Below are 115343 nucleotides of genomic sequence, written 5' to 3' on the forward strand. Positions count from 1 at the left end.
GCTTCTGGTTCAGTTACTTATACATATAAATTTAAGACTACAAGATTAGCGAGTGATCTTGTAACAATTGAAGGGCAAACTGTAAATAATAACAATATTTATAGTAATGTAACTAATTCTCAAACTAGAGCTGGTTTTTTAACTCAAGCTCAATATGAACAAAATCAAAAAGATGAAAAGAAAAAAGCAATTGATAATTATCAATATTTAAATAATGCACAAAAAAATGCTATTAAAGAAGCAATCCAAAATGCTTCAATCGATCAATTAGACCAAAAAGTTACTGATGCAAATGATTTAAATAATGCAATGAAAGCTTACATTGACGCAACTAATAATATTGAAACAATTAAACAAGGCATAGATTATACTCAAGCAGATAATAAGAGTGCTTTAGATAATGCAGTAAATCAACAAAAAACTGATGTTAATAAAACTCAAGGCCCTAATTTATCATTAGAAGAAGTTAAAACTAGAAATAAAGCAATTCAAGATGCAATTAGTAATTTAAATGGTGATGAAAAATTACAAGAAGCTAAAGAACAAGCAATTGCTAAAGTTAATTCTGATTATTCATCATTAACCGATAAACAAAAAGAAAAAGCAATCGCTTTAATTAATGCTAAAAATACCATTGCAGATGTTAACAGTCAAGATAAAACTAATAATGCATTAAATTCTTCAATGAAAACCTTGCGTGATTTCATTACAAATCAAAATACTGTTGTAACAAGCGATGATTATATTTACACAACAAATGATTTAAGAGCCGCTTATGATGGTAATCCTACTAAAAATAATGGTCAAAAAGGTGGAGTAATTAAAAAAGCAGAAGATTTATTAACTGCTTTAAATACTGCGAATAATTCTGAATTGATGAATAAAACTAATGTTGACTCAATGAATACTGAAGTTCAAAATGCAATTAATAATTTAAATGGTCAACAACGTTATAATGATGAATTAACTAGATTAAATTCATTACAAACTGCAACTGCCAAAGTTAAAGATAATTCACAAAATACTAAAACTGCTAGTGAAATTACTAAAGATGATGTTGAATTTAACAATTCTACAATCCCTGCAGATGTAAAACCAGTTGATTGAGTTATTTCAAATCAAAATGAATTAACAGGTAAATTAGACTTAAGTTACAAATATCAATCAACTAAAGAAAATCTTGAAAGTGTTCAATCAAGTCAAACTTATATTTTAAATAATGATAATGCCTTAAGTACTTTAACTGAACAACAAAGAGTAGATGCTGTTTTAGCTGATTCAAACAATTCATTTACTATTAATGAAAGCGATACTAACGCAATTGACAGAAATCAATTGCCAAGTGCAGTTGCTAAAGAAGCTATTAAAGCGTTTAACAACCCGGCAGACTTAGATGTTGAAGGTTATCTAAGTAGTATTGAATTATCGCCAAACAATGACAATGGTACATTAGATATAACATTCAAAATTGCTTCAACCAAAGCAATATTGATTTCAAATAATGATCCACAAAATCCAGTAGTTGTTTCAACTAATACAAGAACAATTACTTTAAGAGGGTTTAAAACAACTTTACAAGCTGAAAAAGAAAAAGTTACCCAATACATTAATGACAACGTTCCTGAACCAAAAAAACAAGCTTTATTAGATGAATTAGCAAACGCTAATGCTCTTGATGAAGTTGCTAAAGTTCAAGTTAAAGCAGAAATTGAAAAAGCTATTGCTGATGCAACAAATAATTACCCTTATTTAAATGACAATCAATTAGATGCTTATAAATCAGATTTAAAATCAGCTACTTCAACTGAAGCAATTCAGACTCGCAGTACAACAGCAAGCACATTAAATGATAAAATGAAAGACTTAAGTAATGCTGTTAAAGCTGAATTAACTGCTTTAACTAAAAAAACAGTTGAAGATGATCAAAACAATGATGCTAAAACGGCCATTGTTTATACTTTAGCAGATGCTGATAAAAAACAAGCTTATGATAATGCTTTATCAGCAGCTCAAGAATTACTTAATAAAACTAATGGCGCTAACTCAGAATCAAGTGCTGTTGATACAGTATTAAGCAATTTAAAAACTGCTTATAATGATTTAAATGGTGATCAAAACCAAAATGCATTAAACCAAAGAATTGATGATTTAAACAATTTAACACCTGAACAAAAACAATCTATCAAAGATAAAATTGATGGTGCTGCTAATAAAGAAGAAGCAAACAAAATTATTGAAGCGGCTAAAAACTTAGATAAAGCTATTAGTGATCTTAAAGCTAAAATAGCTGAAGCTGAAGGCGAAAAAGATAAACTTGAATATACAGGTGATACAACAGGTAACCAAGCTAAATTTGATCAAGCAATTCAAGATGCTAAAAAGGCATTAAAAGGCTATGAAACAGCAAATTTAAGTAATTTAAACAAAGATCAAATTGCTGAAAAAACCGCTGAAATTAACACTCAAACGTCAACTTTAAATGATGCAATTGATGCCTTAGATGGATTTAGAAATAAATTCAAAGAAGATCTTAATAATTGAGAATTATTAGATCCTAGTGAAATTAAAACTTTACAGGACAAAGTTGATAATTTACAAAAACAACCAACACAGGAAGAAAAATCAAGCATTCTTCAAGAAGGATTAAGTTTATGTAAAACCAAAGCATCAAACAAAATTAATAATGATAATTATGCAAATCTTTCAAGTGAAGAAATTACTGAATTATTAGGAAAAGTTAATAATGCAGCACTTGATGAAACTCAAGGTCACAAATATGACGCTGCTGTTAAAGCAATAATTCAAGAAGCTGAACAATTAAATCAAAATAAACAAGCGGCTATTAACGCAATCAATGATTTAAGTGATTTAACCCAAAATCAAAAAGCCGTATTTGAAAATCAAGTTAAAACATCGCCAACATCACAAGCTTCAACAGTTCAAGAAACTGCTACAGCTTTAAATACTGCCATTTTAGAAGCTAAGAACGTTGTAAAAGAACAAATTCAAAAATTAGCAAAAGATGACGAATTAACTTATGAAACGGCTAAATCAGCAAATAAAGTCGCTGACAAATATAGATTAGCAGATGCTGCTTTAAAAGAAACTTACGATGAAAAATTACAGGCTTTAAATGATTTAATTGTTAAAGATAATGTTTTAAAAACAGAAATTGACAATGCTAAAGAAGAATTAATTTCTGCTTATGATGCACTTAATGGTGAAGAAAACAAAAACAAAAAAGCTGAAGAAGTTAATAAACTTGATAATTTATCAAAAGATCAAAAAGATAAAATTAAAGAGTTATTAAGTAATGCTACTAATGAAGAAGCTGCACAAAAAATCTTAGAAAAAGCTCAAAAATTAAACTTAGATCTTGGCGAATTAGAAAAACAAATTACTTCTACAGAAGCTAAAGTTGCAACAAGTATTTATACCAACGATGCCCAAGACAGAAAAGAAGCTGTTGATCAAGCCTTGGAAAACGCTAAAGATAAATTAGCAGAATTAAAAGCTAAAGATTTAAGTACTGCGACTGCTGATTCATTAAATGGTTTAGCTAATGAAGCAAACCAAAGTAAAGAAGCCTTAAAAACTGCTGATGAAGCACTTGATGGAAATAGAGAAGTATTAAGAAATGACATTAATGATCATTTCCCAAGTCTAAACGAAAACCAAAAAGGCTTATTGAAAGCTGAAATAGAAAAATTACAAAAAGTTCCAACACAAGAAGAAACACAAGCCATTTATGACAAGGCTCTTAAATATGCACAAACAAATGCCAAAGATGAATTAGCTAAACTAGATAATTTAACTAAAGCTGAAAAAGATACATATATTGCTAAAATTGATGCTACCACATTAGATAAGACAAATGAAGATTTTGCTATTAATGTTAAAAATCTTTTAGATAAAGCCAAAGCTGACGAAACAGCTAAAGCCCAAGCTATTGAAACAATTAATAAATTAACTAACTTAAATCCAGCTCAAAAATCATACTTAACTGAGCAAGTCAAAAATAACCAAGCAAGTGAAGCTAATAATATTGTTGAAAAAGCTAAAGCAATTGATAACAAAATGAAAGCTTACAAAGATATTGGTGAAGTTGATAAAACAAGTGTTGATTATGTTGAAGCTGATGAAGATCGTCAAGTTAAATACAATAATCAAGTAGCAATTAGAGCTGAAGATTTAGGTGATAATGGAACTAATTTAAGTGTTGAGCAAATTGATACTAAAATTACTGAACTAAATAATGCAATCAATGGATTAAACGGTGAAGAAAAAGTTGCTCAAGCTAAAGAAAATGCTATTGCCAAAATTAATGGTGAAAACCCAATTTATAATAATTTAACTGATCAACAAAAAGATGAAGCCATTGCTAAAATTAATGAGCAAAATTCAGCCGTAGATGTAAATGCCGTTGATGCAAATAATGCATTAGTTAATGGTACAATGGCTACACTTGATCAATACTTAAACAACGAAACTAAGATTAAAAACGATATTAATTACACAGGTTCAGAAGAAGATTTAAGAGAAGCATATGACGATGCTATTCAAGCCTTAAAAGACTACGAAAACGCTTTAAACGAACCAAGTGATAACACAAAAGACATCTTAAGCAATGATAAGATTGAAGAAAAAATCAATGCAGTTCATGAAGCAATCGATAACTTAAATGGTAAAGAACACATTAAAACAGTTAGAGCTGAAGAAATTGCTAAAATTAATGCTTTAGAAAACATTAATGATGCTCAAAAATTAGCTTTAATTGCTAAAGTTGATAAAGCCACAACTCCTGAAGATGTTAGAGCTGTAACTGAAGAAGCAGCAGCATTAGATGGAAAAATGGCTGAGCTTAAACAAACAGTTGCCGACAATCAAGACATACCTAATAGTGTTGATTATAAAAACGCAACTGAAGTAAAAATGCGTGAATTTGATAAAGCGTTTAATGATGCAAGCAATTTAGCTGATAAAGAAAATGGAAGCGCTGAATTGAGTATTGACAACATAGATTCATTAATTGAAAAATTAAATGTTGCCGCTCAAAACCTTGACGGTGATGAAAAAATCAATAACAAAAAAGCTGAAGCAAGAAGCTTAATTAATAGTCTTGAACATCTTAATGACGCTCAAAAAACAGCTTTAATTGAAGAAGTTGATAAAGTTAAATTGTTAGCTAATGTTGATAAAGTGGTTGATAAGGCTCAAACATTAAATAATGCTATGGGTCAATTAAAAGAAACTGCTAAAGCAATTAATGATGAATTAACTCAACCAGATAATCCTAAATATGTCGCAGCTTCTCAAGAACCAAAAGCCAACTATGATGAAGCTAAAACTAAAGTTGATGAATTAATCAGTAAACAAGGTTCAAATGAAGACGTTGCTAAAGTATTAGAATTAGAAAAAGCATTAATTGATACAAAAAATGCTCTTGACGGTGATAAAAACTTTGAATATGCTAAAGAAAAAGCAATTGAAAAAGTTAATAAAAATAACAACTTAACTCCTGCTGAAAAACAAGCTTTAATAGATCAAGTTAAAGACTTAGCTATTCCTTCTAATTCAGATAATGCTGATGAAGTTCAAAACTTCAAAGACAATTTAGATAAAATTGTTAATAAAGCAGACTTAATTAATAATGTTAAAAACAACGCTAATTTAACACCTGAACAAAAAGCAGATTTAATCGACGATATTCAAAAAGCTAATGTTGATGATAAATTAAACAGCAAAGCTAACAAAAATTCATATAGTGATACATTAGACATGATTAAAGCTAAAGAAAAAGCTTATGAAAGAATTAACACTACTGATGACTCTCAATTAAACGCTGAAGATAAAGAAAAATTAAGTGATAATATCAACCAATTAGACCCTAGAGATAAAACATTTGTTGATCAATTAGCTAATGAAGAACTTAAAGAAAATAAAATTAAAGAAATCAGAAGCAACCCTAACTTAACTGATGATCAAAAATCACAATTAATTGATGAAGTTGCTAACTTAGACAATAAACAGGATGATTTAGAAAATCAAATTGCTAAAATTGATCAAAAAGCTAAACTAATTGAAAAAATTCAAACTAATGAACACATTAGCGATGAAGACAAAAACAAATTAGTAAATGAAGTAATTAATGTGCCTCATGATGACAGTAAATTAACTGATAAATTAAATAACATTGAATCTAAATTGAATTTAATTGACCAAATTAAACAAAACCCTAATTTAGATGAAAATACTAAAGAAGCTTTAATTGATCAAGTTCATAACTTAGCAAAAGATTCAGATAATTTTGCTACTGAAGCAGATAATATTTCGGCTAAAGTTAAAGCAATTGAACAAATTAAAGCAAATGATGAGTTAACTAAAGAAAATAAAGCAAATCTAGTTGATGAAATTATTGACTTAGATAACAATCAAACCAAATCAAGTCTTGATCATCAAATTAGTAATGTTGATAAAAAAGCAAAACTTTATGAACAAATTAACCAATCAGACTTGCCACAAGCTCAAAAAGATGCATTAATTGCTGAATTAGACCCAATTAATGCTAATAGCGAAAATGCTTTAGTAAGCTTTGATAACATCAAAGATCAATTAAATAAATTAAGCAAAATTAATAATGATCAAGCTTTAAGCGACAACGATAAAGCTAAATTAGTTGAAGATGTTTTAACTAACAATCCAACTGAACAAAACTACAACAAAATAGCTAAAAACATTGATAAAAAACAAAATGCAATTGATCAAATTAGACAAAATCCAAACTTGACACAAGAACAAAAAGATTCAATTTCTCAAAACATTAGAGAATTAGATGAAACAAGCGAAGAATTTACTAATAAATTAGACAATGAAAAAGCTAGATTAAACTTAATTGATCAATTACATCAAGAAGCTAAAGACAACAAAATTTCTGATGAAACCAGAGATAAATTAATTAGTGAAACATTGAATTTAGCTAATGATTCAAGCTTTACAAACAACTTAAATAACGTTAAAGTTAAAGACAAATTAATTCAACAAGTTAAAGCGAGCGACGTGCTTAATGACAAAACCAAAGCAACATTAATCAATAACATTTTAGATAATAATGCTACAAGCGAAGAATTTGATAATAAACATAATCAAATTACTCAATTATATGTTGATGCTGAAGAATTAGCTAAAGCTAAAAATGATTTAGTAGATTTAACCAAATCTAAGAAATTTGAAAAATTAACTAAATATCAAAAAGATGCAATTAATAAAGCAATTGCTGATTCATATGAAATTTTAAATAATCTTAACTCTCATAACAATGAAGATGTAGTTAAACAAACAACTATTGATAAAAGATTAAAAGAAATATCACCAATCTTAATCTGACCATACTTTGTAGCTACTTCAGTAGCAACTTGATTAATTGGTATGTTAATCTTTGTATTTGGTAGAAAGAAAAAATAAGAAGTTAATTAACAATTAATAAACAATCAAAATCAATCAGTGCTAGATAAAAATAGTGCTGATTTTTTGTATTTTTTAAAAACCAAAAAATAATGTGAAAACACCTCAACAACATTGAGGTGTTATTATGTCTAATTAACCCTTCTGTCCACTTTTAGTGTCCTAGTTTATTTCTTTTTGTTTAGAATTTTCACAAGAAACAACAAATGCCACAGGAATTAATGTCGCACTTAAAATTAATGCAATTTTCAAAACGTTTTGTTTTTTTATAATTCTTCTATAAGTTCTTCTGTAAGATGTATAATACATCCATATACATATACATATATATAATGATTTCATATGTATTTCGAAATCATTAATAATAACTCACATGAGTTGAGTTATTTTTATGTTTATTTTAATGTGTATATATTTATATTTAATTAAAAACAATTAACAGGAGACTTAATTTATGAAGAAAAAAAATATATTTACGCTTTTAAGCGCTGCTCTTTCTTCATCTATACTTTTAATTTCTTCAGTTCCTATCTATATGGGTAAAGATACTACTGATACTAAATATGACAGTTTCTTTTATGAAGATACTGACATTTATTCTAATACAAGATATAGTCAATATGGTTCATATGACAATGGAAACGGGTATCAATTCTATGGATATAAAGGAACTCAAAATTTAGTAACTATTGGTGATCCATCAGTAACTGATAATAGAAATCCTAATTTCTTAAATACAAATTATTTTGATAGATTTACTAAAAGAGGTAATTGGGTTGATGATAAATCATTAAATGGTAGACGTAGAAAATGAAAATTAATTTTTCATAAAGATCAACCGGCTAATTTTAGAGAAAACAGATATTTAGGTGGTTTCTATTTTTCTCAAGACATGATTTTAGCGGATAATTCATTCGTTAAATTTTCATTTTATCCAGCTGATATTAATGTTATTGATTATGCAAATGTTTCAACAAAAGAAATTCCGGTTTCATGAACTCAATTACCAACCAATAAAAGTGATTACACTTTTATTAATCCGCTTTATTCTCAAAATCCTTACTTTGAAGATAAGTGACAAAATATTGTTAACTGAGTAAATCCAGAAAATACTTCTACTGCTGGAGCAGCTGGATATAACAATAATAGCGAAATTAGATTAAGAGGATTGTGAACTAATTCTGCCTACCCTTGAACAGCAGAAGAACAAGCAATTGCTGAAAAAAATGGTTTAACTCGTGATAGCCGCTCAGATATTGCTAATAGATTAATTAACGACCAAGTTACTACCCTTGGAAAGGGAACACCTGGTTTCTATCATAAATCTACTAAAAAAATTAATAAATTTGAAAATGGTGAAGTAGCAAGACAATTAATTAATGATGGCTTGTATGATGAAGATTTATTAAATAATGAAGGTATTGGTTTTTGAAATTTATTAGAAAAAAATGCCGGATATATGTTTAGTTTTTTCATTGATGCACCAAATGCTAGAAATAGAGGATGATCAAACAACGTTGTAGTTGTTGAATTTGAAACAGTTGATAATCCTAATTTTAAATGAAATGGCAAAACTTCTGTTCCGACCTTTTTAGGTGGAGCTTACACTCTTTTTGATGTTGGATTTAACTCTGGTTTTGAAGGTGAATCTGGATTTATCATAAGAAGTGAAAAAACTAAATCAACTGAATACAAATTTAGAATCAAAGAAACAGTTAATTCATCTGAAGCTAACATATATTTACCTAAATCATTTAAAAGAAGAGAAGATGATGAAATTGATAATAAATTGTATGAAGTAGGTCTTTATTACACTAATAAAGATGGAACAGAAATTAAATTACTTGATTTAGATAGAACAAAATACAATAACATAAATAATGCAAGAGAATATTATAGTGAATACACTTTAAATTCACCGCTTAATAATATTGATCCAAGCACTTTCAAAATTAAAGCAAAAATTAAAGACACTAATTTCCAAAATCAATGAAATATTGCAGAAGCAAAACTTTCTTCTACAACAAAAGATTCTCAAGGTTTTTATGTTTTTAATGATTTAGCCTATACTCCACTTATTACTGATAGATTAAGAATTGAACAAATGTTACAAACAGATTTCCCTAATTTATCAGGTTGAGTTAGTGAATTAGTTCAAAAATTTATTAATAATGAATTTAAAAATAGGGGTGAAAATAGTAGCGAAAGTGATGTTTGATTTAATGATCATAACAACAGAAGTACACCTGATGATAAAAAGTATGTATACACTTTCATGAGATTGTTAAGAAGAATGATTCCTATGATTCAATTTGCTTCTGAAGTTGATGAAACTTATTATTCTGATAGAAATAAAGGATTATCTAGCGATGAAAACAAATTAATTTCTCAATTAAATTTTGCTTATTCTTCTACTCAAGAGTTAAAAAATATGATTGAGAAGATGCACGAATATTTAAAAGCTGGAAAAGAAAAATTAAAAAATAATGAAGATCTTCCTTCAGGACAACAAACGGCTACTGAATGAGGTATTAAATTAAATCAAATTTTAGGCCCTAATCATCAAACCTATGATCAAGAAGTGGCAAAATTAGATGGATACAAAGTTGCTAATGACAATACAATTAGTGGTAAGATTAACGATCTCGCAACTAGTGTGTTTAGTCAAAATTATCCCGAAGCATACCAAAGTTTAACCCAAGCTGAAAAAGATAATTTAGTTAAATTATTTAAAGAAAAAGCAATTGATATTATCAATAATCAGTTTAAATTAACTGCAACTAATGGTGGTATTGATAACTTAATTCAAACCAATTCAAATACCAATTTAGAAACATTGAAGCAATTCCAAGCAGAAGTTGCTAATGCAATTTTGAAGCGTAAATATTTAAATGATTATGTAACTTGAATTAACAATAATTTAAAAAATGATGATGGAACTTGAAAAGAAACTGTTTCTGAAAGTACTCTAAGTTCTCATGAAGATGGTGAAAAATACAATAAATTTATTGACGCTTTTGACAATGCAGAATACCAAAAAATCTTTTTAAATGATCCAAGTAAAGGTTTTTTAACTGATTATGCTAAGTTTAACAACTTCAAAACTAAATTGGATAATGGGCTTAATTTATTAACTGAAAGTTTAAATACTTTAGATGGTAACAAAAATCAAGCTAAAAAAGCTGTTGAATCATTTGTTTTTGTTAAAAGTAATGAAACTGAAAGACAAGAATTTGCTACTTTATTAGAAAGATTACAAAATAACTATGAAACTAATAATGGAGCAGTTAAAGACGCTGTTTGAAGCACAAATAATAGTGAATTAGCAGAACAAATTAATAAAATTTTTGCTAAAGCTAAAACTAATTCAATTGCTAAATTAAATGAATTAACTAATTTAACTGAAACTGATAAGACAGAATTTTCAAAATTAATCAATGAAGCAGAACTAAATCCAATAAGTGAAGAATTTACTCAATTTGGTAATGATGCAAATTTAAAACTAATTTATGATAAAGCAGCATTAATTGATCATATTCGTTCATTAACTAATTTAACTGCTAAGCAAAAACAAGCTTTAATTGATCAAATAAATATTGCAGATAGTAATGATAGTAATTATGTAAATCCTAAAAATTATGAAACATTTAAAACAAATGCAACTAATTTAAATACACAAATGAAAGCATTAAAAGATTACTATGATAAATTGCCTGATTCACTTAAACCAAATAAAAATGGCGAAATTACTGATGAACTTTATGCTTATGAAAAAACTCAAAGCGAAAAAGAAAACTACAAACAATTTATTGAGCAAACCAAGGCAGTAATTGATGATTCTGCTACTACAACAATTACTAATAGTACAGAAATTGAAACTTTATTAAGAAATCTTGAAGATGCCAAATCTAAATTAGATGGTTCTAGTTCATATTTACCAAGACAAAATGAATTAAAACATATGACAGTTGAATTAAAACAACAATTGTTAAAAGAAATTGATAACACAATTACTGATGAAAATGATAAAGAAAATCAATTTAAAAAAGTTAAAGCCTTAGATCTAGCAATTGGTAAAGAATTAGAAAAAATTAACCAATGACAAACTAATGATGTGGTAGATACTAATGTTGGTTATAAAAATGCTGTTGATTCACTCAAAAATGCTGCCGATAGTTTAACTACCAAATTAACTACTGCATTTAATTCAAATTTAGCAGAAGGTAATCAAAATAAAGATAAATTCAATCAAGTTGAACAAACAGATCCAAATAATTACAGTGGACTTTATACTAAAGCTTTAAAAAACTATACAGATTTAAAAGATGAATTAAGCAAACTTAAATCTAAACTTGATGAAAGCACTCGTTTATATAACTTAACTATTAATCATACTAATAACAATCCACAATTATTTGCTACTAATGTGGCTAAAAATTATGCTAATGATCAAAGTCCTTTTACTGTAGCAATTAATGATAATCAACCAGATGCTGTTATTCAAAATATACAAGTAGTTGCTGCTAATGATGTTGATGGTACACTTGAAATTACTTATGAAATAGTTTCAACTAAAGCTGATTTAACTGATGTTAAAACTAAAGTAAAAACTTACACTTTTAAAGCAGATACTAATGATAATTATCAAACTGAAAAACAAAGATTAAATACTATTGCTGATAGTATTAATAAAGATAAAAGTAAAATTAATCTTGATTTTACAGCTGCCGATGAATTAGCTAATTCAGAAACTGCTAAAAATAAAGCTAATTATTCATTTTCAAATGCAACAAATGAAAAATTAACTTTCGATATCACAAGTATTAATCCAAAATCTGATTATGGTAAAAGCGCTTTAAACTTCACTTTAACTTCAACTAAATCTAAAGAAGATTTATTCTGAAGACAAGATAATAATTTAACTAATATCACTTACACAGTGCCAAAATCTGATGCTAATAGTGTAACAATTACAGGATTTAAAAATGGTGAAAAAACTAGATTAGATGGCTTAACTGGTTATAGTATTGATAGAAGCGACAAAGATGAAATTTTAGCTTCTTCAGTTAGTTTAAATGATTTAAATAGTGATAAATGAACTTGAAGTCCTGAAACAGATGGTCAATATACATTTGTTGAAAAAAGAATTGTAGGCTACAATGATGTTACTGGACAAATTAAGCTTGGCTTTAAATTGCAATCAAATAAAGACAATCTTGAAACTATTAAATCAGAAGAAAAATTTGTAACTATTTCTGGCTTCAAAACTGAATTAGACAGAATTAATGATTTAGTTACAAATACTTCTCCTAATTCTGTAATTAGTCAAAAATCAGGAACAACAAACAAAAAACCTTCTGATTTAACATCAGCTGATTTTGTTACTAATGTTCCAGATTCTCTTGCTAATGAAAATGTTAAAATCGATTCTAATTTAACATTAAATTCAAACGATGATACAGGTGAAATTGGAGTAGCTTATACATTAATTTCGACTAGAGATAATTTAGTTTCAGATAATTGAGAACCTGCTGTTACTAATTCAGATCCTATTAAATCTAAACAATCTAACACTGCAAAGTTTGCAGGTTATTTAACTAATAATCTTGAAGAAACTAAACGTTTAGACGCATTAAAAGTTTCATATCAAAATAAAAATTCACAATTAATGCCTTCTGAAATTTCGACTACAAACATTAACAGCGCTTTAGCTGTAACTTTACCTGAGAATAGCGAAGCTGAAGTAGTTGAATTAGCTATTACTAATCAAGATGATCGAAGTGGTAGTTTAACTATTTCATATAAATTAAGATCAACTAAAGCAAATTTAACTAACGCAGAAACTGCAACTAAAACTTATACTTTTAAATTAGCAACTAATGATAAATATAAAACTGAGCAAGAAAGAATTGATGCTCTTAGTTACCAACCTACTTTAAGTGAAAATGCTAAATTAAATAAAACTGCTTCCGAAATAGAACCAAGCGATATCGATTTTGCTACAAGCGAAACAGATGAAGCTTATGAAGTTAAAATTGTTTCAAATTCTATTAATGATAAAACTGGTGCATTTACCGTTGAATACAAGATTAAATCAAAAAGAACTAGTTTAGATGATATTGTTTCTACTCAAGCAAAAACTGCTACTTTTAATACCTTAACTGAAAGTCAAAGATTAGACAAATTAATCAATAATAAAACAATCACTAAAGAAATTACTTATGCTGGAGAAAAAGCTAAAAATAAAGTTTTAGCTTCAGAAGTAAATGAAGATATGTTGAGTCCAAACCAAAAATTATTAAGTGATTCAAAAGCTAAAATCGCAATTACTAATGTAAAAGTAGATCCAAACAATAATCAGCAAGTAATTGTTACTTATAATTTAACTTCTACTAAAGATAATTTAAGTGACGTTACTTCAAGTGTAACTAAAGAAATTACTATTGGTGGTTTCCAAAGCCCAATTGATAGAGAAAAAGAAATAATTGATGCTTACACCAATAATGAATTTGTCGGTTTAGGTGATGCAACTAAATTAGCTTCTGCTTTCAATGATGCTTCTAAGCATAATGATATTAACTTAACTTTCAAAACTCCAGATAATCACGCTAACGAAAGAATTAGCATCACTAATGTAATTGGTTATAATGATGTAATTGGGGCTTTAAAAGTTCAATTTAAAGTTATTAGTAACAAAAACGGTCAAGATGTAGTTTCAGAACCAAAAGAAATTATTATTAACAATTATTTAACTGAAAAAGGTAGATTAAATAATTTACGTCAAGAGATGTATAATCAAAATATTAATGTTGATTATCCACAAAAATCATTATCAATACCTTCAAAAGCAGTAGATGATAATGATGATTTAAGTAATTTCTACTATACTCAAAGCAATGAAAATAAAGCTGAATTAATTAATGTTTCTAAAGAAAGTGTAGATGATGCTGCAGGAACTGTTAATATTGAAGCCGAACTTAGATCAACCAAAACTCAAGCTGAATTAATTTCTAATTGAGAAGTTGATCCTAATGCTCCTTTTGTAACACCTGTTTCAGATAATACTGATTTAGGTTCTATTAGTGTATCTGGTTTCAGAACTAAGGCAGAGCAAGATAAAATAGATCGCGAAGCAGAAAAAACACGTTTAAATAATTTAACTGTTACATTAGGTTATGAAAACAAAACTACAACCTTACCTTCAAGTACAGTTATTGAAAAAGTAATTAAAACTATCAAAGAAGCTACTCCAGAAGCCAGAGTTGTAATTGATAATATTGATGCAAGAAATGAAATTGAAGGTTATATTAGAATCCAATACCATTTAGTGTCTGAAAAAAGCGATGAAATTTACCAAGATGTAACTTCAGATAATAAATACGCACAAATTAAAGGCTTTAAAACTGAGCAAATGCGTCTTGATGAAATTATGCAAAACTTAGCAATTAAAGCTGGAATTAAAAATATTGCAACCGACCAATATGATAAATGAACGGCAACACAATTATTAAAAGACTTAATTTTAAATAAATTAGCAACTAATAAAGATACAAGCTATAACTTAAAAGTAGTAGATAAATCAGCTAATGATAACACAGGTGAAATTAGTTATACTTGACAAATTATTTCTAATAGGGGTGTGGTTAATTCACAAAACTTGAATACTGTAACTTCAAGCGACCAAAATAACAAATCAGGTACTTTAAGTGGCTTTAAAACATTAGCGCAAAATGAAAAAGACAGATTAAATTCTCTTGATTTTAGTGACAAAGCTGAAAATGGTGTTCTTTATAATATTGATTATCAAAATAAAACAAATGAACAAGCTTCAAGTTTAACAGATGCAACCACTAATTGAACTTGAGATACATTAAATAAAGATAATTATGAATTTGTTAATCAAAAAATTGTTGGTTACAATGATTTAACTGGTGAAATTCGTTTAAGTTTCCAAGTTAAATCAACTAAACCAGACTTTAATTCTGTAGTTTCTGATACTAAAGAAATTATTATTAGTGGATTTGAAACAGAATTACAAAGATTAAATAAATTAGTTGATGCTAATACATATGATATTTCATTAAATAACACTGTTAATAAAGGAACTAAAAAAGCTTCAACTTTAAATAAAGATGATTTTAGTGCTTCAATTAAAGAAAATGCTGACAATACAAGCTATCACATCTCTGATTTACTTCTAACAGATTCTAATGATAATACAGGTCAAATTGGAGCTAAATACAAATTAATTTCAAACAGACAAGTAAATACTGATCAAAATGATTTGAAAAAATTAGTAAGCAATTGAAAAGACACATTCAAGGAACAACAAGTAATTTCTAAAGAATCAACTCCTGTTAATTTTGCTGGTTTCTTAACTAATACCGAAGAAGAGAAAAGAAGAATTGAAAACTTCTTATCAAAAATTGCGCTTGATTTTGCAAAGCGTGATCAATATTTACCACTTTATAATAAAAATGATGTAATTGATTCAAAAGTAACTGTTAAATTAAACAACAATGAAACTTTAGAACAAAATCAAATTAAAGTTAAAGAAAATTCATTAACTATTACTGAACGTGATGATCGTGAAGGATATATCAAAGTAACTTATACCTTGCAATCAACTAAACCAGGTTTAGAAGGCGCAGAAATTGTTGTTAATGAAACAAGAAGTGCTAATACTAACAAATTAAGCGGTTTCAAAACTGAATTACAAAGATTAGAAGGTCTAGTTTTTGATTTTAATAATAGTGTTAGTGATAAAAATCAAAAACAAGCTTCAGATACTACAATTACTATCAGTAATTTAAGTCAAAACGATGCTAAAACCACAAATATTACAATTAGTAATAAAACTCGTGATGATAGAAATGGTACTTTAAGCGGTACTTATAGCATTTATTCAACAAGAGATGGTTTAAATGACATTCATGTTGATGATAAAAAATTCACTATTAACGGATTTTTAACTGAACAAGAAAGAATTAATAATTTATTAGCAGATGATACAATTCAATCTCATGTTGAATATAAATTAGATAATCAAGCTGAAATTTTACCTTCAGAATTATTAGCTAATAAAGAACAAGTATTAAATAATTTAGGTACATATTTTGATATGAACTTAGATAATGAAGCAATTAATCAAGTTAATTTAAAAATTATTGAGTTAAGCGCTGATGATACCGATGGCTCAATTACCTTTAAATATAAAATTGCTTCAGCTAAAGAAAACTTAAATGATATTGAATCAGAAAACTTCAAAACTATTACTTTAAGTGGTTTCTTAACTGAATTAGACAAGTATAAAAAAGAAGCTAAGAAAACTATTGATGCATTACAAAACATCTCAGAAACACAAAAAGCTGCTGCTAAAGCTAAAGTTGAAGAACAAAACACAATTGACAATGTAAATAACATTGTTTCAAATACAACAGCAGTTGATGCTGCTCTAGGAACAATTAAAGACATCGCTCCAGTTAAAGAAAAAGTTCAATTCAAAGAAGCTGACGCAGATAAACAAAATGCATTAACTACAGCATTAGATAATTTAAATTCATTAGAAAGTAAAGAAGACTTCGAGAACGCTGTAGAAAACTTACAAGATAAAGTGCAAACTCTTAAAGATGCTCACAAAGCATTAAACGGAGATTCGAACTTAGCAAAAGCTAAAGCAGATGCTATTGCTGCTATTGATAAGTTAAGTTACTTATCTAAAGCTCAAAAAGATACTGCTAAAGCTGATGTTAATGCTAAAGAAGCTATTGTAGATGTAAATAACATTGTAAACAATGCTACTTTAATGAATAATGCTAAAGAAGCTCTAGATAAAGCTTCTAAAGCACAAAAAACAATTGCTTACACAAAAGCTTCAGAACAACCAAAAGCTAACTTTGATGCAGCCAAAGCTGATGTAGAAGCAATTAAAGATATTACTAACTTTAATAAGCCAGTAGATAACATCGTTGATTTAACAAATAAATTAAACAACGCAACTGCTGCTCTTGATGGAAGTGCAAACTTAGATGCTGCTAAAGAAGAAGCTCTTAAAGAACTTGATAAACTTCCATACTTATCAGATTCAGAAAAATACAAAGCTTCTGAAGCTATTAAAAACGCTACAGATGGTGAATCATTAGCAAAAGCTATTGAAGATGCTAAAGCTTTAAACAAAGCTAACTACGATAAAAAAGTAGATGAATTAAACGATTTAACAAACCAATACTTACAAAGTACATATGGAACAGATGCTTCAAACAAACATAGAGAAAATGTTGTTAAAGCAATTAATGAATTTAATTCAAAAGCATTCTCAGATACAAATGGTGAAGTCGCTATTGCTAAAGCTCAAAACTTACTTGATTTAGTTGATTCAATCACAACAAACAAATCAAGAAATAACTTTGAAGAGTTAGCTGACGCTTCAGAGCTTGCTAATATTGATACTTTAGCAAACGCTGTAATTAAACACAATTACTTTGAAACATCTACAAAAGCTAAGAATAAACTTAACTCAACAGACCTTAAAAATATTAAACAATTAATTTCTAAGGCTGGAGATATTGAAGGATTAAACGTGCTTACAACAGCTATTACTAAAGCATTAAAAGACAACTCACCAATCTTAATCTGACCATACTTTGTAGCTGCTTCGGTAGCAACTTGATTATTAGGAATGGCTATCTTTATCTTTGGTAAGAAAAAATAATTGTTAAGTAATAATTAACAAGAAAATTAGTCAATTAATCAGTACCAAATTTGCTTGGTGCTGATTTTTTGTACATTTTGTGCAATTAAACTAGGACAAGAAAAGTAGACAGTTTTTTATTTTTCTGTCTACTTTTCTTGTCCTAGTTTTTTTTTTTTTTTTTACATATATAATGTAAAATAATTAAAAATTTTAATAATTAAACTTAAATATTTAATGTATATATAACTGTAATTATTAAATTTAATTTAGAATTGTAAATTTAATTATAAATTTTTAATTTAAGAAGAGAGAAGAATATGGCAAATAAAAAATTAATAAAGAAATTTTTAACAATTGGAGTAACAACAAGTCCTTTGTTGCTATTTTTACCATCAGCATTGATAAGAGTTGATAACAAAGAAGTCGAAACAGGCGACTATGACCAAATAAATATTTTTTCAACAACCACAAGAAACGCTAATACAGCAGTAGAAAAATATGAAACAGGTTCATGGAACAAAGAAGTTTGAGGAAAAGTGGATCGAACATGATTTCCAAAGAATGATGACCCTTTAAAACCTGAAACAATTATGGAAATTTATGAAAATGGTCGATGGGTTGAATTACAAAATAGCGCTGGACAAAAAACAATTTGAAATCCAAGTGATGATTCCGCAAACGCTTTAAATCCTAATTTCGTTAAGAAAATTAGACTTAGATACTTGTCGATGAGAGCTTATCAAGACCAAGATTCAATGCTTATTCCCGAGAATTATTTTTCTGGTGGTTTTTGATTTTCTAAAGATATTGTTTTGGCAAGCAACATTGATGTAAAAATTTATGACGCGAGAAAATCAAAATATAAAACAAGCCCTAAATTAGAAAGACACGAAACCGTAACAATTGACCCTTTCTCATTTAGTTATACTAGTCGTACCACCGTTTCTCCTACAGTTATTTCAAACACTACCACTACAGACGGCACAAGCGAAGAAAGCGTTTCAAAACAATTTTCAAGTAGATACAATGCTTTTTACACAGAAAATCCTTTAACAGGAGTAAAAAACACAAGTTGATCTGATAATAGTGATTGGGGAACAACTGATATTGTTCATGATATTTTTAGCTTTAATGGAGCAGCATTTTTAAACAAATATGCACTATATAAACCTGACAATGGTTTATATAATGATGCTGCAAGTTTTGCTAAATCAGATGGTTGAATCACAATTCGTAATAGTCTTGGTGGTTATTTTTACTTTGCTTCAGGTCGCGGTACACAAGCTAGACCACAAGAAGTGGTATTAGAATTTGATGTTAGATTTAACATAAATTCAGATGGTACAACTACAAACGATTTCAACTCTACAACAAGATCGTTTTTTGGAACAACTCAAGCCTATCGTTATGATAATCAAAGCTTATTGCAAAAATTTTCTATGCAAAAACCTAGTTTTTGAAGAAACACCAATTTGATTATTAAAGAAGAATATGATGATAGAGTTAAAAAATCATTTAATACTTTAGATTTAAACACCCCACAAGCAGAATTTTATTTAGTTAATACACAACTAAATAGTTCTAAAAATTTAAATGACAGTAATTCAGTTGTAAAAATTAATAGAAACAATATTAGCAACTATTCTGATTTTAGTAAACCTTTTACTAATAAAGCAGTTATTCAAGAATCTATTGATATTGATAACGTTGATTCTGCATCAACCACACCTTCTACTTGACAAGCATCTAACATTGAATTAGTTATTAAACAAGATGAAAAAAGCAAAAAATATTGAAAATTTGCTAATAATAATGGTAGATTCACATTAAGCGACCGTAATAACTTTTCAAGCGAAGCCAACATAAATTCAAACATTGTTTGATCATTAACTGATTATGGTACTGTTATTGCAACAATCAAAGAATCTAAATGACTAACGAATCTTCAAAAAGCACAATTAATGGCAGATTTAGAAAAGCAAATAGATCAAGATTACAACTTACCAGGTGGAACAGGCAAGAGAAATCTTAATGAATGAATTGCTTATGTTAAGGCATATGATGACTTGCAAAAACAAATTGAAGAAAAGTTCTTTGAAACAGTTAATTATGCTTCAAGCGATGAAAAAGTGACAGTTGATGACTATGATGGAACTAAAAAGTTGGATTATTTATTTTCGACTCCTGCTTACAAAAATAATATTGATTCTCGCAAATTTTCTTATTGACAATATGCTGCTTACAAGAGTAATGAATTTAATCAAAGCGAAAAATTATTTGATAGATCAAATGCTCCAACAACTGTTAGCTATAACAATCTTCAATCAACCCTAGCAATTTGAAAAGGAGCGAACTTTGGCACTCCAAATGGTTTAAAAAACTTAAAAGCATTAGAAGATAAAATTAACAATTACGCAGTAATCGCCGATTCTGAATACAACAAACAACAAATTAAAACCTTTATTGAAAAAATTAAAAATAAAGCTTTAAATGATTTTGTAAATATTCAAGTTAAAAATGATCAAGGTCAATCAAGCACAACACTAGCAAACGCTTGAAAAGCAAACTGAAAATATGACTATTTAGGCGATATTCAAAAACTAGAAAAAGCTGTTAGTTTAGCTAATGACATTTACACTAAAACCAAAACATTTAATCAAGAATTAGACACAATCAAAACAAGTGATTTATTTACAGGTGGCAGTACATTAACTGATAAAAATCCAACAAATGATTCTTTTGTTTGATACGGAGAAACCGCTAGAGAACAATTTACTAATGTAAATGAACCTGCTTGAACTAAATTGATGAATCAATTAATTGGTTCAGATCAAGAAAATAATAAGGCAAATAATGTATTTGCTTCAGAAACTAATTTATTGAATACTAATTTAAAACAAAATTACTTAACAGGATTTAATAACTTAGTTTCTTCATTAGACAATATTTTTGGTAACGGTGGTAAATTAGCTGAAGAATTTAAACAATATAAATACATCGATGCCAAGAAATACTATGACATTGATAACGAAATTTCCAATTTAACAGACTGATTTGGAAAAGTAAGCAAAATAAAAGTTGGTGGAACAGAATATGGTAATCGTCATAATTTTGCTACTAATTCAACTCAAGATTTTGTGTTGCTTAAACCATATCAAGATGATATCAATGATTATTTATTACAAATTTCTAATACCGTTTACAAAGAATCTGCTAATGTTGTAAAAACTCAAATTAATGCTTTACAAAACTTATCAGATGCCAAAAAACAAAGTTTTAAAGCCGAAATCGACAAATTTATTGACACAAATTTAGCTACAAATAAATTAAATGTAGTCTATAAAAATGACAGCGATTTTACTAAAACTTTAGAATTAGCCAAAGAACAAGATAGAATCAACGGTATTGCTAAATCTTTAGCTGCAACTGAAAATAAATTTGATTATGATCAAGCAAATAATCAAACTAAATCTAATACTTTGGTTAAAGATGCACAATTAGCCAAATTCTATTTAGTAGAATCATTAACCGATGCGACTGTTGAAATTAAATCAATCGCCGAAACTGAACAATTAACTGACAGCGGTAGAGTTAAATTAACTTATGTTGTTAAGTCAACCAAGAATTTATATAGCACTACTATTCAAAGTGATGAAACTACTTCTAATTGAATAACAGGATTTGCAGCTGATAGAGTTCAAGAAAAACAAAGAATCGATGCTTTAAGTGCTACATTTGCTCTTAAGACACCTAAATCAGTATTAGCTCGTGAAATTACTAAAGAAAATTTTGCTCAATATATTAATGTAAATGGTATTGATGACCAAACTGAAGAAATTGTTCTTAAAGACAAATCATTTGTAGTTGATGATAAAACAGGAACATTAACATTTGATTATGTAATCAGATCAAAAAGAATTAATGATCTTGAAACTGGTCAAAGAAAGGCAACAGTAAATAATTTCAAAACTGAAGTAGATAGATTAAATGATGTAGTTGCTAACATTAAAAACAATACTTTAACCGTTACAAATAATTCAATCAATGACCAAGCAAATAGATTACCTTCAGAAGTTCAAAATAATGAAATAACTTTTGCTGATATAAATAATCAAAATGCAAAAGTAAAAATTATTGACATTATTAAAAATGATGATAATGGTACTTTAACAATTAATTATGCTCTTACCTCAACTGTTGAAGACTTAAAAGATGTTCAATCAACTGAGAAAAATAGTCTTACAGTTAATGGTTTCTTAACTACTCTAGAAAAGAAAAGACGCGAAGTATTACAATTAATTAATGATAGTAACAACTTAACTAAAAAAGAAAAAACAGAATTTAGAAACAAAGCTAATGAATCAACTCAAACTGTTCAAAGTTTAAACGAATTAGCAACAAAAGTTAAAATTCATGATCTTTCTAATACAGTTAAAACAGCCTATACTAATTTAAATAATAATCAAGTAGCAGATATCGTTGATAAAATGCGCGAAGAGACCGTTTTTGATGATGCTCAATTATTATTTAATGATGCAAGCGAGTTAAACGATGCTATGAGTGATTTACACGACAAAGTGTTAGAACAACTCAAAGTGTTAACTAATAATCAAAATCTTACAAATGACCAGGATAATAGTGCAAAAACCGCTATTAACTATACCTTAGCTGATGCTAATAAAAATGGAAACTATAATAGTGATTTATTAAGAGCACAAAACGTTTTAAATAAAACATCAGGTGAAAACGAAGATTTAGCAACAATTAATACAATTGTTCAAAACTTAACTAATACATATAATGAATTAAATGGTCAAAACAATCTTGACACTCAAAATGCTGAAATTAACAAATTAAATAAGTTAAGTCAAGAACAAAAGAATGCTATTAAAACACAAATGGCTAATAGCGCTAATTTAACAGACTTAAAAGACATTGTTGATAAAGCCCAAACCTTAGATGGAAAAATAGCTGCTTTAGAAGCTAAAATAGCTGAAGCAGAAACCAAAAAAACTGATGGTATTTATACTAAAGATACTAAAGATAAACAAGCTGATTTTGATCAAGCAATTACTAATGCTGAAACAGCCTTAAACGGTTATAAAACAAAAAATTTAACCAATTTAGGAGCAAGCGAATTAAATGCTCAAAGTGTGGCTATAGTTTCAGATATAGCTACTTTAGATTCTGAAATCAATAAATTAGATGGTTACAAAAACGAACTTAAAGAATCGCTTAAAAACTGAGAACTATTAACAGAAACTCAAATCAAAGAACTTCAAGCCAAAGTTGATAGCATTAGTGAAAAACAACCTTCTGAAGAAAGCAAAGAAAGAATATTAAACGAAGGTTTAAGCTTAAGTAAACAAAAAGCAAAAAATGATTTAATCGTTGATAATTATCCTAATTTATCAACTGCTGAATTAACCAAATTAAAAGAAGCTGTCGATTCTGCACAACTTGATAAAACCGCTGATCATAAATATGATTCAGCTGTAAAAGCAGTCTTAGATAATGCTAAAACGCAAAATGATACTAAACAAAATGCTATTAACGCAATTAATGGTTTAAGTGATTTAACACAAAACCAAAAAACCGTATTTGAAAATCAAGTTAAATCATCGCCAACATCACAATCTTCAACAGTTCAAGAAAATGCTACAGTTTTAAATACTGCCATTTCAGAAGCTAAGAATGTTGTAAAAGAGCAAATTCAAAAATTAGCAAAAGATGACCAATTAACCTACGAAACAGCTAAATCAGCAAATAAAGTTGCTGACAAATATAGATTAGCTGATTCATCATTAAAAGCAACATATGATGCTAAATTAGAAGCTTTAAATAATTTAATTGTGAAAGACAATGTTTCAAAAACAGAAATTGATAATGCTAAAGCTGAATTAATTTCAGCTTATGATGCACTTAACGGCGATGAAAAAGCTAAAGAACAAAAGAGTGCTATTGGCAAATTAAATAATTTAACTCCTAAACAAAAAGAACAGTTGAAAGAAAAAATCGACAATGCATCTGATCAAGAAACAGCAAATCAAATTATTGAAAAAGCTAAACAATTAGATCAAGGAATTAATGATTTAAAAACTAAACTTGCTGAAGCTAAAAGTACTAAAGAGCAACCTGTTTATCTTAATGATACAACAACAAACAAAGAAGCTTTAGACAATCAAATTACTGCAACTGAAAAATTATTAAAAGACTTAGAATCATTTAATTTAGCAACAAATAGCAATGATCAAATAACTGCCAAAACCACTGAAGTTAAAAAGCAAAAAGAATCATTAAATACTGCTATTACTAATTTAGACGGTAAAAGAGAAGCATTAAGAAATGAAATTAATGCTTATGCTTCTGAATTATTAGATAATAAACAAGATTATTTAGATAGAATTAATCAACTTGATAAAAATAATTGAGACGAAGAAGCTGCAAATGCAATATTGAACGATTCTTTAAATAAAGCTAAAGAAAATGCACAAAATCAAATTGATGCATTAACTAACTTAACTAATGATGAAAAAGCTGCATTCAAACAACAAATTAATGATGCTCAAAAAGGTGCAAGCAATCAACCTGATTCAAATATTAGTGCTATCTTAAACGAAGCTAAAGCTCAAAATAATGCTAAACAAGCTGCAATTGATCATATAAATGGTTTGAATAATCTAAATGATGATCAAAAAGCAGCCTTAGTTGAAGAAGTTAAAGCAGCAGCTTCAAGTGAAGTTGAAACAATTAAAACTAAAGCAAATGAATTAAATACTTCTATGAAAAACACTAAAAATAAAGTCTTAGAAGAATTACAAACATTAACTGAAAATTCTAATTTAGAATTAAATGATGCTGCTTATTCAGCAGACAAAACTTTAGACAACTATCAATTTGCTTCATCTGATGTTAAAGTTAATTACGATGCTAAATTAGCAAAAATTAAAGAATTATTAAGCCAAAACACAGATAAAGCAACAATTGATCAAGCATTAAAAGAATTAGAAAAAGCTTACAATGCACTTAATGGTGAAGAAAACAAAAACAAAAAAGCTGCAGAAGTTAATAAACTTGATAATTTATCAAAAGATCAAAAAGATAAAATTAAAGACTTATTAAATAACGCTACTGATGAAGAAGCTGCACAAAAAATCTTAGAAAAAGCTCAAAAATTAAACTTAGATCTTGGTGACTTAGAAAAACAAATTACTTCTACAGAAACTAAAGTTGCAACAAGCATTTATACCAACGATGCGCAAGGCAGAAAAGAAGCTGTTGATCAAGCCTTGGAAAATGCTGAAGATAAATTAGCAGAATTAAAAGCTAAAGATTTAAGCAATGCAACTGCTGATTCATTAAATGGTTTAGCTAATGAAGCAAACCAAAGTAAAGAAGCCTTAAAAACTGCTGATGAAGCGCTTGATGGAAATAGAGAAGTATTAAGAAATGACATTAAGAATCATTTCCCAAGTCTAAACGCAAACCAAAAAGGCTTATTAAAAGCCGAAATTGAAAAATTACCAAAAGTTCCAACACAAGAAGAAACACAAGCTATTTATGACAAGGCTCTTAAATATGCACAAACCAATGCCAAAGATGAATTAGCTAAACTAGATAATTTAACTAAGGCCGAAAAAGATACATATATTGCTAAAATTGATGCTGCCACATTAGATAAGACAAATCAAGATTTTGCTATTAATGTTAAAAATCTTTTAGATCAGGCCAAAGCTGATGAAACAGCTAAAGCAAAAGCTATTGAAACAATTAATAAATTAACTAACTTAAATCCAGCTCAAAAATCATCCTTAACTGAAGAAGTCAAAAATAACCAAGCAAGTGAAACTAATAATATTGTTAAAAAAGCTAAAGCAATTGATGACAAAATGAAGGCTTACAAAGATATTGCCGAAGTTGATAAAACAAGTGTTGATTATGTTGAAGCTGACGAAGATCGTCAAGTTAAATATAATAATCAAGTAGCAATTAGAACTGAAGATTTAGGTGATAATGGAACTAATTTAAGTGTTGAGCAAATTGATGCTAAAATTGTTGAACTTAATAGCGCAATTAATGGCTTAAATGGTGATGAAAAAGTTGCTCAAGCTAAAGAAAATGCTATTGCTAAAATTAATGGTGAAAATCCAATTTACACTAACTTAACTGCTCAACAAAAAGCAGAAGCAATTGCTAAAATCAATGAAAAAGATAGAGTTGCCGATGTAAATTCTGTTGATGCAAATAATGCATTAGTTAATGGCACAATGGCTACACTTGATCAATACTTAAACAACGAAAGTAAGATTAAAAACGATATTAATTACACAGGTTCAGAAGAAGACTTAAGAGAAGCATATGATGATGCTATTCAAGCCTTAAAAGACTATAAAACAGCTTTAAACGAACCAAGTGATGATACAAAAGACATCTTAAGCAATGACAAGATTCAAGAAAAAATCAATGCGGTTCATGAAGCAATTAATAACTTAAATGGTAAAGAACACATTAAAACAGTTAGAGCTGAAGAAATTGCTAAAATTAATGCTTTAGAAAATATTAATGATGCTCAAAAATCAGCTTTAATTGCTAAAGTTGATAAAGCTACAACTCCTGAAGATGTTAGAGCTGCAACTGAAGAAGCAGCAGCATTAGATGAAAAAATGGTTGAGCTTAAACAAGCAGTTGCCGACAATCAAGACACACCTAATAGTGTTGATTATAAAAATGCAACTGAAGTAAAAATGCGTGAATTTGATAAAGCGTTTAATAATGCAAACAATTTAGCTGATAAAGAAAATGGAAGTGCTGAATTAAGTATTGACAATATAGATTCATTAATTGAAAAATTAAATGTTGCCGCTCAAAACCTTGACGGTGATGAAAAAATCAATAACAAAAAAGCTAAAGTAAGAAACTTAATTAATGATCTTGAACATCTTAATGATGCTCAAAAAACAGCTTTAATTGAAGAAGTTGATAAAGCTAAATTGTTAGCTAATGTTGATAAAGTGGTTGATAAAGCGCAAACATTAAATAATGCTATGGGTCAATTAAAAGAAACAGCTAAGGCAATTAATGAAGAATTAACTCAACCAGATAATCCTAAATATGTCGCAGCTTCTCAAGAACCTAAAGCTAACTACGACGAAGCTAAAGCTAAAGTTGACGAATTAATCAGTAATCAAGGTTCAAATGAGGACGTTGCTAAAGTATTAGAATTAGAAAAAGCATTAATTGATGCTAAAAATGCGCTTGACGGTGATAAAAACTTTGAATATGCTAAAGAAAAAGCAATTGAAAAAGTTAATAAAAATAACAACTTGACTCCTGCTGAAAAACAAGCTTTAATAGATCAAGTTAAAGACTTAGCTATTCCTTCTAATTCAGATAATGCTGATGAAGTTCAAAACTTCAAAGACAATTTAGATAAAATTGTTAATAAAGCAGACTTAATTAATGATGTTAAAAACAATGCTAATTTAACACCTGAACAAAAAGCAGACTTAATTGACGATATTCAAAAAGCTAATGTTGATGATAAATTAAACAGTGAAGCTAACAAAAATTCATATGGTGATACATTAAACAACATCAAAGCTAAAGAAAAAGCTTATGAAAGAATTAATGCTACTGATGACTCTCAATTAATCACTGAAGATAAAGCAAAATTAAGTGATAATATCAGTCAATTAGACCCTAGAGATAAAACATTTGCTGATCAATTAGCTAATGAAGAACTTAAAGAAAATAAAATTAAAGAAATCAGAAGTAATCCTAACTTAACTGATGATCAAAAATCACAATTAATTGATGAAGTTGCTAACTTAGACAATAAACAGTCTGATTTGGTTGATCAAATTGCTAAAATTGATCAAAAAGCTAAACTAATTGAAAAAATTCAAACTAATGAACACATTAGCGATGAAGATAAAAACAAATTAGTAAATGAAGTAATTAATGAGCCTCATGATGACAGTAAATTAACTGATAAATTAAATAACATTGAATCTAAATTGAATTTAATTGACCAAATTAAACAAAACGCTAATTTAGATGAAAATACTAAAGAAGCTTTAGTTGATCAAGTTCATAAATTAGCAAAAGATTCAGATAATTTTGCTGCTGAAGCAGATAATATTTCAGCTAAAGTTAAAGCAATTGAACAAATTAAAGCAAATGATGAGTTAACTAAAGAAAATAAAGCAAATCTAGTTGAGGAAATTATTAACTTAGATAATAATCAAACCAAATCAAGTCTTGATTATCAAATTAGTAATGTCGATAAAAAAGCCGAACTTTACGAACAAATTAACCAATCAGACTTGCCACAAACTCAAAAAGATGCATTAATTGCTGAATTAGACACGATTAATGCTAATAGTGAAAATGCTTCAGTAAGCTTTGACAACATCAAAGATCAATTAAATAAGTTAAGCAAAATTAACAATGATCAAACTTTAAGTGACAATGATAAAGCTAAATTAGTTGAAGATGTTTTAGCTAACAATCCAACTGAACAAAACTACAATGAAATAGCTGAAAACATTGACAAAAAACAAGAAGCAATTGATCAAATTAGACAAAATCCAAACTTGACACAAGAACAAAAAGATTCAATTTCTCAAAACATTAGAGAATTAGATGAAACAAGCGAAGAATTTACTAATAAATTAGAAATGGAAAAAGCTAGATTAGACTTAATTGATCAATTACATCAAGAAGCTAAAGACAACAAAATTTCTGATGAAACCAGAGATAAATTAATTAGCGAAACATTGAATTTAGCTAATGATTCAAGCTTTATAAATAACTTAAATAACATAAAAACTAAAGACAAATTAATTCAACAAGTTAAAGCGAGCGATGTGCTTAATGACACAAGCACAGTAACATTAATCAATAACATTTTAGATAATAATGCTACAAGCACAGAATTTGATAATAAACATAATCAAATTACTCAATTATATGTTGATGCTGAAGAATTGGCTAAAGCTAAAAATGATTTAGTGGATTTAACCAAATCTAAGAAATTTGAAAAATTAACTAAAGCTAAACAAGATGCAATTAACAAAGCAATTGCTGATTCAGATGAAATTTTAAATAATCTTAACTCTCATAACAACGAAGATGTAGTTAAACAAACAACTATTGATAAAAGATTAAAAGAAGCATCACCGATCTTAATCTGACCATACATTGTAGCTGTTTCAGCTGTAACTTGATTAATTGGTATGTTAATCTTTGTATTCGGTAGAAAGAAAAAATAAGAAGTTAATTAACAATTAATAAACAATCAAAATCAATCAGTACTAGATAAAAATAGTGCTGATTTTTTTATATTTTTTTAAAAACCAAAAAATTTCACAAAAATCTTTAAAAATTTCATAAATGTTAAACCACCTCAACAACATTGAGGTGTTATTATGTCTAATTAACCCTTCTGTCCACTTTTAGTGTCCATGTTTATTTCTTTTTGTTTAGAATCTTAACAAGAAGCAACAAATGCCACAGGAATTAATGTCATACCTGAAATTAATGCAATTTTCAAAAAAGTTTTAATTTTTTCACATTTCTTCCACAGGTATATAATATATATATATATATATATATAATCATGAGTTAAAAAGTGTTAAGAAATAAAGTCTATCAATGTCTTTTTAGAATTTGATACTACACATATGATAACTTAACTAACATAATAGTAACCGTCCGAAGTTCTTGAGCTCCTTGTTTTGTCGTCAGCAAACAGGAGCACAAGACGAGGACAGTAAGTCTTTCAGTAGTTAAATTGAATAAGTGTTGTTATTTATATTTTAAAAAGACATAAAACAACCAATAATCTTCTTACTATTATTTTAACAGAGAAAAACAAACTATATAGACACAATATTATGATTTTTAAAATATAAATATATACCTTATTACCTTATTTAATTTCTTCCTACAGTGGAAAAATTAAATAAGGTATATATAAGATATATACACTAATATCTAATATATAAAATATATTTATAATGAATATATTTTATATATTAGTATATATACATAATATGTATTTAAAAACTATTCTAACATATTTTTAAATACATATTATGTTATTGCATATATAGTATATTTATATACTATATATGCTTACGTTATTTCTATCAGCGGTCTATGTGTAAGTTGATAGCATCAAAGTAATAAAAAAACAGCAATGTTAATCACTGTTTAAATCGCTCTTTTACTCTGACCCTTTGAATGCAATTTGACTTTTTTGAAAATCTTTTAAGGAGAAAGAATCTCTTTATTCTTATTTGTAATAACCTAACTCAACAATTGAGTTTGAAAAATATAATATATTAATGTTCAATTTCTTTAAATTTAGAAAAGAATAATTAATGAAAAAAACTTTTCAGTTCCTAGCAGCATCTATAACTATAATAAATTGATTTTGTATCAGCTTACTCTTCAAAATAAAAGAACTCCAAAAGTGAGTTTGCTTTAGCTTTTGTATTACATTTATCTCTACAAAGAAAGGTCACTTTATGGCTGATTGGAGTTCAGTGATACTTAAGAAACGAAAGAGATTTTTTGTATGCTTGTTTTGTAAATTTGTCTCTCCTTAAATATCATTTATATTATACCATATATTTTATTTATTTTATAAATAAAATATATATTTTGTTTAATAAAAAAATATTTTGAGAAAAATAAAAAATTGGTGTTATAATATTTGTGCAGTTAAACAAAAGTCAGACCCTTGTTTAGCATACAGTCGAACTTATAACTTCTTTTAGTTATTTGTGTGATACATTCTTTAAGTATGTTAAAAAAGAGAAGTCAGAGATGCTTGTTTAATCTCTGACTTTATTTATTAACTTAACTGCTTCAAACTTTGAAAATATAAAAAGAAAGGAAATCAACCTTTAATTCAGACCCTGTTGATTTCCTTAAGAATAGTATAGCACAAAAATCAACAGGGAAAAGTTTAAAGTTTGATTATTTATACAATGAACTTAAAAGAATATTCAAAAATTTATGTTAATAATCTACATAACTCAAAAACAAGACAAACATATAAATATTTCTTTGATAACTTCTTTAAATGTTTCACAACACCAGAACCATCAAATGAAGAACTTAAAAAAGTAATAAAAGATTACAGAGATAGATTAAAACCTAGCTCACAACAAACATTCTTCTCAATGCTTAAATCATTAATAACAAAATACAACCAACTAGAGCAAAAGTTTGTTTATGATGTTTCAATCATTCCAAATATCAAAACAGTTAAAGCAGCAACATATGTTCCAGATGTTGTTGAACTTTCTAAAATAAAGAAATATGCACTCAACTATGATAATTCGAAGGGTGTTGCTTCGTTTGTCTTATTTGCTATCGAAAATGGTGCTAGATTTAGTGAAATTTGCAATGTTTTAGCTAATAAAGACAACTTTGTATATATGGAAGAAATAGAAGTGTATTCATCATATACACAAGCTAACAAGAACAACAATTTTAGAGCTTACAACATCTCTAAAGAGTATTGACCTTTATATGAAGAATTCATTGATAATTCAAAATTCCCTAGAGATATGAATTATCAATTCACAAGGTTTATAACTGAACTAAAAAGAGACTTACCAGAGTTTGCTGATAAACCAATTACAATTCACACATTCAGAAAAGCATTTGTTACCAATCAATATAGAAACAATACAGACATTGTGAAAATTCAAAAATCAACAGGTCATAAAGACACAACAACATTAATAAATACATACATAATTCAAACACCTGAAGAGTTAGCGAAGATAGTTAAAGATGCTACTGACCCAGCAAGACTTAAACTCATTAATCAAGCTGAAATGATGAGAGAAATTGAACAACTTAGAGACTTTAAAGATATCGCTCTCATCAATGAAAAGAAACAATTAGCACTGTTAGAAGCTGAAAGATTAGAAAATCAAAAATTAGCAAAAGAAAATGAAAAATTAAGAAAACAAATTGAATTACTTGAAAGAGGAAACAATGAAAACAATTAATCATTCACAAATATTAAAAATAACAGAAATCACTTCAAAACTTTTAACTTCAAAGGAATTTATAACTTGTCCTATTAAAGAAATAAACGACTTTGTAAGGGAAGAAAACTATGTTTATGATAGTAAGTTCAAAAACTCTATTTCTGATGATTTTAACTCATATATTTGCAAGATAGAAGAAGATGGGACAGTCTTTCATTCATACCTTAAAGTTTTAAAGTTATGAACCAATAAAGTATGTTCTAACTTAACTGAATCAGAAGCTATTAAATTAGTTAAAAAAATAAAAGCATTCAAAGAATCTAAAGGGGACAAATAATGAAGAAAACAAAAATACCATCTGAACTTTTGCTATTCACAGAACCAAAAGAAAGAAAATGAGAAAAGCTTAAAAGATACTTCAGAGAACTTAGAGATTTCAGGAAACAAAAACAAAGTTATGAGAATGTTATTTCATTGATTACCATACTTGCAAATAAAGAATCTTTGAAGTTAATGGTTCAAATGTCTTTTGCTGATAAACTATTCTGAACATATAAGAAGTTTTCTGTAATTTCCTTTATTTCTAAATTAGAAGTATTTTGAAGTGTTGAAACAGAATTTTTAGACTTCTTAAAGAGACAATTATATGATTATATTGATAGACAAAATCAAAACGATGCAAATAACTTTAATGATGTTTTTGAAGGTATCTATGAGATAATCCATAGAACAACGACATATTATTTAAAAACGCATTACTCAGACAAATATCAAAGGGATAAGTTTTTAAAATAATTATGATTAAAGAAAAAATCAAACTTCCAAACTTCGGAGAGCTTGGAATAGATATAAAAGAATATCTCTGAAAAAACCTTCCTTCTTCATTTACTGAATTTGATTCGAAGTTTTCACTAACATTTAAAACTCATATGATAAAGTGAATGCATACAAAAGAAATTGACCTTGACTTATACCCACAATATAAACATATTTTAATGTATATGACTTTTATAAACTTCAGAAAAGAACTACAGCTTGCTAATTTACTTAATAAAGCAAACTTCAAAATCAAAGCAACTTCTTCTTTTGTTGATATGAAATACAAAGTTGATTTATATGGAACCAACCCAAATAATGAACTTATATTTATACAAGTTAAACCACACGATAATCATAATAATGAATATGATTTGACTAACTTGTTAGAATATTCAAAAAAGCACTCTGCTACTCCTTACATCGCTTTCAAACAGAACCAACAATGAAAGATTAAGAAGCTCAATACAAACAAAAAAACAGCTTAAACTGCTGTTTTTTCTTTGTCCTTGGTCTTAATAATCTCTTTAAGTCTTTCGAGCTCTTCTTGCTCTAAAGGGACATTCTCTAGCACTGTAATAGCAGCATCTATTGAATGAACTTTCATTCACTTAAAGAAATCTAAAACCTTTTTGAAAAATTGTCTTATCTTATCCATTTTAATTTTCTCCATCAATAATTTGTTTAACTATCTTTTTCACATCATTGGATACACCATTGTTTTGAACATATACCTTAAAAGCAGCATTATATCTATCTTGTGAAAGTTCAATGTTTCTTAATCTTTTGTTAATATCATCTATTTTCTTTGTTTGCTGTTCTATTAGATGAATCAATGCAGTCACTTCATCTCCTTGTTTTGTGTTTGTTATGTTAATGTGATTAGCAGACTTATTTACATTGTTTGATTGCTTGTTTTGTTTGTATTTAGTTATTAATCAATAAACAACATACATCAAAGCAATAACACTCACAGAACCACCTGCTCCTGCTATTGCTGTAATTACATTTTCACTCATCTTTTACCTTGAACTATTCTTAAAACGTGCTACTAATATAGCATATTCGCTTGGAGATATGGGGTCTCTATGGTTAGATGCTCTATCTCATATTGTTAATTGTGTGTCTGTTGATTTTGTATATTTGATAACAACATTGATTGCAATTTTCTCAACTGCTTCTCTATAAATGTATGGTGTTTTTTGTCCTGCTTTGAACTTAAGTTCATTATTCTCAACATAGAAGTAATCTCCTTGCGCTCCTATAGCTGCATGTGATATTTGTAAGATTGGAAATTGCTTTCTATTTTGTGGTTCATCAGTTGATGAATAAGCAGAAAAACTCCCCTCAATATTCACTAAGTCTTTAACACCTGCTATTAATGTTGAAGGTGTGTCGTTACTTCATTCAGTTTCATATTTAACTAATTTCTTATATATAGGGAAACCTTCTAGATATTCACCTGTGAATTGCTCCTGTTCAGTTGTGTTAATAGCTCAAGCTAGTGTTGTTCCCATCTCGTCAACTGTTCCTGATAAATCCATAATATCACTATTTCAAGGGTGTGAATCTAACTCTTCCCTCATTCTTCGAACCATTTCAATAAAAGCTCTGTTCACTCCGTTGCTTTGATTTGTCTTTTTAAGCTCTTCAATGTTTTGAACTAGCTCTTTAAACTTTTCTTCAGCTTGTTTAAAAAATCCTGGTTCTGGTTCTCCTTCAGCAGCATCATCACTTCCGAATAAGCTGTCGTACACTTCTTTAACTTTCAAATCAACGTTATCTTTTCAAAGCGTTAAAGTAGGATATACTGAATTTCATTTCTCTTCATCTGCTGCTCTTACTTCATTGATGCTTTGAAGTGTGTTAGTGTATTGCTCTTCATAGTTTCTTTTAAATGTTGAAAAAGCTTCAATCTCTTGATTTAGAGCATTCTCTAACCTAGTTCTTTCAGCTTCTAGTTGCTCAATTTTGTTAATGTTATCTAAAATTTGATTTGCTTGGACTTTGTCCATTTGAATATTTTTTCTAATCTCTGTTCACTCCATTGATGAAGGTATTCTTTCAGCTGATAGTTTAAGGTTTCTAATATCTGTGTCTATTTGCTCTGTCTTTGTTTCAACTGTTTTTTTAAACCCTTTAATATCTTCGTTTACCTTATCAAATTCAGTTGTTGAAATAAAACCTGATAACTTGTCTAAACCTTTAACAATTTCAACCCCTAAACTATCTCATTCACCATCATAAAGCAATTTAGCAGCAATCGGGTTCAAATGTTGTTCAGCAAATACAAACTCTCTTTGTGTTCCTAATACTTGAGCAGAACCTCCTAAAAGTGTAAGTCTTGAATTGACTTCAGGAATAGCATTATTTGTATATCTGTTATTTACTTCGTGAAACATTGCTTTTTTAAGCAATTGATATCTATCATCTCCGATACCATTTTTGAACTGTTCCACATTGTAATCAACTTTTTTAGCAACTAGTGATACAACACTGTTTATTAAAGCATTAACAGAGTTATAAACACTGTAAATTACTCTGTTATATATTTCCTCATCTGATAACTCACTCATTAAATTAGAGAGCTTTTTTGGTGTCTTGAAAGGGACTAACATATTGAATTCAGAGCATTTAAACTCTTCAAATGATAGACCCATATTTTTGATAAATAAAACTTCTTGTCTGTCCATCTTATTTTGTCCTTTTTATTCTCTTTGCTTGTTTTGTAAATGTTCGTGATTCATTACCGTAAATATAAGGTGTAAATTTAAGTACTTTTTTACCTTTAGCATTTGTAGTTTGATAAGCAAATAGTTGTGTCTTGTTTGTTCTGTGTTTTTTAACATATTTATCATATTGGTTTGTTTGGAATAATGTTTCATCTAAAGCATCAGCTGTAGCATAATGCTCTGCTAATCTGAATCTCTTAAGGAAATCTCTTTGAACTAACTTATCAACTTCAAACTCTGTTGATGTGTCTATTCTTATTCTTCCCATATCTCAACCCCAAGCTCAATTGTCCAAATAATATTGTCCTTTTGATGGAGCTTTTAAGAAGTTAAACATCTCTTCATAAGACATTGTGAATTGTAAGGGTCTTTTTCCTTTTGGAGAATTCTTTGATTTAGTTGCATCTCTCTTAAAGTATAAGAAAAATGAAACATCATTACTTTGGTCTCAATATCTTTCATCATAAAGTCTTATTCCACTAATTCACGAACTATTAAAATAGAATTGTCCTTTATTTGCTAATCTATTTGCTCTGATATATTTGTTTGCTGTTTTTGGACTAATTACCTTCTTCTTAATGATTTGGTTTTGTAATTGCTTTTTATAATAAGCAGCTTGTAATCTAACCATTTTGTCTTTAATATTCTTTTTGACTAATTGTTGTGCTTTTGTTGATAATTTAGTCACTAAACTAAAAGGGTTCTTTACAATTGAGAAAAACTCTTTTCCTGTTTGAATAGCTTTGCTTATTGTTTTAGCATTTACAAACTTTCTAATTGTGTTGCTTTTAATTAGTTTGTATTTATCAGCATACTTAAAAGCAGTCTTTGTAATTGTTTCAATCTTTTGTGTTAGTCCTTGTTTAATAAATGAAACAGCTTTTTTAGTTGCTTGAATACCTTTAGTGATGTTTTTGCCAAACTTGGTTACTTTCCTAATATATGAAAGTCCTTTTGCTAAACCAAAGGTTGCTGTTTCAATAGCAGTTGATATAGCAATAGCGCCTCAATCAACTGCTCCTTTATTTTCTACCAATGAAACAATTACATTCTTTACAAACCTTGCTCCTATCTTGATAAGTTGTAAAGGAACAGCTCCAATTGGTAATACCACACTTAAAGCATCAATTGCTACCTCTAAAACAACGTCTATAAAAAAAGAAGAAACAGCTTTGAATATTTTGCTTCAAATTGTTTCTTCTTTTTTCTCCTTGTCTTCTCTAATAGCTCTTAAATAAGATAATCTCTCTTGTGTTGATTGATACTTAATTTGAGGTTCTTTGAAAACTAAAAGCATAACTGTCTAATCTCTTGTAACTGGTTCAGTGATGAATTTGTCTTCATTTTGTTTAGATTTAGCACTTGAAGCAATACCATAAACTAACCCAGTGTATAAGACACCTAAAGCATTAGCAATTTCAGCTCTTACAACAATATCAGCTGAAGCATTATCAATTGGTCCCATATACATTTTGATAGCATTTACCGCTCTTAAACCAACGAATGTTGGAGCAACTAACACATCTAATTGGTTAAGAAAAGGGTTAGAAACAACTTTGTAACCACCGATGTAACCAATTGAGTATTGACCACCATCAAATGTTTCTTTCGCTCTATCTCCGACAACTCCAGCATCTGCTAAATAGTCAAATGCTACAGGATGAATTGATACCAAAATATCATCTGGTGCAATTTGGTCAATTCCTTGTTCTGGTGAATATGTTAATGTAAGTTTTGTTGCTAACTTAACAATTTCTTTTTTATATTCAGCAGGTGTTTTTGTTTCGAAATCAATAATTGAAACTTTGCTGTTTTCAATAGCTCTATTTTCTAAAAGGTTGAATGCTGTTCTTTCTGTTAATCTAACGAAGTCTTGAGACATCTTTGAAAGCTTAATTGAAGCAATATCAATTGGTAATAATTCCTTTTCTTGAGCTGTAAGCCCTTCATAAGCAACTAAAGGTTCATTTCAGCTTACTGAAACTTGTTTTCCTAATCTGAATTTATCAGGTGCTCCTGCTCCGATTCCATCAGTTCTGTTTTTAAATACAGTTGAAGGGTTTAACATAACAGAAATGCTTCTTTGTGAAACTTCTAAAACTGTGTTCCCTTGTGAGTATTTTGAGAAAAGTGATCTATCTTTGTAATAATCAACTAATTGTGTTGCTGTGATTTGTGAAAGTGTAATTGGTGAGTTTGAGTTTGATGCATCTACTAAACTCTTTTCACTTGTTAAAATTGATTTAATTTGTGTATTTAACATATTTATCTCCTTTAATCTATGATTATTCCATTACCTCAATACTTAGCTTTGAACTCTTGTTGTGGTTCTTTGCTTTGTGTTGGTTCTGGTGTTTCTTCTTTAACTTCTCAACCTAGTTCAGAAGCTTGTTTTAATATTGAAGTTTTTAAATTAGTAAAATCTAAATTATTGAGCTCAATATTTTCTTTGTTAACTTTTCCTTTAAAGTTCATTGTATCAATGGTATTATCAACAATTAACTTAATATTTTCTTTTGCTAATTTATTCTCTTCAATAAGTTTTGAATAGAGTTCTTTTGTTGTTTCAAATTCAGAGAGAGTTGATTTTAGAGTTTCAATCTCTTGTTCTTTATTTGATAACTTTGTTTTAATATAGTTCTCTAATTCTTCTTTTGTTTCAAAAATAGCATATGTATCTAAAGCATTGAGAATTTGAGTTCTTTTAGCATCTTCAGATAAACCTAATTTTTGAAAAGTTTCTTGGTCAGAAAGACCTAATTTTTGTGAAATCTTCTTGATAATTTCCATAATGTTCTGTCTTTATAAGGCTGCAGTTCCTTGTCCTTTCTTATCAGAAAATAATTTTGTTATATGGTTTGTTTTTTGTTATGAATTTAGTTCCTGAAATTTCTATTCAGTCTAATCATAATGCTCGAACTTCGATTGAATTAATTTGCTCTGGTTGTTCTTTGTGAATTGTGAATGATTCTAGAAAATCTGCTTCAGTAAGTCCTGTTGAATTAACAAACTCTTCTGGTGTATTGAATATAGTGTCCTTTAGTAAGTCATAAAATTCACTTGGAGAATAATTTGAATTAACTTGCTTTTCATACATTAATTCAACTATTCCATAGCAACTGTTTTTTAAATATACAGATGGTGTGAATTTTTCTTTGATTTCTGTAAAGAAATTTTGTTCTTCTTCTGATAAATCTAAATTGTTATCACAAAATTCTTTAAATGAGTTATCATCAGAATTAGCATATTGTCCATATTTAGTTAAATAGAATATCTTGCTTAATGTATAACTGTTATCAATATTTTGTGTTTCTCTAATCTTTTGGTCGATATATTCTCTGACTAATCTCTTCAAGAAAATCATTGAATCAGAAGTATCATTCTCTCTTATCTCAACCTTTGTATCAAATATATTTCATAATTTACCTGTTGAATTTGTCTGTTTTGTATCAATATCAGGGTACATATGTAGAAGGTCAGCTCACATTGATGGAGTTAGCGATCAACCATCATAATATGAAGCTCTACTACTTGGACCAATACCGCCTACATCTCATACTGATTCAACATCTTTTCGATAGCAAATTGGAATTCTTTTCCTAATGAATTTATTTTCATAATCTTCATTAGCATATGAACTATAATCAACTAATTTTTTAAACCCTTGCGGTGTTAAGAATAGATATGATACATAATTGAAGTTATAAGTCTTATCGTTAAACTCAATCGGTGTTGCTGAATAGTCTTTTTCTTCCAATACATTTGGAACAAGTGAAAGTTGAATGTTTGAACCATTAAACTTTACAATGTTATTATTAAGAAAGTTGTTTTGTAATCTTGAATGAATTTCATTATTTGTATTTATGTAATACATATATGAGAATCATTTAGCATTGTTGTTATGGTATCAAACCACTAAAGGACTATAAAGCATATTCTCGCTGTTAAACCCACCTTTGAAAGCATAAGTGGAGTTTATATCATTCGAAAATGCTAATAAGTATGCTTTTAAAATGTTTGTCTTGTGATAATAACCATTAACAACATATTCATTTAACTTATTCTGAACTTGTTGGTCTGTTCAGTTTTTTAAGTCTGATATCTTCCCATACTTCTCTTCAAATTTCTTCAGTTGTTCCTCATTCATACCTTGAAATGATGTTCTAACTATCTTAGAAACATTGACCAAATACTTGCAAAAGTCAATATATTCATTTCTTACATCTCTATTATTCAAATATTCTTTTAATGGAATGAAGTTATTGCCTGCTAAACTTCAGAAGTTCAGAGAGTAATTATTTCCTTTAACATTAAAAGGGTTAATGATGAGCATATAAGGACTTTGAGATTTATTAGTTGCTTTAATAATTTGATACTTATCATCTAAAAGATTAATTGAGTTGATTAAAGCACCCTTATTTGTCTTAATGACTAAATCATCTAATTGGTTAATTGTTGTTTCATTTCCTTGAAACTTAAAATGAAAGTCAATATTATGAAGTTCTTTGTAATAGTCTAATTGTGTAAGTGTTATATCAGCATATGCTTCTAATACATCGTTGAGTTCCATATTATCAATTTTGTTTTCGATAATATAGAACTCATTGAATTGAATCACATAAGGACTATCAAATGTGAAAAGATAAAAGATGTTTTTAGATGGTTCAACTTCTAGATAGTTATATAAATCACTATCTCCTGAGATTGTGTAAGAGTTGAATAATTCATTGCTAACATTCCCATCATCTAATAAGGTGTTTGATAGTTTTGTGTGGTTTAACTTAATAACATCAAACTCTTCAGGTTCTGGTAAGTTAATCACATTAATGCTATGCTTGATAAAGCTTAAAGGTTTATTCGATTCTATCTTATAAACATAAAGCTTTGAAGTGTTATTGTTGAAGTTCATCACTTACCTCATTTGTTTTTGTTTGGTGAATGTCTTGGTTTCTATTTAACAGAACACCATTTTGGTCAGTTGATAATATTTTCGCTTGTTGTTCTAAGTATTTCGAAGAGCTAGTTGTTATAACGTTGATATCTTGTAAATAATCTAACCCTAACACTCTTAGCACTAATCTAGCAAACTTCTCATAATATATCTCTCTTAAATTTGCTTTACCTTCAATATAGTGATTATATGAACTGTTTAATTGTTGTGCTTCCACTGAATGAATGTTGTGAGTTCCACCATCAGTTGAATCTTTTTTGAAGATTAAAGCTTGTTTGATTCAATACATAATGCTTTCTATTGATTGAATTGTTGAAAGTGCTGTGCTTTGTGATTGCGCTATTTCAAAAGGTTTAACCATTTGGTCGCTATAAGGTGCTATTGAGTGTGTTTGAATGATTCTATCTTTTCCTAATGAGAACAATGATTTAGACACACTGTTAGATTTAGAGTTTCCTAAATCTCAATTGATTAAAGGAATCGGAGCAGATAAGAAACTATCAAAATATAAAGCACTCAACTTAATGTCTAACAGAGCAAAAAGTTCTTGGTCTATTAAGTCCATCTCTGCTTGTCCTGTTGAATTGTTTTTGAAGATAACAAAAGGAATAAAGTTATCTTTAAATATTTCCTGTTTGTATCTTTTACCTAATAAGCTTGAAAGTGGTTGTCTCTTTCCATTCTTATCAATAATTGATTTTTCAACATAACCCTTATTGTTTAATAAATCATATGTTGTAAATGTGTTATATTCATCAACTCCATTTGATAACTTACCTGTGTTAATTTGTAAATAAACTAACTCATTATCATCATTGGTTTCATAATCGACAACTTGAGCTAAAACCACCTTTTTATTGTTTTGAATTCCTAAAGCTCAAATTCCTTTTGTGAATAAGAACTTTTCTAGTTGTTGAATAATTGAAAGAAAATCATTTCTCTTTAAGAAAGCATCAAACTCTTCTTTTCCATTAGCAAACTCAAAAGTTGGAAGTTCAGTTGCTAATTCTGAAACTTGAAGTAATGCTCCCTGCTTTTCAAAAAAGCTTCTTGAGTTGATTTTGAATTCATTATCAATCTCTGTTGGAATAATGGAGTTATTTATGACCATAGCTCCTTTTTTGAAAATTGCTTCATTATCTAATGCCATAATTCTCTCCTTGCTGTGCTAAATTTCAAAGCACTTTCTGCTTTTTGTATGTTAAGCTATTAGACATTTCAAAAGCATTTATTAAGTCATATATCTCTGGAAAAACAGTTTCATCTCTTTTCTTTTCTCCAGGTTCAACATATTGCTTTGATAAGTTCTCTAATAGCTTTGTTGTATCATTTGTATTTAAGATATACACCATATTATTCCCAAAGATTCACTCTGTTCATCTTTGTCTGCTTTCGATACCAAACTTTTCAGTTCTTGTATCTTTTCTATTTGCTAATCTTGAATATATTTTGAAATCTGGGAACTTGCTAGCTAATTGCTGAAGTTCGAGGTTTACATAATCGCTTACGTGGTCATTATCTGTTAAGATAACATTCTCAAATTTGTTTAAGTTAAAAAATTCATTTGTATGATAAGAATTTTTTAACTCTTCAAATATTCAAATATTGCTTTTAATAATCAAATCAATTAATAACTTATTAACTTCAACTCTTGTTGGTCTATGCTTGAAGAACCTTTTAAGGTCTTCGATAGCATCTAATATTACAATCTTTCCATCATCTAAAAGCAACGTTCTACATCAAGAAGCATTATCGCTCTTCCCGGGGTCATACCCATCAAAAACACCTAATACCTTACCTTGTCTTATAAGATCTGATATTTGCTCTCTTGTGATGAATTCAATATTGCTATTAAAATTGTTGTTATCATAGATTAAACTTTTAAGATAAAAAGCACTTTGTTTATCTTCATTAACAAAAGCAAAACCTGCTACAGTAATAACTCACAACCTGAAGTTAGTTGATTTTAAAAGTTCAAATTGTTTTTTTTGAATTTCGCTCATCTCGCTATTTGGAGTGAATAGTTTTGAATACATAATTACATTAATACCTAAACCTTCAGAGAATGTTGAAGATGTTTCATAAATAAACTTATCTTTAACTAATCTATCTAACACTTGAATGTTAGTTGTTCCATTGTGTGAAATTAATGGAATAACCTTATTATGATAATCAGTTATTAAAAAATGCTCTGTTGTAAAAATGTTATAAAAGAACTTAACTTTTAATTTTGTATCTTGTGGTGCTTTAGTTCTCAAAACAGTGTTCTGAATTAATAAAGGTATATTTTCCTTTTGGTTCTGATACAAATCTCTTAATTGACCCGGTGTATAGTTTGTATTTTCAGGGTCTTCGATTGGTTCATCAATAACTAACTCCCCGAAATAATAATCCGCTTTTGGTAATGTGATACCTTGGAATGCTTGAATCTTTTCAAAGTTTTGAAACAATATTTTTCTACTTGTTTTGGTATCAGTCCCATCACTTCAGTAGATAGCATCTTGTGTAAAGACTAAATATCTCTTGATATTGATTTTATGTTTTGTTTCTAAAAAGTCTGCTGCTTTTTGAAACATTGGTATCAATGTATTCTTAATATGGTTATATTGATTTCTACATCAAACAGAGTTGAAGTTGGTTTCATTAGCTAATCTATAAAGTGTGATAATAGCACCATTGAAAGACTTTGAAACCCCTTTTGCTCCACTCTGAATTTCAAAGAATTCAGAGCTTTCAAAAGCATCAAAAGCAGGGTTATCTGGAAGGTCTGTATAGTGTAATATCTCCTTTAATTTTTCAAGTGGAAACAACGACATATTAACTCCCTACTTTTCTTCTACAAATTCAAATCTTGATTCGTGTTTTGGTTTTGTCTCTGTTGGCTTTTCTTGTGGTTCTTCAACCATTGAAAGTTCTTCATAACTTCCATACACTTGATAATATGTTGTCTTTTCATCTTTTGATAAGTTCTTTTGAACTAAAGGGACAAACTTTACAAATGCTCTTGAACCTTTTTTGTTTAGATAAGGTGATTCATATATTGGTGGAACTGCTCCATCCATCATGGCAGGGTGTCTTACTTTTAAGGTTTTGATTAATGTTAAAAATTTCTTTTGATTGTCTTTTAATGGAATAGCAGCTTTACAATATACAAAGTTTTTCTCTGTTCTAATTTCATCAGTTAATAATTCGACTGAAGCATTTACAAAAATAAATGTTCCTTGCACTGCTTTATAAGCATCTGCTATATGGTAAGCAATAACCTCTGATACGTATTTGTTAAGTATCTGATAGTGATAAATTAGATAAATAAATGTATTAAATATATGATTGGTGTGTTCATTATTGAAATCATTTGCTAACACACTTCCGTAGAAATTTAAGAAGTGTCCAACTTGAATTTCTTTAGATGCTTGTTCTGCTTGTTTTCCTGTGAATTTTAATTTAGCTGAAGCAGGTGTTGGTCTGTAATTCTCTGAATGGAATTTGTCAGCATAAAGAACATCAACATATAATTCTTTAACTTCAAATCCACTTTGCGTTGTTTTTGTAATTAATTGACCTACTTCTTTAACATACACTACACCTTCACAATATGAGAAACCTTTGTGAAAGGTGTAGTTGATTGTTTTATTGTTTTCCATTTTCTCTTTCCTTTCTTTGTTTCTCTAGATTTTTAAAAGCACTAACAATTCAAGCTTGATTTTCTTGTGTTAATTCAATCATTAAAGCTAAAGGTTGAATGAAAACAATCTCTTGCTCTTTTCCTATACATCCATTCCTGTTTTTAGCAATTGATAAATTAATCATTGAATAATCGTTTCTCTCTTTATTCTCTTCTATGTCTCTCTCATATAGAAACAACACAATATCAGCATCTTGTTCTATACTTCCACTGTCTCTTAAATCAGTAAGAATAGGTGGTGTTGCTTTTAACTTTTCAACTTGTGTAGGTTGCTGTCCTTTTTCATTTGCTTTTTTAGTTGCTTTTGGTTTTCTTTGTTGTGTAGCTGCTCAGTCTCTGCTCATTTGAGAAAGAGCAACAACTGGAATAGATGTATCTAAAGCTAACTTTTTTAATATTCTTGATATATAAGAAGTTTGTTCATACTTACTAGAAAAATGTTTTGCTGTTGAAAGTATTTGTATATGGTCTATGAAAACAGCTCTAACTTTCTTTTGTGTTCTTTGAGCAAAGAACACAATTAAGTTTTTAATGTGTTCTGCTCTTATATCAGGGTCATCTACAAAATAACATTTTGAGTTTTCAATCACTCTATCAAAACCCATCTTATTGAAAGCTTTTAAATCTTCAACTATATTTAAAGACTCATAAAAGTTTTTTAATTCATAGAACGTATTCATAGAGAAAAGCTTTTGTGTAATCTCTGAAGCGGTTTGTTCTAATGAGATGAACAAGACACATTCATCTTTATCTAATGAACTATTGAGCTCATTTATCAAGTTAATTAAAAAGGTTGTTTTTCCTGTTCCTGGTCTTCCTCCTAAAACAATGAATTGTGAAGGTCTTAACCCCTGAAGTTCATTGTCTATAAACTTAAACCCTGTCCCTTTTAAAGTCATTTGATTCAAGTTTGGTTTTTCCATTCATTCAGTTATTACCGAACCTACAGCTTTGATTTTGATATTTTCAAAGTTTTGCATACAAAAAAATCTCCTTCAATTTTGAAAGAGATTATTGGTTGAAATTTTGTGTTGTGATTAAATGAACATAGACCCTATTTTTTTTCTTAGCACCCACCACTTGCTTGTGATATTAGCAACTCAAAATTATATATATATATATATATATAAGAAAGGTGTGTTATTGAAATGAAGAAAAGTAGAAAAATTTTTCTTTCTTTTGGTGCGATAATAGCATCATCTTTAGTTTCAATTTCAGCTATTACTGTTGCCAATCAAGAAAATTGAAATGATTCTCAGAAAGCAGCAGCTCAAGAACTCAAAGCTTTTATTGAAAAACAAAAAAAGGGTGATACAAGTAGTTGAACTGAAATTCAAAAATGAATTGTCAATTTACATATGCCAGGTGAATACAAAACTTCAAGAAAATATAAAGAAATAATAGATTTTGCAATTGATGAAAATAAATTGCAATCAGTTTATGATTTTTTTATTCAATTACCAAGTTTTAATCAAATTAATAATGAAAACTCTAAAAATGTGTGAATTCAAGAAATTAAAAATTGATTTTTTGAAAGATTTAATTCATATAATGGTGCTTACTCCAAAAACAAAACAAGTTCAATAGAATGAAGATATATGCCTGAAGAAGCCATTACTGATGAAGATCACGCAGCTGAAAATGCAATTGATGTATTTGATCAAAAAATAAAAGATTTAACAACTTTTAAAACACTTAGTGAATATTGAGGAAGATTTAATACTTTTGAAGAATTTGAAACTTGTGTTTTAAATGAACTTAAAGAAGAGTTAAAAAAAGAAGTTTACAACGCTCCTAGAGCATATTATGATAATTTTGTAACTATTGTAAAAAATGCAACTGTTGATTCAAGTGATCCAGATAATTTAAATAGAAATATTCCACAGGATTTAAGCAATACATTGTTGAATTGATTAAAAAATAGCAATAACTTCAATGCTAATGAAAAAGCAAGAGGTGGAACTTATGATAAAGCCTTGGACTTATTAGGGGATAATGGATTAATTGGGATAAATAACAAAATTGCTCAAATTAGAGAAAAATTGGCTACTTATCAAGAGAAAAAATCTTCTTTTGATTATAAATTTGAACCTGAAGATCCTGATAAAGCAGGTTTTGATAGTGAAAAAGAAAAATTAACAACTCAATTACAAGAATTACAAAACAAGTTAAATGGATTAAATACAGCTATTGATGGAAGTATTGAAAGTGCTGGTTGAAGTAGTAGAAAGAAACAAAAAATATTAAATTTAACTACTACTAATCAAGAGTTAACAACAGGTTTAAGCACTTATGTTGCTGCTGAAGAAAAATTAGAAGGTTTATTAAAATATAAAGAAAAAGTTGCAGAATTAGAAAAAATACTTTCAGATTCTTCTTTATCTGATGAGCAGAAAAAACACTATACTGATAAAATCGATAGTTTGGGCAAAGATGCAGATAATTATTCTAAATTGGTAGAACTTGGAAATGAGATCAAAAATTCAATTGAAGCGGATTCAAATGTAGAAAAAATCTTAAATAAATTTAGTTTGTGAACTAATGAACAACAAAAAGATCCTTATCGTGAACAAATTAAAAAAGTTTATAAAGATTCAAATTTGGATGAGCAAGCCAAAGATACAAAAATTAAAGAAATTGAACAACAAATTTTTAGCAAAATGAAAGAAAATGCTAATAATTCAATTGATCAAACTTCTTTAGGAAGCGCAGAAAAAGACGCATATAAAGCTTTAATTAATTCTGAAACTATAAACGAAAATAATATTCCATATGATTTTCCTCTACTTAAAACAATCGCAAAGGCTAAAATAGATAGTTTAGATAGTTTAAATCCAGCACAAAAAGAATATTTCGAAAACAAAATTAATGATCAAAATATTAATGATGCTGCAAAAGTAAATGCAATTTTAACTGACGCAGAAACAGTAAATCAAAAAATGAATGATTATAAAAATACATTCAAGGATGATACTAGCAGCGATGAAACCAACGTAGCAACAATTAAGAAAAGCACTGATTATACTGAAGCAGATAATGATAAAAAAACTGCTTTTGATAATGCTTTAGATCAAAGAAACACTGATTTATCAAGCTCAACTGATAATTTAACAATTGAACAAATTGATCAAAAAATTACAGACTTAAAACAAACAAAAGAAGATTTAAATGGTGATGAAAATCTAGCAGCAGCTAAAAACGAAGCAAAAAATAAATTAGATACCACTTATACATATCTAAATGATGCGCAAAAAACAGATGCAATTAATAAAATTGAAACATTAACAACTGTAAATGCTGTTAATAATCAAGATGCTGAAAATAAAAAACTTGATGAAGCTATGAAAATTTATAGCGAAAGCCCGGCTAACATTGAATCAATTAGAACAACTACTGATTATACTCAAGCAGATAATCAAAATACTTTAGAAAATTTAATTACCACTAAAGAAAATGACATTAATAAAACAAGTGGGTCTAATTTAACTTTAAAACAAGTAAAAGAAAAAACTACAGCACTTAATAATGCAGTTACTGCTTTAAATGGTGAAGAGAGATTACAAAAAGCTAAAGATGAAGCGATTAGAAAAATTAATTCTGATTACTCATATTTAACACAAAAACAAAAAGAAAAAGCAATTGAATTAATTAATAGTCAAAATACTATTGAAGATGTTAATAATCAAGATGCTGAAAATAAAAAACTTGACGATGCTATGAAAAGTTATAGTCAAAGTCCAGCTAATATAGAATCAATCAGAAAAACTACTGATTATACTCAAGCAGATAATCAAAATACTTTAGAAAATTTAATTACTACTAAAGAAAATGACATTAATAAAACAAGTGGACCTAATTTAACTTTAGAACAAGTGAAAGAAAAAACTACAGCACTTAATAATGCAGTTACTGCTTTAAATGGTGAAGAGAGATTAAAAGCTGCTAAAGATGAAGCGATCAGGAAAATTAATTCGGAATATTCATATTTAACACAAAAACAAAAAGAAAAAGCAATTGAATTAATTAATAGTCAAAATACTATTGAAGATGTTAATAATCAAGATGCAACCAATAAAGCTTTGGATTCTTCAATGAAGACTTTAAAAGACTATATTTCTAATCAAGCAAAAGTTACTTCAAGCAATGATTATACTTATACCACCAATGCTTTAAGAGTTGCTTATGATGGTAACCCAACTAAAAATAACAATGTAAAAAGTGGTGCGATTAAAGAAGCAGAAGATTTAGTAACTGCTTTAAATACTGATAACAATTCTGATTTAATGAATAAAGAAACAATTGATGCTTTAAACGAAAAAATTAAAGCAGCAATTAATGCTTTAAATGGACAAGAACGTTATGAAGCTGAAGTTGCAAGATTAAATGAATTAAGTACTGCAACTGCTAAAGTTAAAGATAATATAAAAACCACTGATACAGCTAGTGAAATTTCAAATGAAGAAATTGAATTTAATAATGATACTATTCCACAAGATGCTAAACCAGTTGATTTAAATATTACTAATAGAAATGAAGTAACAGGTAAATTAGATTTAAGTTACAAATATCAATCGACTAAAGAAAATCTTGAAAGTGTTCAATCAAGTAAAACTTATACTTTAAATGATGATAATGCCTTAAGTACTTTAACTGAAGAAGAAAGATTAGATCAATTAGTTCAAGATGAAGCTGTTACTAAAACAGTTAATTTTAATGGCACAGATAAAAAATCTTTTGCTGTTAGTGATTTAACTAAGGATAATTTTACAACTTCTATTACTCGGGCTAATAATGCCAAAGTAATTATCGATAAAATTGAACCCGATCCAGATGATCCGAGTGGGGCAATTGTAACTTATAAATTAGAATCAACCAAGGATAACTTAGATAATAAAAAAGTTGTTTCAAACAAAAGTTTAACTACTAAAATAACTGGATTTATGACCAGCGAAGAAAAAGAGCAAAAAACTATTAATAGCTATAATGCAAGTAATTTTTTAGGAACTCCTGATCCTCTTACTCAAGCATCAGAATTCGTAAATAAATTATCAGAAGTTAATATTGCTTTTGATCGTCATGATAATGTTGATCATTCAAATGAAACCATTGTAGTTAAATCAATTAAATCTTGAGATGATAGAACAGGAACATTAGTAGCTAATTTTGTGGTGCAAAGTAATAAAAACGGTAAAGTTCTTACTTCAGATCTTAAAACTATAACTATTAATGGCTATATGACTGAAGAGGAAAGATTAAACGATTTATTAAAAAATAGATCTAAAAAATTTGAATTTAATGGTGATAAACCACAAAACAAAACTACTGTAGATGAAGTTAAATTAGCACAATTATCAGGTTATTTAGCAGGACCAAATAATAAAGTTAAATTAATAATTGATGAAATTACTGCAAGAGATAGTCAAAACGGCGCACTTACTTTCAAATATCATCTCTTATCTACACGAACAGATATTCCAAATAATGAAATTGTTTCTCAGTCAAGAACTTATTCTTTAAGTATTTTTCAAACTGATGGCGAAAGAGAAAAAGAGAATAAGAGAGAAAAAGAAAATTTAAATGCTAAAGGAATTGATGATTTAGAAATAAATGTAACTAAAAATAAATTAGCTTCTGACTATAATGCCGATGAAATTACTTTAAGTGCTAAAGATTCTAATGTTAGTGTAATTGATAAAAAAATTATTGGTTACAATGACATTACTGGTGAAATTAAACTTTCATATAAACTAAAAAGTAATCAAAACAATATTGAATCTGATACCAAAGAAATTATTCTTAGTGGTTTTAAAACTGAAAGTCAAAGATTAAATGAACTTTTAAATACTTTAAGTAAAGAAGATATTAGTTTTGATGGAACTAAAAAGGACCAATTACCTTCAGTTGAGCCAGCTAATAATAAAAATAATTATGCTTATGATGAAACTAAAAAAACTACCAACAAAGCTAATATAGAAATTAATTCAATTACTCCAAATAATCAAGCTGGAGAAAATACTTTAAATCTCAAATTAATTTCAACTAAAACACAAAATGAATTAGTTTCAAATTGAGAAATTGATAATTTTGTTGCCCCTGAAAGTAATAATAAAAATTCAGTAATTGATGGTTTTAGAACTAAGGAAGAGCAAGATAGAATAGATCGCGATGCAGAAAAAGAACGCTTAAATAATTTAACTGTTGTATTAGATTATGAAGATAAAATTACAACTTTACCTTCAGATGCAGATATTAAAAAAGTAATTGCAACTATTCAAGAAGCTAGTCCGGAAGCCAGAGTTGTAATTGATAGTATTGATGCAAGACACGAAATTGAAGGTTATATTGAAATCCAATACCATTTAGTTTCTGAAAAAAGCGATGAAGTTTATCAAAATGTAACTTCAGAGAATAAATATGCACAAATTAAAGGCTTTAAAACTGAGCAAATGCGTCTTGATGAAATTATGCAAAAATTAGCAATTGAAGCAGGAATTAAAAATGTTACAAGTGACAAATATAATAAATTAAAGGCATCAAAATTATTAAAAGACTTAATTTTAAATAAATTAGCAACTAATCAAGATACAAGCTATAACTTAAAAGTAGTAGATAAATCAGCTAATGATAACACAGGTGAAATTAGTTATACTTGACAAATTATTTCTAATAGAGGTACGGTTAATTCACAAGACTTGAATTCTGTAACATCAAGCAACCAATATAACAAAGCAGGTACTTTAAGTGGCTTTAAAACTTTAGAGCAAATTGAAAAAGAAAGATTAGATTCTATTGATTTTAGTGACAAAGTTGAAAATGGTTTTCTTTATCGTATTGATTATCCAAATAAAGCAAACAAACAAGCTTCAAGCTTAACGGATGCAACTACTAATTGAACTTGAGATACCTTTAATAGAGATAATTATGAATTTATTAATCAAAAAATTGTTGGTTACAATGATTTAACTGGTGAAATTCGTTTAAGTTTCCAAATTAAATCAACTAAACCAGACTTTACTTCCGTAGTTTCTGATACTAAAGAAATTATTATTAGTGGATTTGAAACAGAATTACAAAGATTAAATAAATTAGTTGATACTAATCCATATAATATTTCATTAAATAACACTGTTAATGAAGCAAATAAAAAAGCTTCAACTTTATCTAAAGATGATTTTAGTGCTTCAATTAAAGAAAATGCCGACAATACAAGCGATTATAGATCTGATTTACTTCTAACAGATGCTAATGATAATACGGGTGAAATTGGAGTTAAATACAAATTAATTTCAAATAGACAAGTAAATACTGATCAAACTGATTTGAAAAAATTAGTAAGCAATTGAAAAGAAACATTCAATGAACAACAAGTAATTTCTAAAGAATCAACTTCTGTTAATTTTGCCGGTTTCTTAACTAATATCGAAGAAGAGAAAAGAAGAATTGAAGATTTCTTACCACAAATTGCGCTTGATTTTGCAAAACGCAATCAATACTTACCACTTTATAATAAAAATGATGTAATTGATTCAAAAGTAATTGTTAAATTAAACAACAATGAAACTTTAGAACAAAATCACATTAAAGTTAAAGAAAATTCATTAACTATTACTGAACGTGATGATCGTGAAGGATATATCAAAGTAACTTATACCTTGCAATCAACTAAACCAGGTTTAGAAGGCGCAGAAATTGTTGTTAATGAAACAAGAAGTGAAAATACTAATAAATTAAGCGGTTTTAAAACTGAATTACAAAGATTAGAAGGTCTAGTTTTTGATTTTAATAATAGTGTTAGTGATAAAAATCAAAAACAAGCTTCAGATACTTCAATTACTATCAGTAATTTAAGTCAAAACGATGCTAAAACCACGAATATTACAATTAGTAATAAAACTCGTAATGATAGAAATGGTACTTTAAGCGGTACTTATAGCATTTATTCAACAAGAGATGGTTTAAATGACATTCATGTTGATGATAAAAAATTCACTATTAATGGATTTTTAACTGAACAAGAAAGAATTAATAATTTATTAGCAAATGATACAGTTAAAACCCATGTTGAATATAAATTAGATAATCAAGCTAAAATTTTACCTTCAGAATTATTAGCTAATAAAGATGAAGTATTAAATAATTTAAGCACATATTTTGATATGAACTTAGATAATGAAGTGATTAATCAAGCTAATTTAAAAATTATTGAGTTAAGTGCTGATGATACCAATGGTTCAATTACCTTTAAATATAAAATTGCTTCAACTAAAGAAAACTTAACTGATATTGAAACAGAAAAATTCAAAACTATTACTTTAAGTGGTTTCTTAAATGAATTAGACAAGTATAAAAAAGAAGCTAAGAAAACCATTGATGCATTACAAAACATTTCAGAAACACAAAAAGCTGCTGCTAAAGCTAAAGTTGAAGAACAAAACACAATTGACAATGTAAATAACATTGTTTCAAATACAACAGCAGTTGATACTGCTCTAGGAACAATTAAAGATATTGCTCCAGTTAAAGAAAAAGTTCAATTCAAAGAAGGTGATGCAGACAAACAAAATGCATTAACTACAGCATTAGATAATTTAAATTCATTAGAAAGCAAAGAAGACTTTGAGAACGCTGTAGAAAACTTACAAGATAAAGTGCAAACTCTTAAAGATGCTCACAAAGCATTAAACGGAGATTCAAACTTAGCAAAAGCTAAAGCAGATGCTATTGCTGCTATTGATAAGTTAAGTTACTTATCGGAAGCACAAAAAGATTCTGCTAAAGCTGATATTAATGCTAAAGAAGCCGTTGCAGATGTAAATAACATTGTAAATAATGCTACTTTAATGAATAATGCTAAAGAAGCTCTAGATAAAGCTTCTAAAGCACAAAAAACAATTGCTTACACAGAAGCTTCAGAACAACCAAAAGCTAACTTTGATGCAGCTAAAGCTAATGTAGAAGCAATTAAAGATATTACTAACTTTAATGAGCCAGTAGATAATATCGTTGATTTAAAAAATAAATTAAACAATGCAACTGCTGCTCTTGATGGAAGTGTAAGCTTAGATGCTGCTAAAGAAGAAGCTCTTAAAGAACTTGCTAAACTTTCATACTTATCGGATTCAGAAAAATCCAAAGCTTCTGAAGCTATTAAAAACGCTACAGATGCTGAATCATTAGCTAAAGCAATTTCAGATGCTAAAGCTCTTAATAAAGCTAACTATGATGCAAAAGTAAGCGAATTAGATAACTTAACTAATGAATACTTACAAAGTACATATGAGACAGCTAAATCAAATAAATTAAGAGAAAAAATCGAAGAAGCATTAGCAAGTTTTGCTGCTAAATCATTTGAAGATACAAATGGTGAAGAAGCCATTGCTAAATCTGAAAACTTGCTTAGTTTAGTTGATTACATCACAACAGATGTATCTAAACCTAAATTTAACACATCATCAGAAGCTTCATCATTAAGCAACATTGACCAGTTCTCAAAAGCTTTAAATGATAATGATTACTTCAACATTGCCACAAAAGATAAATCACAAATTAAAGCCGATGATGTTAAAAACTTAAAACAAATTATTTCTGATCTTGCAAAGATTAACAACTTAAACGTGCTTACAACAGCGATTGTAAAATCATTAAAAGAAACATCACCAATCTTAATCTGACCATACTTTGTAGCTGCTTCAGCTGTAACTTGATTAATTGGTATGTTAATCTTTGTATTTGGTAGAAAGAAATAAGAAGTTAACTAAGGTTTAATAAACAATCAAAATCAATCAGTACTAGATAAAAATAGTGCTGATTTTTTTGTATTTTTTAAAAATCTAAAAATTTCATAAATGTAAAATTTAAGGTAAAATATGTAAAAAATTGCATTTTTGTAAAAAAAAAAAAAAAAGATGCTTCAAAGTTGATTTTTATGATATTTATAAGTATAATTAATATGAATATTTGACTTATAAAAAGAAAAGAATAAAATAAGTGCTTTTCTAGCTTAAAAATTAATATTTTTAGCTTCCTTAAGTATTTATTGAAAAAGGAAATTTTATGAACTTAAAAAACAAGAAAAAATGAATTCTTTTACCTTTAAGCGCAGGAGTTGCAGCTCCAATTGCTTTACTTACAACAGTAAGTGCAACAACTGAAACTGTAACAACTACAAATCCTGAAACTGATGCTCTTGAAGGAAGAACAAAATTCAATGATACAAAGAATGAAGCAGTTAAATCACTTAACGACTTATCATTCTTATCAGATGAACCATATCCATATGATTCAGAAAAATTCAAAGCTTCTGAAGCTATTAAATCTGCTAAATCAATTGAAGAACTACAAAAAGCTATTGAAGATGCTAAAGCTTTAAACAAAGCTAACTATGGTGCACAAGTATCTGAGTTAGAAAGCTTAACAAACCAATACTTAGCAAGTACATATGGAACTGAAAAAGCAAATGCTTTAAGAAAACAAATTGAAAATAAAATTGCTATGTTCAATTCAAAATCATACAAAGAAGAATCTGGAGAAAAAGCAGTTGCTAAAGCTCAAAACTTACTTGACTTAGTTGACTACTTAACATCAAAAGTTTCAGAATACAAATTTAATAAAACATCTAAACAATTAGATTTAGCTAACTTAAATGAGTTTAAAAAATTATTAACAACATACGATTACTTCAACATTCAACTTAAAGACAGAAGCGACATAAAATCAGATGATGTTAAAAATATGAAACAATTAGCTATTGAGGTTTCAAAAATCAAAGATCTTAATGTTTTAGTAACTGCTGTTAAAAAATCATTAGTTAACAGAGTTCCGCGCTTAGTATGACCATATGTTGTTGCTGGTTCATTAATTGCCTTCTTAAGTGGTATTTTCATTGCGACTGCTGCTAGAAGAAAAAACAAAAACAAATAATGATTTAATTTAAATAAAATTCAGTATCACTCACATGGTACTGTTTTTTTTATACTCTAATATGCAAAAATTGTAAAAAAAACAGTCAAACTGATTAATTTAACTGTTTATGTGATTTGTAAGGTAATTAGTTTTTCTTTGCTAATTTAGCTTTGATGTGATTGTTAGGGTTAAATTTAATAAATTTGTAAAGTTTGTAGAATTCAAATGAAACTGTAAGCACAAATCCAAGTAATAATGGAATTAATCAGTAAACAACTGAGTATGATGCTTTTAAAGAAATTAATTTTGCATCATTTACAAACTCAACAATATCAACATTTCCAAACACTGAAGCAAGTCCAGGAATGAATGCTGAAGCAACAACACAGATAAAGCTAAATGCTGAAGCTAAGTAAACTAAGTAGTATTTTTTAATGTTTGTTACAAAAATGCTTTTTGAAGACATTAAGTTAAGTGAGTTAATACTTGAACCAATACCTAATGTAATGAATGTAGCAGAAGATGTAAGTTTTACAAATCATTCACCTTTAATAGCTTGTGATTGAGCATATAAGCCAACAAATAAGTATGAAAGTAATGATACAAATCCTAAGATTGAACTTTGGATAATTAAACTGATACCCATTCCATTTGCGAAGATACTATCATTTTTATTAAATGGTTTACGTTTCATAACATCTTCTTCATTTGGCACCATTCCAAGTGCGATAGCAGGAAGTCCATGTGTAAGGAGGTTAATTCATAATAATTGTGCAGCTGTAAGAACAATAAATTCAGCTGTATTGATTGCATCTTTAAAGATAAATCTAAAGATGAATAAACCAAATAACATAACAATAATTTCTGTTAATGAAGAAATAAGTAAGTTTAAGATAACTGTTTTAATTCTGTCGAATGTTTCTCTACCACTTTTTACAGCGTGGACAATGGTGTTAAAGTTGTCATCAGTTAAAATAACATCAGCAGCTTGTTTAGAAACATCTGTTCCTGTAATTCCCATTGCACAACCAACGTCAGCTGCTTTAAGAGCAGGAGCATCATTAACGCCGTCTCCTGTCATAGCGACAACTTGATTGTGTGCTTGCCAAGCTTTAACAATACGTAATTTGTCAGATGGATTTACACGAGCATATACAGAAATGTTTTTAACTTGTTCTAATAATTGTTCATCACTCATTTCTGCTAATTGTTTTCCATCAATTGCAATATCTCCATCTTTGAAAATTGATAAGCTTTTTGCAATTGAAATAGCAGTTGTCAAGTGATCACCTGTGATCATAACTGTTTTAATTCCAGCTGCAGCAGCTTCTTCGATTGAAGCTTTGACTGAAGCTCTAGGTGGATCAATCATTCCGATTAATCCTAAGAATACTAAATCGTTTTCATCTTCAACACTAATTGAAGTTGTATCAGGTTGCATTTTTTTGTATCCAACAGCAATAACTCTGATTGAATCGTTTGATCATTGTTCATTGATGTGCGAATATTCATCAGCTTTGTTTTTTGATTTAGCTAAGATTACATCAGGAGCACCTTTTGTAATCATTACTCTACCACCTTCAGGTGTTTCGATTAATACTGACATTGTTTTTCTGTCACTATCAAACGGAAGTGAAGAAATCTTTTTGTATCTAGAATAGAAACTATCTTTTGAGTTGTTGTTTTCAATTCCGAATCTTAAGATAGCTGTTTCAGTAGGGTCTCCAACTTCGTTGTAACCATTTTCAAGTTTTGTAACTTCTGCATCACAACAAGCGACAAATGATGCTAATGTTTGTGATTTAGCTAAGTTTTTATTATTTGGATCAGCTGCTTCAAAGAATTTAACAACTGTCATTTTGTTTTCAGTTAATGTTCCTGTTTTATCTGAACAAATAATTGATGTAGAACCTAATGTTTCAACAACAGGGAATGCTTTGATAATTGCGTTTTGTTTTGTCATTCTTGAAACACCGATTGCTAAAAGAACTGTTGTGAAAGTAATTAACCCTTCAGGAATTGCAGCTACTGCAAGTGAAATACCAATAACAACAGCGTTTGAGTACACTTGAGGTTCATTTCAAGTGTTTGAAATTGTGTTTGTTAAAACAATTTGTAAGATTGTTGTTAAGAACAATAATACAACACCAGCAATTCCGAAGATTTTACTTAATTTATTTAATTTAATTTGTAATGGTGAAAGTTGAACTTCTTGTTCTTGGATAGATGAGTTAATCTTTCCGATTTCTGTGTTAGCTCCAATTGCTTTTACAAGTGCAATTGCTCTACCATTTACAACATATGTACTTGAGTAAATTTGATTGTATCTGTCACCTAATGGTAAAGATTCAATGTTTTCAATGGTTCCAACTTTTTTATCTACAGCAAGTGATTCACCAGTTAATGATGATTCAACTACACTAAGTGAGTAAGATTCAACTAATTCAGCATCAGCAGAGATGTAATCTCCGGCTTCAACTACAATTAAGTCACCAATTGTAACTTGTGATGATGGAATAACAACTGTTTTTCCATCTCTTATAACTTTAGCCATAAGCTCATTAGATTTAGCTAATGCAGCTACAGCTTGATCACTCTTGATTTCCTGATAAGTTCCAAGCATAGAGTTAAGTGCTACAACTACTAAAATGATTAATGGTTCAATATATGCAATAACGATTTCGCTAGTTGTTTTTAATCTACCATCAACGTGTTCTCAAATAGTAACACCAAAACTAAATGCAGCAGCAATTAAAAGAATGATGATCATAAAATCTTTAAATTGATTTAAGAAAATTAAAAAGATGTTCTTTTTCTTTTTGGTTTCAATTGTGTTTAAACCAAATTGTTGATTTCTTTTAAGTGCTTCCTTAGAACTTAAACCAAGTTTTAAATCAGTTTGTGTTAAGTTTTCCATTTTTTCTCCTTTCTTATGTAATTTAACTTATAAATAAGTTAAATAATTATACCTTTTGTTCCTGATTTGCTAAATTTAATATTTTGAAGCTACAAAATACAAAAACCACTAGCACATAGACTTAAAAGTCTTTAACTAGTGGTCAATTATTAAAGGTATTTTCCTGCTTTATTTAGATTTTGACAATCCTGATAAATCTAAATTTAAAGCAATTTATTCTTATTCTTCTTCATTCTTGAAGTTATTAAATAAATTATCTACATCTAATGGTGACATTGAAAATTCTTCATCGTCTTCATATGAATCATAGTCATATGTTGAATATGGTTCATTGAATCTATTTATTAAATAAGCTCCATCGTCATTAAAAATAGAGAATCTAATATTATTAGAATGTAAGTAGTTTTCTAATGTAGTTTTTAAAATACCAGTACCTTTACCTGTGATGAACATAATTTGGTCAACTTTACCAGTTTTATAATCAAACAAATTGTTTGTAATTACAATTAGAGCTTCTTCAGCTAATAAACCGTGCAAATCAACTACTCTCATGCTCTAATTTTGATTCCTGCGTTTTTCATTATGTCTAGGGCAAAGTTGTGGAATTTATCTCCATTATGTTCAGGAGTATCATATGTATCGGTTGCATTTGAATAAACTATGACTTTTTTATCTGAATTTATTTTGTTCAAGTAAATTTTTAAACTTAAAGCAAGTTGCATAACACAAATATCTGTGCAGCAACCTACAAGCACAAATTCATCATATTGATCTCATAAGTTCATTGGAATATCGTAAAAACCATTTGTAGTATTTTTATAATAAACTTTTTGAACATATTCTTGCAATTCAGGAACTATTTGTGATTCTTTATCATTAGCTAAACAATGAATTGGATAAGTTTTCATTTCCAAATCATCTTCAGAGTGATGATCGCATATGAAAATATTATGCTCATAGTTTTGCAACATATCTTCTATAGTAGGAATAATGTTATTTATTCTATTTGAAGATAATTTTCCTTCTTTAGCAAAACCGTTAAGCATATCTATTACTATTAATAAACTTTTTTTATTCATCTTATTGTTCTTTTTGACAAACAGGACAGAACGATGTTCCTCTCCCATTTGGTTTAAAGTCTAATTTAACTTTTTGAACAATTCCTTCTTTACATACTAAGCAACGTTTATTAGCTCTGCTATAAACTCTTAAATAGTTTTGATAATGTCCAACTACACCATTAACTGACGCATAAGTGTGAACTGTGCTGCCACCTGCTTTGATACTGTCGTCCATAATGATTTGTGCATTTTTTAAAAGTTCTTTAAGTTGTTCTTTAGTTACTTTGTTGCATTTAGTCATTGGGTAAATTTTAGATGCAAATAAAGATTCATCTGCATAAATGTTACCAATACCTAAAACAAGTTGTTGATCTAATAATGCAGCTTTAATTGAAATGTTTTTTCTCTGTAATTTTTCATATAAAGCATCAACATCTACGTCTTTAGGTAACTTAGCTAACTTTTTAATTTCATAAACACTTCTTTTATCAGTGTTTGCAAAGTATTCAATTGATCCAAACATTCTTGGATCAACAAAAACAAAACATAAGTTGTCAGATAAATAAAATTCAACAATTATATGATTTACCATTTTCTTTAAGTCAGCTAAATGTTGTTGTTCTACAACATAAAACATACCTGACATTCTTAAATGGATAACCATTTTAGAATTGTCATCTAAATAAATTGTGATGAATTTACCATAGTTTTGAATTTGGATAATTTTCTTATCAGTAACTGATTTTACAAACTCATCTAAAGGTACATTTTTAATAATTTTAGAAACATTAATTTGTACATTTTTGATAGTTTTGTTTAATATTTTTTTATTTAATTGTTCTGTGATTATAGTCACTTCAGGGTATTCTGGCATTTTTACCTCCATTTTTTAGGGTTAAAAGTTTTTAAAATAAATTTAAAAAAAATTTAATCTAGTATATATATTTTACTCTATAAGAGTAAAATTAAAATATGGAAAGATCAAAATATAAAGATATTTTTCTAGTATCTACAGATACTGTACCTGGACTTGGTGGTTTTGTTTCTCCCGAAACATTAGAAGCACTTTATGAACTAAAACAAAGACCTTTAGATAAAAAGATGGTAATTGTTGTAGGTTCATTAGAACAAGCTCAAGGATTTGCGCAATGAAATGAAGAAGCAAATGCATTTGCTATTCATAAATGACCTGGAGCAAATACAATTATTGTAAATGATCAAGGTTTCAGAATGCCAGCTTGCAAAGCGTTTCAAGAGTTCTTAATCAAAAATGGTCCAATGTATTTAACAAGTGCTAATTTATCAGGACAACCAGCTTCGAAAACTTTAGAAGAAGCTAAAGCACAATTCCCAATGATCCAAAATGTTATTGACTTCTGCGAAGGAACAGGAACACCAAGTACAATTTATAATTTAGATACTAGAGAAACTATCAGACGTTAAAATGTCTATAAAAACTCAAAAATAGAACTTTTGACAAAGTTTTGTTTTTGGTTTGCTTTTTATAATAACTGCTTCCATATAAATGAATTTATATATGAAATTATTTTGTGCATATTTTAGTTAGTCTGCTTGACTAACTTTTTTATTTTCCTTATTAATAATATATTATTAATAATTCTTTTAACTTTTTGTTTTAAGTGTTAAAATATTTTTGACTAAAAATAGTCCACATCATACTTAATATTTTGATGTTTTTAAATTATTAAATTTAGGAGGAAATTATGACACCACACATTCATGCTAAAAAAGGTGAAATAGCTAAAACAGTTATTATGCCAGGTGACCCATTAAGAGCAAAATTTATTGCTGAAACATACTTAGATGAAGGGTTCAAATTAGTTAATACAGTTAGAAATATGTTTATGTACACAGGTACATACAAAGGAAGACCAATCACTGTAGCAGCTAGTGGAATGGGATGTCCTTCAATCGGGATTTACTCATACGAATTATTCAAATTTTATGATGTAGATAGAATTATTAGAATTGGTTCAGCTGGATCATACAAAGCTGACTTAGGACTTTACGAAGTTGTTTTAGCATCAGAAGCTTTTGCTGACGCTGATGCATTTAGAAGAATTGCTTTAGGAAAAGAAGGAAACATTTCATTACCTTCAGCAAAATTAAACGAAGAAATTAAAGCTATCGCTGCTTCACAAGGAACAAAAATTACTGAAGGAAGAGTACATTCATCAGATATATTCTACTCAGTTGTTCCACTTGAACAAAGAATTGAAGAAACACAATCAGTTTGTGTTGAAATGGAATCATTTGCATTATTCACAAATGCTGAAGCTACAGGAAAAGAAGCTGCTTGTTTATTAACAATTTCAGATAACTTAATTACACACGAAGAAACATCAGCTGAAGAACGTCAAACAGCATTTACAAAAATGATGGAGATTGCTTTAGAATTAGCAAAATAATATGCGTGTAGTAGATATTATTGAGAAAAAACGTTTAAATCACGAACTAACAAATGAAGAAATTGAATTTTTAATTAATTCATACGTTAGAGGTGAAGCACCAGATTATCAAATGAGCGCATTCTTAATGGCAGTTATGTTCAATGGAATGAACTCAAGAGAAATTGCAACAATGACAAAATATATGATGCATTCTGGTGAAGTTATGAACTTATCAGCTATTCCTGGTATTAAAGTTGACAAACACTCAACAGGTGGGATTGGAGATAAAACAACTTTAGCAGTAGGACCAATCGTTGCTGCTTTAGGAGCTCCAGTTGCTAAAATGAGTGGTAGAGGACTTGGACACACAGGTGGAACTATCGATAAATTAGAAACAATTCCAGGATTCACAGTTGAATTATCAGAAAAAGAATTTATCGAACAAGTTAAAGAACACGGTATTGCAGTTATTGGACAATCTGCATCACTTGTTCCAGCTGACAAAAAATTATATGCATTAAGAGATGTTACAGCAACAGTTGAATCTATTCCACTTATTGCTTCATCTATTATGTCTAAAAAATTAGCAACAGGTTCAAACGCTATCTTACTTGATGTTAAATGTGGAAATGGTGCTTTTATGAAAAATGAAAAAAGCGCTATTGCATTAGCTGAAACAATGATTAGCATTGGTAAAGAACTTAACGTAGACACAAGAGCTGAAATTACAAATATGTCAAGACCAATTGGTCGTGAAATTGGTAACAAAAACGAGGTTCTTGAAGCTATTAGAACTCTTGAAGGAAAAGGACCTGAAGATTTCAATGAATTAGTTTACTCATCTTGTGCAACAATTTTAGAACAAGCTAAAATTGCTAAATCACACGATGAAGCACTTAAAATGGTTGATGAAGTTATTAAAAACGGAAAAGCTCTTGAAAAATTCTATGAATTTGTAAGAGTACAACATGGTGATGTAGAAGCTCTTAAATCACCTACATTCTGAAATCCTAAATACAAATTAGAAGTTATTTCAGAAGACGAAGGATACTTAGAAATCTTTGACGCTTTAACATTTGGTATTGTTTCAATGAAATTAGGTGCTGGAAGAAAAACAAAAGAAGACAGCATTGACAATGAAGCTGGAATTACATTGAACAAGAAAACAAATGAAGAAGTTAAAAAAGGTGATGTATTATTCACATTATATTCATCAAACCCAATCGATGTTGAATTAGTTAACGAACTTAAACAAGGATACAAATTCAATAAAGAAAAAGTTGAAAACAAAATTATTATTGCTAAATTACAATAATTACATTAAACACTTAATTTAAATAGTTAAATTTAAACAAAGGATAAAATGAATTACAACAAATTAATCGATCATACTTTATTAAAAGCTGAAGCGCAAAAAAAAGACATTGATAAATTAATCGACGAAGCTATTAAATATGACTTTGCTACAGTTTGCGTTAACTCAGGATGAGCAAAATACGCAGCTGAAAGATTAGCAGGAACAGGAATCGGTGTTACTGTAGTTGTTGGTTTCCCTTTAGGAGCTAACATTACAGCAGTTAAAGCACACGAAGCTAAATTAGCTATCGAACACGGTGCTACAGAAATTGATATGGTTATGGCTATCGGACGTTTCAAACAAGGAGACTACGAATACGTTCTTAACGACATGAAAAAAGTTAAAGAAGCTTGTGGAGATAAAGTTCTTAAAGTTATCATCGAAACAGCTTTATTATCAGAAGAAGAAATCAGAAAAGCAACTGAAATCGTTATGAAATCAGGTGCTGAATTCATCAAAACTTCAACAGGAACAAGCTTCCGTGGTGCATCATTGGAAGATGTTAAAATTATGAAAAGCGTTTGTGGAGACAAGTTACTTATCAAAGCAGCTGGAGGAATTGCAAACATTGATGATTTAATCGCAATGTACGAAGCTGGAGCTACAAGATTTGGAACAAGTCGTTCAATCGCTATTGTTGAAGGAAAAACTTCTAAAGAAGGGTACTAATCCTTTAATAATTATTAGATCACTGTCATAAGATGGTGATTTTTTAATGCGATTTATTCAATTTAAGTTCAAATTTGACTAAATTTACTAAATAAATGAGGTACAAAATGAAAAATAAAGAAAAACTTATAGATTTATTTGAAGTTCACGAAATCAGTGATGATTTATTCGACTTCTTATTTAAAAAATCGAAAATGACTGATAAATTAATTATGCCAATCTTACAAGTGGGTAATGAATACTTATTCTGTGAGGTTAAACACAAAAAATTCAAATTAGACACTGATATGGGTGTACTTTTATATACTGCAGATGGGTTAACTGATTATGAACTTAATGTAAACACAATATTTAAAATTAAAGAAGATATCTTATTTAAGAATTCATACAACATTAATCACGAAGTACTACATAAGAAAATTAGTGAGTTTAATGAATTAGAAATTCTACAAATCATTTACGATAAGGTTATGGACAATCTAAGAAATGTAAAAGTAATTCAAATAAATCGATTAAATAATCAAATTTAGTCAAGTTAAACACAAAAACACTAAAATTAGATTAAAAAACATCTTAACAACTACGTTAAGACGTTTTTGATTATGCAATTATATTCATTTAAGTGCAATAGCTGTAATTAACACAGCTACTAATGCAATTAATAGAACTAAAGAGAAAATAGCTAGTATATATGCTAGTCTGTTTTTCTTATATCTTTTAACAGATGTTTCATCTTTAACATTCTCTTCGATTACTAAATCAACTAATTGAGTATATTTTTTCTCTGATTTGATTGTTGAGTAACCTGGTTTTTTAGCATTTTTCTTTTGTCTAGGCATCGTAACCTTCTTTTGGAGTTATCATGATAGCAAAAGCTTCTGGACCTGTGTGAACTGAAATAACACTTGAAGTAAGTTGTTCATTAACAAGTTTAATTGAGTGTTTTTGCGCTTGTTCTTGAACTAATTTATTAACTTTTTCATCTATACCGTGCATTCAAGTGAAAACGTAATCTTCTGGTTTATCAACTACTTCCATTACTTTTTCAAATAGTTTTTTAATAGCTCCTGATGAAGTTAATTTGAATGAAACAAATGAAACTGCGTCATTTTTATCATATGAAAGGACAGGGTAAATGCTTACTTTTGAAGCGATAAACTTTTTAACTGATGATAATCTACCACCTGAAATTAAATATTTTAAGTTCATAGGAAGTAAGAATGTGTGTGATTTTTGATTTAGTTTAGCAAGATGATTGATAATAGATTGAACTTCTAAGCCTTGCTCACTTAGTTTTTTAGCATATTTAGCTGCATATAATAATTGAACACCTGCAAAGTGATTATCAACTACGTGAATGTTTTTATATTCATTAGACATAGCTGCAACGTGATTTGGTGTAGAAGATAATTTAGATGAGATACCTAAATAAATAACTTCTAGGTTTTCCTCAGCAGCTTTTTTAACTGTGCTTTGAAGGATATCTAATTTTGGTGATGAAGTTTTAATATCAGTTGCAGTAGAAAGCTGCTCTAAAACTTCAAGAGGGTCAACTATACCATCTTGATAAACTTTTTTATCAATTTCTATCTGTAATGGTAAATAATAAAATCCGTGAGCTTCTGCTTCGGTTTTTGAGATTCCTGAAAAGGAATCGATAATAATACCTATTTTTTCCATAAGCTAAATTATATAGCAATTTATTGTAAAAAAGTCTTATATATACATAAAATGTATATATAAAAATATATGCATTTTTAGTAATAATTTAGTTTTATTTTTTGACTAAAATGCCTTGTACACTAGGTTAAAAGTATTTTCACACGTGTATATGTATATAATATGTATATATAATATAAAAAATATTTAATAATAATTATATTTACAATATAATTATTACTATGACTAAACAAATGACAAAGATTATTTTTCTAACTATTATTACGTTAGGTTTCATATGAATTAAATGAAACAAAGAAAAGAAAGCTAAGAATACTATTTACCAAAGTAACAAGCTTCCTTTCAAAGTTGAACAATTAGTTAGTGCTCTAGGTACTAAAGAAAATATTGAGAACTTTGAAGTTAAAATAAGTAGACTAGTTGTAACAATTAAATCAAACAACAAAGTAGATACAGAAGCTTTAAAAGAATTAAAAGGTGTAAGTGGAATTTTATTATCTAGTTCTAAAGTATCTATAACACTTGGTGAGTATTCTAAAGAAACATTAAGACAATTAGAACAACAAGTAAAATAATGAGGTTACAAAATGAGTAAAGAACAAAATAAATATAAGATTATTCTAGATAACTTATTAGATATTTCGCAGACTGATTCTTCTATATTTACTAAAATACAAAATAAATATTTTTATGACTTGTATTTGCTTATAGGAGATAAAAACTGAGATACGTTTTATAACAATGAAACATTTCAAATAAGTGCGCTAGACAATAATCTAATTACTTTGATTGAAAAAATTTCTAATATATCAGGACCTGATAACTTAGTCTTATATTTAGAAAGCAAACTTGATGTATTGCATCATTTAAAAATTAAAGTTAATTTAGAAAACGTACAACAAGATTGAGAATACTACAAGAAAAAGATTTTAAATGACTTACAGTTAATGTTACAAAAGTCAATCACACAATGAAAATTGTTAGATGACAAAGTAACTAACATTCTTGATGAAACAAATATTTGACCTTTATATATAGGTTTCCTATTTATTTCACTTAAGAAAGATGACAAATTTATTTATGCTCCTTTATTCTTAAAACAAGCTTCAATTGATTTTGTAAATGGTAAACCAATTATTAAATCAGATGGAGATATTAAAGTTAATGAAAAACTTGTTTTCTTCTTAAACAATAATGATTTCAAGATTTCTATTGACGCAGAATTTAAAGACTACAAGATTTCTACTTTAATTAATAAGTTACAAGAAGATTGAAACGATTTATTTGATTTACCAGTTTCACTTAAAAATCCTTTTGAGAAAATCTCAAATCCTGAGGAAGAAATTACTAATGAAAACATTAAATTCCATCCAGGTTCTGTCTTAGGAATTTACCAACCTTGAGGTGGGTATGCTAGAAACAGAATGAAAGAGATTGCTCAAAAAGATGAAATTGATAACATCATCAAAGTTGAGTTTAATAAAAATATTTATAAAGCTACAGTTGAGCATAATACATATAGAGATAACACAGGATTAATCAAGATAACAGATTCAAACTTATCTCAAGATAAGGCTATCGTAAGTTCAATGCTTCAAAACACTGTTATTTGAGGTCCACCTGGTACAGGTAAATCTCAAACAATAGTTAATATATTAGCTAACATCTTAGTAAGAAAGAAAACAGCAATTGTTGCTTCACAAAAGAGAGCTGCACTTGAAGTTATTAAAAATAGATTAGATGATTTATCTGCATTCTGCTTATTTATATTAAATACAAAGAATACAAACAGAAAATCATTCTATGAACCTATTAAAAAATACTTAGATATGCTTGAGAACTTTAGTGGAACAAATGGATTCCATCCTTTGAATGTTATTTCAGAAAGCGAAATTAACTTTATAGATGCTGCTTCTGAATATCTAAATGATTCACTTGCAAAAGATGTTTTATTAACTTACTACTACTTTGCATCACAAAAGCAAGATTTCGATCATTTAACAGACATCGAGTTTCTATTATCACTTCCAAAAGATGTTAAATATCCAATTGAACCAACAAACCATCAAACAGCTAAAGAATTACTTAAATTAAGTAAATATAAATATTTACCATTTGTAAAAGAATATAGAAGACTAAAAGAATTAGGTAACTTAATTGACGAAAAACTACCTACTTTCAATGGTTCATTAAATGATTTAATGAAATTTGTAAACACAATTGGGTTTGAGCACATTAATTCAGAACACAGTCCATTTAAAAAACTTAATAATTTAATTACAGCTTACAAAAACATTCAACCTAGACCACAAAAAATGAGTATAGAAGAAGTCAGAGACTTTGTGGCTCACTTAATAGTGGCTAGAATTAATAAATTTGACGAAAAACTTAAAAAAGAATATAGAGAATTTGCTCAATCAGTAAGAATTCAAAACTTAGAACCTTACAGATTTGTTAAAAAATTCACTGGAATGATTAAACAATTATTTCCGATTGTAGTTGCTACACCTAACACAGATTTATCAGGTTGATCTAAAGAAGAATTTGATTATGCAATCCTTGATGAATCAAGTCAGATTTTCATTGAAAACGCCATTCCAATTCTTTATTTAGCAAAATTCAAAATCTTTGCTGGTGACACAGAGCAAATGAAACCGACTTCTTGATTCGTGCAACGTATTACAGATGATTCGATTTTTGGTAAAGTTGAATCAGTTCTAGATTATGCACTTTCATTAGGAGTTCATAATGTTATGCTTGATAAGAATTACCGTTCAAATCACGCTGAACTTATGGGATTCTCATCAAAAACTTTCTACCAAAGTAAACTTAACGTTTTAGATGCTGCTAATGCATGAAATAATGAACCAATTGAAGTTTACCAAGTAGATGGTTCTTGAGACCAGAACAAAAACATCATTGAAGCTAAATTAGCTATAGACAAAGTAATAGAAAATATAGATAAATATAAGAAAATAATTCTTTTATCATTTAACGTTAAACAAAGTAATTACATAACAGAATTGATTTACAATCAATATCCATTACTTGAAAAAGCAATTCACAGCAAGAGACTTTTAATAAGAAACATTGAAAACATCCAAGGGGACGAAGCTGACTTAGTTATTGCAACAATTGCTTACGATAAGAACACAAAATTATCATCTACATACGTTTCACGTCCAGGTGGTAAAAATGCTCTTAACGTTGCGATTTCACGTGCTAAAGAAAAAATGATTATTATTAAAACAATCAAATCTGAAGATATCATTTTAACGCCTGAAATATCTGACGATATTAGAGTGTTTAAATCTTGACTTCAATTCTTAGAAAAAGAATCAGAACAAAGAAGAATTGAAATCAAAGAATCATTTGATCAAAACCATTATTCAATTTCAAATACTAAACTCAAGGACGACTGATTTAAAAACTTAGTATTTAATAGAATTAAAAGTGCAATTGCATATGATCCAAACTTTGAAGTGTTCAAAGATTACATAGTTGGTTCATTAGATATAGACATTGTAGTTACATATAACAAAATACCATTCAAATGTATTTCATTTGACACAATGTACTATGCAAATTCAAAAGAAAACTTCGTGTCTTTATATGATGCAGTTAAATTCTTAAAATCTAAATCATATGATGTGGAAGTTGTTACACCTATTAACTGAATTTGAATTCAAAATCAAATCGATAGTTGATTTACACCTGAAAAAACAAAAGAGTTTAAATCAACTTCAAAAGGTCAAGTAACAAATACTTACACAATTAACAAAACTGCAGAACACGAAGTTGCTAAAGAACCACAAGTACAAAATCAAATTTTAACTGCACAAATCACAATTGAACCAATTGATGAAGAAGTAGATGAAGTTGATTTAAATATTAATGATGAACAAATAATCGAAGCTGAATTACAACCTGCAGAGCAAGTTGTAATTCACTCAGAAGAAAAAGCTGAACCTATAACAGAAACTGTTGTAGAGGAACAAATCTTTGACTTTGATTCATCTGATGAAGATGAAGAAGAAGTTCTGGAGAGCAAAACTTCAGAAAGTATTCAAGAACAAAATGAACCTGAAGAAGTCGAAGACACACTTGAAAAAGAAATTGATTCAGAAGATGAATTAGTTGATGGATCAAACTCAGAAAATGATAATAAAATAGAAACTCAAAATGATTCAGATGTTTATGAAGAAATCTGAACATTTGAAGACAATGAAGTTTCAAATGATAATATTGAAACTGAACAAATAATAGAAGATATACAAAATGAAGAAGTTAATGAAGAACCTGTCGCTGTAGAAGAAACAGTAATTAAAGAAGAAGAACCATTCATTAACCAAAGTGAAATTGATTCATCATTTGATGACATTTTCCAAATCAAACCAGAAAATATAGAAGAACAAATAACACAAGAATTTGTTGCAGACAATACTGAAGAACAACAAACTTCTACAGATTCACAAGAATCACAAGTAGATGACCTAGATTACAGCGATGAAGATGATGATAATTTTGTATTAAATTTTGAATCATTTAACCCAAGAGCTGTTACAAAAGAAGAACAAATAACACTTGATAAAGTTGAACAAGCTGAAGAAGTGTTAAATAAGAAAAAATCTCATATAATTCATCCAACGATGCAAGATAAAACAGAAGAATGAATTTATGATGGACAATACGATGACTTTTAATAGATAGGAGAACTTATCATGACAATCGAAAAATTTTTAACATTTATGTCTAAGGACGTTAAAAGAAATTTAATTATTCACTTATTTACTTGCCATGAAAAAGAATGTGACGTTTTAGATTTAGTTGACCTTTTAAAGGAAAAACAAGCTAACGTTTCAAAACACTTAGGTGACTTAAGAAGAGACAATGTGGTAGCTAGAACAAAACAAGGTAAAAAGTCAAAATACTATGTAACAAATGAATTTAAAAAACAATATGGATACTTAGTTGAAGAAATTATGGAACACTCAGATCCTGCTTTACTTGACAAAATGGCTTGCAAATGTTTTGGAGATGGACACGTAATGGAAGTTGGAGAACACAATCACAACTTAAAATACGTTTCAAGCGTAAACAAAAAATAATATGCAAAAACCAATTCCAAAAATTACTTTCTGAAAATTGACAAAAGGCATTCGAATATATGGTCTTTTGTCTATTTTTACAATTTTAGTAGAAGTTTTAATGCAGGTATTTTTACCTGATATTTCAAAAGATGTAATTAATGCATTGCAAAACAATACTGCTGATATTAATTTTGTACTACAAAAAGGAGCTATTCTAATAGCTCTTGCTCTTATTGCGCTTCTAACAGGTATATTAGGTGCATATTTTTCAAATATTGCATCCACTAGATATGCTCAAAACATCAGAAACGCAATAATTAAACAGGTTAATGAATTTTCATTTGAAGATATCGATCATTTTACAAATGGTTCTATCTTAAATAGACTGAATATAGATGTGAATAATGTTCAAATGTCATTTAGGTTCATAATCGGAACTTTTATTAGGTTACCTATTATCTTCTTATTATCACTTACAATGTCAATTAAACTATCATTTACTTTATCATCTATATTCTTAGTAACATTACCAATATTATGTAGTTTCTTTGTTTTAATCTGATTTATTAGTTTTCCTAAATTTAAACTAATGTATAAACAATATGATTTATACAATCAAAAAATTCAAGAAAACTTAAACAGCATTAGAACAATCAAATCATATGTAACTGAAAACTCAGAATACAACAAAGTTGCATCTTTAGCTAATACACTTAAAGACACTAATATTAAAGTTAATAAGTACTTAACTTTTAATAGCTTATTAATTAATGGAATAATTTATAGCTCATTTATTACACTTGCAATAGTTGGAACACAATTGTATTTAGGACAAAAAATTCAAATTGGAACAATTATGGCATTTGGTTCATACATCTGAATGGTTTCAGGTTCTCTAATGGGAATTATGAACGTTTTAAGTCAAATTTTAATGTCAATTCCTGCTTCAAAAAGAATTAAAGAAATTTTAAATTATGTTCCTACTATATTAGATACAAAAGACGCAATCAAACATAATGTAATTGGTGACATTGAATTTAAGAATGTTTCATTTGCATATACAAATTCAAGTCATCAAGCACTCAAAAATATTAATTTTAGAATTCCAGCTAATAGTTCATTTGGAATTATTGGACAAACTGGTTCAGGAAAAACTACACTTATTAACTTAATTCCTAGATTTTATCCAGTTAAAGATGGAGCTATTTTAATTGATGGGATTAACATTAATAAGATTCAAAAAGATAATCTAAGACAACAGATTTCTGTTGTATTTCAAGATCCAACTTTATTTAAAGGAACTATTAGAGAAAATATGCTTTTTGCTAATCCTGATGCAACTGATGAGCAAATTTATCAAGCATTATCAGAAGCAAACATTTACGACTATGTCTATGGATTAGAAGATAAATTAGATCACGTAGTAGAACAAAGAGGAAGAAACTTCTCTGGTGGCCAAAAACAAAGATTAGCAATTGCTCAATCATTACTTAAACAACCTAAAATTTTAATTTTAGATGACTCGACATCAGCGCTTGATTCTAAAACAGAAAATCACGTGAAAAATGCTGTGTCAAAATTACAAAATTGCACCAAAATTATCATTGCACAAAAGATTAGTTCAATCAAAGATTGTGACAATATCATCTTGTTACAAGATGGAAAAATCCAAATTCAAGGTAATCACGAGTATTTACTTAAACATAGTAAATACTATAATGAACTATACAAATCACAACAAAATGCAGGAGGTTTAGATGAGGTCGATGCAATCATTTAAATCACCTAACCACAATCTTAATTTAAAACTAACTAAAGAAGAAAAGTTAGATTCCTTTAAGAAGTTAGTTTCTTTATTATGAAAACATAATAAAGGATGATTGCTTTTAGCTTTTACTTTAGTTATATTTAGTGCAATGGGCAATATATATAACCAACTATTTTTAGGATATGTAATAGTTGACAAATTATTGTTAGGAACAAATCCGTTTAATGAAGATAAGTTTTACATAATTATTTGTGTATCTGCACTTATTTTCTTAACAAGTATTATTTGTGATTTCATAGCTAATAGAATAATGATATCTATTACCTATAAAACAATGACTAAACTACGTTTGGACTTGTATGAGCATATACAAACTTTACCTATTAAATACTTTGATTCTAAATCAAAAGGTAATCTAGTATCTAGATTTACTTCAGATATAGATACACTTAGAATGTTTCTATCAAGAACAATAATTACAATTATTCAATCGTTTATAACCTTAACTGTATCACTTACAATCTTATTTGTACTTAACTGATTACTTAGTTTAATAATGGTTACTTTAACAATACTAATAGCACTTAGTGCATACATTATTAGTAAAAAATCAAGTAAGTACTTTATTAATAAACAAAAAAGTAACGGTCAAATGATAGGTTATGCTGAAGAAGTTATTTTAGGACTTAAAATTATTAAAATGTATGGTCAAAGTGTTAATGTAGTTAAGAAGTTCTCTGATATTAATAACACAGTAACTAAAAACAATTTTAAATCTGAATTTATTTCTTCAATCATATGACCTTTATCAAAGAACTTAAGCAACATTGCATATGCTCTTGTTATTATGATTGGAGCAATTGTTGTTATCACAAACCAATCAGGTAACAGAGTTGCTCTGGGATTGACAATCGGTATTGTTGTTTCATTTTCTCAATCAGCTAAAAGTTTCTCAGGCCCAATTTCAACAATGACTCAAACAGTAAGCTCATTTATGCTTGCATTAGCTGGTTCAAAAAGAGTTTTTGATATATTAAGTCAAAAAAGTGAAATTAATCAAGGAACTATCAAATTAGTTAAAGTAATTAATGAAAATGATAAATACACTGAAGTTAATTTAAATGATAAAGACGGTTTCTATGCTTGAAAAACACAAGTAGGAAATCAAATCATTTACCAAAAAGTACAAGGTAAAATTGAATTTAAAAATGTATATTTTAAATACAATGAAAATGATGAAAAATACACATTAAAAGATATTAGTTTTGTAGCTAATCCAGGAGATAAAATTGCATTTGTTGGACCAACTGGTGCTGGAAAAACAACAATAGTTAACTTAATAACTCGATTTTATGAAGTAACTAATGGAGTGATATTGTATGACAATATACCTATTGAGAATATTGATAAATATTCTCTTAGAAAATCTATTGGTTATGTGCTTCAGGAAACAAGATTGTTTACAGATACAATTCAAAACAATATAACATATGGTTCTGATTTATATGATGAACAAATGCTGTCTAATGTTTCAAGAACAACTAATTTATTTGAACATATAGAAAAACTAGATGATAAATACTCAACTATGTTAACTAATTCAAGTTCTAATTTATCTCAAGGACAAAAACAACTTATTTCTATAGCTAGAGCTAGCTATAAAAATCCAATAGTTTTAATATTAGATGAAGCAACATCTAATATTGATACACATACAGAATTCCAAATAGAAAAAGCAACCGATAAGTTGCTTCAAAACAAAACATCATTTATCATAGCTCACAGATTAAGTACAGTTAAAAATGCTACTAAAATAATTGTTATAAATGATGGGCAAATCATTGAACAAGGTTCTCACGATGAACTTATAAAAAATAAAAATCTATATGCTCAACTATGAGAATATGCTTCAAACAAATAGCAGGGAAAATCAATTTCTTGCTATTTTTATATATAAAAATAGAGAGCTTCACAAATCATAATAATAAACATTTCGTTCACAATTAATCAGTGCTATGCAAATAGTGCTGATTTTTTATATGTTTTTTAAGTTAATTAATTAACTAAAGATATAAAAAATAACAAGACTATTTAATCTTGCTATTTATAATATTTAAATACTGTTTATAAGCGTCTTTTAAGAATGCTTTTGACTTGTTATATGTAAGAATATTCAAAGCTCTTTTAATAGGGTAAAAATGCACTTTTTTGACCTCTGAGAGCAGTTTCTTAGGACAAGAAGTGGTTTTAGTATCTGCTATGAAGTAAGTTACTTCTTTTCAGTTACCTGTTTGATTAACAAAATATGTGTCAACATAAAATTTGTCTGCATAAATTGTTATATCTTTAATTGATGTTTCTTCAAAAACTTCACGATGTGCTGTGTCAAGTTTTGTTTCGTTATTTTCCATATGTCCTTTAGGAAAATTTCAAACATCATTAATTTGTTTAATTAATAAAACTTTAATTTGTTTTTTGAATTGTTTGAAAACAATTGCACCACACGAATATTCAGATACTTTTTGATCCATTATTTTTGATTTTCCAATCATTGTGTAGCTAATTGTTTAAGTTTTTCAACTTTGTTAAGTTGTTCTCAAGGTAAATGTAAATCATTTCTACCAAAGTGTCCATAGTATGCTGTTTGTAAGAAAATAGGTTTTCTAAGACCTAGAGCATCAATGATACCTTTAGGTGTTAAATCAAATAATTGAGTTACGAAGTCAGCAATTACACTGTCTGGAATGTTTTTAGATGTACCAAATGTTTCAATCATAATTGAAACTGGTTTAGCAACACCGATTGCATAAGCGATTTGAACTTCACATCTGTCTGCTAAATTAGCTGCAACAATGTTTTTAGCAATTCATCTAGCAGCATATGCTGCTGATCTATCAACTTTAGTTGAATCTTTTCCTGAAAATGCTCCTCCACCGTGTCTTGCTGAACCACCGTATGTATCAACGATGATTTTACGTCCTGTAAGACCTGTGTCACCAATAGGTCCACCGATAACAAATTGACCTGTTGGGTTGATTAAAATGTGTTTAGGTGCATCTAAGTTGTATTCTTTTAATACAGGTAAGATAATTTGTTCTTTAATGTATTTTTTAAACTCTTGTTCGTTGTAGTTTTTAGAATGTTGAATACTTAATAAAACTGTGTCTACAAATACATTGTCTTTGTCTGTGTAATCTAATGTAACTTGTGATTTCATATCAGCTTTAGCTCATTTGAATTCCATATTTTGTCTTAAGTTTTCAGCTCTTTTAACTAAAGCGTGAGCTAATGTGATTCCCAAAGGCATATATTCAGGTGTTTCATTAATTGCATAACCGAACATTAAACCTTGGTCACCAGCACCGATTTCGTGTCCTTTTTCAACACCCATAGCGATGTCTTCACTTTGTTTTTTGATGTCTGTAATGAAACTTGTTTCTGTTGTGTAGTATCCGAGTTCTTTTAAGATGTTTTTAGCTATTTCTATAACATCAATATCAGCAGATGATTTAACTTCTCCTGCTATGAAAATATTATGCCCACTTGCCATTGTTTCAATAGCAACTTTTGATGTTGGATCTAAAGCAAGGTAAGCATCTAAGATTGCATCAGAAATTTGGTCACACAATTTATCTGGGTGACCTCTTCCAACTGATTCACTTGTAAAAAGTTTTCTCATTTTATCTCCTAATTTAATCAAATGTTTACTAATTATTCAGTCATTTATTTTGGGCTAATAAATTCATTGAAAAAGTTAGCAAGATAATTTTACTATAAATCTATTAAATAACCTCGCGCTTGCTTCTGTTTTTCAGGACAATGATTAAGAAAAATAAGGGAAATGAAGCAAAATTTTTGTTTTGAAAATAAGATTAAAATCGCAAAATAAAACCCACTATTTTAGTGGGTTTTAAATTAATCATTTATTATTCAGGTAATACTAATGTTTGTGTGTATTCTTTATTATTTTCACTTGAAACTTGGTATGTAATTGTAACTGATTTGTTTGCTTCATCTAATGTTCCATCAAGGAATTTACTATTTTTTAAAACAATGTTTGATACGCTTAAACCTTCTTTAAGTGCGAATAATTTGTTGTTTTCTCCGTTACCACCAGATGTTATACCGAAGAATGCACCTTTACTGTATGATTGTAATAAACCGTTTGTTTTAATTTTACCTTGTTTAGCATCATATGTAGTTTTAGCGTTAGCATATGTAGCTGTTGGTAACACAACGAATGCATCTTTGTATGCTGATTCAGCTTCTGCAACAGGTTGTTCTGATGATGTAGAACCAGTATCAGTTCTTGATTCCTCTCCATCTGCTGTAGCTGGTGTTGTTTCTTTAGCTTTTAATCCATTAAGAACTTGTGAGAATTTTCCATTCATTGCCTCTGTTAATTCTGTAGCTTTTGGCTCAGCTGATTTTACGAAGTAGAATACTTTTTGACCTTCTGCAACTGTAGGAGCAACTGTTTCAAATTCAAAACTAATTTTTGCACTTGTTTCAGACGTATCACCTGGAATAGTTTCGATTTTTGCAACTTTGAATTTAGATGCTTCTTTGAAGTTTGCATCTAATACATACCCATATTCTTCACCACCAGCTTTTGGAAGGATTGTCATTGGTGTGAATTTTAATGCAGCTGTAAGATTGTCAACTGTTAAGTCACTAAATGAAACTTCACTCATACTTTGTTTATGTAATACTTCTAATAATTTTGCTTCATCAATTGTGAATGCTTTTTGAACATTGTATGTATTAGCAATACCAGCAGCACTCATTGCTAAAACAGGTAATTGTGTAACTTCGACTTCATCTTCTAATGATGTAGCTTGTGTGCTTCCTGTTTTGTACATAAAGATATCATTGTGTGATTTATCATCTAAGTATAAGTACGGAATAACTTTAGTTTTTCCTTCTTTAAGGTTTGTGCTTGCATCTACTACTGTAAATGCTCCTTTAACTAAATCATCACCTGTAACTGATACTTTGATTACATTTTCTAATGTTTTGTTTGTATATGAACCAGCTAAATATTTAGCACCAGCTGAAACACCTTTAGCAGTTTGAGGTTGAATTGCAAGGTTGTTTTCTTGTTCTTTATCAACTGTTGTTGACATTGTCGCTAAAACTGCTCTGAATTTTTCATATGCTTTTTCTTTTGAGATGTAACCTGCGACTTCGAAGTCTTCTGATGTAGGTTCTGTTTGACCTTCTTTTGTTGTTTTAACAATAACTTTAGCTTTTCCAGCAAATAATAATTCTTTAGCAGCTCTACCTTCTTCTGTATCTACTTTTGATAATTCATATAAGTCAACTACTGATTTTTCAACAAGTGTAACACCTTCTGGAACATCAACTGTAAAGTCATTAATATCAGCTACGTAAGCTGTTTTCTTTCCTGTAACATCTGCATTAAGTGTTACTGATACTTTCTTTTCTTCTACTGGTGGTGTCACTGGGTCTGGATTAGGAGTTTCGTTTCCTCCGTTTCCATCTCCAGGGTTACCTGTGTTTGGGTTTTGATTACCATCTTTAGGGTTAGTTGAAGTTCCTGTTCCTGGGTTTGCAGGTTGTTTTAAATCTTTATTATTGTCGCCTTTATTGAATTTTCCTAAAGCTGCCATAGGAATTGTAACAATAGCTGTTCCTAATGCTGCAGCTCCTAAAATGGTGAATGCAACTTTTCAAGATCTTTTCATAATTTCTCCTTTTCAATTTCAATTTTGAAAATTGAAAAATAATTTAACTAATTTTCATTTTTAATTTGTCTAATGATTTCATCAATTTTGTATCCATTCTTAGAAACTGTATCTAAGTGGAAATGAACTGAAGGCACCTTACGTCAATCGAGTGATTTGGATAACACTTTTTTAACATAACCTGCTGCATTGTTTAATGCTTCGATACCTTTTTCTTCGTTTTTGAATAATGATACAAACACTTTCACGTGTGATAAGTCAGGTGATAGTTGAATATCCATCACTACTGGGTCTATTACATTTGAATTTGTAATATCATTAGTCACTATGTCAGCAATCAATTGATGTAATCTTGCTTCTTTTCTTTTTAAACTAATTTCGTTCATAGTTAAATTATACTTTCTTTCTTATTGAATATATATAAATATAACTATAACTATTTTATACACCTTTTACCCTAAAATGTAAGAATTTTCTTAAATTTTTGACAAAATGTGTAAAAAATAGCATCTTTTTCACAAGATGCTAATATATTTTGGTTATTTTGATTAATTTAATTTTTAAATTTTCGTAATTTTTCTAGCTTAAAGTAAATGATTGTTCGTATACTTTGTCACCATTATCTTTGATTTTGTATTTAATTGTAAGTGTTTTTGTTTCTGGATTTCAAGTCCCATCAAAATACTTGTTATCCTTAGTATCTCTAGTTGAAAGGAATTGATCAATTGTAATTCCTTCTTTAGGAAGAAGAATTTTATTATCATCACCTTGACCACCAGATTTAATTCCTATACCATTGAAACCTTTGTAAAGTTGTAAAAGACCATATCTGCTAATTTGATTAGCTTTTTCTTGAACCTTAGCATTTACATATGCAAATGTACCAGTTGGTTGCAATACGAATGCATTTTCGTATTGGTCAACTGGAGCTGCTATAGTTCTTGGATTATCAGTTCCACCATTTACTGGATTAACAGGAACTGGCTGTGGTTCTGGATTGGTTGGTGTTTTAGGTTCTTCAGATTTTTGTTCTTTTGCAGAACATTGACCAGCAATAAGCGGCATTGATGCTACTGATAAAACACCTGTAGCAAAAAGTAAGAATTTGATTTTTTTCATTTATCCTCTTTTATTCTTTTGTCTAAAAAAAGAATGTTTGTTAATTTATTAAATATATTTAATTTGAAAAAATTGAATATATTTTACTTATACACCTTTATCAAATGAAAGTAAAGTAAACTCCTTAATTTTTCACAAAATGTGTAAAAAAATAGCACTTTTGGTGCTATTTGTGAAAATATTCGGTTAATTATTCAGCGTCTTGAATTGAATCAACACCCGGTAAGTTTTGACCTTGTAATAATTCTAAGCTTGCTCCACCACCTGTTGAAACGTGTGAGAATTTATCTTCCATTCCTAATTTTTCAACAGCAGCAACTGAATCTCCACCACCAACAACTGTGTAAGCGTTTGATAATTTAGCAACAGCTTCACATACTGCTAATGTACCATTTTTGTAGTGTTCAAATTCAGCAACTCCCATAGGTCCGTTTCATACAACTGTTTTAGCTTCTTCAAGAGCTTCTTTAACGTTTTGGATTGATTTTGGTCCAAAGTCAAGGCCCATAAATCCATCTGAAATTGAACCTTCTTGAATTGTAGGTTCAACGTCTGCAAACATTTCAGCTGTAGCATGGTCAACTGGTAAGATAACTTTGTCTGAGTATTTTGTTAAGAAATCTTTAGCTAATTGAATGTAATCATTTTCAACTAATGAAGTTCCAACTTTTTGTCCTTGAGCAACCATAAATGTGTAAGCCATAGCTCCACCGATGATTAATTTGTCAGCAATTTCTGCTAATTTTTCTAACACTAAGATTTTGTCTGAAACTTTAGCTCCACCAACGATAGCTACATAAGGGTGTTCTGGGTTTTGTAAAACTTTAGATAATGATGAAACTTCTTTTTCCATTAAGAATCCTAAAGCTGATTCAGCAATGTTTGAAGCAATACCAACATTAGATGCGTGTGCTCTGTGAGCTGTACCGAAGGCATCGTTTACAAATACGTCTCCTAATGAGGCTCAGTAAGCTCCTAAGTATGGATCGTTTTTAGATTCAGCTTTGTTATTTAAGTCTTCAAAACGTGTGTTTTCAACTAAAATAACATCACCACTTTCCATTTGTTTGATTGCAGATTCTAAAACGTTTCCACGTGTTACAGGAACAAATGTAACTGGTTTTTTAAGTAATCTAGCTAATTCAACTGCAACTGGTCTTAATGATTTGTCTTTTAAATCTTCTTCTGTTTTTACTCTTCCTAAGTGTGAAAATAAAACAACTTTTCCACCTTTTCTGATGATGTACTGAATTGTAGGAAGTGCAGCAACAATTCTTTTAGCAGATGTAATAACACCATTTTTTAATGGTACGTTAAAGTCAACTCTAACTAAAACTGTTTTATTTTTTAAACTGAGTTCATTTAAAACTTTTTTCATTGTATCTCCTGTGTAAATATAACAAATAAAATAAGGTGTATATATTATAAAGTATTAAATAAAAACACAACAATATTTATTGTTGTGAAATTTAAGGTTTAATAAAGATATACAGGTATATAACTTAAAGCTAAAATAAAGTATAAAGAGTATATATCTTTAATAACATCTTTGTAGATTGTATTGATTAATTTTTCTTTATTACCAATAAATGTAGATGAATTTATAGCCATAAATCCAGATGAACATTGAAATGAAGCGTAAATTACATCATTATTAGCTCAATAACGCATACCTTTGGCTATAATGCTTGTATTTTTAATACCAAATTGGAAAAGTTTATTCATTTCTTCCATTGCTAATGGAGTAAATAATTGAAACATTTTAGTTGGATTATTAGATTTAACTTTGTAAATCTTGTTAAATTCAATGTTTTCAAGTTCTACTGGTTCTAAATTAGAAAACTTATCTCCAAAGAATGTAAAGTTTGCTTGGTCTTTTTGAGCAAGTGCTCTTGCATCAATTTTTATTAAAGCACTATAGTAATGCTCTTCGTGAATATTGCCATCTTTATCTCTGTGAAAATCGACTCAATGTGCTTCTGATATATGTGCGTGATATTTATTATCAATAGTAACTGTTTGAATTTCAGTTACACCTCTTAGTTCTGAATCATTTGGTATTCATTTAGGTCTAGTACTTAAGTATTCATCTTTTGTAAACTTGTTTGTATTAGGATCAAAATTATGTTTTACAGATGTAGGTGTAAAGTTTGTGCCTTCATATTTCCATCTATCAATTAGAGCTTCAATTGCGACTCCATAAATATTTGATTTATGAAGCTGACTTATGATTTCTTTTTTAATTTTTCTATTAATATTTCATGCTTTGATTCAAAAACCAATAGCAACAAATATAGATATTGCAAATACAAGTGCAAAAATAATTGCAAAGGTAGTAAATACCGAAAGCGTTCTAAAACCACCATATTCTTTTGTAGCTTCTAATCCAAGAAAAAAACCAGAAAACAAGAAAGCACCTATTGATGCTAAAAACACCCTAAGTGCATATTTATTGGTTCTTTTATAAGCTACATAGATTGGTAATTGAGTAATTTCATTTACACGATTTTTAACGATTGGTAATACAGTTTGATTTGCTTTTTCATAGAATTTATCTATGCTAATAAAATCTTCAGCTCTTTTCATATTTTTTATAATCCTAGAGCGACCATATCAACATCTTTTCTAGCTTGAGAAGATGCTCGGAATAATCTAACTGTTGATAATCCCATATTTGCGGCAACAAGGTTAGATGGAATTTCAAATAACATTCTGTTGAACATATTAGCTTGTGAATTGTAATTTCTTCTAGCAGCTGCGATTTCACGTTCAATGTATGTTGTTTCGTCCATTAATTCAGCATATAAAGCACTTGATTTAAGTTCTGGATAGTTTTCTGAAATAGCCATTAAACGTCCGAATACTGATTGATTTAATTTGTCTAATTCTTCAGAATTTTCAAGTGTTCTACCTGATGAAACAAGTGAACGCATTTTTGTAACGTTTTCAAAAACTTCAGCTTCGTGAATTTTGAATGATTTAACTTGTTGCACTAATTTAACAAGTGTGTCATTACGTTTTTGTAATTGAACATCAATGCTTGATGCACTGTTGTTAATGTTATTTTGCATTCTATTTAATTCATTTTTCTTTGCAAAGTATCATAATCAACCTAAACCTAAAGGTAAAGTCATTAAGATGTACATAAAAATTTTAAGTCCTGTAGATGCTTTAGCAGGAATTTCAGCACTTGATGCTGTAGGTTCAAAACCTTTTTGGTTTTGTTCTTCATTATGTGAATATAAATTTGCCATATTTAATCTCCTTTTTTACTTATATATAATTTTATATAAAAATAAGTTAAATATATTGAGTAAAAATAACAAAAAAACACAACAATTTCTTGTTGTGCAATCAATTTGATTAATATAAGTAAACTGGAATATAACTTAATGCAAGCACAAAGTATAAAGTATAAATATCAGTAACTACATCTTTGTAAATTTTTGCAACGAATTTGTCTTTTTTACCTACAAAAACCGGAATATCAATATCCATAAATCCAGATGGAATTACAAATGAACAGTAAACAACATCATTGTTTGCTCAATATTCAAAATCTTTAGTTTTTTTAATGTTTGTATGTTGTAAACCTTGATTGATTAATTTAACTAATTCTTCCATTGCAAGTGGTGTAAATAATTGGTACATTTTTGTTGAATTATCACTTGCAACATTGAAAATTTTGTTAAATTCTTTATTTTCCATTTCAACAAGTGGGAGACCGTTTTTCTTATCGAAGTATGTAAAGTTTGCTCTATCTCTTTCTTTAAGTGCTCTAGCATCAATTTTAAGTAAAGCAGAATATCAAGTTTGTTTTGTTTCGTGTCCTTTTTTGTCTCTTGTAATTAAAAGTCATTCAGCAACTGAAACGTGTGCGTGATATTTATCATCAATTGTAACTGTTTGAACTGGTGATGAGCTTTCTAATCAAGCTTTTTGTGAAACAGATGCAGGTTTGAATGATTCATATTCTTTGGCTGTGAATCTTTCTGTTGAAAAATCATAGTTATGTCTCGTTGAACTAGGTTCAAAATCGTCATTTCTATATTTTCATCTTGTATCAGCTGCATTAACTGCTTTCCCATAAATGTTATCTTCTCTTAGTTTGCTTGCAATAAAGCTTCTAAAAATTAAGTTTCTCTTTTTAGCTAATTGCACAAACACAAATGCTAATATGAAACAAATAGTAGCAGCAAGACCAAAAATACTAAATAAAACAAGTTTAGTCATTGCATCTTTTAGTGCAATAAAACATATTATCCCTATTAAAGCAGATAAAATCATACTTGCAATTGAACTTAAAGCTCCATATTTCATACTTTTATATTTTTTGTATAAAGGCGAATTGTAAGCATCATCTACTGCATTTTGGATAATTGGAAGCACAACTTGATCAGTTTTTTCTTTGAACTGTTCTATAGTAACAAAATCTTCAACTCTTTTCATCTTATAAACCTAATTCTTGTATATCAACATCTTTTCTAGCTTTAGAAGATGCTTGGAATAATCTAACTGTTGATAATCCCATATTTGCAGCAACAATTTTTGTTGGGATTGTAAATAATTCTTTATTAAATGTGTTAGCTTGAGCGTTGTAATTTCTTCTAGCAGCAGCAATTTCACGTTCAATGTATGTTGTTTCGTCCATTAATTCAGTGTATAAAGAACTTGCTTTAAGTTCTGGATAACTTTCTGAAATAGCCATTAAACGACCAAATACTGATTGATTTAAGTTTTCTATTTCGGCTGAGTTTTCAATTCCTCTACCACCAGCTGCTAATGAACGCATTTTTGTAACGTTTTCAAAAACTTCAGCTTCGTGAATTTTGTATGACTTAACTTGTTGTACTAATTTAACAAGTGTATCGTTACGTTTTTGCAATTGAACATCAATGCTTGATGCACTGTTGTTAATGTCATTTTGCATTCTATTTAAACTATTTTTTCTTTTGAAGTATCAAATTCAACCTAAAAATAGTGGAATAGACATAATAATGTATAAAAATACTTTCGCAGCTGTAGAAGCTTGTGCTGCAATTTCAACACTTGAAGCTGTAGGTTCAAAACCTTTTTGGTTTTGCGCTTCATTTTGTGAAAATAAATTTGCCATTTTTCTCCTAAATTAATTGTTAATTTATTAAATACAAGTCTAATATTCATCAAAATATGTAAATATTTGTTGTATTTCAACTCTATTCTAAAAAAAAAAAAAAAACGGAAGTAAAAAGTAAAAATTCCTGAAATTATGTGAAAAATTATGAAAAAATAGACAGAGTGAAATCTGTCTATGTAAATTTAAATAACTTAAATTATTTTTCTTGATAGTTTGATCCACCTCTGATTTTACCTTTTGTACTGTGGATTAACATTCTACCTTTGTTGTTTTTTGCTAATTCTTTAGCAAAATCGATTGCTTCTTTTTGTGTTTCAAAAGTTTTAATAGCTTTTACTCCACCTTGTCTGATAACTTTTCATCCATCATTGTGTTGTGAAACGTGTCAAACAGCGTCTAATTCTTTAACTTCTTTTTCTTGAACTTCATTTACTTTTGCCATAATTATTCGTCAAGCTCATCAATTCTAGATTGATGTCTTCCTCCTTCAAATTGTGTATCCATATATTCATTTAACATATCTTTAGCCTGTTCAAATGTTACTTGTCTTCCACCGAATACAAGAACATTTGCATTATTGTGTTGTTTTGCTAAGTGCGCATCTTCAACAGATGTAACTCTAGCTGCACGAATGTGTTTATGTCTGTTAAGTGCATATGAAATACCTAAACCTGTACCACAAACTGCAATACCAAAATCAGGGTTTGCTTCATCTACATAGTTAGCTAATTCCTTACCTTTTGAAGCATATGACACTGAAACTGAATCTGTTTCTGGTCCTAAGTCTACAACATCAAACCCTTGTTCTTTTAAGTATGATGCTAATTCGTCTTTTAATTTGTAACCTGCGTGGTCACTTGCAAGTGCTACTACTTTTTTGCTCATTAGTCCTCCTTTTAAATTTTGAACATTAATTTATTGATAAATTAATTATACAAAGTTTTAAAAACTTTTGTATTTTCAATTTCGCGAAAACTTTAGTGGAAAAAATGTGCTTTAGTTCCTTTTTGACAAAAATTACTAAATACAATGAGTGAATACACAAGTAGATCAAAGAGATTGCTCATTATATGTGCTAGATTATTTTCACGAGTTTTTCTACAAAGAAAATTTAGACATTAATAATCTAAAATTGCAAATTCAATATAGTGCAGCAGGTATAAGTTTGGAAAACATCAAGCTCCTTGCTTCAAAAGTAAATTTGGAGCTCAATGCTTATGAAATTAATTGTGAACAATTGCTTTTTTTAGAAAAGCAAGTTTTCCCTATTGCAACAGTTATCAAAAATAATACTACAGACCATATGATTGTAATTAGGAAAATCAAGAACAATAAATTTTATATTTATGATCCGATTGATGGCGATGTTAAGTTGAGTAAAAATGAATTTAAAACTAAATTCACGAACATTATTGTTGCATTTAGTAAAAACGAAAAGCAAATTGATAATGAAGGTGAAGAAAACAAGAAAAATATAAAACCAAATCCATTGATAAGTAACTCCAGAAGTTTAAAAATTTCGTTATGGTCTAATTTCTCATTTTTATACTTATTTTGCTTGCTCACAGAAATAAGTGTTTATATTTCGTTTCCATTCTTGAATAAAGTTATCCTAAATAATATTGCTTTAAATAAAGATGATCAAATTCTTATGTTTTTAGGAATGATTTTTAGTGTGCTATTTTTAATAAATTTCACATTTAACTTACTGACCAGACAACTGATGTATAAAATAGCAACTAAATATAAAAGTCACTTAATTAATAATTTAATAAATGAATTGAAATTTAAAAATAAGCAAGTAATTAATTTGCTAACTTTTGCAGATTTTAAAAACAGAATTATTGCACTTGATAATTTAAGTTTATTTAAATTATGTTTTCTTCCTGAATTAATCAGTACAGTTATTTCGATTGCTGTTTCGTTTATTTTACTAATCAATATAAATTGAGTGTTGCTTTTAATAATTTTTTGTTATTCAGTAATTACATTGATTTTAAGTTTTATTAATAAAACTAATTTTGATAATAACTTCAATAAATTACTCAATAACTCAATCATGTTTGAAGATACCTTATTTAATATTTACAAATTAAATCAAACTTCACATAATGAAAATCTGCTTAATAATTTAAATCTTAAATCTACTTATGTGAATGAGAAATTGCATAGTGATTCAATTATTTTCAAGAATAAACAAAGCTTAATTAATTATTTAAGTTCATTTTTAGACTTTTTAGTTCCTTTATTAATTTTAATAATAGGAACCATTCAAATTTGAAATCAAAATTTAAGTGTTATCAATTTAATTTTCTTTTTAACTGGTGTTTCTTTATTCACTAAACCAATTAAAAATATAATCCTATTAATAACTAGTTATAGTCAATATAAAAAGGATTTAGATTTGATTTCATTATTAAATTTTGAAGACTTAAAAATTCCTAAAACTAGCTTACAGAAGGAAAGAATAATTAAAATTCAACTTTCTAATATAAGTTATTCATACAATTCATTAAAAGTTAATAAAGATTTAGAAATCAGGAAACTATTGATTGATTCGAACATACATTTAGTCGGTAAAAATGGTTCAGGAAAAAGCACGCTATGTTCTATATTAAATGGCTCGTGTGAGAGTTTATCTGGAATTATTAAAGTTAATGATCAAAAACTCAATCCATTCTTAGATGAAACATACAAACAAAGAGTTTTATATATTTCAAATCAGATGCTAAATTTAAAGATTAGAACACTAGAATACCTATGCGTAAGTGATATTAGTATTTTTAAGTCAATTTTAGAAGATAATAAATTAGATAAATTAATTGATGAATTAAACATTAATTTAAACTCATCACTGGACCAATTATCTAGTGGTCAGGTTCAATTTGTTAATTTGATAAATATATTTTTAAATGACTATGACTTATTGATACTAGATGAAGCTTTTGCAAATATCGATAAATCAATGTTTGAAAAACTAAAACCTATTATTAAAAATAATTTGCAAAATAAATTAGTTGTAGAAATTTCACACAATAATAGATATATTTTTGATGATTCTAAGGAAGTGAATATTGAAAAATTATCTTAAAGAACATAAGTGAAATTTCTGCATACTACTTATATTATTTTTGATTTTCGCAGCGCTTATTTTAGTCTTATGTTCAACTAAAGTAAATGTATATAAACCAGTTTTAATAACTGCAGAAGGTGATGATTTATATTTATACAACTTCAACATTGATAATCAAAAACTAGATACCTGTTATGTTAGTTTTGTTTATGATAATGAATTTTATAAATTCAATATCAATATTTCTAATCAAGATCACTCTGATGTTCTTATTAAAAGCGATGAACTGAAGCTATTTGTAAATGAAAATAACATTAGACAAATTCAAGCTAATTTACTAATTGATCAAACTTTATTTATCAAATATGTCTTGGGAAGTATATAAAAAAACTCCATTACAGAGTTTATTTATGATAAGTAATATTATTTCTAATTGTAAATGCTCTATAAATTTGCTCAACTAACATAACTCTAAATAATTGATGTGGAAAGGTCATTTTTGAGAAGTTAATTTTATTAGCAAACATTTCTTCATCAACTCCATTTGAACCACCAATTACAAAAGTTACATTATCAATATCTAAAAATGTTGAACCAAACTCTTCAGAGCTTAATTGTTTCCCTTGTAATGATAAATAGATGACTTTTGAATTTTTAGGTATCTTTTCTAAAATCATTTCAGTTTCTTTTTTAATTTTTAACTGAATGTTATCTATCTTTTGTTCTTTAATTTCAATTAAATTAATCTTTGCAAAGAAGTTAATTTTCTTAACATAATCATCATATAAAACTTGAAAATCTTTTGTTAATGAACCTACTGCGACTATATTTAGTTTCATTATTTGTTTTTTCTAGTTTCAATATGGAACATAAGCATTTGAATGTCAGCCGGGTTAATTCCACTAATTCTTGATGCTTGTCCGATTGTTAAAGGTCTAATTTTTTCAAGTTTTTGTTTAGCTTCTGTAGCTATGTTTTGAACTTTTGAATAATCGATATCTCCAGGTATTTTAAAGTCTTCTAATTTATTCATTTTTTGAGCATCAGATTTTTGTTTCTTAATGTAGCCTTCAAGTCTTACCATAATAGTTAATTCATTTTTGTAAGGGAAGTCACCTAAAACATCAACCGGAACAACATCTGGTCTAGCTAAAACTCTTAACATTGAAACTCCATTTTCTACTCCAAGTTTTTTAGCTAATTCTGATTTAGATGATAAGTATGTGTTTTCTAATTCATTGATTTTTTCATCAATCATTTGGTATTTATTAATTATGTTTTGGTAATCTACATCAGAAACTAAACCAACCTCATTTCCATATTTTGCAAGTCTAATATCAGGGTTATCATTTCTTAATAATAAACGATATTCAGCTCTTGAAGTTAACATTCTGTAAGGTTCTTTAGTCCCTTTTGTAACTAAATCATCAACTAAAACACCAATGTAAGCATCGTGTCTTTTAAGAATCAATGGTTCTTTAGCTTCAAGTTTTCTTCCTGCATTAATTCCAGCAATAAGACCTTGAGCTGCTGCTTCTTCATATCCACTTGTTCCGTTAATTTGACCAGCTGTAAAGATGTTTTTGATAACTTTAGATTCTAATGTAGGTGTAATTTGCAATGGATTTAATGCATCATATTCAATTGCATATCCTCATTTTTGAACCTTCATATTTTCTAAACCAGGAATTGTTCTTAACATTAAATCTTGAACTTCAACAGGCATTGATGTAGACATTCCGTTTACATAAATAATTGAACCATCGGCAGTTTCTGGTTCAAAGAAAACTTGATGTCTTTCTTTATCGGCAAATCTCATAACCTTATCTTCAACACTTGGACAGTATCTTGGACCGATCCCTTCAATAAGCCCTGAATACATAGCTGATTTATCAATGTTATTTCTAATAATTTCGTGTGTCTTCTCGTTTGTGTAAGTTAAATAACATGAAATTTGCTTATCAAGTTTAACATTTGAACGCGATGAGAAAGCTAAATAAGTATCATTAAGTTCTTCTTTTTCAACTTTTGAAAAGTCGATTGAATCAGCATAAACTCTAGCAGGTGTTCCTGTTTTTAATCTTTGTAAATCAAAACCTAACTTAGCAAGTGATTGTGATAATTTTGGTGTTGTTTTTTGATTATCAGGTCCTGAAATTTTAATTTCATCACCTCTAAGAATTCTTGAGTTCATATACGTTCCAGTTGTGATAACTAAAACTTTAGCATCTAAAATTGAGCCATCTTCCATTTTGATCGCTTTAAATTCGTTATTATCATCAACAAGAATATCCTCAGCAACTCCTTCAATTAAAGTTACATTTTTATGATTTTGTAATGCTTCTAAAATAAGTGCTGAATATTTTTCTTTATCAATTTGAGCTCTCATAGCTCTAACTGCAGGACCTTTTGATTCATTAAGCATCTTAATTTGAATCATTGCTAAATCTGAAAAGTAACCTTGAACTCCACCAAGTGCATCAATTTCACGTGTAATAATTCCTTTAGCAGGCCCACCAATTGATGGGTTGCAAGGCATCATAGCAACCTTTGAAAGATCAAAAGTGATAAGAGCTACTTTGTGACCCATATTCGCTAAAGCAAAAGTTGCTTCAACACCAGCGTGACCTCCACCTATAACTAGTGCTTCAAATTCTTTTTTGTTCTCTAAAATACCTTTATTATTCATAGTTTCATAATTTTAATTTATTTTTTGATTTTTAAAAATCATAAAATTAGCTTATTTTATGGTCTAAATTCATATTTTTGATTAAATAGCGCAATTAAAATAACAAAATTAATTAAAAAATGAACAGACTTTTAAATCTGCTCATCTAAATAATTTTAATTAATTAATTAATTAATCATCATACTCGTCGGTGATTTCTTCATCATCTGATTCGTTTGGAAAATCATCTGGCTCGATGTTTCTTGTGAATTTACAGTTAGGGAAGTTTTTGCAAGCAATGAATGGCTGATTTTTCTTGTTATATCTTTTAACTAAGATACCATCATCTTCAGGACAAGTTGTGTCCAATTGTTCTAATTTGAATGTGTAAGGTGTAATTTTACCTTGTGCATTATCAAATTCAACAAGGAAGTTATCTCAGAAATCTTGCATAACTTCATTTTTAGTGATTTCATCTTCAGCAATTTGGTCTAATTCTTGTTCAACGTGTGCTGTATAACTTTCATTAATAATATTAGGAAAAGCCGCGATTAAGTTTTGTAAGATGATTTCACCAAATTCAGTAGGATGTAATGCACCATTGTTTAATTCAACAAAACGTCTGTCTTTAACAATTTGAACTGTTGAAGCAAATGTTGATGGACGACCAACTTTGATGTTATCAAGCGCTTCAATAAGCGTCCCATCATTATATCTTGGTGCTGGTTTTGTTTCGTGATCACATAAGATAAACTCATCAACTTTAACTTCTTGATCAATTTCGTAATTTGGATCAACTTGTTCAGATTCTTTACCTGTTACAACATAGTAACCATTAAATTTAATTGTTGAATAAGAATTTTTAAATGTGTATTTATCATTTACATAAGTATATTGAACACTTGTTCTAATTGGTTGCTTAATTAAAGCTTGAAGTGTTGTATCATAGATTAATTTGTAAATTCTTACATCATTATCTTCCATTTTTGGATAGTGAATTTGAACTTGTTCAGGTGTTAATGAAACATCTGATGGTCTAATGGCCTCGTGAGCATCTTGATCTCCACTAAATCCTTTAATTTCATCAGCAATATAATCTTCACCTCACTTATTTTTGATAAATTTATGTGCATCATCAATAAACGATTGAGATAAACGTGTTGAATCTGTTCTCGGATAAGTAATTAAACCGTTTTCGAAAAGTTTTTTAAGAATGTTTGTTGTTGAATTAGATGAAAATGGTGACTTTTTATATAAAACAGCTTGTTTGAATGGTTGAATTGCTCCAACTTTTCTATCAGAAACTTTTTTGTTAGTTACTTTTAAAACCTTAGGAGCTGACTCGAAGTATTCTTTGATTACATCAACTTCTGAACTGTAAATTCAGTTTTTTCTATCTGATTCATTAGTTTCATTGTGATATGCAGCTAAAACAGGATTGTTATTTAATTTAGCATCAAGAGTAAAGTATTTTTCAGGAATAAATGCTCTGATTTCTTTTTCTCTATCAACTATTAATTTAAGAGCAATTGATTGAACTCTTCCTGCTGTAGGTTGACCTGGTGTATTTTTGAATTTATATCTCAATAAATAAGATAATCTAAAACCAATAATTCTGTCAAGCATTCTACGACTCTTTTGAGCATTAACAAGAGCATCATCAATACTTGTTGGATTGTCTAAGGATCTTAAAATAGCATCTTTAGTAATCTCATTATATTTAATACGTGAGTATTTTTCTTTGGGTATTTTTAAATAATCAACTAATTGGTACCCTATAGCTTCTCCTTCACGGTCAGGGTCAGTTGCTATATAAACGTGTTCTGCTTCTTTTGTTGCTTTTTTAAGCTCGTTGATAATATTTTTCTTTGTATTATCAGCTGTATAAAGAGGTTCTCAAGTATCAAAATCGATACCTAATGAATAAAGACCGGAAATCTTCATTCTAAGGAAATGACCTACAGATGCAATAACACTGTATTCATCTCCAACATATTTTTGAATTGTCTTAACCTTTGTAGGTGACTCGACAATAATTAATTTTTTCTTCAAGGTTGTTGCACTCATATTGGAAAATATATACTTTTTTTAGAAAATCAAAAGCATTTAAATTATTATGCTTATATTAATTATTAATATTTTAATAATTAGAAAATGTAAAAATTTTTACATCACACAACAATAGAGCAATCTTTTAAAACTTTAGATTTTTTATATGTTAAAATATACTAACTATGGAATTAACTATGTATAACTCTTTAATGCAAATTAAAAATAAGCACGATGAATTAGAAAAATCTTTACAAGATCAGGAAATAATTTCTGACATTAAAAAATACACAAAAATTAACAAAGAAATTAACTCAATTAAAGATATTGTTGAAGCATTTGATAAATACCTTGAAGCTGAAGCTAACTTAGCAAATGCAAAAGAAATGTTAAGTGAATCAGATGAAGAATTAGTTGCTCTTGCAAAAATGGAAATTAATGAAGCTGAAAAAACAATGGAAGCTTTATCTGAAGATCTTAAAATCTTAATTCTTCCTAAAGATGAAAACGATGAAAAAGACGTTATTGTTGAAATTCGTGGAGCAGCCGGTGGTGATGAAGCTAACATTTTTGCAGGTGACTTATATAGAATGTACACAAAATGAGCTTCACAAAATGATATGAAAATCACACTTTTAGATGCATCAGCATCTGAAGCTGGTGGATTTACTTTGGTTACATTTGCTGTAAAAGGTGACAGACCATATTCAAAACTTAAATTTGAATCAGGTGTTCACAGAGTTCAAAGAATTCCTGCAACCGAGACTAAAGGTAGAGTTCATACTTCAACAGCAACAGTTACAGTTATGCCTGAAATTGATGATGATATTCAAGTTGAAATTAAATCTGAAGATATCAGAATTGACGTTTACCGTTCATCAGGAAACGGTGGTCAATCAGTTAACACAACTGACTCAGCAGTTCGTATTACACACTTCCCAACCGGGATTGTTGTAACTTGTCAAGAAGGTAAAAACCAAATTCAAAACAGAGAAATCGCAATGAGAGTTCTTAAATCAAAACTTTACGACATTGAGTTGCAGAAAAAACAAGCAGAAGAATCAGGTTACAGAAAATTAGCTGGTTCTGGTGCTAGAAGTGAAAAAATCAGAACATATAACTATCCTCAAGATAGGGTTACAGACCATAGAATTTCATACTCTACAAGTTTACTTCCTGTTATGGAAGGAAAACTTAATCCTATTATTGATGCATTACTTACAGAAGAACAAAACGAAAAAATCAAAGAAGCTGGAATTTAATGCCTACAAGAGAAGATTTATTATTAGAAAAAAGAAGATATGGTTTAGAACAAACTGTATCTTCTTTTGAATTAGAACAACTTCAAAAAGGAATGCCAGTTCAAAAAATAATGGGTTATGTTGAATTAGCAGATGTAACTATTGATGTTTCTAAAAAAGTTTTAATCCCTAGATATGAAACAGAAGAACTAGTTATATTAGTTAATTCAGAAAATAAAAAACAAAATTTAGATGTTTTAGACTTATGTACTGGTTCAGGTTTTATTGCGATTGCTCTAAAAAAAGCAAATCCAACTTGAAATATAACTGCATCAGATATAGATTATGAAGCAATTGAGCAAACTAAAATAAATGCACAAAAAAATGACGTTGCAATTAACATCATTCAATCAGATATGTTTGAAAACATCAATCAAAAATTTGATTTAATTGTTTCAAATCCACCTTACATTCAGGAAACTGAAATATTAGATAAATCAGTCACTGATTGAGAGCCACTTCACGCATTATATGCAAAAGATGATGGATTTTATTTTTATGATTTAATAATTAACAATGCAGAAAACTACTTAAAACCAGGTGGAAAAATCTATTTTGAAATCAATCCATTTCACATTAAATATTGAGAAAAATTACAAGAAAAATATAAAATTACTATACATAAAGATATGAGTTCTAAAAACAGGTTTGCTGTTATAGAATTTGACTAAAAGGAGAAAAAATGAAAAAAACAGTATTAATTGTTATTGATGGTTTAGGTTTAAGAGAACAAACACAAGGTAATGCATTTGCATTAGCTAACACACCAACATTTGATAACTTATTTGCAAATTATCCAAATTCACTTATTCAAGCTTCAGGTCAATATGTAGGATTACCAGCAGGACAAATGGGAAACTCTGAAGTAGGACACTTAAACATTGGAGCTGGAACAGTTGTTTACACAGGGCTTTCATTAATTCAAAAAGCTCTTGATGATAATACATTTAAATCAAATGAAGCTTTTGTAACTGCATTTGATGATGTTAAGAAAAATAATTCAACATTACACTTAATGGGGCTTTTATCACCTGGTGGAGTTCACTCACTTGAAAACCACTTATTTGAATTAATTGAAGCAGCACACGAACACGGAGTTAAAAATGTTTCAGTTCATGTTTTTGGAGATGGTAGAGACGTTGCTCCTAAATCAATTATTCCTTCACTTGAAAAATTAGTTGCATTATGTGACAAATATGGATACCACATCGCATCTATTTCAGGAAGATTTTATGCAATGGATAGAGACTCAATGTTTGATAGAGTTGATAAAGCATACGATGCTATTTTAGGCTTATCAGATGTTAAATTTGACAATGTAATCGATTATGTAAACAAACAATATGCAGAAGGAATTACAGATGAATTCTTTGTACCTGCTATTAATGAAGCACTTCCAAAAAGTGACTTTGTAAAAGATCACGATTCAATTATCTTCTTTAACTTCAGACCTGACAGAGCAAGACAATTAACACACTTATTTATTGGTTCACCATTATATCCAAACAAACCAGCTCATCCAGTTGTAATTAACAAATTTGTTTCAATGATGAAATATGAAGGAATTGACACAATTGTTGCATTCAAAGAAATGGAAATCAATATGCCAATTGGTAGAGTTTTAGAATTAGCTAACTTAAATCAATTAAGAATTGCTGAAACTCAAAAATATGCTCACGTTACATACTTTATGGATGGTGGAAACGATATTGAATTTAAAAATTCAAAACGTATTATGGTTGATTCTCTTAAAGTTGAATCATATGCTGATGCACCTGAAATGTCTGCAGAAGGAATTACAGACGAATTATTAGCAAACGCATTAAATTATGATGTAACAATTATGAATTATGCAAACCCTGATATGGTTGGACACACAGGGAACTTAAAGGCAGCTATCAAAGCAGTTGAATTCTTAGATTCACAAATTAAAAGAGTTATTGAATGAGCTGAAGCGAATGATGTTACAGTATTCATCACAGCTGACCACGGAAATGCTGAAATCACAGAAGATGAAAATGGTAAACCAGCTACAAAACATACATCAAGTCCGGTTATGTTAATTTGTACAGATAAAAACGTTAAATTAAAAGATGGAAAATTAGCTAATGTTGCACCTACTGTTTTAGATTACATCAATATTTCTAAACCTAAAGAAATGGATGAAGAATCTTTATTAGTTAAATAATTAAATTAAAAAAGTTTAATTAACTACTCTATTGTTATGTCCATAATTAGATATACTCAGTAAGCTTAATAAAACTTTTACACCTATATAAACCACTTAAAAGTACATTTACTACAAATCTTAAAGGTACTAAATGTACTTTTTATTTGATTAAATTAGTTAATTTTAGTGCTTAATCACACTAACAAAAACAGAAATAATTCATATAAAATTTACACACAAAAAATAGAATAACTATTTTGATAAATAAAAGCTAGATTAAAATAAAATATTAATTTTATTTTAGTCATAAATAAAAAGAAAGGATAACTATGGCTGACAAAAAGAGAAAAAGAAAACTGATTATCGGTCTAATACTTGGTGGCATTGGTGCTACTGCATTAATTGGTACCGGAGTTGGGCTAGGATTAAGCAAAAAAGAAGCTTCTGCTCCTGCTCAACCAGTTGACAAGCAACCTGCTAAAAATATTGTTGCTAATTTATCAAACTTAACTCAAGCACAAAAAGATGCGATTTATAAACAAATTAATGATGTCAATGATAAAACTGCAATTGATAATATTGTAAACAACTCAAGAGACTTAAATGAATTAGCTGCTAAATTAAATGAAGCTAATGAAAAGCAAAAATCTGAAGCATACACAAATGCATCAGCTGACCAAAAACAAAAATTCAACGAAGCTAAAAAGGCTCTTGAAGATGCCATTGTTGCTAAAACTGATTTAAGTACACCAGTTGAAAACAAACAAAGCTTAATCGATGCATTAAATGCTGCTGAAGAAAAATTAAGTTCATCTACTTCACCAGTACAACCTACTAACCCTGGGAATAGTGATGGTGGAGGAAGCAATGAAACCCCAAGTAACCCTAATGGAGATGGAGGTTCATCAACTGAACTAACTGATCCTAATCCAGGAACGGGAAATGGTGATGATAATGGTACACCAGATTACGAAGAACCAGGAACTAGAGAAGAAACCCCATCACAACCCACTACATCAGAAAGAATTCTAGAACCTGAATATCCACCAGTTGATATGTTAAGCGAAGAAGAAACAAACCGTTTAACTGAAAATGCTAAATTCACAATCACAAACCAAGGTTACTTCCCAGAAGAAGGTAAACCAGTTGTATTACAATTTGTCGCTGGAAATGAAGAATTAAAACCAGAACAATTCAAATGATATTCAAACGATAGTGAATTTAGTGTTACTGATAAAGGTACTTTAGAAGTGTTTAATAACCAAATCGGTATTGATTCTAACTTCCAACTTGAAGTTATCGGAATATACAATGGTAAAAAATACGTTAAGAAACTTAATGTGGAAATGGTTCACAAAGTTAACCCATTACAAAATGTAAAATTAACTGCATCAAATGATGGATTATTAATAAATAACGCAGCTACAGTTACAGCAATTAATGTTGATGGTGTAGATTGAGCTAACTCATCTTGATACAGATATACAACATTAATTGAAAATGAACATTCAACCACATTAAATGTAAACAGAGATGGGGACTATTCATTAGTAGTTAAAAATTCAGCTGGTGTAATGTGAAGATTAAAACCAGTTACTATTTCAGCATTACCACTTGCAAATAATACTAAACCATTCAGTTCATTACTTTCAAACAGATTAGACATTGTTTCATATACAGATAAAATCATTGATAGAAAACCTAGACCTACAATCCAAAAACAAGTTTACGATACAAAATTAAACCAAATGTATTCAAGTTATGGGTTCAGATACCCTGGATACGATTTTAACTACGAAAAAGATAACAAAAACTTTGCTGATCGCGCTTTCTTTGAAGTAAATGGCCAAAAACTTAGTATGGGTGAACTTGTTTACAACGAAAGAGTTGAAGGTGTTATTGGTGTAGATGGTTTCACAGGTGAAGGTGCACGTAAATATAGTGATGCAAACTTCATCAAAGAAGAAATCGCAAATAACCGTCTTAAAAAACACCCTGCTGCAGATAAATGATTTGAAAGAGTAGTTACAGACGAAACTCAAACAGTTACAAAAGAAATTTCAATCAACACATCAATGACAGGATACAATGTTATTGGTTTATATGCTCCGGCTGGAGAAGTTATTGAATTTGAAATTAGTGAAGACACATATAAAATTCTTAAAGAATTATATGCAACACCAAATGAAACTACAGGCGTTTACAGTGAAGTTCCGTTTGATTTCTATGTAAACAAAAGCTACTGAGACAACTACCCAGCAGACAACACAGGGAAAATTTCTAACCGTTACCCATTTGTTCTATCAAGATTTAGATTTAGATTTAACGAAATTGACCCAGTCACAAGAAGAGTTAAAGTTGGTTCACCATTTGGTGGAGCATTATCAATTAACGTTGGTGTAACTCTTAGAGATCAAAATGGTAACCCTGCTCCATTTGACGTTAAAGTTTATAATGCAGTTGAACAACTTCACTACGTTTATGGACAAACAACAAAAGCAGAATGAGATGCACAAATGGCTGCTGTTAAAGCAGGCACAATTAATGCACCTATTATGACAATTCAATCAAACTACTCAGGTATAGCAATTCCTTATACATCATCAAATGCTATTGCTCATGTTAAATTTGATGATATTATCTTCCCTGAAGAAAAAATGCACAAATGAGATAGTTTCTATGAAATGTCATACTTCTGATTCGACTACAACGCACCTAAGTTAGCACTTAACTACTGTGATGATGTTTGAGGAGGAGCTGGTGCTTGAGGTGGTGGAAACAATCTTTGAGCTGCGATCAGATGAGCATCACCTTACTTAAAAGGAACTTCTGACTTTGGATTTGATGATTGAGGAAACTACCACGAAATTAACCATAACTTTCAACCTCACCAAGATCCATTCAATATAAGGGACCACGGATGAACAAACATTCCATCAGTAATTAACTTATCATTTATTAATGATAAAACAAGACTTCGTGGAATTACAAACCCATCAGGAGACTTTGATGTATCCTGAGCTAGATTAGCTAACTCATATGTAATTAACCAAACAAAAGCTGACTGATACGCACTTTACTCAAATATGATTTACACATTAGGACCAGTTAACTTTATTGAATGAGTTAAATCATCAGGAAGAAATGGTTTATACGATAAGAAATTGAAGACAACTTGATACTTATCTAAATACTTCAAATTAAACTTCTACTACGCATTAAAACAATACGCAAGCACAATTGAATCATTACAACGATCAGTACCAACAGTTGATATTACAAACGACCATAAACCAGAATTTGATGCAGCTATGGCCGAAGCTAATAAAGCTGCAGCTGAATTTGAAAAAGTTCAAGCTGACTGAAAAGACTGAAGATTTAACGGAAGTCAAGAAATTGACCCTAAAGGTTACTATGGATATAATGATGCCGATAGACCTCGAAACTTAATAGAAATGGATAAACAATGAGCTCAAAAAGAAAGAGACGCCATTGCTAAATTAAGAGCAACTGGAGATAAAATCAATGAGCTTATGGCTAAATATCCAGATCAAGAAAATATCGAAAGAATGCTTGATATGTTCCAATGACCATCATTTGATTTTGTCGCTAACCTTTATGCTTGTGGTCAATTCTTATACAACAGTGAGCTAGACAGATTTGAATATACTTCAGATACAGCTCCAGCTTACCAAATTCCAGCAGGACAAGACTTTACATTTGACTTTGCCAATGGAATTAACTCACTTAACTCTAACTTTAGAATTAAAGAACTTAAATTCCCTGCAAGAACAAAATTAGGTGGAAGTTTAGAATTTGATCCATCAGATCCTACAAGAATGAAAGTTATCTATAGAGCAAACCCAGATAAACTTGCAGAAATTGATGAATTTGATATGGAAGTTATTCCAGCTGACTTTGAAAACAAACCAAAAAGATATGTACCTGCTTACAGATACAAAATTAAACTTAGAAACGTAGTTAACCGTCCAGTCTTAACAACTTACCAACTTACAGATGGTCAAGTTAAAGGATTAAGAACGATTTCACAAATTATGAACTACATCAAAACAAATAACATTCAACCAAAAGATACTTTAGTTGAAGATTTTGAACAAAGAAAACTTCAAAACCCATTCACAGGTAAAAAACAATTAGTTGAATCTAAGACAAAATTCATCGCACCTGAAACAGGATCATATAATATTAAAGCTTACTTATCTAACTGAGGATACATCAAGATTGGTGATGCATTCGAAGGTGAAATTAACTCAACAAATAATGCACTAAAAGATTTTGGTACAGTAACATTACAAAAAGGACAAGTTTACGACCTTACAATCGCCGCTTGAAATGATATTGCATACCCAAGAAGAACATTCTGATTGGAAAAAATCAATGATACAGGTTCAAATACAATCTACGAAATTAACAACTATGCATTAAGTCCAAATCTTCCAGCAGATTGATACGATACACCAGAAAAAATCCAAGAATTATTAACTAGTGAACAATGACAATACAAACCAAGATTTATGCCTACTGATACTAAGAGCGACCTTCAAATTACAAAATTCGCTGGTTCAGCTCAAGTTACAAACCCTGTCGCATCAAGCATTAGAGGACCTTCAAATCGTTATATTAATGGTAATACAGAATATAAAGCAATTTACGATCAAATTTACAACACAAAAATTGAAACTTGACAAACAGATAAATTAGACTTTAATATCAAGTTCCAAAAACCTGCTACATTAAGCTTTATGGATATTATTGCTAAAGCTGACTTCCAAAAACAATACCGTCCAACTCATTACACAATCGAACTTAAGAGAACTGAAAAAGTTGAAATATTCGAAGGTGAATTTATTGATATGCCGGTTGTGTTCAAAACATTAAACTTTGTAGTTGACCCTACAAAAGATACAGAAGGTCTTCCATTAACTAATAGATTAGACTTTGGTGCTATTTATGATGGAATTGAAGAAGTTCACATTACAACAATGAGAGAACCAATCAATGACGACGAAAAAACAAGAAAGCTTAAAGTTACAATCATTAGAGAAATTAAATTTGGTCTTGATACTCAAAACAAGAGAGTATTACCAATTAACAATCCTGAAATTCAATTCTATGGAACATCTTGAGAATTCTTAACAAACGAAAATGATCAAATCAACAACGCAATCAATGGTGTTTCAGCTAAGGTTTCAAAAGCTAACGAATACTTTGAATTTACATTCAACTCAGACGCTATTAACTTATTTGGAAAAACAGGACCAAATATGTCATCATTTGACGTATACATCGATGATGAATTAGTTCTTGAAAATGTTTCAGCAGTTACAACTGAAGAAACATACAACTACTGTTTATTAACATTATTAACACCTAAAAAATACGACTTAACAAAAGATCACAAAATGAAGATTGTAAATAAAGAAAATAAACCATTATTCTTTAACTACATTTTAACCAAATAAGATGTAATCGCAAAATTTAGAAGATACCTTATGGTGTCTTCTTTTTCTTTCACTTTTTTGGCAAAAACAAAATAAAAAACCTTCATCACTAGGATGAAAGCTTAAATTTAAAAATTATTTATTACGTTTTCTACGTTTTTTGTAGAAGATAAATCCAAAGATTGAACCAATTAATGCAAGTAATCCTGATAAACCACCTGCAACTGGACCGACTAAGTTTGAACCACTACTTGTGTTTTCTTTTTTGTCTTCTTCTTTAGCAGGGTCTTTAGGTTTAGTTTCTGGTTTAACTTTACCGTTAAGAGCGTCTGTAGCTTTTTGAAGTACAACTAATTTTTCAGATAAATTAGGAATTTCTGTAGCAAAGTCTTCTTTTGCTTTAATTTCTTCAAAAGCAGCCAATGCATTATCAAATGCATCTTTAAATTGTTTATCAGCTTGAATGTATTGTGTTGTTTCTTTCATTGCTTCAGCATTCTCAACAACATCAAATGCACTGTTAACTTCTTTTACATTATTCTTAATATCTTTAATCTTAGAAACTTCATTTAAGCTGCTTACTGTGTTTTTAGCAGCTTCTTTTTGAGTATCTGATAAGTTTGAAGCAGCTTCGATAGCAGTAAGCGCTTCTTCTTTAGCTGTTTTTAATCTACCAGTACCATCAAGAGCATCGTGAGTTGATTTTAATGTATCTAACTTGTTATCTAAGTTAGGATATTGTTCATCAAAGTCAAGTGTTGTTGTTAAGTCATTTAAAGCAGTAACTGCATCATCAAATACATCTTGATTTGAAGCTTGTGTGTATTCGATTTCTGATTCAAGTTCTCTAGCAGATTCAACTTTAGCAATTGCTGCATCAATGCTTGAAGCATTTGAAACTACTTTATCAATTTGTGCTTTACCAGATTTAGCTTCTATTAATTTCATAGCTTTTTCTTTTTGAGTTTCCGATAATTTAGATAATGAGTTAATTTTAACTATAGCATCTTCTTTTTGAGTTTCAAGTAATTTTTCTTCAACATCAGTAATTGATGTTTCAGCTTCAACTTCATTTTTATCAGCATCTTTTTGAACTGATGTTAAGTTTTCAAGTGCCTCAATAACTTTAATTGCTTCAGCTTTTGCAGCATCTAATCTATCTTTACCATTTAATGAACCCTTAGCTTCAGATACGGCTTGTAATTTAGTATCTAATTGGTCAAACGGAGTTTCAAAGTCTGTGTAGCTTGATAATCCATCTAATGCAGTTATAGCATTATAAAAGTTTTCTTTAACATCATCTGATGCTTGTTTGTATTGAACTTCTTCTTTTATCGCAACTTCATCATTAAGTGCTCCAATACCACTGTTAACTTTTTCTGCATTAACAACAATTGCATCAATTTCATCTTTAGTTGCTTTTGAGTTAATTAAAGCTTTAACAGCTGGTTTTTGCACATCATCTGATAAGTTTGATAATGAGTCAATTTTATTTGATGCATCTTGTTTTTTAGCATTTAATAATTTATCAGCAACATTAGCGATAGTTGTTTGTTTTTCAACTTCAGTTTTTGCGTCTCTTTTCTCATCGTCTGATAAGTTAGGCAATGCATCAATAGCAGATTTAGCAGCAGCTATTGCAGCATCTAAGTTTTGTTGACCATCAAGTGAGTTGATTGCAATATTAAGAGATTCCGTTTTTTCTGTAATGTCAGCAATAGGACTTGTTGTAAAGTCTGTTACTCTTTCTACACCTGATAAGTTGTCAAACGCTGTTTGAGCAACTTGTTTTTTATCTGAATCAGCTTCTGTAAATTGTGGTTTAGATTTAACATCATTAAATCTTTGAGCTTGTTCAATTGCAGCATCAACATTTGTTGCGTTTGTAACAATGTTTTTTGTTAATTGAATTGTTATTGCAGCATCGATTTGGTTATTTGCTTCTGCAATTTGTTCTTCTAATAAGTGTGTTAATTTAGTCAATTCATATTTTGCAGTTTGTCTTGCTGCTTTTAATTCAATTAAAGCATTATTAAGTTTTTCAGCATTGTTTTTAATATCTCTAACTTCTGAAATTGAGTTAGCTGAAGTTATGCTATTTGCAAAAGTATCTTTTTGTTCATTTGATAATTCACTTAAATTAGAAATGAAAATGTTAGCTTGTTCTTTTTCTTTTTTAAGCCTGTCTAATCCATTCAAGTCACCTTTTGCATTCTCAAGAGTTATAACATTTGCATCAAAGTTAGCAGGCAATGTTGAAAAATCAGTTTGTGATTTTAATGGTAGTAAACTGTCCAATATAGTATCAAAGTTTGTTTTTCTAGAACCTTCAGCTTCAGTGTAGTTTATTGTTGATTTTTCATATTCAGCTTCTTTAATTTTCGGAAGTGCATAATCAACTTTTGAATAGTTTAATTGAATTGCATCAATTTCAGTTTTTGTAGTTTTATTATTTATTAATTCAGCCGCTTTTTCTTTTTTGGTTTGTCCTAAGTTAGATAATGAATTAATTTTGTTGATTGCATTTTGTTTTTGAGCTTCAAGTAATTTTAAATTAACTAAATTAATTGTGTTAGCAGCATTGATTACATCTTGTGCAGCTTTTATTCGTTCTCCAGTTAAATTAGTTAATTTATTCAACTCATTTAATGCAGTTGTTCTTGCAGATGATAATTTAGAATCACCATCAAGACCCTTGATAGCGTTTTTTAAGTTAACTGTTAATCTATCAATATTAGAAATTGATCTTGTAAAGTCTGAATTTGATTTGATATTGTCTATTGCACTTTTAGCAGAATAAAATGTTTGTTTTTTATTATTCGCAGCTTCTGTATATGCTGGTTGATTTAATTTCGAATCAGCAATTGAGAGTTGTTCTAATGCAGTATTCAATTTTGTAGCATTAGAAGCAATTAAATTTACATCATTTACAGTTTGCGCATTACTAATAGAGGTTTTAGCAGCTGGTTTTTGAACATTATCTGATAAGTAAGTTAACTTATCAATATTTTTGTTAGATTCTGCTTTTGCAGTATCTAATCTTCTTTGACCATCTAAGTTGTTTTTTGCTATCTGCAAGTTCGGTATTGCAGTATCAATATTTTCAATTCCTCTATCAAATGTATTTGAATTTTTAACTGTATTAGCTACTATTTCTGCATTATCATAAGCTTTTTTAAGATCTGTTGATGCTTCTATATAGTTAATTGATGACTTTACAGAATCAAAATTCTTGAGTTGAGCATTAAAGTTGTTTAATTTAATTACATTTGAAACTATTGAATTCATCGCAACTCTATTTGCACATTGTTCAACTGCAGTTTTTGCACTTGATTCTTGTGTATCAGTTAAGTTAGATAAACTATCAATTGTTTGATTAATAGCTTGATGTTCAAAATTATTTAATTCCTCAACTGCATTTTGCAATGCAATTACGTCTGCATAAGATCTTTTTTGGTTAAGTTCAGCAACTTTTTGATCAATAACGCTTTGTTCTAAATATTTAGATGACAAAATAGATTGTCTAATTGAATCTAAATTAGATTGTCCATTTAACATCGAAATAGCAGATTGCATACGTTGTTCAATATCATTAACTTTTGTTTCTTGAATTTCTGAAAGTGTTAATTGCTCGTTAATTTCAGTAATTAATTGATCAATTTTAGTTGCTCAACCACTATTATCAATTAAGTAATTGATTTGTGTTTTTTGTTCTTCACATTTTTGTAATGCAGCTCTTAATCTTTCTCTATATAAGTTTTGATCATGTTGTTTTTTTAAGTCTTCTAGTGATTTAATAATTTGAGTGCATTTATTATAATGAGTTTGTAATCTGCTTTTTACATTCGTAAAATCAATAGTTGTATCATTATTAATTGTTTCTTTGATAATAACCTGAATAGATTGAATATTTTGGTTAAATTCTGCTTTTTTATCTTGGTAGTTAATTTGTAAATTATCTAAATCTAAGTCAGTAACTTTTTGATTGAACAGTCCTAAATAATCCTGAAGATCATTCAAGATTGTTTTTAATCCAGCTAATTTATTTTTCTTCTTGATGTAAATGTTAAGAACATTTTGATATTCAGGTAATTTAGGAATTGTTGTAATTACATCTTGAAATGCTTGATAACTATCTTCTGATAATTTAGATTTGTCAACAGTTGTTATAAAACTTAATTGAGAATTTCTAAATGGAACTGATGAATTAAATGTTTTTATATCTGATTTCAAAGCTTCATAAGCATTTTTTAAGTTTGTAATTTTATTTTGAACTTCAGTTTTATCTGAATCAAATAAGTCGGCTCATTCACCTCTTTGGTCAGTCATTGGTTGAATGATATATGAATTAGCTACACTTACAATTTCATTTTGAATATGAAATCTAATGAAATTTTGGTAAGTTGTATTAGCAAGAGTATCTGAATATGCCACATAACTTCTCCCTATTCTAAGAAGTTTATTTACATATTCTTCATTTCTAGAAACCGTAAGTGTTCCTTCAACATTTAAAATTCTTTTTGGAGTTGGATAGTAAATGTTTGTTGGAGTTTCTTTGTAGAAAACTAATTTGATTGAATCGCCTAAAACAAATTTATTAGCTAACTGAATTCTTGTGTTTGTATCAGTTATCTTTTTCTTTTCTAAAAGATTATTACCTTTGTAAACTTCAACAAAGTAATCTTTCATCGGTTGGTTTAATTCAATAATCGATGTATTGTCAAATAATTTAGTAACAGGAATCGTATTTAATTGTCTTCCGAAAATTCCACGGTTAATTACTCTTTGACTATACATATAGTTTTTACGGACTATAGCTAATGCAAGGGCATCTCCAGGGAAGTCCATTGGTACAATTCCTAATTGTTCTCATTGATCTTCTTTTTCTTTAAGTTTTTTAACAAGTCATTTATTTAAAGGTTCACTAGTTCTTCAAGGTTGCTCACCGTTAGATCTTGAAAGGAAGTTGGTCATTATGTCATTGTGGAAATCATTTGGATCTTGATACATGTTTGTCATATTCTCAAACATTCTCTTCTTTACATCTTCTGTTGAATCGTATGCATCTTGTCGTATATTTCAGTTATTACCGTGATCAATGAAAGTTCCATAGTTATTATCTGAATAAACTTTGTGGTGAAAGTTATTTACAACAAAAACTTTACCTCTTAGTTCATTAAGTGTTGGGTTCAGATTATTATTACGAGAATCATTTTTGAAGAGGATATCTTTGAATTTATAAAGATTATCAATTATTGAGTTTCTTCATTTTATACAATCTGTAACAGATAAATTACCAACATCTACACTTTCATCTTTTATACGTAAAATGATTGTTTCACTTGAGTGTGCAGTTAAGAATTTTTTACACTCATCTAACACATTTTGTAAATATAATCAATTCGAATCTACTCCACCATGATTAACTAAATTGTATCTGTCCAAACGAATATCTAAATAACGAATACCCATTTTGAATTGGTTAGGTAAATTTTTGTATTGTGTTCTAGCTCAAGCAGAACCGAAAAAAATTCACTTAAAACCTTTACCATCATACATACCACTATCGTGAGTTCCTGGTATAGAAAGCTCTGATAGTAATTTGTTCCCATCAACATCAGCCATTCAATCACTTAAATTCAATTGTGTTTGTGTATCAAGTGAATAAGCTTTATTTTCATCTGTTCAAGAAACTCTTTGTTGAACAATTCCTGAAATTGCAGTCAATGAAAGAATCGGAGCTGCTCCCAGAGTTAAACTTATTATTAATTTCTTATTTCTTTTTTTCATAAATGTACCAACCTACTCAAAATTTGAGTAATCCTAATAAATTTATAAATAAATTTATTGAATTTTATCTGTCTATTTTAACAAATTCTAAACACTATACACAATATCTGATTGTTAAATTTCAAGATTTATTAGCTTATTTAAATTTGATTTACATTTTTTTACTTTTAAGTCTACGGGACTGTTATAAAAGAAAAAAAATAAGATGCAATTGCATCTTATAAATATGATTTTTTGATTGGGAATTTTTTAGTTAATTCTAAAACTTCTTGTTTAAGTTCATTTAGTTTATCTATTCCATTTTCTGAACTTAACATTTCATAATTTCTAAGTGTGTAATCAATTATGTCTGCTAATTTATCTCATTCTGTGAAATCTCTACTTGTCATAGCAGCAGTTCCAATTCTAATACCACTTGCCACAAACGGTGAAAGTGTATCGAATGGAATTGTGTTTTTGTTTAATGTAATGTTGATTTTTCCTAAGATTTCTTCAGCTTCTTTACCGCTAATGTTGTATGTAGATAAAACATCAATCATAAATAAGTGGTTGTCTGTTCCACCTGAAATAATTTTTGCACCTTTGTTAATGAATTTATTACAGAACTTAGTTGCATTTAATCTAATGTTTTTTGCATATTCTTTAAACATAGGTTGCATAGCTTCATAAAAGCTTACAGCTTTTCCAGCTATAGCGTGGAATAATGGCCCACCTTGGTATCCAGGGAATACTCATCTGTCAATTTTTTTAGCAATTTCTTCATCATTAGTCATAATGATTCCACCTCTACCTCCACGTAATGTTTTATGTGTTGTAGAAGTAATGATATCTGCATAACCAACTGGTGATGGGTGTTCTCCAGTAGCAACAAGTCCTGCAATGTGAGCTATATCAGCAAGTAATTTTGCACCACATTTATCAGCGATTTCTCTGAATTTAGCAAAATCAATTGTTCTTGAGTAAGCTGAATAACCACAAATAATTAAGTGTGGTTTTTCTTTTAGAGCAAGTTCTAAAATTGCATCATAATCTAAAATTCCATCTTTACCTAAATCATATGAAACTGATTCATAGAAAATTCCACTAAAACTGATTTTGTATCCGTGTGTTAAGTGTCCACCTGAACTAAGTGAAAGCCCCATAATTTTTCCACCACTAGGTACAACTGATGCAATAGCAGCAGCATTTGCAACTGAACCTGAATAAGGTTGCACGTTAGCAAATTTAACACTAAAAATAGCTTTTAATCTATCAATAGCAGCTTGTTCAACTACGTCAACATTTTCACATCCACCATAATATCTTCTATTTGGGTAGCCTTCACCATATTTGTTTGTTAAAACACTACCTTGAGCTTTAAGCACATCTTCTGAAACATAGTTTTCACTAGCGATTAATTCAATGTGATCTTCTTGTCTTTTTAGTTCATTGTTAATTGCATCTTGAACTAATTTATCTTTTAAACTAATATCTGAATACATAGGTCTCCTAGTTATTAAAGTGTGAATCTATTTTTTCAATTTGCTCACTTGAACCTGTAATTCTAAGTGTTACATTGTGTGAATTTTCTTTTTTGTAATCATCAATTTGGTCAATGCTGAAACAATTTGAAACTGATTTAATTTGATTAATTTTATCTTGAATGTACTCACCATTTGCAAGTTCAAATGTAAGGTCAAGTGTTTTGTATGGTTCAGTATTAACTGATTGGAATTTAGTTGCTGTTTCGTTGTTTCTAATGTTTTTAATCACATCTGTGAATAATTCGGCATAGAATGCATTTGTCTTATCAATTGATGGATGAATTTTACCTAATCAACCTAATTCAACTTGTGCACCTGTGTTTTGGTCAATGTAAACAATTTTTGCAGATGCATTTGGATGAACTAAAGCATTGTCTTTTAAAGGAACAAATTCTAAATCTAATTTTGCAAAATTAATAATATCTTGTTTCATTTCAAAGAATGATTTAGTTGTTGAAGCAAGACCTAAAACTTCATTAGAGTTCCCGATCATTCCTACTTCAAAAATGTTAATTGAGTTTAATTTACGTTTTTGATTGTATTCAACAACTTCTTGCAATGAAACAATAATTGAATTACGTACGTATTCTCTTTCTTTAGAAACGAATGTTAATAAAGGTCCGACAGTTTCTTTTAAGTCTAAAACTTTAAAGTCTGCTTTTTCTTTAGAAACAAGCATAAATGTTCTAACTTCTGAATAACCCATTCCACTAATAATATTTTTTGTTCTATCTTTTGATTGTGTAATTAATGGAACGTTTTTAACAATTTCTTCTTTAAAGTTGCTGTATGAATAGAATCTGAATAATTCTTCCATAACATCTTCAAATAAGTTAACATCATATCTATAGTTAGGAACTTTAACAATGTCTACTTCAAAGATAAATCCTAATTTACTTAATTGTTCTTTAGCTTTGTTAAATTCAATTAATTGATTGTCTGATTTATTTGAGTAAACCTTTAATTTTTCATTATCAATTTTTATTTCTTTATAGCTAGCAAATTCAAATTCACCAATTGTATTTGAGACTTGTAAATCATTGCAGTATGATCTGATGAATTTAACTGCTAAACTTGCTAATTCAGGTGTAATTGTTCTTGCACCTTGTGCTGCTGAGTTTGAAATTAATTTAAGTTCTTTAGATGAATGTCTAACATCTGTAGACTTAAACACTCCAACTTCAAATAAATAATCATTTGTTTGCTCTGTAGCTTTCGTGTCTTCTAGACCCATAGCGCAAGCAACTGAAACAGGTTTATTGTTAGCAAAAATTGTTAAAACATTATTTAATTCAACTTCTTTATTTCCTAAAATAACTAATTTTCCTGAATAATAATCTGCACTTAAATTATTTTCTAATTTTGTAGCATCATAAACGTGAGCAGGCACACCATAGTTAATTAATGTTAAGTTTGTTAAATTAACTGCTCAGTCAAATTTTGTATCAATACCGTGTTTTGCAAGTAACATTTTTTCATATAAAGTTATTTCTTTTTTACCTTTAACTTCTGTAAATGATAAATGTTGTGCTTTGTTTTTATTAACTGTAAATTGTGTTGTAAATGAACTTGGTATTTCTTTTAATACACTTATAAAGTCGGTATCAAAATATGAAGCTAATTCTCTAGCTAAAACATAATATGAGTTCGCATCATTTCTGTTTGCCGTTACTGAAATTTCAATAAGTGTGTCATTAAGACCTAAAAGTTCCATTGCATCTTCTTCAAGTGCAGCAAAATTGTTTGGTAAAACTAAAATTGAGTCAGTATATGATAAAAGTGAATTATCATATCCAATTTCAGATCACGCACCGAACATTCCTTGCGATAAAACACCTTTAATTTCTTTGTCTGCGAAAACAAAATCACCTTTTGATGCACCTGTTGGGAAGCAAATTGTAAGGTCTCCCGGTTTTAAAATTCTATTATTTGTTTGAATTGTGTATTCACCTTGTTTTGTTAAAACTTTAACTACATCTAATTTGTCTGAATTAGGGTTAACTGAAACTTCTAAAACTTTTGCAAATAATAAACCTTTAACGTCAGAGAAAGGTGAAACTGATTCAACTTCTAAACCTAAGTTGTTTAATGCTTTTTCTACTTCTTTTGCATCTAACTTAATATTTGGTAAATATTTATTTAAATGTTTTAAAGATAAAATCATAAATTACTTTCCTCCTTTAGTTAAATCTCATTTGATTGGTTCTGCATTGTTTTGTTTAAGTTTTTTATTAATAGTTTTAAATAAGTGTGAATCTGCAAAACCTTTGTTGTAACTATATGGACTTGGGTGTGCAAGTTCAATTAAGTTCTTAGGATTAATCGCTATATCTTTAATGAATTGTTGTGCTTTTTTACCTAACGCAACTACAATAACATTAGGGTTTTGCGCAACTACTTCCTCAACTACTTTGTGTGTGAAAGTTTCTCATCCTATTCTGAAGTGTGAAGCAGGCTTGCTTTGAGCAACTGTTAAAACTGTATTTAATAATAAAACACCTTGTTTAGCTCAAGGAACAAGTGAAGTTGTTTCTAATTTTGTTTTAGGATAATCTTTTTTAAGTTCCTTAAGCATATTATTTAGTGAAGGAGCAAATTTGTCATCATATGTTGAAAATGCTAATCCATCAGCTAAACCTAATGTGTGGTATGGATCTTGACCTAAGATAATAACTTTAGTTTCATTAACTTGGAAGAATTCAAATGGTTTAAATAAATCCATTTGGTGTGGAAAAACTTTAACTCCATTTCTTTCTTCTTCTTTTAATTTATCTAAAATTTTTGTAAAGTATGGTTTTTGACCTTCTGACTGTAATATTTTTAAAAAACTATCTTTCATTTTTAAATTGCTCCATTATTCTTAAATCATTTCTGTATAAATCTCTTATATCTGTAAAACCATATTTAATCATTGTGATACGTTCAATTCCAATACCAGCTGCAAAACCGTTAAATGATGAATCAAAACCAGCCATTTCTAAAACACTTGGATGAAGCATACCGGCACCTAAAATTTCAATTCATCTATTTTTGTAAAATACATCAACTTCAACACTTGGCTCAGTGAATGGGAAGTAACTTGGTCTTAATCTGATTTCAACGTTTTCTTCTAAAACATATGAAAGTAAATCTTTAAGAGTTCAAATTAAGTTAGAGAATGAAACTTTTCCAACTGTAACAAAGTCAATTTGAGTAAATTGGTGTGAGTGAGTTGCATCATCTTCATCATTTCTGTAAACTTTACCAATAGCAAAAGTTGAAAATTCCTTATTAGGATTTTCTTCAAGAACTTTTGCAGTAATACCTGTATTATGTGTTCTTAATAAAGTTTGTTCTGTAATGTAAAGTGAGTCATGCATCCCTCTAGCAGGGTGATCATCTGGAATATTTAAACGTTTAAAGTTATATTCATCAGATACAATTTCACCATCTTTACGTTCATAGTATCCGTGTTGGAAAAATCAATCTCTTAATCTTTCTTCAACAAGTGTGATTGGATGTAATGCTCCAGGTTTTAAAACAGGAATTGTTACGTCAATAAATTCTGAATTAATTTTCTTTTCAATTTCAAGTTTTTGAATTCTTTCTTCAGCTAACTTAAAGAAATCTTCATATTCTTTTTTAAGAACTGTAATTTTTTGTCCGATTTCTTTCTTTTGTTCAACTGGGGCTGTTTTTAATTCTTGTTGAAGTTTGTAAATTTCTCCTTCATTTGAAAATACACTTGCTTTTGCTACTTTAAGATCTTCTAATGAATTAATGTTTTCTAATTTTAAATTCATCTAATCCTCCTTAATTGCTTCCTTGATTTTTTGTCAATATTTTTTGTATTTTTGTTCGTTTTCATTTAATCCAGCAAAATAAAATTCTGCTTTAGATAATTCTTTTGGTAAATATTGCTGATTAACATAATTGTTTCAGTAGTTATGTGGATATTTGTAATCAACTCCATCACCTAATTTAACCGCTGATGCATAATGTGAATCTCTTAAATGTTTTGGTATTTGATAAATTTGTCCTGAATCTAAGATTTGCTCTGTGTTTTCGATTGCAATGTATGTTGAATTACTTTTTGGCGCTAGTGCAATATCAATAATTGCAAAAGCAATTGGTAATTTTCCTTCGGGCATTCCAAGTCGCTCAAAAGCTTCAATTGCATTGAGCACTCTTAAGCTTACATTCGGTGAAGCGTGACCAATATCTTCATATGATGCACAAATCATTCTCCTGAATAATCCATCAACATCTCCACTTTTTAAAATTAACATCCCATAATACAGTGCAGCATTTACATCTGAACCTCTAAGAGATTTGTGAAATGCAGATAAATTGTTGTAATGTGCGCTTGAATTTAAGTCACTGTAGAAGTTAATATTCGGAATAACTTGTTTCAGTTGCTCTTTAGTAATTTCTACACCTGGATCAGAACATAAAATGAGCATATGTAAATTGTTAATACTTAATCTTAAGTCTCCTGAAGAAAATCTAGCTAAGTTTTTTAGAACATCCATACTAATTAAATAGTTAGGAAAACTTTCCTTAACAATTTGATTAAGTTTCTCTGCGATTTCATCTTCTGAAATCTTAAAAAACTGCACAATTTGCATTCTACTTCTTAGAGCAGGTACAACTTTAAAGTAAGGGTTTTCTGTTGTAGTTGCATAAACAATAATCTTGTCAAATTCTAGATAAGATAACAAAATGTCTTGCTTATCTTTATTTAATCTATGTATTTCATCGATGATGATTACATCATTATTTTTCAAAATATTAATTAATTTATCTTTATTATCAACTGATGCGTTAAACAAATCATACTTAAGACCTAATTGGTTAGCCAAAATCATTGCACTTGTTGTCTTACCGGTTCCTGATTCACCAAAGAAAATAAAACTTGTTGTTATTTTGTTTGCAATAACTTTTTCAAGTAATTTAACAACGTGCTTTTGTCCGACAATGTCTTCTAATTTAGTTGGTCTAATTAAATTTGCTAGATTTTTATTGTTCATAACACCCTTTTAGTTAATTAATAAAATAAATTTTATTAATTATACATTTTTATTTTTTTAAAGATTGCACTTTGTTGTTTAGTTTATAGTAATAAAAGTTTAAAGTAGCAAAACTTTTAAAGCTTGCACACTATTATAAAAATAAAAATAACTGCTTTATAGCAGTTAAATTTAGTCAATTACATATTGTGATATGGCACATTAGTTTTGACAAAAATGAATTTATGATTTGGAAGCATTTCTTGAAGTTGTTCATACATATCAAGCGCAAATACTTCTTCATCTAAGTGTGGAACTTCTAAAATGTTTGTGTTTGTTTGGTCAAATACGATTCAGTCACTTCATCTAAAGTCACTTGAAATGATTAAGTCACATTTTGTAGCTAAATCATTAATTTGTCCAATGTATCCACTTCCACTTAAGATTGCAACTGTTTTGAATTTTTTATCGTAGTTTTCAGGTGCAACATTAGTTCTAAATGAGTGCAATCCTAATCTTTTTTCTAATAATTCTTTAATTTGGTTTAATGATAAATTAGCGTCAACAACTGATGAGAATTTTTGTGTTAATTCTTCATTTTGTTTTGCTTCTATACCCATGTATCTTGCAATTTGGTATGAAGTACCTTTTGGATCGCAGTCGTAATTTGTATGCATTGAGAATGCTGTAATTTGGTGTTTTCTAAGTAAATTTAAGATTTCTCTTTTGTATGGTGCTTTGTAATCTTCATCAATTCATCTTCTTTCGAATTTGAATGGGTGGTGTGTTAAGATAACGTTGCAATCATTATCAATTGCTTCTTGAAGCACTTCTTTTGTAAGGTCGATTGCTAAAACTGCACCTTTGAATTTTTTAGCTTGAACTGTTTTTACTGAGTACCCTGATGGATCTCAAATTTCTTTGTTTTCTAATGGGTACATTTTGTTTAATAATTCAATAAAATCTTTAATTTTTAAACTTTTTTCTCTCATAATATCTATTTTTCCTAATTTTGTTTAATTGTTGTTTTTAGTTTCTAATAAAGTCTTTTAAGTTTTTACCGTGTTTTGGATCTGATTTAAGTTTACGTAAGATTTTGTTTTCAATTTGTCTTACACGTTCTTTAGAAACTCCTCCACGGTCTATTGCTAATTCTTCTAATGAGTGCACTCTGTATTTATTTCCGTTTTCATCAACACCGATACCAAAACGTTTACAAATAAGTTTTTTATCTTCTGGATCAAGGTTGTTAACCATATCTAATAAGATTTCTTCTAATTCTTCTTGTGAAGCATAATCAACCGGCGAAACAATGTTGTCATCTTTAACAAAGTCACTGAATGATGAATCGTTTTCTTTACCTACTTGTTTATCTAATGAAATAGGGTCAATATTAATTTTTCTAATGTATCTAACTTTAGCAGCATCATATCCATTTTGGTATCTTTCTGCAATTTCCTCATCAGATGGTTCTCTTCCTAATTCTTGTTGTAATTCACGTTCAATTTTTGAAATTTTGTTAATTGTTTCAACCATATGAACAGGCACACGGATTGTTCTAGCTTGGTCAGCTACAGCTCTTGTGATAGCTTGTCTAATTCATCAAGTAGCATATGTTGAGAATTTAAACCCTTTGTTAACGTCATATTTTTGAACAGCTTTTAAGATACCTGAGTTACCTTCAGAAATTAAGTCAATAAATGTAAGTCCTCTGTTTTTGTATTTTTTAGCATTGTTAATAACTAAACGTAAGTTTCTTTGGATAAGTTTATCTCTTGCTCTTTTTCCTCTGAAACCACCTTTTTCCATTAATTTAGCTAAGTGTTTTTCTTCTTCTAAAGTTAATAATTCTCCATATTTACCGATTCAACGCATATATCATTTAACAATGTCATTTGTTTCAGTAAGTTTGTTTGATAAGTTGTATTTAATTTTTGTATCATCAGCTAATTCGATTGGTTCATCGTAAGTTTCAAAAACTAAATCCATATCATCAAAACCTGAATCAATTCCTGCATCATCAAAGAATTCATCGCTTAATCTATGAACTTCAGTTTCTTTTTCTTCGTCTTCCTCTTCTTCTTCATCAGCTTCTATTTCTTCATCTGGAATTGTGTAGTAATCTTCGTTTTCGTCATCTTCATAATACTCATCATCATCCATATCAT

At 28.8% G+C, this 115343-nt stretch carries 65 protein-coding genes (2 of these 65 only partly in view); 25 read left to right on the forward strand and 40 right to left on the reverse strand.

All coding sequences use genetic code 4. The features are described from left to right. From VBN07_RS00895 to VBN07_RS00925, 7 genes are all read left to right on the forward strand, one after another. A protein-coding gene (locus VBN07_RS00895) for a hypothetical protein (RefSeq protein WP_323177448.1) crosses the window boundary here: on the forward strand, positions 1-7461 show its 3' portion. 3879 nt of this gene lie to the left of the window's left edge; 7461 of the gene's 11340 nt are visible here — the last part of the coding sequence; its start codon lies off the left edge, out of view; it ends in the stop codon at positions 7459-7461. A gap of 454 nt (positions 7462-7915) precedes the next feature. Then, positions 7916-18172: a GA module-containing protein gene (locus VBN07_RS00900; RefSeq protein ID WP_323177449.1), complete on the forward strand. Its 10257-nt coding sequence runs from the start codon at positions 7916-7918 to the stop codon at positions 18170-18172. A gap of 299 nt (positions 18173-18471) precedes the next feature. Further along, positions 18472-29427, forward strand: a complete 10956-nt coding sequence (locus tag VBN07_RS00905; protein ID WP_323177450.1) for a lipoprotein 17-related variable surface protein — start codon at positions 18472-18474, stop codon at positions 29425-29427. 1725 nt (positions 29428-31152) lie between these two features. Beyond that, on the forward strand, positions 31153-32187 hold the full coding sequence (locus tag VBN07_RS00910; protein ID WP_323177451.1) for a tyrosine-type recombinase/integrase: 1035 nt from the start codon (positions 31153-31155) through the stop codon (positions 32185-32187). After that, a complete protein-coding gene (locus tag VBN07_RS00915) occupies positions 32174-32506 on the forward strand; it encodes a hypothetical protein (RefSeq protein WP_323177452.1) in 333 nt (110 codons plus the stop codon). Before VBN07_RS00910 ends, VBN07_RS00915 begins: the two co-directional genes overlap by 14 nt. Further along, positions 32506-32964 (forward strand): hypothetical protein, encoded by a 459-nt coding sequence (locus tag VBN07_RS00920; RefSeq protein WP_323177453.1) that lies wholly within the window; start codon positions 32506-32508, stop codon positions 32962-32964. The genes VBN07_RS00915 and VBN07_RS00920 overlap by 1 nt, the downstream gene beginning before the upstream one ends. A 2-nt stretch (positions 32965-32966) precedes the next feature. After that, positions 32967-33473: a hypothetical protein gene (locus VBN07_RS00925; RefSeq protein WP_323177454.1), complete on the forward strand. Its 507-nt coding sequence runs from the start codon at positions 32967-32969 to the stop codon at positions 33471-33473. On the opposite strand, the gene VBN07_RS00930 is transcribed toward VBN07_RS00925, so the two are convergent. The 11 genes from VBN07_RS00930 to VBN07_RS00980 are packed head-to-tail and all read right to left on the reverse strand — an operon-like array spanning position 33470 to position 45333. After that, positions 33470-33643: a hypothetical protein gene (locus VBN07_RS00930; protein WP_323177455.1), complete on the reverse strand. Its 174-nt coding sequence runs from the start codon at positions 33641-33643 to the stop codon at positions 33470-33472. The genes VBN07_RS00925 and VBN07_RS00930 overlap by 4 nt on opposite strands. Before the next feature lies 1 nt (position 33644). After that, entirely contained in the window at positions 33645-34004 is a 360-nt protein-coding gene (locus tag VBN07_RS00935) for a hypothetical protein (protein WP_323177456.1), read from the reverse strand. A gap of 3 nt (positions 34005-34007) precedes the next feature. Beyond that, a complete protein-coding gene (locus VBN07_RS00940; RefSeq protein ID WP_323177457.1) occupies positions 34008-35678 on the reverse strand; it encodes a hypothetical protein in 1671 nt (556 codons plus the stop codon). A 1-nt stretch (position 35679) separates the two neighbouring features. Continuing rightward, a complete protein-coding gene (locus tag VBN07_RS00945) occupies positions 35680-37014 on the reverse strand; it encodes a hypothetical protein (protein WP_323177458.1) in 1335 nt (444 codons plus the stop codon). A 6-nt stretch (positions 37015-37020) separates the two neighbouring features. Next, on the reverse strand, positions 37021-37980 hold the full coding sequence (locus VBN07_RS00950) for a hypothetical protein (RefSeq protein WP_323177459.1): 960 nt from the start codon (positions 37978-37980) through the stop codon (positions 37021-37023). An 11-nt stretch (positions 37981-37991) separates the two neighbouring features. After that, the gene (locus VBN07_RS00955) at positions 37992-38507 is read right to left on the reverse strand and encodes a hypothetical protein (RefSeq protein ID WP_323177460.1); all 516 of its coding nucleotides are present in this window, start codon (positions 38505-38507) and stop codon (positions 37992-37994) included. A 40-nt stretch (positions 38508-38547) separates the two neighbouring features. Continuing rightward, the gene (locus VBN07_RS00960; protein WP_323177461.1) at positions 38548-40626 is read right to left on the reverse strand and encodes a hypothetical protein; all 2079 of its coding nucleotides are present in this window, start codon (positions 40624-40626) and stop codon (positions 38548-38550) included. After that, on the reverse strand, positions 40610-41818 hold the full coding sequence (locus VBN07_RS00965) for a hypothetical protein (RefSeq protein WP_323177462.1): 1209 nt from the start codon (positions 41816-41818) through the stop codon (positions 40610-40612). Before VBN07_RS00965 ends, VBN07_RS00960 begins: the two co-directional genes overlap by 17 nt. Next, a complete protein-coding gene (locus tag VBN07_RS00970) occupies positions 41805-43484 on the reverse strand; it encodes a hypothetical protein (protein WP_323177463.1) in 1680 nt (559 codons plus the stop codon). The genes VBN07_RS00965 and VBN07_RS00970 overlap by 14 nt, the downstream gene beginning before the upstream one ends. Before the next feature lie 9 nt (positions 43485-43493). Further along, a complete protein-coding gene (locus VBN07_RS00975; RefSeq protein WP_323177464.1) occupies positions 43494-44312 on the reverse strand; it encodes a hypothetical protein in 819 nt (272 codons plus the stop codon). Further along, the gene (locus VBN07_RS00980) at positions 44299-45333 is read right to left on the reverse strand and encodes a DnaB-like helicase C-terminal domain-containing protein (protein WP_323177465.1); all 1035 of its coding nucleotides are present in this window, start codon (positions 45331-45333) and stop codon (positions 44299-44301) included. The genes VBN07_RS00975 and VBN07_RS00980 overlap by 14 nt, the downstream gene beginning before the upstream one ends. Positions 45334-45501: 168 nt before the next feature. Here VBN07_RS00980 and VBN07_RS00985 point away from each other — a divergent pair, with 168 nt between their 5' ends. Both VBN07_RS00985 and VBN07_RS00990 read left to right on the forward strand, forming a co-directional pair. Further along, complete coding sequence (locus VBN07_RS00985; RefSeq protein WP_323177466.1) at positions 45502-54099, forward strand: lipoprotein 17-related variable surface protein; 8598 nt, start codon at positions 45502-45504, stop codon at positions 54097-54099. Positions 54100-54406: 307 nt separating this feature from the next. Then, positions 54407-55273, forward strand: a complete 867-nt coding sequence (locus VBN07_RS00990; RefSeq protein ID WP_323177467.1) for a hypothetical protein — start codon at positions 54407-54409, stop codon at positions 55271-55273. A 127-nt stretch (positions 55274-55400) separates the two neighbouring features. Here VBN07_RS00990 and VBN07_RS00995 read toward each other — a convergent pair whose 3' ends face one another. The 4 genes from VBN07_RS00995 to mutM form a co-directional block, all read right to left on the reverse strand. After that, positions 55401-58172, reverse strand: a complete 2772-nt coding sequence (locus VBN07_RS00995; protein WP_323177468.1) for a cation-translocating P-type ATPase — start codon at positions 58170-58172, stop codon at positions 55401-55403. Positions 58173-58391: 219 nt separating this feature from the next. Beyond that, a complete protein-coding gene (locus VBN07_RS01000; protein ID WP_323177469.1) occupies positions 58392-58724 on the reverse strand; it encodes a Smr/MutS family protein in 333 nt (110 codons plus the stop codon). Then, positions 58715-59251, reverse strand: coding sequence for an isochorismatase family cysteine hydrolase (locus VBN07_RS01005; RefSeq protein WP_323177470.1), 537 nt, complete (start codon positions 59249-59251; stop codon positions 58715-58717). Before VBN07_RS01005 ends, VBN07_RS01000 begins: the two co-directional genes overlap by 10 nt. A gap of 1 nt (position 59252) precedes the next feature. Further along, positions 59253-60107 (reverse strand): bifunctional DNA-formamidopyrimidine glycosylase/DNA-(apurinic or apyrimidinic site) lyase, encoded by an 855-nt coding sequence (mutM, locus tag VBN07_RS01010; protein WP_257088636.1) that lies wholly within the window; start codon positions 60105-60107, stop codon positions 59253-59255. A 98-nt stretch (positions 60108-60205) separates the two neighbouring features. Between mutM and VBN07_RS01015 the strand changes: the two genes are divergently transcribed. The 5 genes from VBN07_RS01015 (at position 60206) to VBN07_RS01035 (ending at position 64200) form a co-directional block, all read left to right on the forward strand. After that, the gene (locus tag VBN07_RS01015) at positions 60206-60676 is read left to right on the forward strand and encodes an L-threonylcarbamoyladenylate synthase (RefSeq protein WP_323177471.1); all 471 of its coding nucleotides are present in this window, start codon (positions 60206-60208) and stop codon (positions 60674-60676) included. 281 nt (positions 60677-60957) lie between these two features. Continuing rightward, entirely contained in the window at positions 60958-61662 is a 705-nt protein-coding gene (deoD, locus tag VBN07_RS01020) for a purine-nucleoside phosphorylase (protein ID WP_257088632.1), read from the forward strand. Position 61663: 1 nt separating this feature from the next. After that, positions 61664-62959, forward strand: coding sequence for a pyrimidine-nucleoside phosphorylase (locus tag VBN07_RS01025; protein ID WP_323177472.1), 1296 nt, complete (start codon positions 61664-61666; stop codon positions 62957-62959). 48 nt (positions 62960-63007) lie between these two features. Next, complete coding sequence (gene deoC, locus VBN07_RS01030; protein WP_323177473.1) at positions 63008-63670, forward strand: deoxyribose-phosphate aldolase; 663 nt, start codon at positions 63008-63010, stop codon at positions 63668-63670. 107 nt (positions 63671-63777) lie between these two features. After that, entirely contained in the window at positions 63778-64200 is a 423-nt protein-coding gene (locus tag VBN07_RS01035; protein WP_323177474.1) for a hypothetical protein, read from the forward strand. A gap of 78 nt (positions 64201-64278) precedes the next feature. Here VBN07_RS01035 and VBN07_RS01040 read toward each other — a convergent pair whose 3' ends face one another. Together VBN07_RS01040 and VBN07_RS01045 are read right to left on the reverse strand one after the other, a co-directional pair. Then, a complete protein-coding gene (locus VBN07_RS01040; RefSeq protein ID WP_257088624.1) occupies positions 64279-64509 on the reverse strand; it encodes a hypothetical protein in 231 nt (76 codons plus the stop codon). Further along, the gene (locus VBN07_RS01045) at positions 64502-65350 is read right to left on the reverse strand and encodes a DegV family protein (protein WP_323177475.1); all 849 of its coding nucleotides are present in this window, start codon (positions 65348-65350) and stop codon (positions 64502-64504) included. The genes VBN07_RS01040 and VBN07_RS01045 overlap by 8 nt, the downstream gene beginning before the upstream one ends. Before the next feature lie 221 nt (positions 65351-65571). Between VBN07_RS01045 and VBN07_RS01050 the strand changes: the two genes are divergently transcribed. Genes VBN07_RS01050 through VBN07_RS01070 form a run of 5 tightly spaced genes read left to right on the forward strand, consistent with a single transcriptional unit; the run spans position 65572 to position 74129 of the window. Continuing rightward, the gene (locus tag VBN07_RS01050; RefSeq protein WP_323177476.1) at positions 65572-65925 is read left to right on the forward strand and encodes a PTS glucose transporter subunit IIB; all 354 of its coding nucleotides are present in this window, start codon (positions 65572-65574) and stop codon (positions 65923-65925) included. Between the two features lie 12 nt (positions 65926-65937). Next, complete coding sequence (locus VBN07_RS01055) at positions 65938-70053, forward strand: AAA domain-containing protein (protein ID WP_323177477.1); 4116 nt, start codon at positions 65938-65940, stop codon at positions 70051-70053. An 18-nt stretch (positions 70054-70071) separates the two neighbouring features. Further along, positions 70072-70458, forward strand: coding sequence for a transcriptional regulator (locus VBN07_RS01060; protein ID WP_323177478.1), 387 nt, complete (start codon positions 70072-70074; stop codon positions 70456-70458). Between the two features lies 1 nt (position 70459). Beyond that, on the forward strand, positions 70460-72220 hold the full coding sequence (locus VBN07_RS01065) for an ABC transporter ATP-binding protein (protein ID WP_323177479.1): 1761 nt from the start codon (positions 70460-70462) through the stop codon (positions 72218-72220). After that, on the forward strand, positions 72198-74129 hold the full coding sequence (locus tag VBN07_RS01070; protein WP_323177480.1) for an ABC transporter ATP-binding protein: 1932 nt from the start codon (positions 72198-72200) through the stop codon (positions 74127-74129). Before VBN07_RS01065 ends, VBN07_RS01070 begins: the two co-directional genes overlap by 23 nt. A gap of 166 nt (positions 74130-74295) precedes the next feature. Here VBN07_RS01070 and VBN07_RS01075 read toward each other — a convergent pair whose 3' ends face one another. The 12 genes from VBN07_RS01075 to VBN07_RS01130 all read right to left on the reverse strand — a co-directional run bounded on the left by VBN07_RS01075 (position 74296) and on the right by VBN07_RS01130 (position 85036). Further along, positions 74296-74739, reverse strand: coding sequence for an NUDIX domain-containing protein (locus VBN07_RS01075; protein WP_323177481.1), 444 nt, complete (start codon positions 74737-74739; stop codon positions 74296-74298). Beyond that, on the reverse strand, positions 74739-75887 hold the full coding sequence (gene metK / locus VBN07_RS01080; protein WP_323176389.1) for a methionine adenosyltransferase: 1149 nt from the start codon (positions 75885-75887) through the stop codon (positions 74739-74741). The genes VBN07_RS01075 and metK overlap by 1 nt, the downstream gene beginning before the upstream one ends. A gap of 247 nt (positions 75888-76134) precedes the next feature. Beyond that, positions 76135-77916, reverse strand: a complete 1782-nt coding sequence (locus tag VBN07_RS01085; protein ID WP_323177482.1) for a hypothetical protein — start codon at positions 77914-77916, stop codon at positions 76135-76137. A gap of 47 nt (positions 77917-77963) precedes the next feature. Beyond that, positions 77964-78302: a 30S ribosome-binding factor RbfA gene (gene rbfA / locus VBN07_RS01090; RefSeq protein WP_257089750.1), complete on the reverse strand. Its 339-nt coding sequence runs from the start codon at positions 78300-78302 to the stop codon at positions 77964-77966. 193 nt (positions 78303-78495) lie between these two features. After that, positions 78496-79035 (reverse strand): hypothetical protein, encoded by a 540-nt coding sequence (locus VBN07_RS01095; protein WP_323177483.1) that lies wholly within the window; start codon positions 79033-79035, stop codon positions 78496-78498. A gap of 190 nt (positions 79036-79225) precedes the next feature. Then, positions 79226-80413 (reverse strand): phosphoglycerate kinase, encoded by a 1188-nt coding sequence (locus tag VBN07_RS01100; protein WP_323177484.1) that lies wholly within the window; start codon positions 80411-80413, stop codon positions 79226-79228. A 98-nt stretch (positions 80414-80511) separates the two neighbouring features. Then, positions 80512-81621 (reverse strand): DUF3137 domain-containing protein, encoded by a 1110-nt coding sequence (locus VBN07_RS01105; protein ID WP_323177485.1) that lies wholly within the window; start codon positions 81619-81621, stop codon positions 80512-80514. 5 nt (positions 81622-81626) lie between these two features. Then, the gene (locus VBN07_RS01110; protein WP_323177486.1) at positions 81627-82289 is read right to left on the reverse strand and encodes a LemA family protein; all 663 of its coding nucleotides are present in this window, start codon (positions 82287-82289) and stop codon (positions 81627-81629) included. Between the two features lie 109 nt (positions 82290-82398). Continuing rightward, positions 82399-83484 (reverse strand): DUF3137 domain-containing protein, encoded by a 1086-nt coding sequence (locus VBN07_RS01115; RefSeq protein ID WP_323177487.1) that lies wholly within the window; start codon positions 83482-83484, stop codon positions 82399-82401. Between the two features lies 1 nt (position 83485). Beyond that, entirely contained in the window at positions 83486-84148 is a 663-nt protein-coding gene (locus VBN07_RS01120) for a LemA family protein (protein ID WP_323177488.1), read from the reverse strand. 199 nt (positions 84149-84347) lie between these two features. Then, a complete protein-coding gene (locus VBN07_RS01125; protein ID WP_323177489.1) occupies positions 84348-84593 on the reverse strand; it encodes a DUF2188 domain-containing protein in 246 nt (81 codons plus the stop codon). 2 nt (positions 84594-84595) lie between these two features. After that, entirely contained in the window at positions 84596-85036 is a 441-nt protein-coding gene (locus tag VBN07_RS01130; protein ID WP_323177490.1) for an RpiB/LacA/LacB family sugar-phosphate isomerase, read from the reverse strand. 148 nt (positions 85037-85184) lie between these two features. Here VBN07_RS01130 and VBN07_RS01135 point away from each other — a divergent pair, with 148 nt between their 5' ends. Both VBN07_RS01135 and VBN07_RS01140 read left to right on the forward strand, forming a co-directional pair. Further along, complete coding sequence (locus tag VBN07_RS01135) at positions 85185-87242, forward strand: Mbov_0121 family peptidase domain-containing ABC transporter (protein ID WP_323177491.1); 2058 nt, start codon at positions 85185-85187, stop codon at positions 87240-87242. After that, complete coding sequence (locus VBN07_RS01140; protein WP_416235049.1) at positions 87205-87609, forward strand: MAG1140 family protein; 405 nt, start codon at positions 87205-87207, stop codon at positions 87607-87609. Before VBN07_RS01135 ends, VBN07_RS01140 begins: the two co-directional genes overlap by 38 nt. A gap of 19 nt (positions 87610-87628) precedes the next feature. On the opposite strand, the gene VBN07_RS01145 is transcribed toward VBN07_RS01140, so the two are convergent. From VBN07_RS01145 to topA, 3 genes are all read right to left on the reverse strand, one after another. Then, positions 87629-88063 carry a 23S rRNA (pseudouridine(1915)-N(3))-methyltransferase RlmH gene (locus VBN07_RS01145; RefSeq protein WP_323177493.1) on the reverse strand — a complete coding sequence of 145 codons (435 nt, stop codon included), beginning with the start codon at positions 88061-88063 and terminating at the stop codon, positions 87629-87631. Next, positions 88063-89913, reverse strand: coding sequence for a tRNA uridine-5-carboxymethylaminomethyl(34) synthesis enzyme MnmG (gene mnmG / locus VBN07_RS01150; protein ID WP_323177494.1), 1851 nt, complete (start codon positions 89911-89913; stop codon positions 88063-88065). The genes VBN07_RS01145 and mnmG overlap by 1 nt, the downstream gene beginning before the upstream one ends. 171 nt (positions 89914-90084) lie before the next feature. Then, positions 90085-91959, reverse strand: coding sequence for a type I DNA topoisomerase (topA, locus tag VBN07_RS01155; RefSeq protein WP_323177495.1), 1875 nt, complete (start codon positions 91957-91959; stop codon positions 90085-90087). A gap of 179 nt (positions 91960-92138) precedes the next feature. On the opposite strand from topA, the gene prfA reads away from it, so the two are divergent. The 4 genes from prfA (at position 92139) to VBN07_RS01175 (ending at position 100895) form a co-directional block, all read left to right on the forward strand. After that, positions 92139-93203 carry a peptide chain release factor 1 gene (gene prfA, locus VBN07_RS01160; RefSeq protein ID WP_323177496.1) on the forward strand — a complete coding sequence of 355 codons (1065 nt, stop codon included), beginning with the start codon at positions 92139-92141 and terminating at the stop codon, positions 93201-93203. Then, entirely contained in the window at positions 93203-93913 is a 711-nt protein-coding gene (gene prmC / locus VBN07_RS01165; protein WP_323177497.1) for a peptide chain release factor N(5)-glutamine methyltransferase, read from the forward strand. Before prfA ends, prmC begins: the two co-directional genes overlap by 1 nt. An 11-nt stretch (positions 93914-93924) precedes the next feature. Next, on the forward strand, positions 93925-95430 hold the full coding sequence (gene gpmI, locus VBN07_RS01170; protein WP_323177498.1) for a 2,3-bisphosphoglycerate-independent phosphoglycerate mutase: 1506 nt from the start codon (positions 93925-93927) through the stop codon (positions 95428-95430). Between the two features lie 311 nt (positions 95431-95741). Then, positions 95742-100895, forward strand: a complete 5154-nt coding sequence (locus tag VBN07_RS01175; RefSeq protein WP_323177499.1) for a M60 family metallopeptidase — start codon at positions 95742-95744, stop codon at positions 100893-100895. Between the two features lie 114 nt (positions 100896-101009). On the opposite strand, the gene VBN07_RS01180 is transcribed toward VBN07_RS01175, so the two are convergent. The 8 genes from VBN07_RS01180 to VBN07_RS01215 all read right to left on the reverse strand — a co-directional run. Further along, on the reverse strand, positions 101010-106664 hold the full coding sequence (locus VBN07_RS01180; RefSeq protein ID WP_323177500.1) for a phosphatidylinositol-specific phospholipase C domain-containing protein: 5655 nt from the start codon (positions 106662-106664) through the stop codon (positions 101010-101012). A 218-nt stretch (positions 106665-106882) separates the two neighbouring features. After that, positions 106883-108145, reverse strand: coding sequence for a serine hydroxymethyltransferase (glyA, locus tag VBN07_RS01185; RefSeq protein ID WP_323177501.1), 1263 nt, complete (start codon positions 108143-108145; stop codon positions 106883-106885). A 7-nt stretch (positions 108146-108152) separates the two neighbouring features. Next, positions 108153-110351: a phenylalanine--tRNA ligase subunit beta gene (locus VBN07_RS01190; RefSeq protein WP_323177502.1), complete on the reverse strand. Its 2199-nt coding sequence runs from the start codon at positions 110349-110351 to the stop codon at positions 108153-108155. 3 nt (positions 110352-110354) lie between these two features. Further along, complete coding sequence (locus VBN07_RS01195; protein ID WP_323177503.1) at positions 110355-111026, reverse strand: uracil-DNA glycosylase; 672 nt, start codon at positions 111024-111026, stop codon at positions 110355-110357. Beyond that, positions 111016-111969, reverse strand: coding sequence for a phenylalanine--tRNA ligase subunit alpha (pheS, locus tag VBN07_RS01200; RefSeq protein WP_323177504.1), 954 nt, complete (start codon positions 111967-111969; stop codon positions 111016-111018). Before pheS ends, VBN07_RS01195 begins: the two co-directional genes overlap by 11 nt. Further along, positions 111970-113196 carry a replication-associated recombination protein A gene (locus VBN07_RS01205; protein ID WP_323177505.1) on the reverse strand — a complete coding sequence of 409 codons (1227 nt, stop codon included), beginning with the start codon at positions 113194-113196 and terminating at the stop codon, positions 111970-111972. A 179-nt stretch (positions 113197-113375) separates the two neighbouring features. After that, positions 113376-114167 (reverse strand): Nif3-like dinuclear metal center hexameric protein, encoded by a 792-nt coding sequence (locus VBN07_RS01210; RefSeq protein WP_323177506.1) that lies wholly within the window; start codon positions 114165-114167, stop codon positions 113376-113378. A gap of 37 nt (positions 114168-114204) precedes the next feature. After that, positions 114205-115343, reverse strand: partial view of an RNA polymerase sigma factor gene (locus tag VBN07_RS01215; protein WP_323177507.1) — the 3' portion only. The gene runs 352 nt beyond the window's last position; 1139 of the gene's 1491 nt are visible here — the last part of the coding sequence; the start codon falls outside the window, past its right edge — the gene reads right to left on this strand; the stop codon is at positions 114205-114207.

Origin of the sequence: Mycoplasma sp. 4404 (genome assembly GCF_034863325.1) — a bacterium.
Classification (GTDB): Bacteria; Bacillota_I; Bacilli_A; order Mycoplasmatales; family Metamycoplasmataceae; genus Mycoplasmopsis.